Origin of the sequence: Inquilinus sp. YAF38, assembly GCF_052113205.1 — a bacterium.
Classification (GTDB): domain Bacteria; phylum Pseudomonadota; class Alphaproteobacteria; order DSM-16000; family Inquilinaceae; genus Inquilinus.
On the sequence record NZ_JBFRCU010000008.1, the window covers coordinates 1 to 115,343 of the forward strand.

General features: G+C 67.8%; 94 protein-coding genes, 1 tRNA gene and 1 pseudogene (1 of these 96 running past the window's edge). 37 read left to right on the top strand and 59 right to left on the bottom strand.

The features are described from left to right. Window positions 1-242, top strand: a 242-nt coding sequence (locus AB4Z01_RS05250; RefSeq protein ID WP_441690536.1) for an ISAs1 family transposase, incomplete at its 5' end; no start/stop codon positions are given. Between the two features lie 68 nt (window positions 243-310). Here the strand turns inward: AB4Z01_RS05250 and AB4Z01_RS05255 are convergent. The 5 genes from AB4Z01_RS05255 to AB4Z01_RS05275 are packed head-to-tail and all read right to left on the bottom strand — an operon-like array spanning window position 311 to window position 5,692. Beyond that, window positions 311-1,717, bottom strand: a complete 1,407-nt coding sequence (locus tag AB4Z01_RS05255; RefSeq protein WP_441691278.1) for an FAD-binding oxidoreductase — start codon at window positions 1,715-1,717, stop codon at window positions 311-313. Continuing rightward, window positions 1,714-3,045 (bottom strand): cytosine deaminase, encoded by a 1,332-nt coding sequence (locus tag AB4Z01_RS05260; protein WP_441691279.1) that lies wholly within the window; start codon window positions 3,043-3,045, stop codon window positions 1,714-1,716. Before AB4Z01_RS05260 ends, AB4Z01_RS05255 begins: the two co-directional genes overlap by 4 nt. Window position 3,046: 1 nt before the next feature. Continuing rightward, window positions 3,047-3,907 carry an ABC transporter permease gene (locus AB4Z01_RS05265; protein ID WP_441691281.1) on the bottom strand — a complete coding sequence of 287 codons (861 nt, stop codon included), beginning with the start codon at window positions 3,905-3,907 and terminating at the stop codon, window positions 3,047-3,049. Then, the gene (locus tag AB4Z01_RS05270) at window positions 3,904-4,719 is read right to left on the bottom strand and encodes an ABC transporter ATP-binding protein (protein WP_441691283.1); all 816 of its coding nucleotides are present in this window, start codon (window positions 4,717-4,719) and stop codon (window positions 3,904-3,906) included. Before AB4Z01_RS05270 ends, AB4Z01_RS05265 begins: the two co-directional genes overlap by 4 nt. Window position 4,720: 1 nt before the next feature. Next, window positions 4,721-5,692, bottom strand: coding sequence for an ABC transporter substrate-binding protein (locus AB4Z01_RS05275; protein ID WP_441691285.1), 972 nt, complete (start codon window positions 5,690-5,692; stop codon window positions 4,721-4,723). Window positions 5,693-6,011: 319 nt separating this feature from the next. On the opposite strand from AB4Z01_RS05275, the gene AB4Z01_RS05280 reads away from it, so the two are divergent. Next, window positions 6,012-6,404 (top strand): RidA family protein, encoded by a 393-nt coding sequence (locus AB4Z01_RS05280; protein ID WP_441691287.1) that lies wholly within the window; start codon window positions 6,012-6,014, stop codon window positions 6,402-6,404. Between the two features lie 11 nt (window positions 6,405-6,415). After that, the gene (locus AB4Z01_RS05285) at window positions 6,416-7,219 is read left to right on the top strand and encodes a creatininase family protein (RefSeq protein WP_441691289.1); all 804 of its coding nucleotides are present in this window, start codon (window positions 6,416-6,418) and stop codon (window positions 7,217-7,219) included. On the opposite strand, the gene AB4Z01_RS05290 is transcribed toward AB4Z01_RS05285, so the two are convergent. Genes AB4Z01_RS05290 through AB4Z01_RS05315 form a run of 6 tightly spaced genes read right to left on the bottom strand, consistent with a single transcriptional unit; the run spans window position 7,216 to window position 11,408 of the window. Further along, window positions 7,216-8,484 carry an adenylate/guanylate cyclase domain-containing protein gene (locus AB4Z01_RS05290; RefSeq protein WP_441691291.1) on the bottom strand — a complete coding sequence of 423 codons (1,269 nt, stop codon included), beginning with the start codon at window positions 8,482-8,484 and terminating at the stop codon, window positions 7,216-7,218. The genes AB4Z01_RS05285 and AB4Z01_RS05290 overlap by 4 nt on opposite strands. After that, window positions 8,474-8,863: a gamma-butyrobetaine hydroxylase-like domain-containing protein gene (locus tag AB4Z01_RS05295; RefSeq protein WP_441691293.1), complete on the bottom strand. Its 390-nt coding sequence runs from the start codon at window positions 8,861-8,863 to the stop codon at window positions 8,474-8,476. Before AB4Z01_RS05295 ends, AB4Z01_RS05290 begins: the two co-directional genes overlap by 11 nt. A gap of 4 nt (window positions 8,864-8,867) precedes the next feature. After that, window positions 8,868-9,116 (bottom strand): Trm112 family protein, encoded by a 249-nt coding sequence (locus AB4Z01_RS05300; RefSeq protein ID WP_441691295.1) that lies wholly within the window; start codon window positions 9,114-9,116, stop codon window positions 8,868-8,870. Between the two features lie 26 nt (window positions 9,117-9,142). Next, window positions 9,143-9,802, bottom strand: a complete 660-nt coding sequence (locus AB4Z01_RS05305; RefSeq protein WP_429225428.1) for an LON peptidase substrate-binding domain-containing protein — start codon at window positions 9,800-9,802, stop codon at window positions 9,143-9,145. 13 nt (window positions 9,803-9,815) lie between these two features. Continuing rightward, window positions 9,816-10,733: a thioredoxin gene (gene trxA, locus AB4Z01_RS05310; RefSeq protein WP_441691297.1), complete on the bottom strand. Its 918-nt coding sequence runs from the start codon at window positions 10,731-10,733 to the stop codon at window positions 9,816-9,818. A 60-nt stretch (window positions 10,734-10,793) separates the two neighbouring features. After that, window positions 10,794-11,408: a prolyl-tRNA synthetase associated domain-containing protein gene (locus tag AB4Z01_RS05315; protein ID WP_441691299.1), complete on the bottom strand. Its 615-nt coding sequence runs from the start codon at window positions 11,406-11,408 to the stop codon at window positions 10,794-10,796. A 168-nt stretch (window positions 11,409-11,576) separates the two neighbouring features. Between AB4Z01_RS05315 and AB4Z01_RS05320 the strand changes: the two genes are divergently transcribed. The 3 genes from AB4Z01_RS05320 (at window position 11,577) to AB4Z01_RS05330 (ending at window position 12,672) form a co-directional block, all read left to right on the top strand. Further along, a tRNA-Gly gene (locus AB4Z01_RS05320) sits at window positions 11,577-11,651 on the top strand. A 290-nt stretch (window positions 11,652-11,941) separates the two neighbouring features. Then, window positions 11,942-12,244, top strand: coding sequence for a hypothetical protein (locus tag AB4Z01_RS05325; RefSeq protein ID WP_441691300.1), 303 nt, complete (start codon window positions 11,942-11,944; stop codon window positions 12,242-12,244). After that, window positions 12,244-12,672 carry a type II toxin-antitoxin system VapC family toxin gene (locus AB4Z01_RS05330; protein ID WP_441691301.1) on the top strand — a complete coding sequence of 143 codons (429 nt, stop codon included), beginning with the start codon at window positions 12,244-12,246 and terminating at the stop codon, window positions 12,670-12,672. The genes AB4Z01_RS05325 and AB4Z01_RS05330 overlap by 1 nt, the downstream gene beginning before the upstream one ends. Window positions 12,673-12,723: 51 nt before the next feature. Here the strand turns inward: AB4Z01_RS05330 and AB4Z01_RS05335 are convergent, their stop codons facing one another. From AB4Z01_RS05335 to AB4Z01_RS05375, 9 genes are all read right to left on the bottom strand, one after another. Continuing rightward, on the bottom strand, window positions 12,724-13,104 hold the full coding sequence (locus AB4Z01_RS05335; protein ID WP_441691302.1) for a hypothetical protein: 381 nt from the start codon (window positions 13,102-13,104) through the stop codon (window positions 12,724-12,726). A 233-nt stretch (window positions 13,105-13,337) separates the two neighbouring features. After that, the gene (locus AB4Z01_RS05340) at window positions 13,338-13,994 is read right to left on the bottom strand and encodes a GntR family transcriptional regulator (RefSeq protein WP_441691304.1); all 657 of its coding nucleotides are present in this window, start codon (window positions 13,992-13,994) and stop codon (window positions 13,338-13,340) included. A 6-nt stretch (window positions 13,995-14,000) separates the two neighbouring features. Continuing rightward, complete coding sequence (locus tag AB4Z01_RS05345; RefSeq protein ID WP_441691306.1) at window positions 14,001-15,167, bottom strand: NAD(P)/FAD-dependent oxidoreductase; 1,167 nt, start codon at window positions 15,165-15,167, stop codon at window positions 14,001-14,003. 1 nt (window position 15,168) lies between these two features. Then, window positions 15,169-16,569: an NAD(P)/FAD-dependent oxidoreductase gene (locus AB4Z01_RS05350; protein WP_441691308.1), complete on the bottom strand. Its 1,401-nt coding sequence runs from the start codon at window positions 16,567-16,569 to the stop codon at window positions 15,169-15,171. Next, window positions 16,566-16,865 carry a (2Fe-2S)-binding protein gene (locus AB4Z01_RS05355; protein ID WP_441691310.1) on the bottom strand — a complete coding sequence of 100 codons (300 nt, stop codon included), beginning with the start codon at window positions 16,863-16,865 and terminating at the stop codon, window positions 16,566-16,568. The genes AB4Z01_RS05350 and AB4Z01_RS05355 overlap by 4 nt, the downstream gene beginning before the upstream one ends. 2 nt (window positions 16,866-16,867) lie before the next feature. After that, a complete protein-coding gene (locus AB4Z01_RS05360) occupies window positions 16,868-17,662 on the bottom strand; it encodes an ABC transporter permease (RefSeq protein ID WP_441691312.1) in 795 nt (264 codons plus the stop codon). Continuing rightward, window positions 17,659-18,534 carry an ABC transporter permease gene (locus AB4Z01_RS05365; RefSeq protein WP_441691314.1) on the bottom strand — a complete coding sequence of 292 codons (876 nt, stop codon included), beginning with the start codon at window positions 18,532-18,534 and terminating at the stop codon, window positions 17,659-17,661. Before AB4Z01_RS05365 ends, AB4Z01_RS05360 begins: the two co-directional genes overlap by 4 nt. Continuing rightward, complete coding sequence (locus AB4Z01_RS05370) at window positions 18,527-19,597, bottom strand: ABC transporter ATP-binding protein (protein WP_441691316.1); 1,071 nt, start codon at window positions 19,595-19,597, stop codon at window positions 18,527-18,529. Before AB4Z01_RS05370 ends, AB4Z01_RS05365 begins: the two co-directional genes overlap by 8 nt. Window positions 19,598-19,643: 46 nt before the next feature. After that, the gene (locus AB4Z01_RS05375; RefSeq protein ID WP_441691317.1) at window positions 19,644-20,708 is read right to left on the bottom strand and encodes an ABC transporter substrate-binding protein; all 1,065 of its coding nucleotides are present in this window, start codon (window positions 20,706-20,708) and stop codon (window positions 19,644-19,646) included. 116 nt (window positions 20,709-20,824) lie between these two features. Here AB4Z01_RS05375 and AB4Z01_RS05380 point away from each other — a divergent pair, with 116 nt between their 5' ends. After that, entirely contained in the window at window positions 20,825-21,748 is a 924-nt protein-coding gene (locus tag AB4Z01_RS05380; RefSeq protein ID WP_441691321.1) for a LysR substrate-binding domain-containing protein, read from the top strand. Here the strand turns inward: AB4Z01_RS05380 and AB4Z01_RS05385 are convergent. The 10 genes from AB4Z01_RS05385 to AB4Z01_RS05430 all read right to left on the bottom strand — a co-directional run bounded on the left by AB4Z01_RS05385 (window position 21,745) and on the right by AB4Z01_RS05430 (window position 31,969). Continuing rightward, complete coding sequence (locus tag AB4Z01_RS05385; protein WP_441691323.1) at window positions 21,745-22,962, bottom strand: MFS transporter; 1,218 nt, start codon at window positions 22,960-22,962, stop codon at window positions 21,745-21,747. The two genes, AB4Z01_RS05380 and AB4Z01_RS05385, sit on opposite strands and share 4 nt — an antisense overlap. Continuing rightward, the gene (locus AB4Z01_RS05390; protein ID WP_441691325.1) at window positions 22,959-24,080 is read right to left on the bottom strand and encodes a hypothetical protein; all 1,122 of its coding nucleotides are present in this window, start codon (window positions 24,078-24,080) and stop codon (window positions 22,959-22,961) included. Before AB4Z01_RS05390 ends, AB4Z01_RS05385 begins: the two co-directional genes overlap by 4 nt. Window positions 24,081-24,283: 203 nt before the next feature. Further along, a complete protein-coding gene (locus tag AB4Z01_RS05395; RefSeq protein WP_441691326.1) occupies window positions 24,284-24,949 on the bottom strand; it encodes an HAD family hydrolase in 666 nt (221 codons plus the stop codon). After that, window positions 24,946-25,803 (bottom strand): phosphodiesterase, encoded by an 858-nt coding sequence (locus tag AB4Z01_RS05400; protein WP_441691327.1) that lies wholly within the window; start codon window positions 25,801-25,803, stop codon window positions 24,946-24,948. The genes AB4Z01_RS05395 and AB4Z01_RS05400 overlap by 4 nt, the downstream gene beginning before the upstream one ends. Window positions 25,804-25,836: 33 nt before the next feature. Then, window positions 25,837-27,120 (bottom strand): ABC transporter substrate-binding protein, encoded by a 1,284-nt coding sequence (locus tag AB4Z01_RS05405; RefSeq protein WP_441691329.1) that lies wholly within the window; start codon window positions 27,118-27,120, stop codon window positions 25,837-25,839. A gap of 31 nt (window positions 27,121-27,151) precedes the next feature. After that, complete coding sequence (locus tag AB4Z01_RS05410) at window positions 27,152-28,000, bottom strand: carbohydrate ABC transporter permease (protein WP_441691331.1); 849 nt, start codon at window positions 27,998-28,000, stop codon at window positions 27,152-27,154. After that, window positions 27,997-28,911 (bottom strand): carbohydrate ABC transporter permease, encoded by a 915-nt coding sequence (locus AB4Z01_RS05415; protein WP_441691333.1) that lies wholly within the window; start codon window positions 28,909-28,911, stop codon window positions 27,997-27,999. The genes AB4Z01_RS05410 and AB4Z01_RS05415 overlap by 4 nt, the downstream gene beginning before the upstream one ends. Beyond that, a complete protein-coding gene (locus AB4Z01_RS05420; protein WP_441691334.1) occupies window positions 28,908-30,107 on the bottom strand; it encodes an ABC transporter ATP-binding protein in 1,200 nt (399 codons plus the stop codon). The genes AB4Z01_RS05415 and AB4Z01_RS05420 overlap by 4 nt, the downstream gene beginning before the upstream one ends. A gap of 77 nt (window positions 30,108-30,184) precedes the next feature. After that, a complete protein-coding gene (locus tag AB4Z01_RS05425) occupies window positions 30,185-31,015 on the bottom strand; it encodes a MurR/RpiR family transcriptional regulator (RefSeq protein WP_441691336.1) in 831 nt (276 codons plus the stop codon). Window positions 31,016-31,045: 30 nt separating this feature from the next. Beyond that, window positions 31,046-31,969 carry an EamA family transporter gene (locus AB4Z01_RS05430; protein WP_441691338.1) on the bottom strand — a complete coding sequence of 308 codons (924 nt, stop codon included), beginning with the start codon at window positions 31,967-31,969 and terminating at the stop codon, window positions 31,046-31,048. Between the two features lie 206 nt (window positions 31,970-32,175). On the opposite strand from AB4Z01_RS05430, the gene AB4Z01_RS05435 reads away from it, so the two are divergent. Genes AB4Z01_RS05435 through AB4Z01_RS05450 form a run of 4 tightly spaced genes read left to right on the top strand, consistent with a single transcriptional unit; the run spans window position 32,176 to window position 35,644 of the window. Then, the gene (locus AB4Z01_RS05435) at window positions 32,176-33,492 is read left to right on the top strand and encodes a DegT/DnrJ/EryC1/StrS family aminotransferase (RefSeq protein ID WP_441691340.1); all 1,317 of its coding nucleotides are present in this window, start codon (window positions 32,176-32,178) and stop codon (window positions 33,490-33,492) included. 11 nt (window positions 33,493-33,503) lie between these two features. Further along, window positions 33,504-34,238: an amino acid kinase family protein gene (locus tag AB4Z01_RS05440; RefSeq protein ID WP_441691342.1), complete on the top strand. Its 735-nt coding sequence runs from the start codon at window positions 33,504-33,506 to the stop codon at window positions 34,236-34,238. Window positions 34,239-34,256: 18 nt separating this feature from the next. Next, complete coding sequence (locus AB4Z01_RS05445; RefSeq protein ID WP_441691344.1) at window positions 34,257-35,069, top strand: nucleoside-diphosphate kinase; 813 nt, start codon at window positions 34,257-34,259, stop codon at window positions 35,067-35,069. A gap of 2 nt (window positions 35,070-35,071) precedes the next feature. Then, entirely contained in the window at window positions 35,072-35,644 is a 573-nt protein-coding gene (locus AB4Z01_RS05450; protein ID WP_441691346.1) for a hypothetical protein, read from the top strand. Here AB4Z01_RS05450 and AB4Z01_RS05455 read toward each other — a convergent pair. The 5 genes from AB4Z01_RS05455 to AB4Z01_RS05475 form a co-directional block, all read right to left on the bottom strand. Then, a complete protein-coding gene (locus tag AB4Z01_RS05455) occupies window positions 35,610-36,986 on the bottom strand; it encodes an aminotransferase (protein ID WP_441691347.1) in 1,377 nt (458 codons plus the stop codon). The genes AB4Z01_RS05450 and AB4Z01_RS05455 overlap by 35 nt on opposite strands. Window positions 36,987-37,119: 133 nt before the next feature. Continuing rightward, complete coding sequence (locus AB4Z01_RS05460) at window positions 37,120-37,272, bottom strand: hypothetical protein (RefSeq protein WP_441691349.1); 153 nt, start codon at window positions 37,270-37,272, stop codon at window positions 37,120-37,122. 1,242 nt (window positions 37,273-38,514) lie between these two features. After that, a complete protein-coding gene (locus tag AB4Z01_RS05465; RefSeq protein ID WP_441691351.1) occupies window positions 38,515-39,435 on the bottom strand; it encodes a CHAD domain-containing protein in 921 nt (306 codons plus the stop codon). A gap of 209 nt (window positions 39,436-39,644) precedes the next feature. Then, window positions 39,645-40,847, bottom strand: a complete 1,203-nt coding sequence (locus tag AB4Z01_RS05470) for an extracellular catalytic domain type 1 short-chain-length polyhydroxyalkanoate depolymerase (RefSeq protein ID WP_441691353.1) — start codon at window positions 40,845-40,847, stop codon at window positions 39,645-39,647. Window positions 40,848-40,933: 86 nt separating this feature from the next. Beyond that, on the bottom strand, window positions 40,934-41,353 hold the full coding sequence (locus AB4Z01_RS05475; protein WP_441691354.1) for a CopG family transcriptional regulator: 420 nt from the start codon (window positions 41,351-41,353) through the stop codon (window positions 40,934-40,936). A 313-nt stretch (window positions 41,354-41,666) separates the two neighbouring features. On the opposite strand from AB4Z01_RS05475, the gene AB4Z01_RS05480 reads away from it, so the two are divergent. The 7 genes from AB4Z01_RS05480 to AB4Z01_RS05510 all read left to right on the top strand — a co-directional run bounded on the left by AB4Z01_RS05480 (window position 41,667) and on the right by AB4Z01_RS05510 (window position 46,501). Continuing rightward, window positions 41,667-41,969, top strand: a complete 303-nt coding sequence (locus AB4Z01_RS05480) for a hypothetical protein (protein WP_441691355.1) — start codon at window positions 41,667-41,669, stop codon at window positions 41,967-41,969. After that, window positions 41,966-42,133: a hypothetical protein gene (locus tag AB4Z01_RS05485; RefSeq protein WP_441691356.1), complete on the top strand. Its 168-nt coding sequence runs from the start codon at window positions 41,966-41,968 to the stop codon at window positions 42,131-42,133. The genes AB4Z01_RS05480 and AB4Z01_RS05485 overlap by 4 nt, the downstream gene beginning before the upstream one ends. Next, window positions 42,130-42,894, top strand: coding sequence for a hypothetical protein (locus AB4Z01_RS05490; protein WP_441691358.1), 765 nt, complete (start codon window positions 42,130-42,132; stop codon window positions 42,892-42,894). Before AB4Z01_RS05485 ends, AB4Z01_RS05490 begins: the two co-directional genes overlap by 4 nt. Window positions 42,895-42,911: 17 nt before the next feature. Further along, the gene (locus AB4Z01_RS05495) at window positions 42,912-43,085 is read left to right on the top strand and encodes a hypothetical protein (RefSeq protein WP_441691522.1); all 174 of its coding nucleotides are present in this window, start codon (window positions 42,912-42,914) and stop codon (window positions 43,083-43,085) included. 240 nt (window positions 43,086-43,325) lie between these two features. Beyond that, window positions 43,326-44,381, top strand: a complete 1,056-nt coding sequence (locus tag AB4Z01_RS05500; protein ID WP_441691359.1) for a hypothetical protein — start codon at window positions 43,326-43,328, stop codon at window positions 44,379-44,381. 18 nt (window positions 44,382-44,399) lie between these two features. Next, a complete protein-coding gene (locus AB4Z01_RS05505; RefSeq protein ID WP_441691360.1) occupies window positions 44,400-44,981 on the top strand; it encodes a UbiX family flavin prenyltransferase in 582 nt (193 codons plus the stop codon). A gap of 71 nt (window positions 44,982-45,052) precedes the next feature. After that, window positions 45,053-46,501 carry a UbiD family decarboxylase gene (locus AB4Z01_RS05510; RefSeq protein WP_441691361.1) on the top strand — a complete coding sequence of 483 codons (1,449 nt, stop codon included), beginning with the start codon at window positions 45,053-45,055 and terminating at the stop codon, window positions 46,499-46,501. Window positions 46,502-46,640: 139 nt separating this feature from the next. On the opposite strand, the gene AB4Z01_RS05515 is transcribed toward AB4Z01_RS05510, so the two are convergent. From AB4Z01_RS05515 to AB4Z01_RS05530, 4 genes are all read right to left on the bottom strand, one after another. Further along, on the bottom strand, window positions 46,641-47,786 hold the full coding sequence (locus AB4Z01_RS05515) for a DUF2306 domain-containing protein (protein WP_441691363.1): 1,146 nt from the start codon (window positions 47,784-47,786) through the stop codon (window positions 46,641-46,643). Window positions 47,787-48,032: 246 nt separating this feature from the next. Continuing rightward, window positions 48,033-55,226, bottom strand: a complete 7,194-nt coding sequence (locus tag AB4Z01_RS05520) for a hypothetical protein (protein ID WP_441691365.1) — start codon at window positions 55,224-55,226, stop codon at window positions 48,033-48,035. 384 nt (window positions 55,227-55,610) lie between these two features. Next, window positions 55,611-56,834: an MFS transporter gene (locus AB4Z01_RS05525; protein WP_441691367.1), complete on the bottom strand. Its 1,224-nt coding sequence runs from the start codon at window positions 56,832-56,834 to the stop codon at window positions 55,611-55,613. Further along, window positions 56,831-59,839, bottom strand: coding sequence for a hypothetical protein (locus tag AB4Z01_RS05530; protein WP_441691368.1), 3,009 nt, complete (start codon window positions 59,837-59,839; stop codon window positions 56,831-56,833). Before AB4Z01_RS05530 ends, AB4Z01_RS05525 begins: the two co-directional genes overlap by 4 nt. Window positions 59,840-59,997: 158 nt before the next feature. Between AB4Z01_RS05530 and AB4Z01_RS05535 the strand changes: the two genes are divergently transcribed. The 6 genes from AB4Z01_RS05535 (at window position 59,998) to AB4Z01_RS05560 (ending at window position 65,373) form a co-directional block, all read left to right on the top strand. Continuing rightward, on the top strand, window positions 59,998-61,026 hold the full coding sequence (locus tag AB4Z01_RS05535; protein WP_441691370.1) for a linear amide C-N hydrolase: 1,029 nt from the start codon (window positions 59,998-60,000) through the stop codon (window positions 61,024-61,026). Window positions 61,027-61,046: 20 nt separating this feature from the next. Continuing rightward, window positions 61,047-61,883, top strand: coding sequence for a hypothetical protein (locus AB4Z01_RS05540; RefSeq protein WP_441691372.1), 837 nt, complete (start codon window positions 61,047-61,049; stop codon window positions 61,881-61,883). Window positions 61,884-62,036: 153 nt separating this feature from the next. Next, complete coding sequence (ripC, locus tag AB4Z01_RS05545; RefSeq protein WP_441691374.1) at window positions 62,037-62,891, top strand: itaconate degradation C-C-lyase RipC; 855 nt, start codon at window positions 62,037-62,039, stop codon at window positions 62,889-62,891. 11 nt (window positions 62,892-62,902) lie between these two features. After that, window positions 62,903-63,430 (top strand): (R)-specific enoyl-CoA hydratase RipB/Ich, encoded by a 528-nt coding sequence (gene ripB / locus AB4Z01_RS05550; protein WP_441691377.1) that lies wholly within the window; start codon window positions 62,903-62,905, stop codon window positions 63,428-63,430. Window positions 63,431-63,457: 27 nt separating this feature from the next. Next, the gene (locus AB4Z01_RS05555; protein ID WP_441691380.1) at window positions 63,458-64,780 is read left to right on the top strand and encodes an acetyl-CoA hydrolase/transferase family protein; all 1,323 of its coding nucleotides are present in this window, start codon (window positions 63,458-63,460) and stop codon (window positions 64,778-64,780) included. A 104-nt stretch (window positions 64,781-64,884) separates the two neighbouring features. After that, a complete protein-coding gene (locus AB4Z01_RS05560; protein WP_441691381.1) occupies window positions 64,885-65,373 on the top strand; it encodes a hypothetical protein in 489 nt (162 codons plus the stop codon). A 432-nt stretch (window positions 65,374-65,805) separates the two neighbouring features. Here the strand turns inward: AB4Z01_RS05560 and AB4Z01_RS05565 are convergent, their stop codons facing one another. Next, complete coding sequence (locus AB4Z01_RS05565) at window positions 65,806-67,059, bottom strand: tyrosine-type recombinase/integrase (RefSeq protein WP_441691383.1); 1,254 nt, start codon at window positions 67,057-67,059, stop codon at window positions 65,806-65,808. A 442-nt stretch (window positions 67,060-67,501) separates the two neighbouring features. Here AB4Z01_RS05565 and AB4Z01_RS05570 point away from each other — a divergent pair, with 442 nt between their 5' ends. From AB4Z01_RS05570 to AB4Z01_RS05600, 7 genes are all read left to right on the top strand, one after another. Beyond that, entirely contained in the window at window positions 67,502-67,780 is a 279-nt protein-coding gene (locus AB4Z01_RS05570) for a helix-turn-helix transcriptional regulator (RefSeq protein WP_441691385.1), read from the top strand. A gap of 5 nt (window positions 67,781-67,785) precedes the next feature. Next, a complete protein-coding gene (locus tag AB4Z01_RS05575) occupies window positions 67,786-69,066 on the top strand; it encodes a type II toxin-antitoxin system HipA family toxin (RefSeq protein WP_441691388.1) in 1,281 nt (426 codons plus the stop codon). 1,267 nt (window positions 69,067-70,333) lie between these two features. Further along, on the top strand, window positions 70,334-70,903 hold the full coding sequence (locus AB4Z01_RS05580; protein WP_441691390.1) for a M15 family metallopeptidase: 570 nt from the start codon (window positions 70,334-70,336) through the stop codon (window positions 70,901-70,903). A 73-nt stretch (window positions 70,904-70,976) separates the two neighbouring features. After that, window positions 70,977-74,657 carry a S8 family serine peptidase gene (locus tag AB4Z01_RS05585; RefSeq protein ID WP_441691392.1) on the top strand — a complete coding sequence of 1,227 codons (3,681 nt, stop codon included), beginning with the start codon at window positions 70,977-70,979 and terminating at the stop codon, window positions 74,655-74,657. Next, window positions 74,650-76,236, top strand: coding sequence for an MBL fold metallo-hydrolase (locus AB4Z01_RS05590; RefSeq protein WP_441691395.1), 1,587 nt, complete (start codon window positions 74,650-74,652; stop codon window positions 76,234-76,236). Before AB4Z01_RS05585 ends, AB4Z01_RS05590 begins: the two co-directional genes overlap by 8 nt. 59 nt (window positions 76,237-76,295) lie before the next feature. Further along, window positions 76,296-77,279, top strand: coding sequence for a hypothetical protein (locus AB4Z01_RS05595; RefSeq protein ID WP_441691398.1), 984 nt, complete (start codon window positions 76,296-76,298; stop codon window positions 77,277-77,279). A gap of 293 nt (window positions 77,280-77,572) precedes the next feature. Further along, a complete protein-coding gene (locus tag AB4Z01_RS05600; RefSeq protein ID WP_441691401.1) occupies window positions 77,573-80,341 on the top strand; it encodes a phospholipase D-like domain-containing protein in 2,769 nt (922 codons plus the stop codon). Between the two features lie 26 nt (window positions 80,342-80,367). Here AB4Z01_RS05600 and AB4Z01_RS05605 read toward each other — a convergent pair whose 3' ends face one another. From AB4Z01_RS05605 to AB4Z01_RS05630, 6 genes are all read right to left on the bottom strand, one after another. Beyond that, complete coding sequence (locus AB4Z01_RS05605) at window positions 80,368-81,648, bottom strand: S8 family serine peptidase (protein ID WP_441691404.1); 1,281 nt, start codon at window positions 81,646-81,648, stop codon at window positions 80,368-80,370. A 41-nt stretch (window positions 81,649-81,689) separates the two neighbouring features. Continuing rightward, window positions 81,690-84,581, bottom strand: coding sequence for a WD40 repeat domain-containing protein (locus AB4Z01_RS05610; RefSeq protein ID WP_441691407.1), 2,892 nt, complete (start codon window positions 84,579-84,581; stop codon window positions 81,690-81,692). A 152-nt stretch (window positions 84,582-84,733) separates the two neighbouring features. Further along, window positions 84,734-87,769, bottom strand: a complete 3,036-nt coding sequence (locus AB4Z01_RS05615) for an acyl carrier protein (RefSeq protein WP_441691409.1) — start codon at window positions 87,767-87,769, stop codon at window positions 84,734-84,736. Between the two features lie 15 nt (window positions 87,770-87,784). Further along, complete coding sequence (locus AB4Z01_RS05620) at window positions 87,785-88,858, bottom strand: AAA family ATPase (protein WP_441691411.1); 1,074 nt, start codon at window positions 88,856-88,858, stop codon at window positions 87,785-87,787. A 12-nt stretch (window positions 88,859-88,870) separates the two neighbouring features. Further along, on the bottom strand, window positions 88,871-90,496 hold the full coding sequence (locus tag AB4Z01_RS05625; protein WP_441691413.1) for a trypsin-like serine peptidase: 1,626 nt from the start codon (window positions 90,494-90,496) through the stop codon (window positions 88,871-88,873). A 246-nt stretch (window positions 90,497-90,742) separates the two neighbouring features. Continuing rightward, window positions 90,743-91,867 carry a hypothetical protein gene (locus AB4Z01_RS05630; protein WP_441691415.1) on the bottom strand — a complete coding sequence of 375 codons (1,125 nt, stop codon included), beginning with the start codon at window positions 91,865-91,867 and terminating at the stop codon, window positions 90,743-90,745. A gap of 268 nt (window positions 91,868-92,135) precedes the next feature. Between AB4Z01_RS05630 and AB4Z01_RS05635 the strand changes: the two are divergent. After that, window positions 92,136-92,301: pseudogene (locus AB4Z01_RS05635) on the top strand (transposase); the annotation flags it as partial. 201 nt (window positions 92,302-92,502) lie between these two features. Here the strand turns inward: AB4Z01_RS05635 and AB4Z01_RS05640 are convergent. The 8 genes from AB4Z01_RS05640 to AB4Z01_RS05675 all read right to left on the bottom strand — a co-directional run bounded on the left by AB4Z01_RS05640 (window position 92,503) and on the right by AB4Z01_RS05675 (window position 104,118). Beyond that, window positions 92,503-92,808: a helix-turn-helix domain-containing protein gene (locus AB4Z01_RS05640; protein ID WP_441691417.1), complete on the bottom strand. Its 306-nt coding sequence runs from the start codon at window positions 92,806-92,808 to the stop codon at window positions 92,503-92,505. Between the two features lie 449 nt (window positions 92,809-93,257). After that, on the bottom strand, window positions 93,258-94,433 hold the full coding sequence (locus AB4Z01_RS05645) for a Fic family protein (RefSeq protein WP_441691420.1): 1,176 nt from the start codon (window positions 94,431-94,433) through the stop codon (window positions 93,258-93,260). A 380-nt stretch (window positions 94,434-94,813) separates the two neighbouring features. Beyond that, window positions 94,814-96,106 (bottom strand): tyrosine-type recombinase/integrase, encoded by a 1,293-nt coding sequence (locus tag AB4Z01_RS05650; RefSeq protein ID WP_441691422.1) that lies wholly within the window; start codon window positions 96,104-96,106, stop codon window positions 94,814-94,816. A 438-nt stretch (window positions 96,107-96,544) separates the two neighbouring features. Continuing rightward, window positions 96,545-97,579, bottom strand: a complete 1,035-nt coding sequence (locus AB4Z01_RS05655; RefSeq protein WP_441691424.1) for a LacI family DNA-binding transcriptional regulator — start codon at window positions 97,577-97,579, stop codon at window positions 96,545-96,547. Between the two features lie 76 nt (window positions 97,580-97,655). Further along, a complete protein-coding gene (locus AB4Z01_RS05660) occupies window positions 97,656-98,663 on the bottom strand; it encodes a rhamnose ABC transporter substrate-binding protein (protein ID WP_441691427.1) in 1,008 nt (335 codons plus the stop codon). 75 nt (window positions 98,664-98,738) lie between these two features. Next, a complete protein-coding gene (locus tag AB4Z01_RS05665; protein WP_441691429.1) occupies window positions 98,739-99,710 on the bottom strand; it encodes an ABC transporter permease in 972 nt (323 codons plus the stop codon). Beyond that, the gene (locus tag AB4Z01_RS05670) at window positions 99,710-102,274 is read right to left on the bottom strand and encodes an ATP-binding cassette domain-containing protein (RefSeq protein ID WP_441691432.1); all 2,565 of its coding nucleotides are present in this window, start codon (window positions 102,272-102,274) and stop codon (window positions 99,710-99,712) included. Before AB4Z01_RS05670 ends, AB4Z01_RS05665 begins: the two co-directional genes overlap by 1 nt. Window positions 102,275-102,534: 260 nt before the next feature. Then, window positions 102,535-104,118: an ABC transporter substrate-binding protein gene (locus AB4Z01_RS05675; protein ID WP_441691435.1), complete on the bottom strand. Its 1,584-nt coding sequence runs from the start codon at window positions 104,116-104,118 to the stop codon at window positions 102,535-102,537. 157 nt (window positions 104,119-104,275) lie between these two features. Here AB4Z01_RS05675 and AB4Z01_RS05680 point away from each other — a divergent pair, with 157 nt between their 5' ends. From AB4Z01_RS05680 to AB4Z01_RS05690, 3 genes are read left to right on the top strand one after another with little or no spacing between them, the layout of a single operon-like run. Next, window positions 104,276-105,283 (top strand): LLM class flavin-dependent oxidoreductase, encoded by a 1,008-nt coding sequence (locus tag AB4Z01_RS05680; RefSeq protein WP_441691438.1) that lies wholly within the window; start codon window positions 104,276-104,278, stop codon window positions 105,281-105,283. Window positions 105,284-105,311: 28 nt separating this feature from the next. After that, entirely contained in the window at window positions 105,312-106,652 is a 1,341-nt protein-coding gene (locus AB4Z01_RS05685; protein WP_441691441.1) for an LLM class flavin-dependent oxidoreductase, read from the top strand. Further along, window positions 106,652-107,821, top strand: coding sequence for a M20 aminoacylase family protein (locus AB4Z01_RS05690; protein WP_441691443.1), 1,170 nt, complete (start codon window positions 106,652-106,654; stop codon window positions 107,819-107,821). The genes AB4Z01_RS05685 and AB4Z01_RS05690 overlap by 1 nt, the downstream gene beginning before the upstream one ends. 131 nt (window positions 107,822-107,952) lie before the next feature. On the opposite strand, the gene AB4Z01_RS05695 is transcribed toward AB4Z01_RS05690, so the two are convergent. From AB4Z01_RS05695 to AB4Z01_RS05705, 3 genes are all read right to left on the bottom strand, one after another. Further along, on the bottom strand, window positions 107,953-108,465 hold the full coding sequence (locus tag AB4Z01_RS05695; RefSeq protein ID WP_441691445.1) for a GNAT family N-acetyltransferase: 513 nt from the start codon (window positions 108,463-108,465) through the stop codon (window positions 107,953-107,955). A gap of 63 nt (window positions 108,466-108,528) precedes the next feature. Beyond that, complete coding sequence (locus tag AB4Z01_RS05700) at window positions 108,529-109,467, bottom strand: ABC transporter substrate-binding protein (RefSeq protein WP_441691448.1); 939 nt, start codon at window positions 109,465-109,467, stop codon at window positions 108,529-108,531. 72 nt (window positions 109,468-109,539) lie between these two features. Further along, window positions 109,540-111,378: an amino acid ABC transporter permease/ATP-binding protein gene (locus AB4Z01_RS05705; protein WP_441691450.1), complete on the bottom strand. Its 1,839-nt coding sequence runs from the start codon at window positions 111,376-111,378 to the stop codon at window positions 109,540-109,542. Between the two features lie 195 nt (window positions 111,379-111,573). Here AB4Z01_RS05705 and AB4Z01_RS05710 point away from each other — a divergent pair, with 195 nt between their 5' ends. Both AB4Z01_RS05710 and AB4Z01_RS05715 read left to right on the top strand, forming a co-directional pair. After that, the gene (locus AB4Z01_RS05710; protein WP_441691452.1) at window positions 111,574-112,503 is read left to right on the top strand and encodes an ABC transporter substrate-binding protein; all 930 of its coding nucleotides are present in this window, start codon (window positions 111,574-111,576) and stop codon (window positions 112,501-112,503) included. A gap of 13 nt (window positions 112,504-112,516) precedes the next feature. Then, window positions 112,517-113,569: an LLM class flavin-dependent oxidoreductase gene (locus AB4Z01_RS05715; protein ID WP_441691455.1), complete on the top strand. Its 1,053-nt coding sequence runs from the start codon at window positions 112,517-112,519 to the stop codon at window positions 113,567-113,569. Window positions 113,570-113,604: 35 nt separating this feature from the next. On the opposite strand, the gene AB4Z01_RS05720 is transcribed toward AB4Z01_RS05715, so the two are convergent. Beyond that, window positions 113,605-114,399, bottom strand: a complete 795-nt coding sequence (locus tag AB4Z01_RS05720) for an ABC transporter ATP-binding protein (RefSeq protein ID WP_441691457.1) — start codon at window positions 114,397-114,399, stop codon at window positions 113,605-113,607. Next, window positions 114,393-115,343, bottom strand: the 3' portion of a protein-coding gene (locus AB4Z01_RS05725) for an ABC transporter permease (RefSeq protein WP_441691459.1). 72 nt of this gene lie beyond the right edge of the window; 951 of the gene's 1,023 nt are visible here — the last part of the coding sequence; the start codon falls outside the window, past its right edge — the gene reads right to left on this strand; the stop codon is at window positions 114,393-114,395. Before AB4Z01_RS05725 ends, AB4Z01_RS05720 begins: the two co-directional genes overlap by 7 nt.

Below are 115,343 nucleotides of genomic sequence, written 5' to 3' on the forward strand. Positions count from 1 at the left end.
CCCAAGTCGTGCGCACCCACTGGACCATCGAGAACCAGCTCCATTGGACCCTCGACGTCGTCTTCGACGAGGACGATGCCCGCACCCGCAAGAACAACGGCCCGGAGAACCTGGCCATCATCCGCCGGCTCGCCCACAACATCTTGCGGGCCCATCCCCTCGACAAACCCCTCGCCAGCAAAATGCGCCGCGCAAAATGGAGCAAAGAATTCTTCTTCGAACTCTTTACATACATGCGATAGCCCTGCCTCCCGCAGGGGGAGGGGGGATTTAAAAAAATTCATTTCCGAAAGAAAGCCGTCGGCCATCCTCACCCCGTCGCCTGCAGGCCCGGGAACAGGTAGATGCGGCCGGAGTTCAGGTCGTAATCCGGGTCGTCCCAGCCGATCATCTTGCCGGGATTCAACAGGCCGCGCGGGTCGGTCTCGCGCTTGAACTCCAGCTGCACCGCGTCGGTGCGCTTCATGCCCCCCTCCTCCAGCGTGTAGCGGTGCGGGTTGAAGATCAGGCAGCCATGGTCCTCATGGATGCGGATGATCTCGTCCAGCCGCGCCTCGCTGGTGAAGCGCACGATCGGCAGGCCGGAGCAGGTGACATTGCCGTCGAAGCGGATCACCTCGAGATGGCCCGGCACCTCGTCGCCGAAGATCTTCGTCATCTCCTCGACCAGCCGGAGATGGTCGGGGAACGGGTACAGCACCTGCAGATAGGTGATGGTCGGGTCGATCTTGATCGCCCGCAACGTGGTGTGGTTCCAGGTCAGCTCGTACAGCGGCGGCAGGCCCTTCTTCTCCTCGTCGGTCGCGGTGTCGGCGCGGAACAGCACCTCGCCCTTCGACCGCTTCATGAAGGCCTCGAAGCCGCCCATGGCGAAGTCGGCCACCATCAGCAGCACCACCGACTGGTCCGGGCGCACGAACTTGCGGTGCTTGAGGAAATACTCGTGCGGCACCGGGGCGGCGACCGGCGCGATCTCCTTGACCAGCAGGCCGTCGGCCCGGCCGATCTCCTCGCCGAAGCGGACGGCATCCATCCAGTCGTCGAAGCCGACGACGACGTCGACCCAGTCCGGCGCCGCGGCCAGCGGGATCTCGACCTCGGTGATGATGCCGTTGGTGCCGTAGGCGTGCAGCGCCTTCAGCAGGTCCTCGCCGGTCAGGTCGAGGATCCGCGGCTCCGCCTCCATCGTCACCAGCCGCACCCGCATGACGTTGCCGAGGTTGCGCAGGCCGCCCCAGCGGATCGAGCCGACGCCGCCGGAGCCGCCGGCCAGGAAGCCGCCGATCGTCGCCATCCGGTAGGTCGACGGGAACAGCCGCATCTCCTGCCCGACCTTGGCCCGGGTCTGGGCATCCATTTGGGCCAGCACCGCGCCAGCCTCGGCCGCCACCGCGCCGGGGCGGATCGCCGTCACCCGGTTCATCCGCGCCAGGTTCAGCACCATGCCGCCGGACAGCGGCATGGCCTGGCCGTAATTGCCGGTGCCGGCGCCGCGCGGTGTCACCGGCACGCCGTGGGCATAGGCGGCCTTCAGCGCCTGCACCACCTCGGCCTCCGAAGTCGGCGACACGACGAGGTCGCCGGTGACATGCTCCAGCTGCCGCTTTAGCACCGGCGAGTACCAGAAGAAATCCTGGCTCTTCTGCTTCACCAGCACCGGGTCGTCGGTGACCCGCAGCCCCTCCAGGTCGCGCTTCAGCGCGGCGAGATCGGTCATCGGGTCTCTCCTTTGGCGGACGCCAGCAGCGTGTCCAGCTCGCGGTAATCCGGCGGGGTGGTGTCGACGGCGCGGCCGTTCCTGACCACGATCCGGTCGGCCTGCGGGCGGGACAAGAGCTCGGTCCAGCTCCGGGCGCGCAGCAGCACCAGGTCGGCGCCGCCGCCCGCTTCCAGGCGGCCGAATTCGGGCCGGCCCAGCACCTCGGCCGGGGTCGCTGTCACCGCCCGCGGCCAGTCGCCGACCGGGTGGTCGAGATGCAGGATCCGCGTCGCCTGGGCATAGACCTCGAGCGCGTCGAGATCGCCATAGGCGTAGAACGGGTCGCGGGTGTTGTCCGAGGACACCATCACCGGGATGCCGCGCGCCTTCATCTCGTGCAGCAGTGTCACCCCGCGCCAACGGGGTGTGGCCCCGGCGCGGCGGTCCTGCAGGTACATGTTGCACATCGGCAGCGACACCACGGCCAGGCCGGCCTCGGCCACCAGGTCGAGCGTGCGGTCGATCACGTCCTCGGGCTGCCGGGCCAGGGAGCAGCAATGGCCGACCAGCACCCGGCCGCGGAAGCGGTGGCGGATCGCGGCCTCGGCGATCAGCGCCAGCGTCCGCACCGCCGGGTCGCCGGTCTCGTCGGCGTGGAAATCGAGGTCGAGGCCGTGCTCGATGGCGTGGCCGAACAGCCGGTCGATGCCGGTCTCCAGACCCGGCACCGGGTAGGTGACCGCGCCGAGTATGCCGCCATGGGCGCGGACGGTCTGACTCAGATCGTCGAAATACGGATCCTCCAGCACCCGGTCGATGCCGACCAGGGCCGAGCCCTGCAGCTCGATCCGCCCGGCCCATTCCACGCGCAGCTCGGCGAAGACCGGCCAGGAGATGCGGTGCTGCGGCGGGCTGCTGTCGATATGGCTGCGGATCAGCCGGGTGCCGTGGGCGAAGGCGCAGCGCAGGCTGAACGCCATCCGCGTCCGCACGTCTTGCTCCGACCAGTTGGCTGCACTGTCCGCCCGGACGGTGAAGAGCGCGCCGTCGAAGCTGCCATCCGGGTTCGGCGCGCGCGGCCAGATATGGCCCTTGTCGAGATGGGTGTGCGCCTCGACGAAGGCCGGCCACACCATGCCGCGGTCGAGGTCCAGCGCCGGCAGGTTGTCGGGCTCAGGGCTGCCGGCGGAGCGGATCGTGGTCAGGATTCCGCCGTCGATCGTCAGGTCGGCCAGCGCCAGCCCATCGCGGTCCGGCTGCAGATCCGCGCCCTCGGCCAGGCAGGCCGGCACGGTGGCGTTGGTCAGGCGGTAGCGCCGGGCCTCGGGCAGCGTGGCGAAGCCCATCTCAGTTCTCCCGCCGGATGGCGCTTTCGTGCCAGCGCCGCAGCAGCAGATGCGACACCAGGCTGGTCAGGGCGAAGATGGCGAGGCCGGTCAGGGTGATCAGGATCAGCGCCGCGAACAGCCGCGGCACGTTCAGTCGCCGCCCGGCCTCGAGGATGCGGAAGGCCAGGCCGGACTGGGCGCCGGCCGATCCCGCCGCGAACTCCGCCACCACCGACCCGATCAGCGCCAGCCCGCCGCCGATGCGCAGGCCGGTGGCGAAATAGGGCAGGGCGGACGGAATGCGCAGATGCAGCAGCGACTGCCAGCGAGAGGCGCCGTACAGCTCGAACAGGTTCAAGAGGTTGTGGTCGGTGCTCTTCAGCCCCTGGGTCATGTTCGACAGGATCGGGAAGAAGGCGACGATGAAGGCGCAGATCAGCAGCACCGATTCAGTCGACGGCGCGTAGATGATGATCAAGGGCGCGATCGCCACGATCGGCGTCACCTGCAGCACCACGGCGTATGGGTAGAAGGCCAGCTCCAGCCAGCGCGACTGGATGAACAGGATGGCCAGCGTCACGCCGCCGATCAGCGCCGCGGCCAAAGCGGCGAAGGTGATGGTCAGCGTCACGGCGAGGGCGGAGGACAGGATCGGCCAGTCGCCGACCATGGTCGCCGCCACCTCGGTCGGCGACGGCAGGATGTAGCGCGGCACCTGATAGGCCACGACGTACCATTGCCACAGCGCGATGAAGGCGGTGAAGGCGATCACCGGGATGGCGATGCGTGCCGCCAGTTCCCGGAGGCGCCCGGGCTCGGCCCGCCGGGCCTCGGCGATCGCGGCCTCATCCTCGCCGGTCTGGATCCCGATCCCAGTCATCGCTGCTCCGCCGCCACCATGATCGCCCGCATCAGCGCGTCCGACACGGTGCGGCAGCGCTCATTGTAGGGCGTCGACATCCGGTACTCGTTGCCGCGCGGATAGGGGGCGTCGACCGCCACCTCCTCGATCACCCGGCCCGGCCGCGCCGCCATCACCACGATGCGGGACGACAGGTAGACGGATTCGAACACCGAATGGGTGACGAAGATGATGGTCCAGTTCTGCCCCTGCCACAGCCGCAGCAGGTCGTCGTTCAGCTTGATCCGGGTGATCTCGTCCAGCGCCGCGAAGGGCTCGTCCATCAGCAGCAGCTTGGGCCGGGTGACCAAAGCGCGGGCGATCGACACCCGCATCTTCATGCCGCCCGACAGCTCGCGCGGATAGGCGTCGGCGAAGCGGTCGAGCCCGACCATCGCCAGCGCCTCCATCACCCGGTCGCGCGCCGCCGCCCGCGACAGGCCCTTCAGCCGCAGCGGCAGCCAGACATTCTTGAACACCGTGGCCCAGGGCATCAGCGTCGGCTCCTGGAACACGAAGCCGACCTCGCCATCGGTCGTGGCACGGCTGCCGTTCGGCCAGCGGATCGCGCCGGCCGAGGGGGCGCCGAGCCCGGCGATCAGCCGCAGCGCCGTCGACTTGCCGCAGCCGGAGGGGCCGAGCAGGCTGACGAACTCGCCCTCCCGGATGTCGAGCGACAGGGCAGACAGGGCCAGGGTGCCGCTGGCGAAGCGCTTCGACACCCCGTCCAGCGACACCAGAACCCCGTCGGCGGCGGTCTGCCCGGGCGTGGTCAAGGCGACCGAATCCACCTCAGCCGCCGGCCAGCTTCTTGTAGACGTCGAGGCCGACGCCCTTGCACACGAAGCGGGTGGTGAAGGCCTTGCCGACATCCAGCCCGGCATCCAGCACCCCGGCCTTGACCATGCTGTCGTAAAAGCTCTGGTACCGCGCCGCGGTCATGCAGCCGATGCCCTGGGTCTCGGCCTCGCCGGCGATGACGATACGTGCGGCCTTCAGCTGCTCCCGCCCATAGGCCAGCTGCTCGTCCGTCATCTCCGGATTGTCCTTCTTGATCAGGACGTTGGCCGCGCTGTTGTCGCCGTACAGATAGGTGTACCAGCCGATGATCGTGGCATCGACGAAGCGCTGCACCAGGTCCGGGTTCTGGTCGACCATCGCCTGCTGCGCCGCGATGGTGGTCGAATAGGCGCCGTAGCCGTTGTCGGCGAGCAGGAAGACCTTGGGCTTCCAGCCGGCCTGCTTCTCGATGTCCCGCGGCTCCGAGGTCAGATAGCCCTGCTGGCCGGATTTCGGGTCGGCGATGAAGGGGGCAGGGTTGAAGGTGTAGGGCTTGTACTGCTCGTCCCGGAAGCCCGGATAGGCCGATTTCAGCCAGCGATAATAGGTGTCGTAGCCTTCGCCCGACAGGAACAGCGTGTCCAGCTTCGCCAGGTCGGCGATGGTCTCGATGCCCTGGTCGGGATGGGCCATCAGCACCTGCGGGTCCTTCTGGAAGATGGCGGCGACATTGATCACCGGCACCCCTTCCTTGACCGAATCGAAGGCGTCCAGCGTGCCGCCCATGAAGAAGTCGATCTGGCCGGCCACCAGGCGCGCCCGGTTGGCCGCCTGCGGCCCGCCCATGACGATGGTGACGTCCAGGCCGTATTTGGCGTAGGTGCCGTCCGCCACCGCCTGGTAGTAGCCGCCGTGCTCGGCCTGGGCCAGCCAGTTGGTGCCGAAGCTGACCTTGTCGGCCGCGGAGGCCGTGCCGGCTGCCATTCCCGCCGTCAAACCGAGGGCGAGAGCGAGAACTCGTCCGAAAAGTTGCATGAAGCCGATCCCTATGTCGTTTTTTATGCCGCAGCGCCAAAGACGACAGGATGCAACGGCCGTGCCATCCGCTCCCGGTTCCAGGTTTGCCGGCGATCCGCGGGATACTGGCCATCGGGCGCCCGGGTGGCGGCGCGCCGCGGCCGACGCCCTTCCCTCCGGTGCCCAACAACTGGGCAGCCTAGTCCAGATTTCCAGCATGCGGCAACCTTGTCACCGGGCCTGCGCAGTCCTACGGTTCCCTGCCTTTTGCGGGAGACGAATCCCCTTGTCACGCCCCATCACCCCCGCCGGAATCCGGCCGCCCTTCGCTCGCTACAGCCATGCCGTCGAGGTGCCGGCGGGCAGCCGCCTGGTGGTCTGCTCCGGCCAGCTCGGCATCGGCCCGGACGAGGCGGTGCCGGCCACGGTCGAGGGCCAGGCCGAGCTCTGCTTCGACAACATCCGGGCGATCCTGGCGGCGGCCGGGATGGACCTGTCGCACATCATCCGCATCAACGCCTTCGTCACCGGGCGGGAGCATCTGAAGGGCTACATGGCGGTGCGCGACCGCGTCGTCGCCGACCCGCCCCCGGCCTCGACCCTGATGATCGTCTCCGGCTTCGCGCGGCCGGAGTTCCTGGTCGAGGTTGAAGTGATCGCTGCCGGCCCTGCCGCCTGAGAGGGATAACCATGCTGCCGAAGCGCTATTGGCATGAGATGACGACGCTCGACTTCCGGGACGGCGGAGTCGAGAGCTGGATCGCGGTGCAGCCGGTCTGCGCCATCGAGCAGCACGGGCCGCATCTGCCGGTCTATACCGACACCTGCATCGCCGAGGGCATGGTGCGGCGGGTGCTGGAACTGCTGCCGCAGGAGCTGCCGGTGGTCTTCCTGCCGACCCAGGCGGTCGGCAAGTCGAACGAGCACATCGCCTCGCCCGGCACCCTGACCCTGTCCTGGGAGACGCTGACCCAATATCTGATCGAGATCGGCGAGAGCGTCCGCCGGGCCGGGCTGCGCAAGCTGATCCTGATCAACTCGCATGGCGGCAACGTGCCGATCCTCGACGTGGTGGCGCGCGAGCTCAGGGTCCGGCACGGCATGCTGGCGGTGCATTCGGCCTGGTCGCGCTTCGGCAACCCGGACGGGCTGTTCCCGGCCGAGGAGGCGGCCTACGGCATCCATGGCGGCGACATGGAGACCTCGGTGATGCTGCATCTGCGCCCGGATCTGGTGAAGGTGGACCTGGCCGAGGATTTCCGGTCGACCCAGCTGGAGTTCCTGCGCGAGTTCGCGCATCTGCGGGCGCATGGCGTGTCGCAGTTCGGCTGGATGGCGCAGGACCTGAACCCCGGCGGCGCGGTCGGCAATGCCGGCAACGCCACGGCCGAGAAGGGGCGGCAGGTGGTCGACCATCAGGCCGCCGCCTTCGTCGCCCTGTGCCGCGACGTGCACGGCTTCGACTTGGCGCGGCTGTGGGAGCCCGACGCCTAAGCCGGGGTGAACACCTCGACCGGGACTCTCACCCCGCGCAGGGTCTGCAGGCCGAGGCAGCGGAAGCGTTCCGGCGCCGCCAGGGCCTCGACGAAGCGGCGGCTGACCACCATCGGCACGTCCAGCACGCTGCACAGGTGCTCCAGCCGGGCGGCCTCGTTCACCGCCGGGCCGATGATGGTGAAGTCCAGCCGCTGGCCCGAGCCGACATTGCCGTACAGCACGTCGCCGGCATGCAGCGCCACGTCCAGCGTCATCACCGGCGCGCCCGCCTTGGCGCGGCGGAGATTGATCGCCGCGATCCGCTCCAGCGCCTCGGCCGCGGCGGCCAGGGCCCGGCCGCAGGTCTCGGCCGGGTCGTCCTCGGCGAAGGCGAAGGTGGCCAGCAGGCCGTCGCCCATGAACTTCAGCACCTGCCCGCCGTAATCCTCGATTGGCGCCGCCAGCGCGTCGAGATAGTCGTCCAGCATGCTGACCAGCTGGTCTCGCGGCAGGGCGTCGGCCAGGGCGGTGAAGCCGCGCAGGTCGCCGACCAGGATCGCGGCCGAGATGGTCTCGACCGAGCCGCGGCGGATCTCGCCCTGCAGCACCCGGCGGCCGACGTCGCGGCCCAGATAGGTGCTCAGCACGGTGCGGATGGCGGCGAGGTCGATGCCGACCCGGATCGCGGCGCCGAACACCGGCATCAGATCGTCCAGCGCCTGCACCTCCGCTGCCGTGAAGCCGCCCCGCCGGTCGGTCGCCAGCGTGACCGTGGCGCCGGTGCGCAGCGGGTGCAGCGCGCCGTCGAAGCCGAAGGGGATGATGAAGCAGAGATAGTCGGTGGCGCCGGCGTCGCGGAACTCGGCCAGGATCGGGAAGTGGTCCACGCCCTCGCCCCGTTCCAGCCGATAGCGGGTCAGCGGCACCAGGTCGTCGGCCTGGGACGCGGCGGGGTCCATGGCGGCCTCCCGCGCGGCCAGCACCGCCGGGTAGATCGGGCTGGGGCTCGAGAGCTTGCCCCAGGACCCGTGGCCGTAGGCCTCGCTCTGGCGGTCGCCCTCACGGGTCCAGGTCAGGCCGAAGGCCTCGATCTCCGGGTGCAGCGTGGTGGCCGAGAGAAACGCCCGCCACAGCGGGATGCCGGCCGCCAGCACCCGGTCGGCGAAGCCGGCCGCGACATCCTGCACCGGCCCGGCCAGCAGCGCCTGGTTGCCCAGCCAGCGCCGCAGCCGGGCCAGGGCGGCGGCGGTCGCGGCGGGCAGGGCGTCGGTCTTATCGGTCACGCGACAGGCCGCGCGACTCAAGCGCGGCCAGATAGGTGCGCCACAGCTCGTCCTGCCGGGTGGCCAGCTCGTGCAGCCAGGTCCAGGAATAGAGGCCGGTGTCGTGGCCGTCGTCGAACACCAGCCGCACCGCGTAATGGCCGACCGGCTCGACCGCGGTGATCGCGACGTTGCGCTTGCCGCCGACGATGGTCTTCTGTGACGGGCCGTGGCCCTGCACCTCGGCCGACGGGCTCTCGACCCGCAGCAACTCGGCCGACAGGGTGACGTGCAGACCGTCGTCGAAGCGCAGCTCCAGCACCCGCTCGGCCCGCTTCAGCCGGATCTCGACCGGCCGGGCGGCGCTGCCCGTCAGGGGCGGGCTGCCCATCGAGGTCATGGGGTCAGCGCCGCGCGTCGGGGTCGAGCGGCCGGGCCTCGTCGACCAGCATGATCGGGATGCCGTCGCGGATCGGATAGGCCAGGCGCGCCTGGTCCGAGATCAGCTCCTGCGCTTTCGCGTCGTAGCGCAGCAGCGATTTGGTCAGCGGGCAGACCAGCATCTCCAGCAGGCGCGGATCGACCGCGGTAGGGCTGCTGGGCGGCGGGTTGCCGGGGGCAGCGGTGCTGCCAGAGTCGGGTGTATCGGTCATGGCACGGGGTCCGGGAACAGGGGCCGTCAGTGGCGCACGCGGCCGGCATGGCCGCCATGGATCGCCATCCGGATGATCGATAGCATGACTCGGGTGCGCTCGCAGAGATCCTTCGCCTCGAGCAGCGCCTGCTTCTCCTGCGGCTCGAACGGGCAGATCATGGCCAGCGAGGTGACCAGGCGCTCATCCGGAGTCTGGCCGATCGCCTCCCAGTCGGCGGACAGGCCGGCGATGCGGAAATACTCGGTCAGGGCATGGTCCAGCCCGGCACGGTCGATCTCCGCCGGGGTCGGCTCGGCCATGTCGGCGGAAAAGCCGGTCCAGCCCGGCCGCACCCGGCGATAGCCGCGCCGCTCCTCCAGCTCCTGCTCGACCCGGAATCGGCACAGGCCGGTGAGGGTGATCAGGTAGCGGCCGTCATCGGTCTCGTCGAAGCTGGTGATCCGGCCGGCGCAGCCGACGGTGTAGAGCGGCGGGGGCGCCGCGCCCCATTGACCGGGGCGCGGCTGGATCATACCGATCAGCCGGCCGCCGGCCAGCGCGTCCTCGACCATGGCGAGATAGCGCGGCTCGAAGATGTTGAGAGGCAGCAGGCCGCGCGGCAGCAGCAGGACCCCGGGCAAAGGAAACACCGGCAGGTCGGTGCCGAGGTCGTCGAAGGCTGGCGCGCGCGGCCGCCCTCTCATGTCCCGGACCGGATCATGAGAACAGCAGCGAGGACAACCGACGCCGGCCGGACAGGGTCAGGGGGTCGGTCGGGCCCAGTGCCTCGAACAGCTTGACCAGCTGTTTGCGCGCTGCCTGCTCGTTCCACTCACGGTCGCGGCGGAACGACTCCAGCAACTCGTCCATCGCCTCCTCGCGCTGGCCGGCACCATAGAGCGCGGTCGACAGCTCCAGGCGTGCCTCATGGTCGTTCGGATTGGCCTCCAGCCGCTGGCGCAGACCGGCCAGCCCCGCAATGGCGACGGCGCTCTGCTCGGCCAGCTCCAACGCGGTCTTGGCCGCGGCGATGTCGGCGTGGCGCGCCATCTCCGGCGTCAGGCTTTCCAGGAACTGCTTGGCCTGCTCGATCTCGCCCAGCGCGATCAGGCAGCGGGCCAGGCCGGCCGCGGCGGCGGCGCTGTCCGGGGCATGCGCCAGCACATGCTGGTAGATGCCGGCCGCTTCCTCGACGTTGCCGCTGTCGAGCACGCTCTTGGCCTCGGCCAGCAGCTCGTCGACATGGTCGTGGGAATCATGTCCGGCCAGCTGCACCAGCTTGTCGATGAAGCTCTTGACCTGGCTTTCCGGCACCGCGCCCATGAAGCCGTCGACCGGGCGGCCCTGGTAGAAGGCGTAGACCGTCGGCACCGACTGGATGCGCAGCTGCGCCGCCAGGGCCTGGTTCTGGTCGATGTCGACCTTGACCAGCCGGACCTTGCCTTGGGCCGCCTGGACTTGCTTCTCCAGCAGCGGCCCCAGCGTCTTGCACGGGCCGCACCAAGTGGCCCAGAAATCGACGATGACCGGCACCTCCATCGAGGCCTCGATCACGTCGGCGCGGAAGCCGGCGGTGTTGCTGTCCTTGATCACCGGTGCGGCGCCGCCAGAGGCGGCATTGAGAAGGGCGTCCATGGCGTTGTCCCAGGTCTGATATTGATCTGTGCCGATGGCCGGCGGCGGCAAGCGGCGGCATCAGCCGCCGGCAGGCGCATCCTCGGCCGGTGGCGTGACGGTCGCCGGCTCCGCCGGCAGGGTGACGGAGTCGAGATCGACGATATGGGGTTCGTGGCCGCAGCTGGCAATGAAGCTCAGCAGGCCGGCCGGCGCGATCGCCGTGGTCATGGTGTTGACCAGCGGATGGAAGTGCAGCGTGCCGTGCCGCATCATGTCGGCATCCAGCGCGATCGTGACCTGCCGGGCGTCGTCGTTGATGATGGCGAAGGGCGTGACCGAGCCGGGAGTCACGCCCAGCGCCTCCATCAGCCGGTCGGGCGACCCGAAGGACAGCCGGCCGGCGCCGAGCAGCTCGCCGAGCGCCTTCAGGTCGACGCGGCGCTCCTCCTCGCAGACGACGAGCCAGGCCTGGCCCTTCTTGTTGCGCAGGAACAGGTTCTTGGAGTGCCAGCCGGGCAGCAGGCCGCGCAGATGGCGCGATTCCTCGACCGTGAACACGGCCTCGTGCTCATGTGTCGAGACCTCGACACCGAGCGCGCGCAGCCGCGCGAACAGGTCGGCAGGGGTCGCGCAGGGACGGGCCGCGGCGGCGGGCGGGGACGAGTCGGGGGCAGTGCTGTCGGGCGCGGTCATGGCACGGTGTTATACGAGGCCGCGGCCGCGCTTCCAAGCCCGCCCCGGTCAGTGTCCGGCGGCACCCCGGCGGGACGCGTAAAAAATCCGCATTTAGGTGCTTGCAAATCCCGCGGCATCGGATATAACCCGCCACCTCGACGGCGCTGCGGCGCCGACGACGCCAGAGCGGGCGTAGCTCAGGGGTAGAGCACAACCTTGCCAAGGTTGGGGTCGAGGGTTCGAATCCCTTCGCCCGCTCCAGTTTCTCTCAGGAAAGTCAGCGACTTTGCAGGCGCCCTCAGGGGCGTTTTCTGCTTCCCCGGCCTCGCTTTCGAAAGCGGGGAAGCAGGGGGAAGCAACTGGAGGCATGTTGCGGCGCACACCGATGCCGCTGTGATGTCGTTCGCCTTGGAGCCCGACTCGCCATTTCTCCTCCATCAATCCAGTCGAAGAGCCGCGCGTGCGATCCACCCGGATGACGCGGCGCCGCCGCTCATTTGCATCCCAAGTTTCGACTGGATATATTACGGGAGATCGACTGGAGCGCAAGTATGGCCAGCAACTCGCAACGCCGCGCCATTCGGGAGTACCGGTCCCGCCTCAGTGCGCGCGGGTTGGCGCGCTTCGAGGTGCTGGGCCTCGACAGCGACCGCGACCTGATCCGGTTGCTCGCGCGCCGGCTGGCGGAAGGCGGTCCGGAGGCATCCCGGCTCCGCGCCGTGGTCAGCCAGGGCATCGCCGGCGAGGCGCCGAGCAGGGGCGGGATTCTCGCCGCCTTGCGCCGCTCGCCGCTGGTCGGAGCAGATCTCGATCTGTCGCGCCCCCGTGAGGAAGGGCGCGTGGTCGATCTCTGATGCGCTATCTTCTCGACACCAGCATCATCAGCGCAATCGTCCGGCCGGTTCCGCCGGAGGCGCTCGTTGCGTGGATGGCTGAACAGGTCGACGAGGACCTCTTCATCGCGTCGCTGACCGTCGCCGAGATCCGACGCGGCATCCTGGAGAAGCCGGCGGGCCGCAAGCGCGATCAACTCGAGGCATGGTTCGCGGGGCCCGACGGTCCTTCCACCCTCTTCGCGGGCCGTATTCTCCCATTCGACGAGAAGGTGGGGCTCATCTGGGCGAGGCTGATGGCCGAAGACACGGCCGCGGGGCGGCCGCGTAGTGCGCTCGACACCATCGTCGCGTCGGTCGCTGAGGCAAACGACTGCATCATCGTAACCGATAACGAGAAGGACTTCGCCGGAGTCGAGATTCTCAATCCCCTTCGGACCGCAGGATAATCACGGAGCTGACGGATTCGGACGTGGCCGCCGAGGCGTGGCATCGGCCTTTCATCGAGGCATTTCGCGACGGCTTGGCTGATTGCATACGCCCCCTCGGGCGATTGAGCGGCGCGAGCCGCACACCCGTCGGTGAGAGGGGCTGCTTGCCTCCGCGACGACCATACCGAGGCGCGCGCCGACGGCAATCAACGCGGTGGACAGGTTGTCGTGCATCCAGTGCGCTTTGGCGTCGTCGGTCATCAATCCGGCGAAATAGGTTCCGTAGACCGCGAAGCTGAGGTCGATGATATCATTTCGGGCCTTGTCGAGGCGCTTCGGCGCTTGGCTACCGTTTTTGATCCACCACAGGGCGTAAATGAGGATGGCAAGGGACTGCCCGCACTCACGGGCGCTCCCGTTGCCGGCACGGGACTTGGTACCTCTCGTCACGATCGTGCAATAGTCCGATTAATATCATCCGAATGTGACATCGACATTAGGACCAAAGGTCCGATGCTCGCTGACGCGCTGGCAGGTGCGCCCGAATGCCCTTGTCGCGGCAGGCAATCGACCTCCCGCCGGCCACGTCCGCAGTGGCTTGACCCCGTGTGGAAGCACCCAGCAACGATTTCTGGCTCGGGGGGCAGCCGACATAGAATGATCGAAGTGAGCAGCGGCGATTCCTACGAGTCAATGGCGGCGCCGGAGACAACCTCCCTCACGATCGAGGTCAGCCGGATTCGCTGCGAGTGGAGGAGGCGGTCTAGCTTCTCCAATCCCTGCTGCGCCGAGCCTACCTTGAGCGCGGCGACGAGGGCGTCGAGCTGGTCCCGGATCTCGCCGGCGTGCCGCGAGCCGCAGTCGACGAGGCGGACATACCGGGTGCGCTCGTTGCATTGCCGCGTCAGCCGGACTAGCTCGCGGTTGAGCGACATCCGGGCGATCTGCTCGTGCAGGCGCTCCAACCGGATGCACAGCAGGCGTGCGGCATCGCGCGCCGCCAACTCGGCGTCCGGTCCGGACAACGGTGCCGCCACGAAATCGTCCTGCCGCGCCTCCAGCGAGCTGCGCAGCACCATGTGCAGCAGGCCGTACAGGTCGTCGATCTCGTGCAGGTCCGGGATCTTGGTGAAGAAGCCCCGGTTCGGCTGGGTGGTGATCAGCCCCTCGTCGGTCAGCCGGATCAGCGCCTCGCGGACCGGCGTGACGCTGACCTTCAGGGTGGTCGACAGCTCGCTGATGTGCAGATGCTCGCCGGGACGGAACTGGAAATCGACCACCAGCTCCTTCAGCTTCGAATAGACCGAGGCCACCTTCCGGCTCTCGACGCCGTAATACATGTCGGTTTACTCCGCGGGGCAGGCCGTCGTTCCGGACGCGACGGCGGAGGCCGGGTCGCGCCGGAAGCGATCGACTCGGAAGGGGGCGACGGGCAGGGAGGCGGTCCCGTCGAGTGCCAGCTCGGCCAGGACGCGGCCGACGATCGGGCCGAGCTGGAAGCCGTGCGCGGAAAAGCCGAAGGCGTGGAACGCCCCCGGCACCGCGGCGCTGAGGCCGAGCACGGGCAGCCCGTCGGGGGTAAAGCCCTCTATGCCGGACCAGAAGCGCATGATCGACGCCCGCGCCATGATCGGGAACAGCGCCGCGGCGTTGCCGGCGGCCCGGGACAGGGCGCGAACGTCGATCGCCGTGGCGTTGCTGTCCAGGTCGACCGGCGCCCGGTGGCCGCCGCCGATCAGCACGGTGCCGTTCTGGAATTGCTTGAAGGACAGGGCTCGTCCGGCCGCCCCGACCACCGGCCCGACGAAGCGCGGCATCCGCGCCGTGACCATCATCATCGATCCGTTCGCCGCCAGCGGCACGGCATCGCCGAGGATCGCCGCCAGCCGGCCGCCCCAGGCGCCGGCGCAGTTGAACAGCAGGGCGGCGTCGTGCCACTCGCCCCCGGCGGTCACGCGCCAGCTGGCGCCATCCGGGCGGGTCACCGCCGTCACCGCGGCGCCTTCGACGATCCGGACCCCTTCGCGCTCGGCCGCGCACCGGAACGCGGTCGTGGTCCGGAACGGGTCGGCGAAGCCGTCATCGGCGACATGCAGCCCGCCCAGGCAATGCGGCGCGACCTCGGGCAGCAGCCGGCGCAGCTCCGAGCGGTCGATCACCGCCTCGCGATAAGCCAGCCCGAGCGCGTCGACGGCGCGGCTGCGCCGGTCCAGCCCTTCCATCTCCTCGGCGGTCTCGGCGACGCGGACTTGGCCGCTGGAGCGGAAGCCGCAATCATCGTCGACCAGCGCCTCCATCTGGCGCCACAGCGCCTTCGCCGCGATCGACAGCGGCAACTCGGGCAGGGCCCTGCCCAGGGTGCGGACCCCGCCGGCATTCACCCCCGAGGCGTGCCGGCCGACATAGTCCTTCTCGATCACCGTGACGCCGAGGCCGCGTCGCGCCAGATGCAGCGCCGTCGAGCAGCCCTGCAGCCCGCCGCCGATCACGATTGCGTCCGAGGTCGTTTTCACCTCACGCCTCCGCCGCTTCGGGAGCCGCCAGCCGCGCCAGCTGGTCGAGCGGCACCGGCCGGATCGGCGGCCGCACACGAAAGCGCCCGACGGTCTGGACCGGCACGCCGCACGCGGCGGCGGCCAGCTCGCTGACCGTGCCGGCGCAGATCCGGCCCTGGCAGGGGCCCATGCCGCAGCGCAGTGCGCTCTTCAGTCGGTTCGCCTCTGCCGCGCCGCGGTGCGCCTCCTGCCGGACCATGCCGGCCGTCACCTCCTCGCAGCGGCAGACGATCACGGCATCGTCTGCCGGGACCCGCAGCCCGAAGCGCGGGCGGTAGAGCCGCTCCAGGAACGGCCGGATCGCCTCCTCGCGCCGCAGCGACGCCTGCAGCGGCCGGGCCAGCGCGTCCCGGCGCCGCTCGGAGAGGAGGTCGAGGGAACAGGCGGCGGCCAGGGCCGCCAGCCGGCCCCGATCCGCCGCCGCTCGCGCCCCGGCGATGCCGGCGGCGTCGCCGGCGACCAGCAGGCCGGGCACCGCGGTCCGGCCCCAGGCATCGGTCTCCGCCGTCCAGCACAGCCGCTCGGCGTCCCAGCGCGGCGGGCAGCCGGCGGCCCAGGCGAGTTGCAGGTTGGGCACCACGCCCTGGTGCAGGAACACCGTCGTCACGCCGTCGAGCCGCTGCCAGATGCCGTCCCGCCGGAACGCGACGCCGGCGACGCGGCTGTCGCCGCCGATCCGCAGGTCCTCGACCCCGCGGAAGACGGGCACGCCGGCGCGGCGGATCTCGGCCAGCAGGCTCAGGCCCTCGGCGAGGGTGCGGAGCGCGGATGCCCTGAGCGACAAGGACGCCAGGGCGTCGCGGCGCCGGGGCGGATCGGTGGTATCGAGGATCGCCCGGATGGCTAGGCCGGCGCGCAGATACTGCGCCGCCACCAGATACAAGAGCGGGCCGCAGCCGGCGAAGACGGCACCGTCGACGGCCACGGCGCTCGACTTCAGCAGCAGTTGGGCGGCGCCGGCAGTCATCACGCCCGGCAGGGTCCAGCCGGCGACCGGCATCGGCCGCTCCAGGGCACCGGTCGCCAGGATCACCCGGTCGGCGGTGATCAGGCGGATCCCGTCGCCGTCGGAGAGGGCCAGCCGGAAGCCCCGCTCAATGTGCCAGATTCCGGCCCCGGAGACATACTCGACCGCGCTGCCCCGCAGAGCCGAAACGAGGCCGGCGCCAGCGGCGTAGTCGGGACCTAGAATCCGGGTGCCGCGCAGCGGCGACCGGTCGATCGAGCGGTAGACCTGGCCGCCTGGCCCGGCCTGCTCGTCCAGCAGCACCGTGTCGAGGCCGAGCACGTCAGCCTGCACCGCGGCGGCCATGCCGGCCGGTCCGGCGCCGATCACGGCGAGCTGGTAGCGATCCGTCATCGGCCGGACCCCTCCGGCGCGACGCGGATCCGCATGCCCGGGCGGACCTCCGCCAGGCAGGCCTGCTGCCCGGGCCGGCCGTCGATCTCGACCAGGCAGTCGAAGCAGACCCCCATCATGCAGTACGGGCCGCGCGGCAGGCCGCTGACTGCGGCGCGGTGCACCGCCTGCCGGCCATGCAGCAGCAGGGCGGCCGCGACCGAGGCGCCGGCGGGAACCGGCAGGCGCCGGCTGTCGATCTCGATCTCCAGGGTAGCCGGCTCGGCCGCGGCGGCGATGCGCGAGAACGCGGCCATGGTCAGCTCCGCCCCGCCAGGATGCGGTCGAGGCCGTACAGCCGCTCCAGCGCCGCCATGGCGCCGAGCGCGCCGAGGATCAGCAGGGTGGAGACGGAGGCGACCAGCGGCGTGATCGTCTCCTCGATCTGGTGGTAGAGCCAGACCGGCAGGGTGGTGGTCGAGGGCGAGGCGATGAAGGCCGTCATGGTCAGCTCGTCGAAGCTGTGGATGAACGCCAGGATCCAGCCGCTGCTGAGGCCGGCGGTCAGCAGCGGCAGGGTCATCCGCCGGAACACGGTGAAGGGGCGGGCGCCGAGCGACGCAGCCGCCTGCTCGACCCGCCGGTCCAGGCCGGCGCAGGCGGCCATGGTCAGCCGCAGAGCGAAGGGCAGGACGACCACGGTGTGGGCCAGGATCAGGGCCGGCAGGCCGCCGGACAGGCCGAGCCCGGTGAAGAAGCGCAGGAAGGCGACGCCGAGCACGACATGCGGCACCAGGAGCGGCGACAGCAGCACCGTATTGATGACGTCGCGGCCGGGGAAGTCGCGGCGGGCGATCGCCAGCGCCGCCGGCAGCGCCAGGGCCGTGGCCAGGGTCGCCGAGGCCATCGCCGCCAGCAGGCTGAGCCGCAGGGCGCGCAGGAACTCCGGCTGCTCCAGCAGGGCCAGGTACCAGCGCACCGAGGCGCCGTCGAAGGGCAGGGACAGGTACGCCTTGTCGGTGAAGGAGACGAGGCAGACCATGGCCAGCGGCGCCAGGATGAAGCCGATGAACAGCGCGTGGAAGGCGAAAGCGAGGGGACCGTTGCGCCTCATGCCGCCGCCTCCCGCCGCACAGCCATGCCGCCGCGGCGGCGCTGCAGCAGCCGGCGGCACAGCAGCAGGATGGCGATGTTGCCGGTCAGCAGCAGCATGGCGATGGCGGCGCCCAGCGGCCAGTTCAGCGTGTTCAGGAACTCGTCATAGGTGGCGGTCGCCGCCACCTTCAGCCGCCGGCCGCCGATGATCGCCGGGGTGGCGAAGGCGGTCGCCGCCAGCGAGAACACGATCACCGCCCCGCCCAGGATGCCGGGCAGCATGTGCGGCAGCAGCAGGCGGCGCAGGATGGTCGGCTCACCGGCGCCGAGCGACGCCCCGGCGCGCTCGATCTCGGGGTTCAGGCGCTGCAGCGAGGCCCAGGCCGCGACGACGATGAAGGGCACCAGCACATGCACCAGGGCCAGCACCACGGCGCCCGGGGTCTGCAGCAGAGAGACCGGCCCGCCGGCAACGCCGAGCGCCTGCAGCGCCAGGCTGACCGGCCCCTGGCCGCCCAGCGGCAGGGCCCAGCCGAGCGTGCGCACCACCACCGAGATCAGCAGCGGTCCCAGGATCACCAGCAGGAAGATGCCGCGCCAGGGCGGGTTCATGCGCGACAGCACCACCGCCTCGATCGTGCCCAGCACCACGCAGGCGGCGGTGACTACGGCGGCCAGGGCCAGGGTGCGCAGGAAGATCGCGTGGTAATAGGGGTCGGACAGGATCTCGAGATAGTTGCCGAGGCCCGTCGTCGCCTCGATCCCGCTCTCCGGCCGGAAGCCGTGCAGGCTCAGCAGCAGGGTGGCGACCAGCGGCGTCGCCAGCAGCAGCGCGGTGAACAGCAGCGGCGGGGCGCAGAGAAGATACGGGATCCGGGTGCCGTCACGCATGGTCGTTCTCCCGGCCGTCGACCACGCGCAGGTCCTCGGCGTCCCAGGACAGGCGGATCGCTTCGCCCTCGGCGAAGGCGGCGCTACCGCTCTGGCGGTAGACCAGGAGCGCGCCGAGGGCCGACTCCACCTGGTAGACCCAATGGCTGCCGAGGAAGGCCCGTGCCCGGACGATGCCGGCTACCCCGTCCTCGGCCGGATCCCCGTCGATCCGGATCCGCTCGGGCCGCAGCGACAGCAGCAGCCGATCCGCCCCGGCATGGCCATTCAGCGGCGGCGCCGGGATGCGGCGGCCGCCAACCTCCAGCTCGAACCCGGACGGCGTCCGGATCGGCGTGCCGGCCAGGATGTTGCTCTTGCCGAGGAAGGACGAGACGAAGGTCGAGCTTGGCTGCTCATAGACCTCGCGCGGCGTGCCGACCTGCTCGATCCGGCCGGCCCGCATCACCGCCACCCGGTCGCTCAGGGCCAGCGCCTCGGCCTGGTCGTGCGTCACCATCAGGGTGGTGATGCCGACCTCGCGCTGGATCCGGCGCAGCTCCAGCTGCATCTCGTCGCGCAGCTTGGCGTCCAGGTTGGACAGCGGCTCGTCCAACAGCAGCAACGGCGGCTCGATCACCAAGGCGCGGGCAAGGGCAACGCGCTGCTGCTGGCCGCCGGACAGCTGCGCCGGCATGCGCTGCGCCAGGTCCTCCAGCCGCACCAGCGCCAGGGCCCGGGCCACACGCCGCGCCCTTGCGTCCCGGTGGATGCGGCGCATCTCCAGCCCGAAGGCGACGTTCTCGGCCACGGTCATGTGCGGGAACAGGGCGTAGCTCTGGAACACCACGCCGAGGCCGCGGTCGCAGGCGCGGACCCGGCCGATGTCACGGCCGCCCAGCCGGACGGCGCCGCCGGTCGGCTCGATGAAGCCGGCGATCATCTGCAGGGTCGTGCTCTTGCCGCAGCCGGACGGCCCCAGCAGCGACAGGAACTCTCCCTCCTTGACGGTCAGCGACAGCCCGTCGACCGCGGCGACGGCGCCGAACCGCTTCGACAGGGTGTCCAGGACGAGGTCGGGCATCGATCGGGTCTCCGCGGATGGGGCACGGGGTGGTCGGGCGGTGGGATCAGCGCTCGATCTCGCGGGCCCAGCGGCGGGTCCAATCCGGCCGCGCCGCATTGACCTCGGCCCAGTCGACCCGGATCAGCCGGTCGATCGCCTCGGGCCCGTAGACCACGCGGCCGGCCACTGCCGGCGCCAGGGTCACCTGCCGGTTCACCGGCCCCCAGCCGGCCTGCTCCGCCAGGGCCGCCTGCACCTCGGGGCTGAGCAGATAGAGGATCAACTGCCGCGACAGCTCGGCGACGTCGCTGCCGGCGATCTGGCAGGCCATCGACACCAGGGCGACGGCGCCCTCCTTCGGCGTCGCGAAGGCGACCGGGAAGCCGGTGTTCGCCAGCGCCTGAGTCCGGCCGCTGCCCCACACGGCCAGCGCCGCCTCGCCGGTCTGGAACAGCTCGGAGATCTTGGCCGAGCTGGTCTCGAAGGACAGCACCCCGGGCGCCACCGCGTCGCTCATGAAGCGGAAGCCGGGCTCGATGTCCCGGGCATCGCCGCCCTCGGTCCTGGCCAGGGCCAGCAGGGCGTGCAGGCCGTAGCTGTTGCTCAGCGACGGCACCAGCACCTGCCCCTTCAGCGCCGGGTCGCCCAGCTCGGCCCAGGATTGCGGCGGCGGCCGGTTCAGCTTGCGGAAGGTCTCGGTGTTGTAAGCCAGCCCGGTGGCGACGATGCCGATGCCGACGGCCCGGCCGGCGCCGCCGGCGCTGGCCAGGGGATACAGCTCGTCCAACACCGGTGCCGTGGGCAGCGCGTCGCACAGGCCGAGGCCGATCGCCTGCTGCATCGGCCCGTCGTCGAGCAGCGCGACATCCACCTCGGGCCGGGCCCGCTGCGCCTGCAGCCGGGCCAGGTTGGTGGCCGAGGTGCCGGCGACATAGTCGATGCGCACGTCATGGGCCTGCTCGAACGGCGGCAGGATCCGCTCGCGGAACGCCGTCTCCGACGACCCGCCATAGCCGGCGAACACCAGCGTCGGCTGCGCCCGGGCCCGCGCGCCGATGGCGGCCAGGCCCAGGATCACCCCGATCGCCGGCAGCATGCCGGGCAATCCTCCCCATTTCGTGAGCGACACGGTCTTGCTCCCGTTGTCACAGAATTGACATATGAGCCGCACTATGAGAAGTCGGGGCTATGCTGTCTAATTCCATGATTTCGCGTAAGCATGCCTTGTTGGCATAGGACGACGCCATGAATGTCCGCCAACTCGAGGCGTTCCGCGCCGTGATGATGGTCGGCACAGCGACCGCGGCGGCGGAGCTGCTGCGGCTGTCCCAGCCGACGGTCAGCAAGCTGATCGCTCAGTTCGAGCGGGGCAGCGGGCTGCAGCTGTTCGAGCGGGTGAAGGGCCGGCTGGTGCCGCGGCCGGAAGCAGTGGCCCTGTTCCAGCACGTCGACAAGCTGTTCGCGGCGATGGAGGAGGTCGGGCGCAACGCCCGTCAGCTGGCCAATGTCCAGACCGGGCATCTGCGGCTGGTGGCCTTCGCCGCCCTGGCGCTCGACTTCCTGCCGCGCGCCATCGCCTCGTTCCTCGCCACACGGCGCGAGGTGACGGTGACGCTGAACGTCCGCGCCTCCAGCTATGTCGCCGAATGGGTGGCCGGCCAGCAGGCGGATCTCGGCTTCGTGTCCGGGGCTCCGGCCGGATCGGGCGTGGTGATGGAGCCGTTCGAGCCGACCGACAGCATCTGCGTGCTGCCCCTGGGCCACCCGCTGGCAGGCCGGGTAGAGATCCGGGCCGCCGATTTGGAGGGGGAGCGGTTCATCTCGCTGGGCCGCGACACCGCGCTGCGCCACCGGATCGACGGCGCGTTCGAGACCGCGGGGGTCGCCCGCCGGGTAGTGATCGAGACCGGCTATTCCGCCACCGCCTGCGCCCTGGCGGCCAGCGGCGCCGGGGTGACGATCGCGGATCCGATCTCGGCCCTCGACCGGTTCGACCGCGGCGACGTGGTGCTGCGGCGCTTCTCGCCGCGCACGCCGTTCACCATGCAGGCGGTGTTCCCCGCCGCCACGGCCCGCTCGCTGCTGGTCACCGAATTCCTGCTGCACCTGGCCCGGCTGAAGCGCGACGCCGACCGCCGGGTCGAGGCGGCGCTGTCCCGGCCGGCCTAGGCCGGGCTGCCGTCCCGCAGCGGCAAGGCGAAGCGCCGGCGCAGCCCCACCCCGGCCGCCAGCATGACGCCCGCCATCAGGAAGCTTGCCTGCAACCCGCCGGCGGCGGCGATCTCGCCCCAGATCACGCTGCCGACGGCCAGGCCGCCGAAGGCGCAGGTCATGTACGCGGACAGGGCCCGGCCGCGCAGCTCGGGCTGCGCCGACAGCTGCACGGTGGTGTTCAGCGTCGACAGCATGGCGATCCAGCCGATGCCGGCGAGACCCAGCAGTGCCACCGCGGCGGCGGGCGACGGCGCCGCCGACAGGCCGGCCAGCACCGCGGCGAAGAGGAGGCTGGCGCCGCTTAGCACCGTCTCCGGCGGCCAGCGCCGGCGCAGCCCGGCAAGCAGCACCGCCCCGGCCACCGCGCCGGCGCCGAAGGCCCCGAGCAGGAGGCCGTACATCAGGGCGCCGCCGGCCAGCCCCGAGCGGGCGAGGACCGGCAGCAGGGCCAGCACTGCGCTGGCCGGGATGCCGACCGCCACGGCGCGGACCAGCACTGCCCGCAGGACCGGGCTGGCCAGGATCGCGCGCAGCCCGGAGCGCAGCGTCGCCCAGTCCTCTCCCCGGTCGGGGCGGGCGGCCGGTCGGCGCAGTCGGCGCAGCAGCACGCCGATCAGCACCAGCGAGGTCAGGACGTTGATCAGGAAGGCCGGGGCGGCGCCGAGCGTCGCCACCACCATGCCGCCGACGAACGGGCCGACGACGCGCGACAGGTTGAAGCCGACGCTGCTTAGGACGACCGCGGCCGGCACCTGCGACGCCGGCACCAGGTCGCAGATCGCGGCCTGCCAGGCCGGGCCGCGGATGGCGATGCCGGCCCCGATCAGGAAGGTCAGGACCAGGATCGCCGGCGGCGTGGCCATGCCCTGCAGCACCAGCGCGGCCAGGACCAGGGCGGCAACGGCGCTCCAGCTCTGCGCCAGCAGCTGCACCAGCACCCGGTCGCGCCGGTCCGCCAGGACGCCGCCGACCAGCGAGAACAGGACGACCGGGGCAGAGCTGGCGGCCTGCACCAGCGCGACCTGGTCGGCCCCGCCGTCGACCAGCAGCCAGGCGGCGCCGACCGTCTGCGCCCAGGCGCCGATATTGGCGATCATGGTCGCGATCCACAGCGACCGGAAGGCCCCGGACCGCAGCGGTGCGCAGGCCGCAAGCAGCGCTGCCGTCACGCCGCTTCGGCGCCGATGACGGCGCGCGGGCTTCCGGTCAGGGTCTCGTGGATGCTCTGCGCCACATAGAGGTCCAGCACCGGCAGCCCGACGCAGGTCAGCAGCGCCGGCCGGCGCCAGCCCGCACCCTGGCCGGCCAGGGCCTGCCAGGCGCTCAGGATCTGGTAGCGCCCGGCCTCGGCCTCCAGCGACCGGCCGGTGCGGGAGAAGTACAGCGCCAGGCTCTGCGAGTTGCGATGGCTGACCGAATGCACGTCGTCGCACATCACCGTGCCGCTCTCGAGCATGCGCCGGATCAGCGCCGGCGGGGTCTCGTCGCCGCCGAGATGCAGCACCACCGCGTCCGGCCCGATCGATGCCGCGTCGAACACCGGCTCGCGGGCGTTGGAGGCGGTGACCACCAGCCGGCAGGCCGGCAGGCGATCCTCGTCCGTCACCGCGATCACCGGGAAGGCGGTGCGGGCGGACTGCTCCGCGGCGAAGGCGGCGGCACGCTCCGGCGTCCGGCTCTTGACGTAGATCGCGGCGATCCGCGGGCCGTGATGCGCCTGCAGGTCGGCGACCAGCTTCTCCGCCACCGCGCCGGCGCCGAACAGGAAGACGGCGAAGGCGGGCAGCCCGGCCAGGAACAGGTCGACGGCGATCGAGGCATAGGCGCCGGTGCGCGCGGCCGAGATCTCGGTGCCGTCATAGACCGCGAGCGGCTGCATCGTCAGCTTGTCGAACAGCAGGATGGTCGAGCGCGACCGCGGCAGGTTGAGCAGGCGGTTATAGGCGTTGGAGCCGACGATCTTCACGCCGCCGTAGCGGTCGTTGACGCTGACCAGCGCGCTCAGCTTCCAGTTCAGCCGCTCCTGGGTGAAGCGGCTGTCCAGCGCCGGGGACTGCAGCAGCTCCAGCAGCTCGGGCTCGCCCGGCTGCAGCACCACCTTCTCGCCATAGGCCGTGCCGGCGGCGACCGCCTTCAGCGCCGTCCGCACCAGCCGCCCGACATGGGCCGCGCCCAGCGCGGCCGGGCGCGGCGGCTCGATCGGGGCGCCGGCGAGGCGCAGGGGCGGCAGGGCGGGCGGGGTCGCCGGCAGGCGCAGGGTCGGATCGTAAAGGCCGAGACCGGTCATGTCTCACTCCCGAGCGTGAAGGCAGAAATCCTGTCGGCGGATTCGAAGTCTGATAAAATCATTCAATCGCGACAGATAGATTCCAGATCGGATTTCGAGAGTCAATATAGTGAAAGATGAATTTATTCTTAATGTTTGATTTTGCTTTAACTCTATTCTGGCGAAGGAGTAAGTTTCGTTTCTGCGAACTCGATTGAAGAGATCTAGGCTGGGACGAGTATCTCCTGACACTCGCGCCAGCTACGGGCGATGTGGTGGGCGCCGGCCTCGCGCAGCCGGCCCGGCGTGCCCACGTCGCAATGGCCGCCGCCGGTGAAGCCGATCACGGTCATGCCGGCCGCCCGGGCGGCGGTGACGCCGGCGACGCTGTCCTCGACCACCAGGCAGCGGTCGGGTGTGACGCCGAGGCGGGCGGCGGCGAACAGGAAAAGGTCGGGGGCCGGCTTGCCGCGCTCGACCTGCGAGGCGCTGAATACATGCGGCGCGAACAGGTCATACAGCCCGGTCCGCGTCAGGGTGTGGCGCAAGCGCTCGGGCGAGCTGCTGGAGGCGACGCAGCGCCGCATCCCCAGCGCCAGCACGGCGTGGCGCGCATCGGGCAGGGCCGCCAGCTCCTGCTCGAAGGCGGCGGCGAGGCGGGCCGACAGCCGCGCGTCGAAATCCTCCGGTAGCGCCCGCCCGGCCTCGCGCTCCAGGATCGCCCGCATCCCGCCCTGCGACATGCCGACGAAGCGCCGGCGAACCTCGACGACGCTGAGCGGGAAACCCGCGGCGGTGAACATCTCGGCATCGACCTCGCAGGCGATCACCTCGCTGTCGATCAGGACGCCGTCGCAGTCGCAGATCAGCAGGTCGAACCCGGGCCTCATCGCGCCACCGCCAGCACCGGCCGGCGCATCTCGATCACGCCGGACCCGCCGTCCAGCTCGGCCCGCTCCTCGGCGACGACATCCTCTTCGCTGCCCGGCTCGACGCTGTGGACGACGACGTCGCCATCTTCCAGAAGCAGCACGTCATAGGTCGGCCGGCGGTCGACATAAAGCGCCCGCAGGCCGCGCAGCTCGACGTCGATCGGGTGGCAGGTGCCGCGGTTGGCGTTGAACGACACGCCGCCGCGCTGGCCGGACAGGCCGACATGGCAATGGCCGAAGGCCAGGTGGCGCACCCGCCCGCCGGCGCCGCGCAGCAGGCCCATCAGCTCGGCGCCGTTGGCCAGCAGCATGTGGCCGAAATACTCGACGCCGATGGTGAAGGGCGGGTGGTGCAGGAACACCGTCACCGCCCGGTCGCTGCTCTCCGCCAGCCGGTCGGCGACCCAGCCCAGCCGGTCGCGGCACAGGATCCCGGCGCCGGGCTGGTCCTCGTCCAGCGTGTCGAGGAACAGCAGCCGCACCCCGTCGAGGTCGAGCACGGATTGGACGAAGCCATGCGAGTCGCACTCCGCCTCCGGGAAGGCGGCCCGGAACGCCGCCCGCCGGTCGTGGTTGCCCAGCAGCAGCCGCACCGGCACCCGAAGCGTGGCGAGGATGCCGCGCAGCCGCTCGTAGGACGCGGCGTCGCCGGCATCGGTCAGGTCGCCGGTGACGACGCAGAGATCGGCATCGGCGTGGCGGCTGTTGATCGAGGCGATGCAGGCCCTGAGCCGGCTCTCCGGCTCGAACCCGATCACCCGCCCGCCAGGCGGGCAGAGATGCAGGTCGGTGAGGTGGATGATCTTGCGCATGGCTCCGCCCGGCGGTGATGGGTCAGGGATCGGTCAGTTGGTCAGGATCGTGTCGGTGGCCGCGACCAGCTGGGCCAGCCCGTCCTCCGGCGTCACCGAGCCGCGCATGATCGCGGACAGGATCGCCTTCTGCTCGTCCCAGATGCCGACGCTCTTGTTGCCCGGATAGCCGGCCCAGGACCGGGCGATCGGCCACTGCTTCATGCTGGTGGTCCAATCCGGGTTCTTGGCATAGTGGTCGCCGAGATATTCGGCCTTGGTGACCTGCAGGTTGGTCGGCATGTAGCCGGAGCCGAGCACGGCGATGGTCTGGCCTTCCGGCCCGGTGACGAATTTCAGGAACTCCCACGCCGCCTTCTGCTTGGCCGGATCCTGGGTCAGGATCACCGCGGCGTTGCCGCCGGTCGGCAGGCCGCCCTTGGCGCGGTCGGCCACCGGATAGGGGGCGGTGCCGAACTTGAACTTGCCGCCGATCGCGTCGCCCATGCTGCGGACCTCGGCGGTCGAGCCGATGAAGATCCCCAGCTTGCCGGCGGCGAATTGCTGGATGGCCTGGTCCTCGTTCAGGAACGGCATCTCGGTCTCGGCGACGAAGCGGCGCGCCAGCGCCACCGCCTTGCGGCCGGCGTCGCCGCCGAATGCCACCTTTTGAGTCTGCGGGTCGATCACCTGGCCGCCGAAATTGTCGATCAGCGCCTGCCACAGCCAGTCGTCGCCCCATTCGTCAACGGCGTAGGACATGCCGTCGGCATCGCTCGACCCCTTGATCTTGCGGGCCAAGTCGATGATGCCGTCCCAGTCGGCCGGGAAGGCGTCGGGGTTGGCGCCGGCCCTGGCGATCAGGTCGCGGTTGAAATAGACGATCGGGGTCGAGGCGTTGAACGGCAGCCCCCATTGCTTGCCGTCGACCTGGCCGAGCGCCAGCACGGTCGGGCTGTAGTTCGCCGTGGTCCAGGCGGTGCCTTCGGCCTGCAGGACGCCGTCCAGCGGCGCGATCTGGTCGCGCGGCTGCAGCGTGCGCACCAGCTCCGGCAGCGTGTTGTAGGCGGCGTAATAGACGTCCGGCAGGGTGTCGGTCATCGCCGCCCTGACGATCCGCTGATGCGCGTCGCCATAGCTGGCGGCCGGGGCCTGGAACTTGATCTTGATGTCCGGATGGGCCTGCATGAAGGCCTCGGCGATCGGCTCGTGGAAGCGCTTGTGCGACGGCCAGGCGTGCAGCACCTGCAGCGTCACCTGCTCGGCGGCAGCGGGGGGCGCGGCGAAGACCGCTCCCAGGACGAGCGCGGCGGAAAGACCGGTCCAGATCCGTTTCATGACGATGCTTCCCTGTTGTGGATGACCGGCCTCATCGCAGGCCGGTCATGGCGATGCCGCGGATGAACTGGCGCTGCGCGGCGAAGAAGGCGGCGACCAGCGGCGCGGTGACGATCAGCGCGGCGGCCATCAGGGCGCCGTAGTTGGCCCCAAGCTCGCCGTCGCGGAAGAACAGCAGGCCGAGCGGCGGGGTCGCCATGTCGGTCGAGGAGACCACGATCATCGGCCAGAACAGGTCGTTCCAATGGGCGGTCGCCGAGAACACGACGAAGGCGGCGATCGCCGGCCGGGCGCTGGGGACGATCAGCCGCAGCAGGATCTCCAGCTGGGTCAGCCCGTCCAGCCGTGCCGCCTCCAGCACCGCGTCGGGATAGCCGCGGAAATGCTGGCGCAGCAGGAAGATGGCGAAGACCGACAGCAGGAAGGGCAGCATCAGCGCGGCGTAGCTGTCGAGCAGGTGCAACTTGGCCAGGCCGAGATACAGCGGCAGCATCGGCACCTGGACCGGAATGCACAGCGCCAACAGGACCAGGGCGAACAGCAGGCGGCTGCCGGGGAAGCGCAGCTTAGCCAGGGCGTAGGCGCAGGGGATGGCGACCAGCAGCTGCGCCGCGACAATGCCGCCGACCACGACCACCCCGTTCAGCAGCAGCCGCAGCATCGGCACGGACGTCACCGCCTGGCGGATATTGTCGATCGCGGCTCCGGCGTCGGTCGGCAGGCCGAAGGGCTCGGACAGCACGTCGGCCGCGGGGCGCAGCGCGGTCAGCACCATCCAGGCGAAGGGCAGCAGCACCATGGCGGCCGCGGCGATCAGCACGAGATGGCCGAGCAGCGGGCCCAGGGCGCGCCGCACCGGGGCGAGGGGAAGGGCGCTCATGAATAGTGGATCCGGCGGTCAGCGATGGCGACCTGCAGCAGCGAGATCGCGACAATGATCGTGAGGAACACGACGGATAGGGCGGCGCCCAGGCCGATGTCGAGCTGCTGGTAGGCGGTCTGGTAGATCCGGTACAGCAGCACGTCGGTCGACCCCATCGGACCGCCGCGGGTCAGCGCCGCCACGGAGTCGAACACCTGGCAGGCGGTGATGCAGGAGGTGACGGTGACGAACAGAGCCGTGGGCGCCAGCAGCGGCCAGGTCACCCGGGCGAAGCGCTCGGCGCCACGCATCCCGTCCAGGGCCGCGGCGTCGTGCACGTCGCGCGGCAGCGAGGCGAGGCCGGCCAGGAACAGGATGACGTTGAAGCCGATCAACTGCCAGGCGCCGAGGGCGGCGAGCGAGAAAATCGCCACCGAAGGATCGGTCAGGAAATCGACACGGCCAAGGCCGAGCTGCTGCAGCCAGCTGTTGATCGGGCCGATGCGCCCGTGCAGCAGGAACTGCCAGACGAAGGCCATGGCGACGAAGGTGCTGGTGACCGGCAGGAAGAACACGACCTCGTAGACATGGCGCAGCCGGCGCCGCGCCTGGATCAGCAGGGCCAGCCCCAGGCCGATGCCGACCGCGGCCGGCACCACCAGCCCGACATAGGTCGCGGTGTTCGCCAGGGCCCGACGGATGGCGGGGTCGCTCCACAGCCGGGCGTAGTTGGCGCTGCCGACGAAGCGGGTGTCCGTCTGCCCTAGACTGTAATCGGTCAGGCTCAATCCCAGCACCACCGCCAGCGGCGCCAGCACGATCGCCACCAGCAGCAGCGTGGCCGGCAGCGCCAGGCACCAGCCCTGCAGCGCCTCCCGCCGCGCCGCGCCCGGGCGCGGCGCAGGGCGGGCCAGCATGGCGGCGGTCACGACGCCACCGCGGTCGCAACCGGTTGGCCGATCACCGGCTTGGCCGTCAGGCGGTCGCCGGCGGCGTCGAAGACCAATCGGGATTCGGGGGCGATGCGCAGGGCCAGCTGCTCCTGCGGCGCCAGGGCCAGGGCCTCGTGCAGCCGGGTCTGGCCGACCCGGATGCTGACGGCGAGGTCCGGTCGGCTGACCAGGGCCAGCTGCACCATGGCCTCATGGCCCAAATGCTCGACATGGCGGACCGAGCCGAGGAGGTCGCCCGGCTCCACGCCGCGCAGCGTGGTGCGGCGGAAGGCCAGGTGCTCCGGCCGGATCGCCGCGGTCAGGCCGGAGCCAGCATCGGTCGCGACCCGCAGCGGCTGGGCCTGGCCCAAGATGAGCAGCCGCCCGTCGGGCCCCAGCTCCGCCGGCAGAATGTTGATCGACGGGGTGCCGATGAATCGCGCCACCGCGAGGTGCTGCGGGTCGCCATAGACCTCGGCCGGGGTACCGACCTGCGCCACCCGGCCGTGCAGCATCACCGCGATGCGGTCGGCCATGGTCATGGCCTCGGTCTGGTCGTGGGTGACGTAGAGGCAGGACACGCCGAGCCGGCGCTGCAGCTCGACCAACTCGACCCGCAACTCGGTCCGCAGCGCCGCGTCCAGGCTGGACAGCGGCTCGTCCATCAGGAACAGCTGCGGCCGCCGGGCTATGGCGCGGCCGAGCGCAACGCGCTGCTTCTGGCCACCCGACAGCTGGCCCGGCCGGCGGCCCAGCAGCGGCTCGATCTGCAGCATCCGGGCGATCTCGGCAACGTCCTGCCGGATCCCGGCCCAGGCGGCGCGCGCGCCGGGCGCGACATGGCGGGTCAGCGGCAGCCTGCCGGCCAGCGACAGCCGGCGGACAGCGAGCGGCGTCGCCAGGTTCTCGAACACGCTCATATGCGGGTACAGCGCGAAGCTCTGGAACACCATGGCGATGTCGCGTTCGCGCGGTGGCAGCCGGTGGATCGCTCGGCCGGCCATCGCGATCGAGCCCGAATCTGCGGCGTCGAAGCCGGCGATCAGACGCAGCAGGGTGGACTTGCCGCAGCCCGACGGCCCGACCAGGGCGACGAACTCGCCCGCGCCCAGCTCGAGATCGACTCCGCGCAGGATGTCGGTCGCGTCGAAACGCTTCGTCACGCCGCGCAGCACCAGTGCCTTATCCGTCATCCGAGGCTCCCGATCGAGTCGGGGAGACCATAACGGAGTGTGACTTCAGTTTTATGAATAGTAGATGGAGTTTTGCTCTATCGAGGCTGGCGCTGCGGCGGAGCCAGGCGGCTGGCCAGGGCTTCGGCCAGGAAGACGGCCCGCGGCACCGGCGTAATGTGGCCGCCATAGGCCGGGCGTTGCAGCTTCGCCATCAGCAGCAGGGCGTCGGCATGGGATGTCAGGGCGCTCCGCTCCTGGCAAGTCACGGCGACGGTGAAGGCGCCGGCCTTCCGCGCCACCTCCAGGAAGGCCACGGTCTCGGTGGTGGCACCCGACTCGGAGATGGCGATGGCGGCGCTGTCCGGACCCAGGCCGTTTGCGACCTCATGCGCCAGCACCGCGTCGCGGATGCAATGGGCGTTCACGCCGGCCCGCAGCAGCCGGTAGGAGAACAACTCGGCGATGATGCCGGAGACGCCGGAGCCGAACAGGTCGATCCGGCTGCTGCCCTGCAGCGCCTGGGCCACCGCGTCCAGCGCGCGGGCGTCCACCGACGCGCCGGTGTCGGTGATCGAGGCGGCGAGGTCGGCCGCGAGCTCCTGCAGCGCATCATGCCCGCCCTCGCCGCGCGGCCGCCCGGCATTGCGCAGCGCCAACTCCCGGGCGACGGCGATCTTCAACTGCGAGAACCCGGGCGCCCCGACGATGTGGCAGAGGCGGACGATGCTGGCCTCGCCGGCCCGCGAAAAGCCGCTGAGCTCGCGCAGCGTGAACTGCACGACCTTCTCCGGATTCTCCAGCAGGTACTTCGCGGCGCGGGCCAGCGCCGGCGGGAAGCTGTCCAGGTTGCGCTCCATGAAGGCGAGCGGCCGCAGCTCCGTCTCCGGCAGGTCCGGCGCCGCCCGGAGCTCGTTCTCGCCAGCCATGCCGTTGTCCCCCACGGATCGTGCCGCGCGTCAGCGCCGAGCGCCGCGAGCCATACCACTCCCCGCCCGCCGCACCAAGGCGTCCGGGGTGGGCCGGTTCAGGCGCAGGGCGATGCCGCCGGCGGCCAGCAGGATCAGGGCGGCCCCGGCGGTCTCGGCCGGTGTCGGCGCGTGGCCGAACAGCAGCCAGCCATAGACCAGCGCGAACGGGATCTCGAGATAGCCGATCGACGGCAGGGCGCCGGACCGGTGCAGCCGCATGGCCCAGGCGATCAGGGCGTGGGTCAGGGCCGAGACCACGCCGATCAGCCCGGCCACCAGCCAGTCCGCGCCGTCGGGCCATCGCCCCAGGACGATCATCGGCACCAGGCCCAGCACCGCTCCCGGGGCGGCGATGTGGAAGCTGTTGGCGAAACCCCCCGTCATTCGCGCCGTGCGGGCGGTCAGGCCGAAGCACAGCGCCAGCAGCGCGGCGGCGGCGAAGGCCAAGCCGGCGCCGGCCGGGGAGATCCCGGGCGACTGCGCATAGCCCCCGGCGATCCCGGCAAGGCACAGCAGCGACAGGGCCACGGTGGTGCCGTCCGCATCCGGGCAGCGCCACGCCGCCCGGGCGAGCAGCAGCAGCAGCGGCGCGGTGAAGACGATGACCAGCGCCGCGCCCAGCGGCAGCAGCGCCAGCGACCAGAGCAGGCATAGGGAGGAAGCGAATTGCGCGCCGCCGCGCAGCAGCTGCAGCCAGGTCGGGCGCAGCGCCGCCAAGCCGCCTTCGCTGGCGACGGCCGCACCGCCGGCGAGGACGGCATGCACGGCGAACCGCATCCAGGCGATCTGGACCGCGGCATAGACGGTGATCAGCTCCTTGCCGGCGGCGTCCGCCAGGGGGGCGAGCGCCGCGCTGGCGGCCATCAGCAGCACCGCGCCCGCGGCAGGGGTGATCGGGACAGCGCGTGTCATCCGGCTCAGTCCAGTGAAAATCCACTCATCAGTTGATCTTCACAGATGAACACTAAAGTGACCGAATATATTTCGCATATTCTTCTTAAATATTTTGACAGTTCGGTTACATAGATCTCTAGATCAATCGACGAGAGCAGTTGCGTCGAAATAATTACGCAGAATGCTTTCGATTTCACCTGAATAATGCTGACGTGGAGAAGGCTATGCTGCTCAAGGATAACGCAAGGTTCGCTGCGCTGGCCTATGCCCGGCCGGAAGCTGCTTCGGCGAAGGCGCAGCTGGCGGCGTTCGGCGGCCAGCGGGCGGTGCCGGAGGATCTGGTTGTGTCCTGGCCGGCAGCGCACAGCGGACATCTCGCGGCGCTCAACCGGGTGATCCGGAGCGGCAAGTACCATCGCGTCAACCACCCGGTGGTGACGGCGCTGGAGCAGGATTTCGCGGCCTGGACCGGCCACTGGACAGTGCGCGCGGTGTCGACCGGGACTGCCGCGATCCATGTGGCGCTGGATTATGCGCGGGAGCAGGGGCCGCGGCAGCAGAGGACGAAGGTGGTCGCCGCCGCGCTGAATTGGCCCGGGGCGATTGGTCCGATCGCGTTCGCCGGGCTGGAGCCGGTCTTCGTCGACGTGTCCCTGGCCGATGCGGCGATCGACCCGGACGCGGCCGCCGCGGCCCTGTCCGGCGACACCGCCGCGGTGCTGATCACCCATCTGTTCGGCAACCCGGTGCTGGTGCCGAGGCTGCGGGAAGCGGTCCGGGCCACCGGCGGGGTCCGGCTGGTCGACGACTGCGCCCAGTCGATCGCGGTCACCACCAGCCGCGACGGCGAGGCGCCGCTCGACAGCGATGCCTTGGCCCTGTCGGGCAACGGCGCCAAGCATCTCGGCGCCGGCGAGCTCGGGCTGCTCTGCACCGCAGATCCGGGGCTGATCGATCATGTCGACCGGGTCTCGCTGACCAGTTCCGCCCGCAACGGCGAGCGCGTGTTCTCGCCGATGACCGCCGGCTACAACTATCGCCCCAACGTGTTCTCGGCCTCGGTCGCGCTCAGCCGGCTACCGGAGCTGGACGAGCAGTTGACCCAGCGCCGCCAGAATGCGGCCGTGCTCGGCGACCGTCTGGCCGGGCTGCCCGGGCTGCTGCCGCTGTACGATGCCGGCCGGCCGCGGAACTCCTTCCTCAACTTCCCGATGCGGATCGACCTCGCCCGGCTCGGCCTGCCGCCGGGGCCGGCCGCGCGCGACCTGATCGTCGAGCTGCTGCAGGCGGAGGGCGTGCCGGTCTGGGTCTGGCTGCGCAAGCCGGTGTGGGAGCACCTGCCGTTCTGGCGCGACCGCTGGTCGCTGGCCGACTTCCCGAACACGCGCACGCTGCTCGACACGATGTTCTACCTGTCCGAGATCGCGCCGCCGAACGACGACACCGCCATGCACGCCTATGCCGATGCCTTCGAGAAGGTGTGGAGCGCGCTGCCCGAGCTGCGGGCGGAGATCGAGCGGCGCGGCACGGCGACCAATTGATGGAGGCGGCGATGCGGAACCAGACGATCAAGGGCTTCGTCGATTACGACGTCGACATCGTCCTCAAGTTCGGCGGCAGCCTGACCCGGGACCTCGACCGCTGCCGGCAGTTGGTCGGGGCGATCGCCGGCCTCGCCGCCGAGGGCCAGCGTATCCTGATCCTCCCCGGCGGCGGCCGCACCGACAAGGTGATCGAGGCGATCGACCGGGAGCGGCCGCTGGCGCCGGAGACGGCGCACCGGGCCTGCGCCCTGGCCCAGGATCAAACCGGTCTGATCCTGGCCGACCCGGCCTTCTCGGACCGGCTGGTGGCCTGCGAGACGCTGGCCGCCTGCCGCGCGGCCCTGGGGCAGGGCAAAGTCGCCGTGCTGCTGCCGTCCCGGCTGCTGTTCGACGTCGACCCGGTCGAGCAGACCTTCGAGCTCACCTCGGACGCGGTCGGGGTCTGGCTGGCCTGGCTGACCGGGGCCCGCCGCGTCGCCATCCTGACCGATGTCGACGGCGTATTCGAGGCCGGGCGGATCGGCGATCCCGATCACCTGATCGCTGCCATCTCAGCCGCCGAGTTGCTGCGCATGGGCCACACCTCGATCGACGCCTGCGCAGTGGCCTTCCTGGAGGCGCGCGGGATGGACTGCACGGTACTGAACGGCCTGCATCCGGACCGGGTGACCGCCTGGGCCCGCGGGCAGGCCGCGACCGGCACGGCGATCACCGGCACCGCGCTTCGGCGCGCCGCCGCCTGACCCCGAGGAGCATCGACCATGCATATCGTGCCGTCGCCCGATCGGGCGCTGACCGTTTATTCCCCCGACGCCGTGCTCTCCGGCCTGGTCGGGGGTCTCGACCGCTTCATCGCCGAGGCCACCGGGCTGGTCCCGGCCGGCCGCGGCACCGTGGTCCACGATTCGCGCTCGATTGAGGCCTTCTACGGCCTGTCGGGCGGCACCGGCGGCAGGCACTGGCCGCTGGTGGTGGATCTGTTCGATGGCCGGGCCGCCTGCGTCACCGAATGGCGCGGCGCTGACCCGCTGGCGCGGCTGCAGCGGGTCAAGGGGGCGACCCAGCCCGCCCGGGCCGAGGCCGGAACGGTGCGCAGCCGGTTCTGGTGCGACAACCCGGTGTGCAATCTGATCCATGTCAGCGACACCTACCCGATGATGGCCGAGGAGGCGGAGATCCTGAGGTCGCGCCGCACGGCCGCAGGCTTTTCCCCGCCGGATGTGGGGCCGGACCCTGGCGTCCGGCATTCCGGGCTGCTGACCTTCGTCCGGCTCGCGGCCCGTCAGTGGCCAGGGTATGGCCTTCCCGACCTGCCGGCCGACGGCGATGCGCGGGAGACCGGCCGCCGGCTGATTGCCTGGCTGACCGGGCTGTCCGCACGGGAGCCGGCGGCGCGCGATCTGGTCGATGCCTTCTTGGCAGGGGAGGGGCCGATTCTGCCACGGATCCGGCGGGCGTTCGGCCGGATCGGCAGCTGGGACGCGCTGCTGCTGGAGTGCGCAGAGCACTCCAACCCGCTCTGGGTGGCGCAGGCCTCGGCGCCCGGCCCTGCTTATGCGACGGCGGGGGGCTGACCATGCCGCTTCCCGCCCTGCATCGACGGGTCGTCGGCCTGCTCCGCCCGCACCGCTCCTCGGTCAGCTACTGGGCGGGAAGCCTGGTGCTGGCGGATCTGCTCGGCCGGCCGCCCGGTGATTTCGACATCCATCACCGCTGCTGGCCGGATGCGTCGCGGGCCATGGCCTGCGACCATGCGGCGCTGACCGCGGCCGGCTTCGTCCGCACGGGTCTACGCGACGACGACGGCGAATGCGAGGCGACCTATGCCGCGGGGCCGGAGGAATCGGTCGTGCTGAACTGGGTGGTGGACCAGGCGCCGGTGGGGCAGGGGGCCTTCCCCGACCCGCGGCTGGGCTTCGCCGCCCACCGGCTCGACGTCGCCGCCCGCAAGCTCGCCATGGCGGTGGAGACCGGCGACGGCAAGCATGTCGCCGACCTGGCGACGCTGGAGCGGCACGGCATCTCCGTCGCGTCCTTGGTCGGGCCGGCGCTGGCGCTGCAATCGGCGCTGTCGCCGGCCGCGTTCCGCGCCGCCTGTGTCCGGCTGGGCTTGCTTAGCCCGCCGGCAGAACGCGTTCCAGCTGCATGAGGCTGGCGGCGAAGCGGTCGGCAATCTCATCGACATCGGCCTCGTCGACGATCAGCGGCGGCGAGAAGCCCAGCACGTCGCCCATGCAGCGCGCGATCAGCCCGTTCTCATAGGCCAGGCGGTCGAAGGTCGGGCCGGCCTGGCGGTCCGGGGCGAAGGGCCGGCGCGTCGCCTTGTCTTGCACCAGCTCGATGCCCAGCATCAGCCCGGCGCCGCGCACCTCGCCGACGATCGGCGAGGCTCGGCCGATCTCCTCGAAATGCGCGCGCAGCCGGGCACCCATGCGGCGGACATGGTCAACAACATCCATCTCCTCATAAATCCGGATCGCCTCGGCGGCGACGGCGACGCCGACCGGATGGCCGGAATTGGTGAAGCCGTGGCCGAAGGCGCCGCCCTGCCGATTGAACTCGCGCAGCGCGTCGTAGACAGCGGGCGCCACGACGACGGCGGAAATCGGGAAATAGGCCGAGGACAGGCCCTTGGCGAGGGCCATCATGTCCGGCCGCATGCCGACGGTCTCCTTGCCGAACCAGTTGCCGGTCCGCCCGAAGCCGCAGACGATCTCGTCGTCCAAGCACAGGATGTCGTGCCGCCGGAGCACCTCCTGGATGCGGGCGAAATAGCGTTCCGGCGGCACGATAATGCCGCCACCGGCATGGATCGGCTCGGCGATGAAGGCGGCGATCGTGTCCGGCCCCTCGGCCAGGATCAGGCGCTCCAACTCGGCCGCGAGGCGCTCGACGAAGGCGGTCTCATCCTCGCCGGGCAGCATGCCGCGATACGGGTCGGGGCACAGCGTGTGCAGGAAGCCCGGCAGCGGCAGCCCGAATTCGCGATGCATGAAGGGCAAGCCGCACATAGACGCAGCGGCGATGGTCGAACCGTGGAAGGCGCGGTCGCGCGCGATGACCTTGCGCTTGGTCGGCTTGCCGCGGGCCGCATGGTAGACCCAGGCCAACTTGACCATGGTCTCGTTCGCCTCCGAGCCCGAGGTCGCGAAATAGGCCTTGCCGCCGTCCATGCCGGTCAGCGCCACCAGCTTTTCCGCCAGCTCCGCCACCGCCTCCGAGGTCCGGTGGAAGAAGGTGTGGTAGAAGCCCAGCTCGGCATATTGCCGTGCCGCCGCGGCTGCCAAGCGCGGGTTGGCGAAGCCCAGCGAAGCGCACCACAGCCCGGCCATGGCATCGATGTAAGGCTTGCCGTCGCTGTCATAGACGCGGACGCCCGCGCCGCGCGCGACCACCAGCGGCCCCTGCTCCTCGAACAGCGTCGGGTTGGTCTGGGAGTGGATGTGGAAGGCCACGTCGCGCCGGGCGACGGGGGCCGTCAAGTCGGACATGGTCCTTGCTTCCAATCGCAGAGGTTGCGGCTTGAGTGCAATGGAGCCGGGTTCAGAATGGAGTGTCAATCCAATAATAGTTTCGTAACAGGAGTAATGCTCCGATAAGACATCGGTCCCCGTCGAAGGACCGTCAGCCTGTCAGAATCTCCCGGATCATCGCCAGGGCTGGGGGCAGCTTCTGCAAAAGTTGCTCGCCACATGTCGTCAGGGTGACGCCAGTGGCGGTTCGCACCAACAAATCGTCTTTGAAGATGTCGCGCAGCCGGGCGAGAGTTCGGCTCATCGCCGGCTGGCTCAGTCCCACCCGTTGGCAGCGTAGGTAACGCTCCGCTGCTCCAACAGCGCCTCCAGCGCAACCAGCAGGTTCAGGTCGACCGAGGCGAGATTTATGCCGCCCGCTGAGGCTGGCCCTGTGCTGGTGGACGCTGCGACTCGCCTGATCGTCACACGAACCTCCGCGGTCCGACCGCCCGAACCCAGCAGGCAATGTCGCACCGGGATGAACGGGCAATCATGTCTACGCGCATACATTTCTCCCACACCTGGACTGCGCTTCAGTGCCGCCATAGCCGTCTCGGGTACGGCAACGACAGCTTCGGCAGACGCTGTAGATATCCCCGCGACCATCGTATTGTTTCAGAACAAAGACAGAAATGTTTTGGTTTTCGGCAAGATTACCCTGCCAGAGCTCAAGCTTAATGTGTCCATAAGAATGATTCCGAAGAAACGAGGCATTGTCAATGACCGATTTATATTACTAAAAGCAACGAAATTTCAGATCATAATGCTCTCACTCTCCGAAATATCGTGGACTTTGATCGCGCATACGCTGCAGGACCGGCGAGCTGCGGCGCCGCTTCTGGACCAGAGCTGGCACGACGATGACCGCGAGAGACCGGGCGCTAGGCCAAGCTAGATGAGCATTGGGACGGGCGCAGACCGGCATCTCGCCAGTGTGGCGCCACGCGGACCGCTCTTTGGGATGCGCCAGCGATCGTGATCCGCACGGCCTGAGACGCCGATCGACTTTCGTTCGGCAAACGGACCCGTGTGGTCAGGGCGTCGATCCTGATCTGCGGCATTGGGATGTTGCTGATGGCGTGGGGCGGAACATGCCCTTCTCAGCCGGCCTGATTGAACGGACGCGCCCGAAGATGCCGAGGGAGTTGCCTCTGATGTATGCAAAGACCGAGGAAGGTCGCGTCCCACTGCAACGTGGACCTTTGGTCCTAATGTCGATGTCACAACGTTGTGATAAAGTCAGACTATTGCGCACTTGTACGGCAGACAGGTCATGCCATATCGGCAAAGCTATGCTCGCACTGAGACGGAGATTCTGGCGCTTCAGCTGCACCGCAATCTCCATGGCCCCAGCACGTACCCTGAAGACATCCGGGCGCTCGTGGATGAGATCGAGCGCCGTGAGCGCCGATCCGAAGACGTTGAGAAGATTTTGAGCGAGGGTCGCCACTACTTGGCGGACCGGAAGCCCACCCACTGATTGCGCACGGCCGTCGGCGCGCCGCTATCGCCAGAACGCCTTGGCACTGGCGAGTTGGCGCTGTGCGGCGGCCGCCTGCCGCAACAGTGCCGGCTCCCGCGATTCTTCGGCTCCGGTGATCAGCCCGCCGGTAAAGGCGGGCTCGGCCGCTGCCCCTTGCCGCGCCAGTCCGGCCGCCAGCTCGCGCCCGGTGGCGATGTCATTCAGCGCGCCCAGCCCATCCTGCATCGCCTCCAGCGCTTCCGGGAACTTGGCGTGCTGGCGCCGCTTCGACTTGCCTTGGTAGAGCGGCGCGAAGAATTCGGCGGCATAGCGCAGCTTCTTGGTCTGGATCCTGACCCGGTGCCGTGCCGTGGGGTCGAGCTTCGCGAGGCGCTTGCCCCGCTTCCGCACCTTGCGCCAGCGCGAGTCGAGGATGTCGGCGGCGGCATTCTCGATCCGCTCCCGCGAACGTTGGCCGTCGTCACTAGTGCGCCGCGTCCAAGGCCCCCGCTCCAGCCATTCCGCGAGCCGCAGCATAAGCGCGACGAAGCGTGGCGATTGCAGTACAGCGAGTACGTCGGCATAAACTCGCTCGCCGCCCTCGCTGACCAGCTCGATGAATCCGGTGGCGTCAACGACCTGCGGTGCTTGCCCGGAGGTCACCCGCTTGAGGAACACATCGTGGTTGCGCGCGCGGCCCAACGGCTCCGACGCCCATCGCAATTCCTGTTTGATCGCCTCGAGCTCGCGGTCCGTCACGACCGTCTTGAACAGCGAGAAGGCGGAGCGCAGGCGGCGCATCGCGACGCGGGCTTGGTGCAGCGCCTCGACGTCGCGCCGCTGGAGCAGGATCGCCTCGTTCAGCCGGTACTGCCGGATACAGCTGTGGGCTATGGCGCGGAAACCGTCCGCTTTCAGCTCGATCTCATGGGGCTCCGGGGATGAAGCTGTACGCGCTGGCATGGCTCAACCTCCTCCCCGTGGAACAGTCGCGGCCTGATCCGGTTCCAGAGCCTCCTTTATAGCCCGACTGGTCGAGGTCCAGCTTGGAGGAGCCGCTGCCGTGTCAGGTCAGGCTGAGAGACCCTGCCTGACACCGGCCGTAGGTGTTGTCGACAAACGCAACCTCTGGGCCGGGCCCGCCTCTTCAACAGGCTCGGCGTGGTTCAGCCTTAGCTGAGTGTGCTCGAAAAGAAGCGCAACATCTCGCGGCTCGCATCTGGACCTCGCGGATCAGTGTAGGATCCGGCGGGGCTCCCGCCCGACCATGAATGTCCCGCCCCGTGCAGGACCCAGTGCTCCGACACCGGACGCCCGCTCTCGTCCGTCCTGGCGGTGCAGGTGTAACTGATCCCGCCGGGGACGGTCCCGCGTCTGATCGTGGTACCAGAACCAGCTGCGGCCGCAGTCTGGGCAACGACTTGGTCGCCATTGACCGGATTGACGGTCGTGTCGCGGTCGCCGTGGAACACGATGGTCGGGACGGCAATTCTGAGCCGGCCCGCTCCTGCCGCCGGAGAGCTCCCTTGGCGCATCGCTGCGAAGGCTGACGCCACGTCGCTCGCTGCCCCGCACGCCAGTCCGGAATGCACTCCGATGGCCGCATAGAGATCAGGGTAGGTTACCCCCAGGATGGCCGCGGCCGCCCCTCCCGCGGACAGGCCGGCAACATAGACGCGCCGGGGATCGATCGGGTGGTCGCGCATAACCTGGCGAGTGACGCCGGCGATCAGGGCCGGCTCGCCGTGGCTGCGCCGCTGGTCGCCGGCGTTGAACCAGTTCCAGCATCCAGAGGCATTGGCCGATCGGATCTGCGCCGGATAGGCGACGTAGAAGCCTTGCTCCTCCGCCAACTCGTTCATCCGGGTGCCGACGGCGAAATCGTCGGGCGTCTGGGCGCAGCCATGCAACATCACCACGAGCGGCAACCGATGTCCGTGCCGGCTGGGCGTGAACAGTTTGTAGGGACGGCTTCCCCCCTGGTCGGCATAGACGAGATCTTCGAAGCGCGTGCCATCGGCGACCGGCGTCGCCGCGTGCTTGGAACGGGTGGATCTCCCGACATGCCCGAACGGGATGGCTCGGCGCGACGCGCGGCCGACGAGCCCGCGGAACGCCCCGAGCGGCTGCGGGCGGCCGGCCGTCCCTGCGGCGGCATCGTCGCGCCGGGGAGATGTCCAACTCTCCCCCGTCTCGGCGGAGGGCGGCACCATGTCGACCACGCCGTCCTTTCCCATGGACGAAGCCTGAGCTGGCGCATCCCCCTGGCAAGCTGGAGCCACGAGCGTCCCACGGAGAACGGCCATGGCTTCGCCGAGCCGCCCGGCGCGGGTGAGGCGGGTCGCCTCCTGCATGGTTCTGGATCGTGCGGTCATGATAATCCTGTGTGTCAGACGTCCGTCAGGCAGCGATGCTCGCGCCTGCGTGAGATCGGTGAGGTGCTTGGCCGCCGCTAGGGTCGTCAGCGAATCCGGTCGGCCAGCGTGGCCTTCACTGCGGCGCTTGCCTGCAGGGCACCCAGCACGTGCAGCGAGGCAATGGAGTTGCGAGCGAGGTCGGGGGAGACATCGTCTCCGATCACCGCCAGCCCGAGGACCTGGATGTGCAGCATCTCGCCGGCATTCCGCGCGGCTTCCAGTTCCTGCCGTTCATACCGGCGGAGGCCGAGGTCGAGGCGATGGTGGGCTACGGATCGTTGAATCGCCTCGCCATGCCGCTCAAGCTGGTTGCGGATCGCCGTGCGAATGAGGTCCGTGCGGTTGGCGTAGAAGCCTTCCTGCACGAGGAGATCGATCTGGCCGAGATCAACGTGGCCGAGATTTATCGTGATCTTCTCGCTGTCGGCCACCCTGGGCCGCAACTCGCGTACGCCGCTGTTCATTTGACCATCCCGTGACCATCCACCTGGATGGTAGATAAATGGGCGCTGCTGGAATTTCAAGGGCGGCTGGAGCAAGTTCGACGAACGCGCTGCCCTCGTGTAAGTCCGCCGCCAACCGATCGGGAATCAACCCTGGTCGGCCTCGGGTGGTGCGCAATCGCCGGGGCTTTCGGGCCGGCTCTCGCTCTAAGTAACCGAATTGATTGGTCGATAATGGCGATTATCGCGCATTGGAAAGGATGTTGCGCGCCACGGATGGGGTTGAATCGTAGTCGCGGGGCGCCGGCGGCGCCGGCAGCATGAGGGAGGGACCGTGCCGAGCACCAAGGATGCGACCGAGACGCCATGGCGCACCGACGCCGACCCGCCGGCCTGTTTCGGTCCGGACGGGCGGACGATCGGCACGGTGATCCGCGATGCCCGCGGCCGCCGGGTCCTGCGGCTCTGCCCGCCCGGCACCCGCGGCACCCAGGCGCTGCAGGCGGCCGCCGCCGCCGCGATCGTGACCCTGGCCAACAGCGCCGCGTCGGCGATGCTGGACGCCGGGCCGATCCGCCGCGCCCCGCGAAGCCGCAGCCACGCCGTGGACACAGCGGAGAGGGAGGCCGGATCATGAGACAGTATCGTCAGCATCCGGAACGCTTCGTGCGCGATCATTCCGATGACCACGCCCTTCGCCAGACGCTGGCGGGCGGCGAGGCGATCGCCGACGCCATCGCGCGGATCCCTGACGAGGAGGCGGCCGCGCTGGACCAGTTGCCCGCGCTGATGCGGCCATGACCGACGCGATCGAGGACGCCGCCACGCCCGAGGCTATGCCTCCGGCCATGCCGTGGACGCCGCCGGCGGGGCCCGTGGCCATGAGCGAGGCGAAGATCGCCGAGATCAAGGCCCTGGCCGAGAAGGCCGACCAGCTGGTGGAAGCCTCGCTTTCGGCCAACACCCGCCTGGCCTGCGGCAAGGCCTGGCGCGCCTGGAGCGAGTGGTGCCTGGGCTTCGGCCTCGACCCGACCGGCGAGAACCCGTCGGCTGCAGCCGACGCCCGCTGGCTGGTCATGCACCTGACTGCCCTCTCGGAAAAGCGGTCGCTGTCGACCATTCTGCTGCGCCGCGCCGCGGTCGTGGCGATCCGCAAGCGGCTGAAGCGGCCGCTCGCGCTCGACGACGCCGAGTTCGAGGCCTTCCTGAAAGGCCTACGCCGGACCAAGGGCGCCCGGCCGGTGCGCAAGGCGGCGCTGCTCGAGCCGAACCTGCGCGCCCCGTCCCTGGTGCTGACCCCGGAGATGCGCCCCCCGTTAGCGGACCTTGATCTTCCCAGCGGTGCCTCGCCTCCAGAATGGGGCGACAACATGGGGCGGGCAGAAAATCGCGCGAAGGGGTCAAGCCAGGAACGCCCCTGTGCTTGCACTTCAGAACTGTGTCAGACCTTCATGAAGAGGCGCGCTCCGGTCCTGGAACGAGCGCCAGAGCTGGTCCCACGGGACGCGTCGACAGCATCGGAGCTTGCCCGCGCAGGGCGTGTTCCTGCCGGCCGCCACTGATTGACGAGGTCGTGGGCATGTTCGACCGGCTGATCGGCAAGCTCTTCCAACGAGCGGAGCGCCGGGCTGCCGAGGATTTCCAGGCCAATGCCCGCGCCATCAATGAGAAGGTGCGGCTGTTGGCCAAGTTGGGCGGCGCGGGTTCCGTGTCCCCCGCGGCATGTCGAAAATATTCTGCCTCCGGCGCTTGATCTGTGATCGATCCGTGACCGGATCCGGCCCGGTCATCCCTTACGCTCCTGCATCGCCCAGTTCCGTTCTTCCGCCGGGCGCCGTCGGAAAAAGAGCAGGCATGGCCGTCACGAGGCGGAGCTTAGAAGACAATGGACAATTCGAAATTCACAGTTTCAACGACCGCGGCAGCGTCCGTAGCCCAGAAACCAGGTGGTGCAATGGTGGGAAGGGCAGTTACACGGACGGCCCGATCATTCTTGTTTGTCGTCTTGCTCGGAGGCTGCTCGAGCTACGGCCCGCTCGTTCTTGATCGGGATCGCGTCGACTATGGCCAAGCTTTATCCGAATCGACAAAGCAGCAAACGCTACTGAATATCGTTCGAATCCGGTATGGGGACATTCCGACTTTTGTAAATGTTGATCAGATCGTTTCGAGCTATCAGCTGCAAGGCAGCGGCGGTGTCTCGGTTGGCCCCAATCCAGTCACGGGATTCCCCGTTCCCTCGGAGACGGGCGGCGTCAGCTTCACGGATCGGCCGACGATGACGTTTTCGCCCGTCACCGGGGCACTGCTCGAAGGTTCCTTCGTTCGTCCCCTTAGCCCACGCGAAGTGCTCATACTGGCGGAGAATGGGATGTGGATAGATGTTCTATTTCGTCTCACTGTCCAGTCGGTTGCAGGCCTCGTCAACGCTGGGCGCCTCCAGACCAGCTTTACGTCACAAGACGATTTGCAAGTCGGTTCGCCTGAGTTTTTCGCGCTGTGCGCCGACTTGCGGACGTTGCAGGAGGGCGGGGCTTTGAGCTTCCGCTTTACCAACGGCAAGGATGGCCCGCATGTGTTCCTCTCGATTTTGAACACTCGAGTCGGCGCACTGGCGGCCGTGGCAGCCCGGGTGCGCGACCGGCTTGGGATCGGACCGGGCGAGGTCGAAGTCGTTTACGGGCGGGATGCCCATGGCCCGCATCAAGTCGCGATGCTGACGCGCTCGTTCATTGGGATGATGACCTCCGTCAGTGCCTTCATCGACGTCCCTGACGCCGATGTCGAGGAGCATCGCGCACTTCCGACGCCCCGCAATGCGACGGTCGGGGAAAGGCCTGTGGTGATCGTGCGGACATCAACGAGCCGACCGCAATCTCGTTATGCCGCTGCTGCGGTTCCGTACAGAGACCGCTGGTTTTGGATCGATGATACCGACTTCGAGTCGAAGGATGCCTTCAGGACGTTGCTGCTCCTCATGCAACTTGGGGAGGGCGGAGCGGACCGCACGAAGGCGGCCGTGCTCACGATTCCGGCGTCTGTTCAATAGCACAGGCCGTAGATCGTCATGCAGCGTCCAAGGCTCATCGTCGGCATTAGTGGCGCAACCGGAATCGTCTATGGCATCAGGGTGCTGCAGGTGGCGCGCGTCCTTGAGATCGAGACTCATCTGGTGGTCACAAAGGCTGGCGAACGTACTCTCGCTCACGAGACCGATGTGACCATTCAAGAGCTCCGAAGCATGGCGGACCAGGTCTATCCCGACGCTGATATCGGAGCCGCCATCGCGTCCGGAAGCTTCACCACCATCGGGATGGTGGTCGCGCCCTGCTCGGTGCATAGCCTGGCCGAAATAGCCCATTCGACCACCGATGGCCTGCTGACCAGAGCCGCGGATGTCTGTCTCAAGGAGCGCCGCCGCCTCGTATTGCTGTTCCGCGAGACGCCGCTGCATGCGGGTCACATTCGCAGCATGGCCGCAGCAACAGAAAATGGGGCGATCATCTTCCCGCCGGTGCCGGCCTTCTACACGCGCCCGAACACCGTGGCCGACATCGTTGAGCATACGGTGGGGCGGGTGTTCGATCTGTTCGGTCTCGATGCAGGCTTGGTCCAACGATGGACCGGGCAGCAAAGCAGACAACGCTAGCAATCCGAATTCGCCCGGCCGCCAAGCCCATCCCGGTGTCTCGCCGATTGAACAGGAAAGGTGCAGCCACGATGCCATTCCAGGATTTCCGTGAATTTCTCGAGGCCTTGCGAAGCGCCGGTGAGCTTCTCGAACTGGATCGCGCCATCTCTCCGGACCTCGAGGTTGCGAAGGCGATGCGCAAGAGTGCGTCCGTGTCCGGTCCCGCACTTCTGTTCAATAATAACGGCACCGAATTCCCGTTGGTGGGCGGTGTCTACAACACTCGTGCCAAAGCGTTGATAGCGCTTCAGACGACTGAAAAGGACGTCTTCGACAGAATCCTGAGCGGAATGGCGCGCCGAATTCCGCCGACAGTCGCGGTGGATGCGCCAGTCCACGAAAATATCATGACCGGTGACGCAGTCGATATCTCTAGACTGCCAGTGGCCAGGTATAGTCCGGATGACGGTGGACGTTACATCACCGCGGGGATCGTCGTGAGCAAGGATCCTGAAACGGGCATCCCCGACATCGGGCATTATCGCTTCGAGGTCATAGACAAGCAGACCATGAGCTTTCTGGCACTGCCGAACCATCGCTTTGGGCGGCACCTGGCGAAGGCACGCCGTCTGGGGCACACAACCTTTCACGCAGCCTTGGTGATCGGCGTGGATCCGGTCATGGCCTATACCTGCCCGATCCAGGTGCCTGACGGAACCAACGACTTTGACGTTGTGGGGGGCATGCGAGGCGCGGCTCTGGAGCTTGTCCGTTGTAAGACCATCGATGTCGAGGTCCCCGCGCGTGCCGAAATGGTGTTCGAGCTGGAGATAGACTTTACCAAGGAAGTCTTCGAAGGGCCGCTCGGAGAATTCACCGGATATTACACGCCGGGTTCAAACAAGCCGATCGCGCGCATCAAGGCGATCACGCATCGCAACGATGCTTATTTCCAGGCTCTCCTCACCGGGGTGCCGCCGACCGAAAATCATATCCTGAAGCAGTTGCCCTACGAGGCATCATACTTCGCCATGCTGAAAGCCCAGCATCCAACAGTCACCAGCGTCGCAATTCCACCGTCGGGCGGGACCGCATTCTATGTCGTCATAGCGATGAAGCAACGCTATGCGGGAGAAGCGCGCCACGTCATCCTGACCACGATTGCGAGCAGTCAGCGTCCCAAGATCGTTGTCGTGGTCGATCCCGATATCGATGTTCGCAATCCTGACCAGGTCGAATGGGCGATTGCATTCCGAACCCAACCGGCCCGCGACGTCATCATCATCGATGGTCTGCCGGGCGGCACCCTGGATCCATCCATCGACGGGTCACTCCCGCTCAACAGGCGGGTGGGATCCGCCATGGGCATCGACGCGACGTTTCCGTTCGGAGTGGACGAACAGAAGGCCGCCGGCGTCCCTGCCGGCGAGGCCTGTGGCCCGGCAGTGGCCGAGCACGGCCACGAGTTCTTCAAGGTCGCGGATATACCCGGCTGGCAGGACTATGACTTCCCCGAGTTGGGGCGCTCGAAACGATAACTGAATCAAATATTGTCATGCCCGGGTTTGACTCGGGCATCCAGAAGATCTCGACATCCTCTGGATTGCCGGGACAAGCCCGGCAATGACAGAAGAGAGAATAGTCCCGCGTTCGGAGTGTTTATTCTCGAGCGTGTCCTTAATGAGCCGCGACTGTAGCACCGGCGGCTCTGACCCCGCCTTTCCGCCGCAACAGCGCGAACGGCAGGTAGCCCAGAGATATGGCAACCACCGGCGAGGCGAGCACCGCACAGTAGAACGCGACGGGCGCCGGCCAGAACGGGCAGTAGATGGCCCACAGACCAAGACACACGACCGGCGTGGCGGCGATCGCCGATTGGAGGATCTCCCAATCCTTCGCCGCCTGGTGATTGCCGACCGCACGGGATCGAAGACGCAGCGTCACACATCCGAGGAGCAGCACCACCGTGGCAGCGGTCACTGCGGCGAGAGGCAGGTCGACCTGGCCGACGAGGTCGGCGCCGACAAGAATGACGGCGACGACCCCGATCGCGCCTGCCACCCACGAGAAGCGGGCAATCGCAGGGTTGTCGACAATCGATGACCCCGGTTCGACGCTGCGATCGCCAAGGCGGCGAACCACCACGGCGGCACCGAACACCGCCAACGGCCCGGCCATGCCGGCTCCGATCATGAAATCGGAGTCGAAGCTCTCGCTGGATGCCACCAACAAGAGGGTAATGACGATGATCCTGATGATGGGAGCGGTCAGCAGCATCGCGAACATGTAGGTCATGAACGCCTGGTGAAGCTTGATCTGCCGCTCCTTGATCGCCAGGAACGCCAGCACGGCTGCTGCGAGCACGCAAATTGCGAAGATCAGGAGGATGTTGAAGAACGGCGGCCCGCTGGTCGTCGCCGCCGAGCCTGTCCGGAACAGAAACGCGAGTGCGGTGATCATGGAAGTAGCAACGATGATGAGCATCGCCCGCCCCGAAAAGCGGTGCAAGGCCGGCCAGTTCCGGCGCACACGCGCCGAGAATTGCAATATCCCGAGCAAGAGCGCCAACCCGGCCGTAACCGTGTGCACCAGCATGATCCAGCGGCTGTTGACGTAGGTCGGCACTTGGTGGTGAACGAGCGATCCAACCTGCGAGTCAGGGTTCAGGCTGATCACTGCGGAGACGGAACGCAGATACAGCTCCGGTGCAGTCGAGGTGAAGTATTGCGTCATGTATTCGATGGACATCGGGGCATAGAAAAGGCACACGATGCCGATCGCCGCCCACGCCGCAACATTGACGGTTTTCCTGGATATCGTCATGGGACCTTAGCCCTCTACTCGGTCGGAATTGACATGAAACCGGGCGATGCAGAAGGATAAGGGATGGCCGGGCCTGTTCCGGTCACGGATCGATCACAGATCCAGCGCCAGAGGCAGAATATTTTCGACATGCTGCGGGGGAGGGCACGGTTATCGCCGATCGCCTTGTGCGCCGCCTCGGAGTCCCATGAGCTTGAGCGTCGCCTGGCTGACCTCGGTTCCCCGGCCATTGCCGATGCCCTCGCCTCAGAAGTGATACGCGAACCGGGCGCTGGCGGACTGGCTGAGGAAGGAGTCGCCGACATTGGCGGTGTATTCCCCCTTCAGCTCGAACCCGCCGGCCCGGAACAGCTGCACCCCGACATCGATCCGGCCCAGCATCTCCGGCGAGTCGATCTGGTCGCTGAAGGTGTCGTTCGCCGAGGACGCCCCGACGAAGCTGGAATGGATCGTCCGCGTGTTGTCCGGCTGGTAGCTCACGCCGAACGCTGCATAGGCCCGCAGCGTGGTCTCCGGGTCCAGGTCCAGCCGGCCGCCGAACTCCACCATCGGCGACAGCGCCACGCTGGTCTTGCTGCTGTCGTGGACATCCAGCGCGTTGAGATCGTCCCCTTTCTCCTGGAAGCCGGGCAGCTCGCTGTAGACCACGTCGAGATCGCCGTACGGCCGGATGTACCAGTCGTCGAAGGCGAATTCATAGGCGGCGCGCAGCCGGCCGCCGGCCAGGAAGATGCTCGGGTCGCCTTTCAGCGTCTCGCTGGTGATGCCGGGGATGTCGACCCGCCGGTAGGAGTCGAACGAGCCGCCGGCGAAGGCCATCGACCCGGCGAACTGCCACGGCCCCATGATGCGCTTCAGCGTGACCGACCCGTCATAGGTGTCGCCGTTGCCGGACGAGCCGTCATCCATGGTCGTCCAGCTCTGGCCGAAGCCGAGGGAGGCGCCGAGATACCAGTCGGGGGCGATCTCATGCTGGGCGCCGATCCGGTAGGTCGTGCCCGAGACGTGGTAGCCCTGGGTGTTGCCGTTGGAGGACTGGTCGGTCCAGCGCCCGGTGACCTTGGCCCAGACGCAGTTGTCCTCGCCCAGCAGCACGGTGTCGTCGACGAAGACCGGGCAGCTCATCGCCGCCCCCAGGATCGTGCCGATCGAACTGGCCAGGGCGATGGACTGGGCGTGGGCCGCCTTGCTCGACCAGGCGTCGAGTGCCGCCTTGTAGCCGCTGCCGTCGCCGATCCGCGACAGCTCGGCGAAGCGGGTGGCGAAGGCCTTGTCGCCGTTGTCCCAGGCTCGGCCGTAATAGCCGGCCAGCGAGGCCTGGCTGTCGGTCAGGGACACGGCGCCGGGCTTGAAGTCCCGGCGCGGCGCGATCGAGAGGGTGTTGCCCGACTGTGCGGTGTCCCAGTGGAACAGCTGCACATCCGCCCCATCGGCCGTGGAGACGAGATGCCCTGCCGTCACCATCGGCAGCGCACCGGGCAGGAGCGTGATCGCCGTCGGCACGATCTTGCCGTCGAGTGTCGCCGTGCCGTTGACCTGGAGATGGCCGGCGGTCTTGTTGAGCGAGTCGACGATCACGCCCAGCCGGCCCTCGCCGGTCTGGGTGAAGTCGCCGGTGACGGTGGTGGTCTGCAGCGCCTGCGTCCCGGGCCGCCCGACATTGACCGTGCCGCTGTTCACGAGATCTGCGTCAACCGTGGCGCCGGCATTCAAGATGCCGTGATTGGTCAGCAGGCCGTCGTTGGTATTGACCGGGCCGCCGTTGAGGTAGACTGAGCCGGTGACGGTGCCGCCTTGCGCGACGTTGACGATGCCGACCCCACCGCCCGAGGCCAGGATCGCAGTGCCGCCGGTGTCCAACTGCGTCGTGACCGAGCCGCCGGCGTTCACGAAGACGTAATCGTAAACTGATGTGGGGCTGTCGACCACGATACCGGCGCTGCCTGTAGCTCCCTCGGTGGCGCCCGAGCCACTGCCTCCGGTCACGCTGCTGTTGACTGTGACGGTGGCCTGCGCCTTGGAAGATGTGCTGGTGGGGCCTGTGCTTTGCGCAAAGATGCCGATGCCGTTTTGACCTGTGGCCGAGACCGGACCGTTCGTCGTGACGTTGACGGCACCGCCCGAGCCCGAAGAACCGGACAGGCCAGTGGTGCCCGCCTGAATCACGCCGCCGGTCATGGCGAGGCCGCCGCCGCCGCCGACGCTCTGCGCGAGAATGCCGACTGCGCCTGCACCGGTGACTTGGATGTTGCCGTCTGCCTCGATATTGACGGCTCCGCCGTTGCCATTGGTTTGGTACGAGGTCAGGCCGCCCATGGACGTGGTCAGTCCCGGCGTATCCCCCGCTGCGTTCACGAGGCGGACGACGCCGCCGCCACCGCCGATCGATTGCGCCACGACGCCATGCGCCGCGACGCCCGTCGTCTGGATCGTGCTGCTGCCGGACAGCGTGACATTGACGATGCCAGCGTTGCCGCTGCTGCCGGTGTTGCCGCCGAGCGCGAGCGTGACGGGCGTGCCGGTCGTCGAGCCGACCGGCTGACTGGTCACAAGGCCGCCGCCGCCGCTGATCGACTGCGCGAGGATGCCGAAGGACTCATTGCCCGTCGTAGAGATGGTCAGGGGCGCATCCCCCTCCAGAGGCGCAACGGTCACCGTGCCGCTGTCGCCGGAGGACGCCGAACCGCCACCGGCCGCGAGCTTCAGCGGTTTGGGTTGCAGCCATTTGCCCGCGCTCACAAAGAGGCTGCTGCCGGCGCCGGCGATCCCGCCGCCGCCGGCGATCGATTGCAACTCCACGCCATCCGCCGCTGCGCCGGTGGTCACAATCGTGCTGTCCACATATCCGAAGGTGACTGGACCGCCTGAACCGCCCTGCCCACCCTTGCCGCCAAAGGCCATACCCGCCGAAATATTGCCCGCCGCCGCGTCCGAGCCGTCGGCGCCGATGCCGCCGCCGCCACCGATGCTTTGCCCGATGAGGCCGGCCGCACCGAACCCGGCCGTGCTGATGAAGCCGCCTTCGCCGAGGTTGATCGTCACCGGCCCGCCCTGTCCGCCGCCACCGCCGTTGCCGCCGACCGCCAGGTCGAGGTTGACCGTAATCGCCGGGATCCCGCCCGTACCCTTGGCGGCGGCTGAGCCGCCCTTGCCGCCGCCGCCGCCGATCGACTGCGCCACGACGCCATTGGCCCAATCGCCTGTGGTCGTGATGGGAGCATTGAGATCCGTGGTGACGGTGCCGCCGTTGCCGCCGGTTCCACCCTGGCCGCCGATCGTTTGTGTGTAGGTCACCTGGATGGGCGTGTCCCCCTTTAGGGCGGCCGCAAGGTTGCTGCCCGCCTGTCGTGCATTCCCCACGGTGTTGACCGGACTGTCCGCCGAGGCGTCGGCGCCGGCGGAGCCGGCAAGCCCGCCGCCGCCGCCGATCGATTGCGCCAGCACGCCGGTCGCGTCGCCGCCCTGGGTGGTGATCGGCGCCTGGAGCGACACATTGACGGGGCCGCCGTCGCCGCCAGTGCCGCCATTCACACCCAGGTTGAGTGTTGCGCCGATTATGAAGGCGCTGCCATGTCCGACCGGAGTTGCGACGGCGAACGAATCGCCCTGGGACGCGCCGCCGCCGCCGCCGATCGATTGCGCCAATAGGCCGAGCGCGCCCGAGCCGTAGGTCGTGATGCCGTTGCCGGGATAGAGATACACATTCACCGGGCCGCCGGCGCCGCCGCTGCCGCCTTTGCCGCCCAGGGACACATTAAGCGTGATGTCGTCGCCGGCGCCGAACGCCTGTGTGTTGCCGCTGCCATACCCGGCATTGCCGCCACCGCCGCCGATCGATTGTGCCGTGAGGCCATTGGCGAAGTCGCCATAGGTGACGATGGCGGTCGGCGCGCTGCCGCTCGGGTCGGCCGAGGATGATGTCCCGTCGCCCGATACCGTTCCACCGAGCGCCGCATTGACGGTGCCGCCGGCGCCGCCATTGGCGCTTTTGCCGCCGAGGTCGAATGTCACGGCGAGATTGATCGACGTCGTACCCTCAGGAACGGATGCGGGTCCTATGACGGTCGCGAGCGAGGAGGAGTCGCCGCCGGCGCCGCCGCCGCCGCCGATGCTCTGCAGGAGAACGCCGGTCGAGCCCTGGCCGCTGGTTGTGATCGTGCCGCCGTTCGACAGCTGAAACTGCGCCAATCCGCCCTTGCCGCCGGTGCCGCCCTGGCCGCCGACCGCCGCGCCGATTGCCACTCCGATCTCGGTGTCGCTATCCGGCAAGGGAACGCCGAGCGCGACGGCCTGCGCGGCCGCCGACCCGCCAAGGCCACCGCCGCCGCCGATGCTTTGGACCACGACGCCGTAGGAGTCGACCGGCAAAGGAGGGGTGTTGCAGGGCGGCGACATGCAGAGATTGCCGTTGAGCAGCCGTGGATCCTGGCCCGTCGCGATGGTTCCTTGCTGCACACTGGCCCAGGCGGTGCCGCCGTCGCCGCCGCCGCCGGCATTGCCGCCGGCACCGACGGCGACCGCGAGGCCGACTCCGACCGCGGTGGCGAAGGCATTGCCGCCCGTGCCGCCGCCGCCGCCGATCGATTGCGCCACAAGGCCGGGCGACTTCGTCCCGACGGTGGTGATATTCGTCTGGCTGGTGTCGAGGGTGACCGAATTGCCGTTGCCGCCGCCGCCGCCGTTGCCGCCGATGGCAATCGACGCAAAGGGCGCGAAGCTGCTTGCGTTTCCGGCATTGCCGCCGCCGCCGCCGATCGATTGCATCAGGACGGCGGTCGAGTAATCGCCATTCGTGGTGATCTGCGAGGCGCCACCAGAGCAGTTACCGCCACCAGAGCAAAATACGACCGTTCCGCCATCCCCGCCGGCGCCGCCGCTGCCGCCCTCGGAGAAGCCGCCGACCGTGACCGGGGAGCCACCGCTGGCGCCGCCGCCGTCACCGCCGCCACCGCCGATCGACTGGCCCAGGACGCCGGTCGCCGAGACGCCGGAGGTGGTTATGATGCCGCCTTGGGAATTGACGATGGTGACGGCGTTGCCTTTGGCAGCGAGAGCGCCGTTGCCGCCGACCGCACCATAGCCATCTGCCCAACCGCCGGCTCCGCCGCCGCCGCCGATCGATTGTGCGAGGATACCGTGCGCATTTGATCCGCTCGTCGTGATCACGTCAAAGTTGTTGACCGTGACAGTCCCGGCGGAGCCGCTTGAACCACCAGTGCCGCCGCGATTGTTGAAAAAGCCGCCCGCGTTCCCCCCCGGGCCGCCGGCCCCCGCCAGCGACTGCGCGAGGATGCCGCGGGAATTGTCACCGGAGGTGATGATTGTGCCGTCATTGGTGACCGTGACAATGCCCGCATTGCCGCCGTTGCCGCCGTTGCCGCCGCTGCCTTGATGGCCCGAATCTGTTCCCGCGTTGCCACCGGCGCCGCTGAGGGTCTGCGCGATGATGCCCGAGGAATCTTTGCCGGAGGTCGTGATGCTTGAGGCGTTGTCGAGCGAAACAGTGACGTTGCCGGTGGCGCCGCCGTCGCCGCCGGCGCCGCCATGGCTTGTACCAGCGCCGGCCTCGGCGTCGCCGCCTTTGGCGCCTACCCCGCCCTGCGACTGGGCGATAATGCCTGGCGAGGTCGGGCCTTGTGTGGTGATGCTGGCCGATTGGAGCGCGACGGTGACGTCGCTGCCGGACCCGCCGGCGCCGCCAGCTCCGCCGTCGCCGTGGCTGGCGCCAGGCAGGAAATCACCACCGTAGCCGCCGTCGCCGCCCTGGCTCACGACATAGAGTCCCGGCGAAGTGTCGCCACTCGTCGTCAGTTTGACAAAATTGCTACCGGTTCCCGTCAGGGTGACGGAGGTCGGCGACGAACTCCGGCAGGTCTGGCTGAAGCCAGGATCCGTACAAATGCCGCCGCCGTTGCCGCCGTGAGTACCGGTGTTGTGGCCGTCATCGTGGGTGTTTGGATTCACCAGGCCGCCGACGCCGCCGAGCGCGAAGGCCGCAACCGCCGGTGAATTGCTCCCATTCGTCGATATCGTCACAGTCTGATTCTGAGCCGTGACACTGACGTTCGTGCCAAGAGCCATGCCGCCAGGGCCGCCATTGCTGTACGCAGAATGGGAATCGCTGCCGTCGTTCTCCGTGGCGCCGAGACCGCCAGCGCCGCCTTGGCTCAAGGCAAGCAGCCCCGCCAGACCGGTGCCGCTTGCAGTGACATTGGCGTCGGTGACGGTGATGGCCGTGGCGTTGGCAACATAGCCGCCGCCGCCGGCACCGAAATTCTCTTCTTCGCCATTGCCGCCATTGCCGCCGATCGCCTCCGCAGCAACGCCGGCGCCCATGATGTTCGCGAGCAGACCCGGGCCGATACCGGCTTTCGGCGGGGTGCCGGTTGCGGTCACCGTGACATTGCCGCCGCTGGTCAGGGTAACGGAGGCGACGTCGCCGGGCAGGGGGTTGCCGGAGGCGTCGTAGATGCCGACGGTGCCGCCCCAGCCGCCAAACTGACTGYCGTTGCCGCCCTTCGAGCCGGAGCCGTCGCCGCCCTGCGACAGCGCCTGAATGCCATAAAGGCCGCTGCTGCTGGCAGCGGGATCAGCGATCCAATTGAAGTTGACGGTGACGGGCGCCGAACTGGTGACCGCCGCAGGCCCGCCGTTGCCGCCATAAGGACCGTTATGGCCGGTGCCGGCATCGCCGCCGATCGACTGCGCCTCGATGCCGCCATAGCCGGCTTGGCCGCCGCCACCCTGCGTTCCAACCGCAACATTGATGACGCCGGTATTGTTGACCGTCACGCCGCTGGCATTGCCGCCCTTCCCGCCTTCGCTCGAGTTGTTGCAGTCGTTGTTGTTGCAGCCGCCATCACCCCCCCGGGTAAGGGCAAAGAGGGCGGCGCCTCCCGGAACGTTCATCAGCGGCAAATTGATCGTGATCGGACCATCATTTGTGACGAATAGCGGCGCCGTCGTGTTGCCGCCATTGCCGGGGGTGCCGCCGGTATAGCCCTGGCCACCCGCCATCAGGGCGAAAAGGCCTCCCAAAAAGACGCTCGGTGCGAGATCGGCCGAACTTGTCAGGGTGAGCGACCCGGAGTTGTTGATCGCAAATCCGGTCGCATCGGCGCCCGACTGTCCTGACGTCGCCCCCGGCGGGGCGTTATTGAGGAAAAATGCCGAAGCACTGAATTCGGGTTTGAGCGGAGAAACGGCCGGATCCACGGTCACCGTCGCCCCCGAATCCACAGTCACCGAGTAGTAGGCGCCGTTGGTGCCCGCTTGATAAAGCGGGACTGAATAGCTCCCAGGGGAAAACGCGCAGTCGCCTCCGGAGAAAGTGCAGCCTTGCGTTTGCGCCATGGCCTCGGTCGGCATGATGAGCCAGATCGCGAGAGCCGGAAGGCCGGCGCGGGCGGCCGGTCGGAGGACGGTCTTCCAGCCTGGCATCGACGTTCTTCCTTCCAGCGGCCTATCGACGATTGACGGCACTGCCATCGACGGCCTGCAGTAGAAAATCCGTGCGCATGGCCGTCCCCAGAGGTTTTGAAACCCGATGGCACGATAGGGCCGCGGCCCCCGCGATCCCCTCACGGATCGATCACAGATCACCGGCAGGAGAAAATTTTCTGATCATCTGACGCCGCCTGATCGGCCGGGCGGCTGGCCTGTTGCAGAACAGCCGGAGATGCAGGAATAGGGTCGGACGACAATGCCCGGGACGGCCTCTTCTTGGGCACGCTCATGTCCCGGGCCGTGGCAAAAGCCGGCGCGAGCACCGAGGGATCGCGCCAGGTGGTCTATGCCGCCGTCAACGGCGACAATGCTCCTGGCTTAAGGGCGGCGGCCGGACACCAGGATCATCGATCCGGCCAGCACCACCACGGACAGGGCCGTGCCCAGGCCGAACAGCCAAGCGTAGCCGAAGCTGTCGGCCAGGGTGCCCGACAGCGCCGACCCGAACAAAAAGGCCGCATATTGGGCGCAGGCCAGGATGGTGAAGTCAGTGCCCGGCTGGGCGGGCGAGGCCACGTCCATGAACAGGCTGAACAGCACCACCAGCTCCGTGGTGCGGATCAGCGTCTGCAGCGCCGCGGCGCCGAACAGCAGCGGCAGCCCGGGCAGCAGGCCGGCGGCATGCAGCGCGAAGACCAGGCAGGCCAGCACCCTGAGCGTGCCGATAAGGCCGAGCGCGACCGCCGGGCCGCGGCGCTGCAGCAGCCACGCCAGCAGCACCGTCCCGGCCAGGCCGGCGACGGCGGCCGAGATGCCGGTCAGGGTGGCGATGGTGTCGAGCCCGACCCGGGCATCGACCAGATACGGCGCCTCCATCGGCTTCATCAGCCCCTCGCTGGCCCGGAACAGCAGGGCGATCCACAGCATGCGCCGCGCCTCGGGCCGCTTCAGGAATACCGAGATCCTCGGTTGCAGCGTCGGCCCGGCCGCATCGCCGCCATGCGGCGCCTCCCGCATCGCCGGCACCGCGGCGAGCGGCAGCAGGCACAGGCCGGCGATGCCCAGCACCATCCCGGACCAGCCGAACTGGTGGTACAGGAGGAGGCCGACACTGCCGCCCAGCACCACGCCGGCGGCCGCGGCGCCGCTCTGCACCGCATTGCCTGCGGCCCGCCGCCCCGGTGCCAGCGCAAGGGTGGCGTAGCCATCGGTGGCGATATCCTGGGTCGAGACCAGCATGGCGATGGCGAAGGCGATCGGGATGAAGCCGAGSAKGTCGCCRGGGCGGATCAGCAGCAGYGCCAGCACCGCCAGCACSACGCCGRYCTGGGTCAGCACGATCCAGCCGGCCCGGTGCGCCCGGGCRATCGGGCGCATCCGGTCGACCAGCGGCGCCCACAGGAACTTCAGCACGCCGGGGATCGCCAGCAGGCCGAGATASCCSAGCGCGGTGCGGGTSACCCCYTCCTGCCGCAGGATCGGMGGCATSGCGGTSAGGAACAGCGAGACCGGGATYGCCTGGGCGAGRTAGAGGCCGGYCAGSACCAGCAGCAGCCGKGGCGGCCYGGCGTCGACGGGWYCKGAGGCGGCGACCGTCGTCATTSCGGCAYCAGSCCGGCCAGCGGTGGCGGCAGGCGCAGGCCGGGCACGGCGGCGCACAGCCGGCCGGCCCGCAGCGCCGTGGCCGGGTCGGCGTGATCCTGTGCCAGCAGCGCCTCGRTCCCCGCCGCCGCCAGCAGCGCRTGCAGCCGGTCGCGCGCCTCGGCCACCGGCGCCAGCCGGATGCCGGGCAGCAGCGGGCCGCGGACCAGGCCGATCGCCAGGTCGAAGGCGGCCAGCCGGCCGGCCGACTCCGTGGCCGGGTCCTGCAGCGCCGACAGCGCGGCGCGCAGTCGCGCCACATCCGTCCGCACCTGGCCGGGCACGAGGCCGATATGGTCGTTCTCGTGCCGGATCGACCGGGCCCCGACCAGCTTGCGCAGCCGGTAGACCGTGGTGTGCAGCGACGGGATGGCGCGGTCGCCGTCCACCTCCGGCCACAGTTGGTCTGCCAGCTCCTCCTGCGCCCAGCCCTCGGCCGGCCCGGCGACCAGGCACCACAGCAGTTCCATCGGCTTGCGCTGCGCCTTGCCGGTGCCCATGGCGAGGCGCGCGCCTTCGACCTGCACCATGAAGCCGCCGAGGGCGCGGATCTCGACCGGGAAGGGCCACAGCTCGTGTGCGCCGCCTTCCGGCGGCGGCAGGTCCCACAGCGCGATCACCCGCCGCGTCGGCTCGGGCTCGGCGCCGGCGGCCAGGGCCCGGTCGGCCAGCCGGGCCAGGGCCGGCCGGTTCATCCCGGCGATCCGGCGGAACCCCAGGCGGCCGGCCGCCTCGGCGACACGGCCCCACGGCCCGGCGACATCGCCGCCCTGGGCCTCGGCCAGGAACGCCTCGGCCAGATCGGCATGCAGCAGGAAGGTGGCGTTGCCGGTCTGGGCCGCGACCTCGCGCAGCACCTCGACATGCGGCCGTGCCGCCTCGTCCCCGGTCATGGCGTGGGCGGTCGCCAGCACCAGGCTCTGCACCGCGAGCTGATGCGGCCCGCCATAGCGCCGTGCATAGTCCAGGGCCTGCCCGGCCTCGGCGATCGCGGTCGCCGTGTCGCCGGCGCACAGCGCCACGACGGCGCGCAGATGGTGCAGCCCGATGAAGTCGGTGCGGCGCCAGCGCTGCCGGGCGCAGGCGCCGTAGCGCTGCAGCATGGCTTCGGCCGCGGCGCCGTCGCCCGCGGCGCCCACCGCATGGACCACGATCCAGAAGGCGTTGGTCAGGCGGTGCGAGACGCCGCGGTCGCCGGCAAAGGCCACGACCTCGTCCGCCAGCCGGCGCAACGCCGCATCGTCGCCGTCGAGATGGGCCTGGGACAAAGCGGCATAATACCAGGTCATGACGGACATGGGTGCCATGCCGCGCTGCCGCGCCAGCCCCTCCAGCTGACCCAGGAAGGGGCGGGCGGCGGCCAGGTCGCCGCGCCACCAGATCAGGTGGTTGGCCAGCACGCTGCCCAGCAGCAGCTGGATCGTCGGCGGCAGGAAGGGCAGCGCCGTCTCGATCCAGCGCCGCGCCTCCGCCGCCCCGGGATGTTCCGGCCAGCCGACCAGGATCGCGATGCAGCGGGTGGCGACCAGGGTCTGGCGGGTCGCCGCCGGCAGCGCCTCCAGCCGCGGCAGGGCGGCGTCGATCTGTTCGATCAGCCGCGGCAGCTCGCGGAAGTCGAAGAAGTCCCACAGCACCGCCCGCGCCTCGCCGTTCAGCGCCAGGGCGTATTCCAGCGGCGCCGTCTCCGGCTCCAGCGACCGCCGGATCTCGGCCAGGATCCGCTGGGCCTCCCGCGGCTCGTAGGGCAGCCGGGCGTAGGCCAGCCAGATCCGCGGCGCCGGCCGGGTCGCGACCTCGGCCGGGAACAGCTCGATCGCGTCGCGCAGCTCGCGGTTGCGGCCGGCCCGCGCCAGCACCGGCGCTTGGTCCAGCACCAGCCGCAGCGCCTCGTCCCCGGCGCCGGCGGCGAGCAGCAGGCGGGCGGCCGCCAGCGTCTCGCCGCGCCGGCCGAGATGCCGGGCCGCGAGCGTCCGGGCCCGGTCCAGGACGGGCGGCGGCAGCTCCTCGGCGGCAGCCTGCTCCAGCGCCGCCTGGAAGGCGTCGTGCTTGCGCAGACCCCCGCCGGGCAGGCGCGAGACCAGGCCGCCGGCGCCGGCCAGGCGGTCAAGCACCGCCGGCGCCCCGGCCCCGCCCAGCTCGGCCCAGTCGGCGGCCTCCCCCTCCGGCAGGAAGGCGGTGGCCAGCAGGGCCTGCCGCTCCGCCGCGGCGTCCGCGCCGGGACTGGCGGTGCCGGCCTGCAGCAGGGAAGGGGTGACCGCGGCCAGGATGCCGGGCATCCAGCCGCCGGCTCGCCGCAGGCAGGCCAGGAACAGGTCCCGCGCCAGGGCGTGGTCGCCGCCCGGCAGGTCGCGAACGAAGTCCGGGTACTCGTCGGCGGCGACACGCAGATCGGTCAGCAGCACCGGCGGCGGCCCGGACACGGGGTCGGGCGGGTCGAGCCGCGACAGGCAGAGGACGCGGTCCTCCGGCCGCAGCGCCGCGGCGAGGATGGGCAGCAGCGCGACCGTCACCGACTCGGGCGGCGCCCGGTGCACGTCGTCGAAGACGATCAGCCGGGGGCCGGCCTTCCGGTCCCCCGGCGCCGCGGCGAGCCAGTGCCGCGCCGCCTCGGTGATCTCGGCGACGGCCCGGGGCGTGGGGTCGGGCGGGATGTCGGTGCCGAAGCCGTGCGGCAGATCGAGGAAGACGCCCAGCGTGGCGAAAAGACGCAGCGGGTCGGCATCGGCCTCGTCGACGGCGTACCAGAGCACCGCGGCGCCCTCGACCGGGTGCCAGCGTGACTCGGCCCAGGTGGCGGCCAGGGCGGTCTTGCCGGTGCCGGGCGCGGCCGAGACCCACAGCAGGGCTCTGGCCGGCGCCTGCTCCAGCCGCTCGAACAGGCGGGTGCGCAGGACCAGCCCTGCGGCTGAAGGCGCGGTCGGGGCGTCCAGGTCGCTGGTGTCGTCGCGCCGGTCCAATGCTTGCATGTCCGGCCCTTGTCACAAGGCGTTGAGCGCCCGGTCTCTGGGCGGCGCCGGATCATCGGAAAAATTTTCCGCCCCTGCAATCTGTGATGCATCCGTGAGGGGATCGCGAGGTCTGCCGTCTTATCGTGCCATTAGGGTTCAAACCTTTGGAGACCGCCATGTGCACGGATTTCCTCCTGCAGGCAGTGGATGGCAGCCTCGTCGTCGGGCGGAGCATGGAGTTCGGCCAGGATCTCGGATCGCAGATCCTGGTCGTTGGCAAGGGTACGGAAATGCAAGGCAACGCCCCCGACTTCGGCTCGGGGCTGCGCTGGACAACGCAATATGGCTACGTCGGGCTCAATACGGCTCGCGACCAGTCGCTGATCACCGACGGAATGAATGAGGCCGGCCTGTCCATCGGCGCCCTCTGGTTGCCGGTTTCGACCTATGCCCGGACCGTGGCCAATGCCTCCCAGGCGCTGCGGGTCGACCGTTTCACCAACTGGGTGCTCGGCAATTTCAATACGGTCGGTGACGTTCGGCAGGCACTGAACGAGGTCGAGGTCTGGGGCAACGACGTTCTGCAGAAGGAGCTGCCGGTGCATTTCTCGATCCACGACACTGCCGGCGCCAGCATCGTCGTGGAGTTCATGAACGGCGGGACCCAGGTGTACGACAATCCCGTCGATGTCACCACCAACGCGCCGCCCTTCCCCTGGCACCTGACCAACATCGAGAACTATGTCGGGCTGGCGGCGCTGGACGCGGCGTCAACCACCATTTACGGCGTCACCAGCCAACTGTCCTCCGAACCACCCGGGCACGGCAGCGGAATGCGCGGGCTGCCGGGGGATTCGACCCCGCCCTCGCGCTTCATCCGCACCGTCTTCCAGAAGCAGTTCGCGACCCAGCCGGCCGACAACGTCGAGGCTTGCAGCCTGGTGCTGCACCTGCTCAACACCGTCGACATTCCGCTGGGCACCAGCCAGCCCCAGGATAAGTCCGTCGGCGACGACTACACCCAATGGGCGGTGGTGAAGTCGCTGAGCGAGCTGACCTTCAGCTACCGGACCTACGACAACCCGACCGTCATGCAGATCGACCTGAGGAGGCTGCCCGCCCTGTCGTCGCCGGGCGCGAAGCCCTACAAGATGCCGCTCGAGCCTGTGTTCGTCGACATCACCGGGAAGCTCCAGGCGCAGTGACAGGCGCGGATCCCGGGGCGATGGACGGCATTCATGCCAGCTTCGACTACGGCTACGACCCTGACGTGGTCGAGACCTGCCCGATCGTGGTCCCGCCGCCGGCCGGGCTGCCGGCGCGGGCCACGGTCGATCCGGCCTGGCTGCCGCCGGTCGGCACCCAGACGACGCCCAGCGGCTTCGTCTGGGCGTCGATCTATGGGCTGGCCACCTTCAAGGCGGCCCGCACCGCGCGCCGCGCACCGTCCGAGCCGGCGCTGCAGGCCAGCCCGTTCTATCCCTACATCAAGATCCTGGAGCAGTTCGGCGCACGGCCGGGCGCCTGCACCGGCGGCTTGATCTCGTGGTGCCTCGATTTCCTGCAGGCCAATGACGGCACGCCGACTCTCGAGCAGGCGCCAGCGCCGGTGCCGAAGCCTGGCCACAGCGACTGCCAGGCGGCTTGGCGGGCCTATGGCGGCGCCCTGCTGGTCTCCGACTATGCTTTCAGCATCAGCGGCTGCGGTCAGGTCGGCATCACCGGCAAGGACGGGCTCGACACTCTGCGTGGCCTGATCGCCCGCGGCGTACCACTGGTCTACGGCACCTCGCTCAATGTCGATTTCCCGGCCTATGGCCGGGGCGGGCTGGTGCCCTATGCCGGCAACGGCCGGATCCTGACCCGCCCGGACGGCCGCCGCGCCGGCCAGTGCCTGATGATCCTGGGCTATGACGACACCCTGGGTGCGGTGCTGCTGCGCAACAGCTTCGGCCCGGGCTGGGGCACCGAATGGGCCGGCAGCGGCGGCCATATGTGGATGGCCTACGACACCTTCCAGGCATTGGCCCAGGGCAGCGCCTTCTTCATCCACGAGATCTGACTCCGTTTACCGACAGCACGCGCAGCTGCAGGTCGTCCTCGCCCGTGCCGCCGGGGCGGATGAAGGCGGCGTCGAATGCGCCGCCGGGCAGCCCGGCGATCTGTTGCGTGCTGTTCGCCTCCTCGAGCGACAGACCCTTTGAAGGGACACCTCATGGCCCAAGACAGATCCCGCCCGATGCGCAGCTGGCTGTTCACGCCGGCGACGCGCCCCGACCGCTTCGCCAAGGCCGCGGAGGCCGGGGCCGATGTCCTGATCATCGATCTGGAGGATGCGGTCGCGCCGGCCGACAAGCCCCGCGCCCGCGCCGCCGCCCTGGGGCATCTGGCCGCCCCGGCGGAGGCCGGTCCGCTGCGCGCCCTGCGCGTCAACGGGCTCGACACCCGGGCCGGCCTCGCCGATCTCGACGCGCTGCTCGGATCCGCGGCGGCGCCGGACATCCTGGTCCTGCCGAAGGCCGAGGGGACCGGCCATCTCCAGATCCTCGACCGGCTGCTGACCGCGGCCGGCAAGGCGGCCCGGCTGGTCGGCATTATCGAGAGCGCCCGCGGCCTCGTCGCCGCCGAGGCGATCGCCGCTGCGACGCCGCGGCTGGCCGGGTTGATGCTCGGCGCCGCCGACATGGCCGCCGATCTCGGCGCCGCCACGGCGTGGGAGCCGCTGGCTCGTGCCCGCTCCCGGCTGGTCGCGGCCTGCGCGCTGGCGGGCGTGACGCCGATCGACTCGCCCTTCTTCGACCTGAAGGATGAGGCGGGCCTGGAGCGGGAGGCCGCCGCATCCGTGGCGCTCGGCTTTGCCGCCAAGGCGGCGATCCACCCGGCGCAGCTCCAGGCCATCAACCGGGCGCTCACCCCGACGCCCGATCAGGTCGAGACCGCCCGCGCCATCCTGGCGGAGAACGCAAAGGGCGTCGGCACCGTCGGCGGTCTGATGATCGATGAGGCGGTGGCGCGCAAGGCCCGCCGCGTCCTCGCGGCCGCCGGCCTGACCACCCATCCCCAAACGTAGGAGACATCCCCATGGACAGCATCCTGCCGGCCTACAAGGCGGTCGGCGAGCGCCGCTACCGCGAGACCTCGGGCCTCTACTGGGAGGATTTCGAACCGGGCGACGTGTTCGAGCACCGGCCGGGCCGCACCATCCTCGACACCGACAATGTCTGGTTCACCCTGCTGACCCTGAACATCCAGCAGGTACATTTCGATGCCGCCTACGCTGCCAAGACCGAATGGAAGAGGCCGCTGGTGGATTCGACCCTCACCCTGGCGCTGTTGACCGGCATGAGCGTGCGCACGGTCAGCGCGAAAGTCGTCGCCAATCTCGGCTGGGACAAGGTGAAGGCCAGCCATCCGGTGTTCGTCGGTGACACCCTCTATGCCGAGAGCACGGTGCTGCACAAGCGCGAGTCCAAGAGCCGCCCGACCCAGGGGATCGTCACGGTCCTGACCCGCGGCCTCAACCAGGACGGCGTCGAGGTGATGAGCTTCGAGCGGACCATGCTGATCTACCGCCAGGGCCATTCGCCGGAAGCCGCCGCCAACTACTGACCCGTCCGCAGACAAGGAGACACGACGATGGACGTCGTCTCGCTCTACCAGTCCAAGCTGACCACGGCCGAGCAGGCCGTGGCGGCGATCCCCTCCGGCTCCCGCCTGTCGATGGGCTTGTCCGCGGCCGAGCCGCCTGCGCTGCTGCGGGCACTGGCCGACCGTGCCGCGGCCGGAGCGGTCGGGGACCTCAGGGTCTACTACTACGAGGCCGCGCGGACCGCCGGCGACACGATTCTCCGCTACGAGCTGAACGACCGCATCCGCCCCTATTGCATGTTCCTCAGCGGGGTCGAGCGGGCGCTGATCAAGCGGGGAATGGAGGAGGGCGGCCGCAAGGTGGTCGACTACGTGCCGTCGACCTTCCACCAGGCCGTGCGGCTGATGACGGAGGAGATCGGCATCGACACCTTCGTCTGCACCGTCTCACCGATGGATCGGCACGGCTATTTCAGCTTCGGCACCGGCAACGACTACTCGACCAAGGTCGCCCGCTCGGCCAAGCGGCTGCTGGTCGAGGTCAACCAGAACATGCCGCGGGTGTTCGGCGAAGGCGCGCAGTTGCATGTGTCTGAAGTGGGCGCGATCGTCGAGAACCACGTGCCGCTGCTGGAGCTGCCGGGCCGCGACCCGGCGCCGGAGGACGAGGCCATCGGCAGCATCGTCGCCGGCCTGGTCCCGGACGGCGCCTGCCTGCAGATGGGCGTTGGCGCTTTGCCCAATCTGGTCTGCGCCGCGCTGCGGGACCGCAATGATCTGGGTGTGCACACAGAGGCCCTGAACCAGGGTCTGGTCGACCTCATCCGTGCTGGAACCGTGACCAACCGGCGCAAGGCGCTCGACCGCGGCAAGTCGGTGTTCACCTTCGCCATGGGGCCGAAGGCGATGTTTGACTTCCTCGCCGACAACCCGGCGATCCAGAGCCGGCCGGTGGACTATGTCAACGATCCGCGGATCATTTCGCAGAATGACAATGTCGTCTCGATCAACGCTACGATCCAGATCGACCTGACCGGGGCCTGCAACTCCGAGCACATGCTCGGCCACCAATACAGCGCCTCCGGCGGGCAGTTGGACTTCGTGCGCGGCGCTTATGCCTCTCGGGGCGGCAAGTCGATCATCGCCGCGCGCTCGACGGCGGCCAAGGGCACGGTCTCGCGCATCGTCCCGCGGCTCGACGGGCCGGTGACGACACCGCGCATCGATACCCATCATATCGTCACCGAGTTCGGCGCGGCGAACCTGAAAGGCTTGCCCTCGACGGAGCGCGCCCGGGCCCTGATCGGCCTGGCCCATCCCGACTATCGCGACGAGCTGACCGAGGCGGCGAAGCAGCTTCACCTGCTCTGAGCCGAGCGCCGCGGTGAGGAGACGGGAGAATATCATGGCCACCATCAAAGATCAGACGGTTTTCTCCGCATGAATCGTCAAATGTTCGATATTGGAGAAATAGGATGACGAACCTGAAAATTTGCGCGGCCGCCCTGCTGTGTGCGGCCCTGCTGTCGAGCCCGGCCCGGGCCGACGCGACCGAGACCGCCAAGGCCGCCGGCAAGGATGCGAGCTGGCTGTTCATCCAGACCGCCCAGAAGGTTCAGTTCGACGGCACGACGCTGACGTTGAGCGGCGTTAACCCATCGGTGGTAATGTTCACCGACCGTCCGGCGCGCACCGCGGAAGCGATCCCGACCGCCACGTTTGTCAAGGACTGGGGCATCAAGGGTAAGGACAGCTTTGTCGCCGATCCGCCCAATGCCGGACTGACCAGCATCGTCGACGGCAAGCTGCAGATCGCGACGGTGGAGCTCAAGCAGCCCTATCTCGACGGTACGACGCTGACTTTTCAGGCTCGCATTATCGAGGGTGCCGTGCCGGCGTCGGGCGGCACGACTTCGGTCTTCATCGATGGTGGTCAGTGCGGGCCACTCGATCCAAGGTGCTAGCTAGGACCGTCTGCAGCCGGCCGATGATGCGTTCGAGCTCGCCGATGCGGGCCTGCGCCTTGGCCAGGGCGCTGGCCGGATCCGCTGTCAGCCGGCTCGGGCGGCGGGGCGAGGGCTGCCGCCAGGCGCCGTTCGCGCAGGCCGGGCTTGGGACCGCGCTTGCGGCGGAGCCCCCCATCTGCCCCTTCCACTCGCCAGAGCGCACGCCAGCCGTAGAGCACCTTGCGGCTGATGCTGAGGTCGCGGGCGACCGCCGCCTCGCGCCAGGCGCCAGATCGACCATCAGCGCGCGATAACGGAGTCAGTTATCGCGCGTTGGGGTCTGGCTATCGGCTCGATGACGGCACGTCGGCGTGTGTGAGCGCAGGCGGTTGCGTGCCCAGGATTTAGACCTATGACGGCGTGCTTCGCAGGGAACCACCTAGCGTCATCTCATGCCGCCTCGGCAGTGCGCTTCCGGCCTGACTTCTTTGAGAGCATTGCCCGGACGAACCTGTCCCAGCGTGCCATGCCGGCCCGCTTCTCGGGCATGTAGTTCCAGCGGTCGTAGCTCTTCGAGCTCACGTCCTGCAGGGCGTGGTTCTGGATGCGGTCGCGGATCTCCTTGGAGAGGCCCGCCTTACCTGCGAGCGTCTTCCAGGTCCGGCGCAGATCGCGGTTGGTGACGACCGGGATGACGCCACGCTCGCGTTGCCGCCATATGAACGAATAGAGCGTGCTGTGCCTGACCGGCTTGCTCGGATCCATAGCGGACGGGAACAGCCAGCCATGCTCGTTCGGCTTGATTGAATCGAGCATCTCGGCGGCGAGGGAGGGGACGGGCACCGCGTGTGGCCGGCTGTTCTTCGTCTTCGACCAGTCGAGGATGCGCTCAGCCGAGTCCCACTGATCCCTGTGCAGGCGCGCGATCTCCTCGACCCGCTGCCCCGTCAGCATCAGAATCTGGACCGCTCGCAGGTAGGGTGGATGGACCGGGGTGTCCGGGCACTCGAGCCAACGCCAGAGCTGGACGAACTCGCTCTCGTCGAGCCATCGGGTGCCGACCACCTTCGGTTCCGTCGGGATGCCCGCGGCCGGGTTGTAGACCAGCCGGAACCGGCGAGGAGAGGCATTTCGGTAGTCGTGCTCGGACTTCATGCCCCAGCTGTAGGCGGCCCGGATGTAGCTGCGGACGTGGTCGGCCATGGACCGGACGCCGCGCTCGAAGATCGGCCGCAGCACTTCGGTCACCTCGTCCGGCTCGATCTCACGGGCCGGGCGGTGTCGGCCGAGGAGATCGGCCACCTTGTTGAGCCCCTTCTCGGTCTCCTTCCAGGACGGCTTCCCTGCCTCCTTCAGCGCGGCGGCATAGGCTTCGAATAGATCGGCGACCGTGCCGGGGCGGGTGTCGGTGGCGATCTTGATGCTCCGGCCCTTCTGGATGGGACCGGCGTAGTCCCGCTTGAACACCTCACGGGCCTCAGCCAGCGACATGGACGGGTAGTCGCCGAGCTTGGCCTTGATCCGCCTGCCGTCGCGCCACTGCTGGGCCATCCATTCGGCGAGCACCCGCTTCGGCATGCGCCGGAGGACGAGCACCAGGCGGCCGACGCCGCGGCCCTCGCCATCGGGGAGGGACTTCTGTTTGCCGGTCGACTCGACGTCCTTGATCGCGCGCCGGATCGCACCGTCGGTGAGGCTGCCCATCGAAAGCTCCCGAGTCGTTGAGGGCGGTTGACGTTCGCGGACTGGGGTCGGAATGCCGTCCGATCCCCCAATTACCGCCCCCAGTTTGCCGCGGCACGACGGAGCTCTTCAAGGCAGAAAAATGAAGTGTATCAATGGGCTTGTGCGTGATCGAACGTGATCGATCCAGCGCGAGTGGGATGGTTATGCACAGACGTCCGCTGCGCTCCGGTTCGCGGAATCACCAGTGGCCTCACGCTAACGCGCTTCCATACGGTATCTTAGTCCTCTGGCCCAATTTCAACCTCAGTTCGATTTTGCAGGCCATCCTCGATGGGTAGGTGTGGACTGACATATCATACTCATTGAGTTTTAGCGGATGATATGTCACTCATTTTATATGGCGCGCTCATCCGCATCCAAAACGGCACTCCCTCCTCCAGGACGTCGGGCCCTCAAAGCCTTGGGCCACGACATCGCGGTCGCGCGCAAGCGCCGCCGCATTCCGCAGCAGTTGTTGGCGGACAGGATGCTGGTGACCCGGCAGACGCTCCAGAGACTTGAAGCCGGCGACCCTACGGTCAGCCTGGGGGTCTTGGCTAGCGCCCTCTTCGTCCTCGGCTTCACGTCGCGCCTGGAAGCGCTGCTGGCGCCTGGGAGCGACGCGATGGGGATCAGCGAGGATCTGGCGAGGCTGCCTCGGCGCACCCACGCCCCGTCTGACGGCGACCTGGACTTCTGACGCCGATGCCGAGCACTACCACGATCGTCTTCATGCATCTGCCGGGTGGGCCAGTCCCGGCGGGCCGGCTGACGATGACGAGCGAGCCGCGCGCCAGCTTCGCGACCTTTGCCTATGGTCGGCGATATTTGGAGCGCCCCGACCGGATACCGGTGGACCCTGTTCAGTTGATGCTGCCGGACCCGGGCCACGCGGACATCGAGTTCCGGACCGAGGAAGGCTTTTCGAACTTCAACGGCATCCGTGACGCCGCGCCCGACGGCTGGGGACGCTACCTCATGTACAAGGCTCTGGATGACCGGGAGCCAAGTGAGGCCGAGATCCTCCTTGCCTCGGGAGACTACAGGGTTGGCGCCCTGGCCTTCGGCCCGACCCCGGATGCGCCGCAGCGGCTGACCCCCTGGGGAGAAGGGGATGCGCCAGGGGAGCATTTCACGCTGATAGAACTGGCCGCCGCCATCGAGCAGGTCCAATCGGTGGAGGAACTGGACGATAACTTGCGCCGACTGCTTACGGCGGGCTCGTCATTGGGTGGGGCGCGGCCGAAGGCGGTGACGGAGGTCGCGGGTCAGCCGTGGATTGCCAAGTTCCCGGCCAATGACGACATCTACCCCATCTGCCGCATCGAACTGGCGACTATGCGGTTGGCGAAGCAATGCGGCCTGAACGTTCCGAACTTGGATTTCCGAGAGGTTCTGGGGCGGGACATCTACATGATCGAGCGCTTCGACCGGATCCTGACGGCCGACGGCGTGCGACGGCGGCCTTTTGCTTCGGGACTGACGATTCTCGGCGCCCACGAAAGCGACGTCGGTCGGCATAGCTATGCCGACCTGGCCGCCGCTCTTAGGCAGTACGGCACCAACCCTCGCACGGATCTCGTCGAACTGTTCCGTCGCATGGTATTCAACATCCTCGTCACCAACGACGACGACCACCTCCGCAACCATGGTTTCCTTTGGGAAGGGAAGGGCTGGCGGTTGTCGCCGCTCTATGACGTGGTGCCCAAACCCCAGGTGGGGCTAGAACGGACCCTGGTGCTCGGGGTCGGGCCGCAGGGACGTGGGGCCACCCTGGAGAATGCCGTCGCGGGCGCCAGCGCTTTCGGCCTGACGGCGGAGGAAGCCACGCGAGAAGTCTTGGCGCTGGTCGACACGGTCCGGACCGAGTGGGTGAACCAGTTTCAGGCGGCGGGACTGCGTGATGCAGAAATCAAGCGGTTCGCTACGTGTTTCCGCCAAGCCGAGTTGGGGCGCAAACTGCTGATGAACAACCGCCCAGATTGACCCCGGTCGGATCAGGGTGGGCATGTGTGCGAGGATTCCACGTCGACGACGTGCCGGACCAGTGCGACTTCGTCGTCAAGTAACCACTGGTCAAGCGGTTCCGAAACATTCGCTACGCGGGATATGCCCGGTGCATCCCGCCCTCGGTGAGGCTCTCATGCTATGCCGGTCTGGCGGCGCAGCCGAGCACCTCCTGTTAGCACAGCGAGCGTCTGCTTCGGGGCGGCGCGATGTCTGTTGTTGGCACATTTACAAAGGGCCAATCATTCCGACTTTTCAACAGAATCGGCGCGATCCCGCCAAGCCGGGCCGGAACCTGTCGAGAAGCATCCTCTCGGAGCAATGCAAGCCGTCTACACCACTGCTGCCAACTGATACGGGCATCGGTGGTTGTGCGTCCTCGCAGCCAGCGATCATTGTGCGAGGCTGCCCCCCACAACGGGCGGCCTTCTTGCCGTCGGCCCAACGCTCAGCATCTCCGTGTTATCCCCTCGCAGTTCCATCCCTTGTGCCCCGCCCTCCGGCATCGGAGCGATCCGGTCGACCAGGCGGCGGGATCAAGTGGGTCCGGCCTCCTTCCACGTGCGCCGGCGCCATTCAATCGGTGGAGAGGTCCTGAGACGACCGCGTTGACCGACCCTTGCCTACGACAGCTGACCGGCGCGAACGTAGCTGGAGCCTGGTAGAAGGAGGGATGGGTTCGCGATGTCTCCTAGTGTGAATCCGCGCTAGGCAGTGATCCCTAGTATCGCGCGAAATCCGGCGCTTAACCTGCTGATCGGCCACGGCATCCCATGCCGATCTACGCCACCTAAATCGCAACTCCGCACAATCTGCTAAAGTAGGGCTAATTCGTGTCTTCTATACCCCGTTTGGGGGATGACGGCGTCTTCATACGGTGCGATTATACATCTTTCTTAAGCCGGACACTTATGCGCACCATAAGCAATTGCGATTTCATACTATCTGTGTATCCAGCGGACGAAGCGTCACTTGCTGCGACGAGACGTCTAGAAAGCTCTCGAACAAATTTCGCTCGTAGACTGAGAGAGCTATGATGCCGCTTGTCGATAACATATTTTGTCAATAACTAGGGATCGGGGGCGCGGTATAGAAATGTGCCCGTTCGAGATCGACACGATCAAGTGAAAAAAATGAGATGGCCCGATCCATCTTCCTGATCTCGTTTACGATCCTCTTAACGTTACAAAGCATAAAATAATCATAACACGACCGCATACACATCTTTGATTTATGGAGTTTTGAAGTGGTCAGTTATCTCGACTTGCTCCCAAAACCAAACGCAAGCACCGTGAACGTCGGTTTGGCCTCTCCGAAGCTCTCGACTTTACGAAGCATTCTCGGTGAACCCCGTCCCGACTATACGGGCGAATGCCAGCCGATCACTGGACCCTTCAAGGATCGTATCGTAACGAAGTCGGTCGGTCCTTTCAGGTGCACCGGCGTCGACGTGGCCGTTGAGGCACTAAGGGCCGTTCTCGACACCGTCAAGGAAGAGGTGCCGGATCTCTATAAAATTCTCGGCACCGCCGGCATGGCCTGCGCTCGCCGAGTCAAGCTGCGTCAGCCGGATGACTCCATCAAGCTCGGGAAGAATCCTTCGAACCACTCCTGGGGACTCGCCGTTGACATTAAAATTGACGGCGCCCTCGATCGCCAGGGAGACGATAGGTGTTATCGCGGCCTGCTTATTCTTTCCCGCTATTTTAACGCGGCCGGCTGGTACTGGGGCGTCAGCTTCCCAACAGAGGATTCAATGCATTTCGAGGTGGCCGAAACGACGCTTCGCCGCTGGAAGACAGACGGGCTTCTGTAGAGCGCGGCTGTCGTCATCAGGCTCGGGTTGCTGAGCGAACCCGCAAGGCCCCCAAAATGGAGGGAGGTTGCCGGTGCCGGATGTTTCGGGATTGCTGGTGAAGGTCTCCGGCGACGGGAGCCGCTTTGCCGCCGACATGAAGAGGTCGCCCGGTGTCGCGGGTATCGAGATCGAGCCCATATTGACCGTGCCAGGAGGCGCGGATGACGGCGGGATGGGCCTGGCCCGGCGCGGCGCCTCGACCTGGGTGCGCCTTCGAACGCCTTCCCCAGACCAGGAGAACCCATGGGATCGCGCCCATGCGCTGCTCGATCCGGCCGCCCCCTTTGCGCTTGGTGCCAGTGCCGAGGTCGAGGCCGTGGAGCCGGATCTCGCTCAGGACTGGCTGACGGAAGGACGCGGGCAGGACGGCGGCATACCTGCTGTGGCGGCGAGCAAAGCTTCCTTCTGTAGCTTCGACGATCAGGAGAAGAAGGGCGCGAAGGCGACAGGTCCCGGCGCCGCCTGGAATCTCGACGACCGCTTCAGCCAGCTTCGGGCGGCGCGCGACAGGGTTGGCGACAAGATGCGGCGCATCCTGATCGCCCATCTCGATACCGGCTACGATCCCGGCCAGATCACGCTGCCGAGAAATCTGAGGCGCGACCTGCAAAGGAATTTCGTATCCGACGACCGCCCCCGCGATGATGCCACCGACCACGCGCCTGACGACGAGCTTCTTGCCAACCGGGGGCACGGGACGGGCACGCTCAGCCTGCTGGCCGGCAACCAGCTCGATGGCAGTTCGCCAGGCTGGGGCAATTTTGCCGACTTCATCGGCGGGGCGCCGCTCGCCAACATAATGCCGGTCCGGATCGCCGACTGGGTGGTGCGCTTCACCACGGGCACCGTGGTGCAGGGCTTCGACTATGCGTGCGCCAAGGGCGCGCATGTGCTGTCGATGAGCATGGGCGGCCTCTCCTCGCAGGCGCTCGCCGATGCCGTCAACCTCGCTTACGAAAGCGGCTTGGTGACGGTAACGGCGGCCGGCAACAATATCGCCGGCGTGCCGATGCCGAGATCGGTGGTCTATCCGGCGCGTTTCAGGCGCGTGCTTGCGGCCTGCGGCGTCATGGCCGACGGGCGGGCTTATGCCGATCTTCAGTTCCGCACGATGCAGGGCAATTACGGCCCGGCGACCAAGATGGAGACGGCGCTGGGCGCCTATACGCCCAACGTGCCTTGGGCGCAGATCGACTGTGGCACGGTGGTCGACATGGACGGCGCGGGCACCTCTGCGGCAACGCCGCAGATCGCGGCCGCAGCGGCCCTGTGGCTTGGAGAGCACTGGGATGTCGTGAGCCGCTATTCGGAGCCTTGGATGCGCGTGGAAGCGGTTCGTCATGCGCTGTTCACGGCGGCGGCGAAATCCACGGCCTCGATGAATCGGGATGAAGCCCGCAAGACAATCGGCCAGGGCGTGATGCGGGCAAGTGACGCGCTTGCGATTGTCCCGCTTTCCGAAGCCGAGCTGCGCACGCGCAAGCTGCCGCCTGCAAAATCCACGCTCGGTTGGTTCGATGGCGTCTTCGGCGGCGGTGTCAGCCTTGCGCCGATCGATGAAATGGCGCGCAAACGCCGCGCCATGCTTGCCCTCGAGCTCACGCAAATGGCCCAGCGTGTCGCGCAGATAGACGGAGCGATCGACGACCCCGATATAGCTGAGGATCTGATCAGTCCTGCCGCGCGCAATCGATACCTGGAGGCAGCGCTCGACCTCGGCAAGCCGTCGAAGCTGCTGGAGGCGGTGCTGATCAGCCAGCTCGGCAGAAAGCCTGTCGTGCCGGTGCAGGCGCGGGCGGCCGCATCGCCACCGATCAAGCGCAAGGTGAAGGAGCCGGCGATCCCGGACCGCAGGCTGCGGGTCTATGCGCTCGATCCAAGCGTTGCCAATTCGCTGGCCTCGGTCGCGATCAACGAAACCGTGCTTTCGGTTGCGTGGGACGACCAGCCGCTGACCAAGGAGCCGCTGCGGCCGGGGCCGGTCGGCGAATATCTCGAAGTGGTCGATGTCGATCCGGCGTCGAACCGCGTCTACCAGCCTGTCGACCTCAACAAGAAGATCCTGCTGGCGCAGGATGGCTGGCCGCCTTCAGAGGGCAATCCGCAATTCCACCAGCAGATGGTCTATGCGGTGGCGATGGCGACGATCCGGAATTTCGAGCAGGCGCTCGGCCGCCGGGCGCTCTGGGCGCCGCGTTATGCCGAATATGACGAGCAGAAGGGCGGCAAGCAGATGGAGGCCTATGAGGTGCCCCGGCTGCGCATCTATCCCCACGCCTTCCGCGGGCAGAACGCCTATTACAGCCCTGATAAGAAGGCCCTGCTTTTCGGCTATTTCCCGGCCGATTCACGCGATCGCGACGTGACCGCGCCAGGCTCCCTGGTCTTCTCCTGCCTGTCGAGCGACATCATCTCGCATGAGATGTCGCATGCCCTGCTGGACGGATTGCACCGCCGCTTCCAGGAGGCGTCAAATCCCGACGTGCCGGCTTTCCACGAGGCCTTTGCCGATATCGTGGCGCTGTTTCAGCATTTCACCGTGATCGAACTGGTCCGCTTCGAGATCGGCAGGGCCAAGGGCAATTTCTCTGCGCTCAATCTTCTCGGCGGACTGGCGAAGCAATTCGGCGAAGGCAGCAGCCGCGGCGGTCCGCTGCGCAACTACACCGATCCTTCCACGGACACCATGCGCTATCAGGATACGCTCGAGCCGCATGACCGCGGGTCGATCCTGGTCTTTGCCATCTACGAGTCCTTTCTCAACATCGTCAACCGGCGCGTGGCCGACCTGTTGCGCATCGCCACCAACGGCACCGGCGTGCTGCCCGAGGGGACGCTGCATCCCGATCTCGTCAACCGGTTGACGGACGAAACCTGCAAGGCGGCGCGGCATGTTCTGCGCATCTGCATTCGCGCGCTTGATTATTCGCCGCCGGTCGACATCACCTTCGGCGAGTATCTTCGCGCCGTCATCACCGCAGATGTCGATCTCGTGCCCGATGACAAACACGGCTACCGCACGGCTTTCATGGAGGCCTTCCGCAGTCGCGGTATCCTGCCGCGCGATGTGCGCACGATTTCGCAGGAATCCCTGACCTGGGGAACGGTGGACGAGACCAAGCCGTCCTGGCTCTCCGGGCTTCTGGAGGAAATCGATCTGAGCTGGGATCAGGGTTCCGATCGCTCGACGATATTCCGGCGCAACGAGACGAACCGCTGGACGCTCTGGAACGGCCTGAAGCGGGTCTTTGCCGATGATCCCGAGGTCTATAAGCAGTTCGGCCTCCTTGCCGATGTGCCGCGCTACAATCGTTGCGGCAAAAAGGTCAAGTCACCGCCGCCCGGCGAAACGACGTTCGAAGTGCACAGTGTGCGGCCTGCGCGGCGCGCCGGTCCCGACGGCACCTTCCGCACCGACCTGGTTGCGGTGATCACTCAGCGCCAAGCCGTCCCGCTCGACGACAAGGACGTCGCCAACGGCTTCTACTGGTTCCGCGGCGGCGCGACCGTAATCATCGATCCACGGGCGGGGCAGCAGGCCATCCGCTACGTCATCCTCAAGAACAGCGGCAGCACCGCCCGCAGCGCGCGGCAGAAGCAGACGGCGACAAACAGTTTCGGCTCGCCGCTGCAAAGCCTCTATTTCGGGCGAACGAGGGACGAGCCCTTCGCCATCATGCACGCAAGCCGCGAGGTACCGGACCATGGCTGAGAAAGCAGGCAAGGCGCGCGGCACGGCAGGAAGCCGCACCGCATCCTCGCGGGCCGCAGGCGTGGCGCGCCCGGTGCGTTCAGCCAGTGCGGAAAAGGTCGCGAGCGCGCCCTTCATGACGGTGCGCCACTACTGCCAGGGCCTCGGCGACTGCCACCTGATACGCTTCCGCAAATCGGATGGCAGCGACTTCGTCATGCTGATCGACTGCGGCATCCACAGCTCGGTCAAGGGCGGAGCCGCGAAGATGGACGAGGTGGTTGCCGACATCGCCTCGGTGACGGACAGGATCGACATTCTCGTCATCACCCATGAGCATGTCGACCATCTCTCCGCCTTCCTCTCGGCACTGGATCAGTTCAAGAAACTGACTGTGGGAGAGGTCTGGATGGGATGGACCGAGAGTCCATCCGATGCGCAGGCGCGTCAGTTGGACAAATTCAAGAGCCAGGCGCTCGCCGCCCTCAGCGAGACCGGACGCCGGCTTGATGGCAGCAATCACCTGAACCCGCACATGGCCAACGTTCGCGACGGCCTCAATGCCATTCTCGGCTTCAATTTCGGCGTGAAGGGCGAGCGCGTCCGCGCCGCCCGCGATGCCGCCGGGGCGCTGGGGCAGAAGGGCATCAGATATCTCGAGCCCTCAAGCGGGGTTCAGACCCTTGAGGGCGTCGAGGGACTTCGCATCTATGTTCTCGGTCCGCCGCGCGATGCCGCGCTCCTGAAGGTGACCGACCGCGATAGCGAAATGTACGGGCTTGCGGGCAGCGCTTCGCCACTGATTGCCGCCATGCAGGGAGCCCTCGGCCTCGCGGGAGAAGCCGCCGGATTGGTTGACGATTTCACCGCACCCTTCGATTTCAGCATCGGCATGCCGCTCGACGAGGTGCTTGCCGGCGCCGGCGGCGATGACGAACAGCAAGTCGGGGCCTTCCTGCGCGAGCACTATAGCGGCCCCGCCGCTGCGCCCGAGGCCGAGCCGAAGCCGGCGGGCAGGAGGCGCGCGCCGATCGATGCGAACCTTACCGACCAGACATGGCGGCGCATCGACATGGACTGGCTGGCGATGAGTTCTACGCTGGCCATGCAACTGGACGACCGCACCAACAATACGAGCCTCGTGCTCGCCTTCGAGTCCGTTGAGACCGGCCGCGTCATGCTGTTTGCCGCGGATGCCCAGATCGGCAGCTGGCTGAGCTGGCAGGATCTGCGATGGGGGCAGGGCGCGGACACGGTCACCGGGCCGGATCTGCTGACGCGCACCGTCTACTACAAGGTCGGCCATCACGGCAGCATCAATGCGACGGCCAAATCCAAGGGCCTGCAGCTTATGACCAGCGCCGATCTGGCCGCCTTCATCCCGACCAACAAGGTCGATGCCGAGAATGTCGGATGGGACGAGATGCCCTTCCACGGCATTTTGGAGGATCTGGAGGTCCGCACGAGCGGCCGCACCGTGCGCGCCGACGATTCTTGGCTCGCCGGCGACGCGCTTCCTGAGCAGTTCGCCGCACCGTCGGGATCGCTGAAAGCGGTCCGCCACAAGAAGAGCCTGTGGGTGGAGTTTGATGTTGGCTGAAAAGCCGCGATGCGCCTTTCTCTTCTGCGCGGAGGCTTGTAGTATATCGAGGGGTAGTTATGCGTATATTTCTGATATTAGTCGCGCTGCTTATTTCGGCGCCAGCGGCTTTTGCCGCATGTGAGACGAGCGTTACCATCGCACCCGGCACCTTTGCCGATATCGGCACGGCGGAGGGGAAGGGATTCAAAGTCGATCAAACGGTTGCCTACGGAAATCTTCAGGTCATTCGAGTCGGGCCGAAAAACGTTCTTCGATACACGGCTGCCGCCGACAAAGTGAACGTCGGCGAAAAGGTGGATTGCCAGATCGAAGACGAAGCGGTGGTACTGGTCGATGTGGCGATACGAAATGCCGTGTCGGAGGGTGTGTACGCCGCCACAGCCAAGACGCTCGTATTGCTATTCGCGTTGGCCGTTATGCTGGAGTCCGCATTGGCCTGCGTTTTTCGCTGGCGCCCCTTCGCGGAAATCCTGAACCCACGCGCCGTGCGGCCGCTGGTTGCCTTCCTCCTGTCCTGGTGGCTCGTCTCTTATTTCGACCTGGACCTCGTCACCGAGTTGGTCAATGCGAGCAGCCAGCGTGCTCCCATCGACGTCAACAATGGGGGGCAGGTGTTGACGGCGCTTATTCTGGCTGGAGGCAGCAGCGGTATCAATTCCATCCTTGTCGCCTTGGGGTTCCGTCAGGTCAGCACGCCCGCAACGGCACCAAAACCACCACCGACCAAGGCATGGATAGCCGTCAGGGCCGTACGTGAGCCAGCCGACAGGGGCGACGTCGATGTGATGATCGGTCCAATGCAGACACTAAGCGATACAACCCAGAAGCCGCCTTTCGTCGGCACCATCAAAGGTAAAACCGGCCTTGGCTTCCTATCTTTTTTCGCACGAGACAGGGGACGGTTTCCGAGCTACGGCGGCTTTGAAGTGGATCCTGGCAGCGAACTGATCGTCGTATTGAAATTCAAAGAAAGACAAGCTGTATGGGGACCTCATAAGCCGGGAGCCGGGGCGATAATAGATCTGGACCTCACAGTCTGACGGTGTTTTGCACACGGTGTGTCGCTCATCGGATTCGGAGGTGATTTCTTATGAATTGGCCAGGTGGGTGATGATCGAGCACGCCGGTTGATTGCAGCGTCAGCGGTATAGACGGGCCTGTCACGTTGCCGAGCGTGGCGGCGATAAGCCGGCACACTCCGGGTCCGGACCGCGGCTGTGTCACGCCCCGCCGCGAACACCCTCGCCCGAAAGCGGCGGCGCGTATGGGCGGTGAGGCAGTGGCAGAGGTCGAAGGGTGTTGTAGGTCACGGCGGAACTCGGGGGAGGGCGGAGTGGATTCGACGATTTTCAAAACATGGCTGGACAAATTGGCAACGCGCGACCCTGCCGTCTTTCAGGCTTTGTCGCGCCGCATGGACGAGGCGCTCGCGGCCAGGGCGTCGACCGTCGAGGCGACGACCCTCGACGCTGCGGCCGCGTGGGACAGCCCCGACTTCGCTCAGATCGCGGTTGAATCGATCATTCGTGAGGGCCGGCCCGCCCTCCTCGTTGCCGACAATCTGATCTCCGAAACGGGTGTCGAAATCGACGCGGGAGGACGGATCGTCGTGGAGCGGCTCAAGGCGGCTTCCGACCGGATCAACCCGGTCATTCCGCTGGTCGGTCGCGTCGACGTGGTCAACTTCCCCGGATCCGCCACCTTCGTTGGAACGGCTTGGCTGGTCGACGACGACGTGGTGGTGACCAATCGCCATGTCGCTGAGTTCGTGGCCCGGTGGGATGGCGGCGAATACCGCTTTGTTCCAGGGCAACTGGGCCGGAAGCTCGAAGTAAACGTCGACTATCTGCATGAAGCCGATCGCAAGACCACGGCATCGGTCGTCGTCGAGCGCGTGATCTGGATCGAGACCAATACGAGCAACGCGGATATCGCATTCCTCAAAGTGAAACGGCGCGCTGACGGTGCCAGGCCCGGCCGTATCGAGATCGCCGAGCAGGATGCGCCGGCGGGCACGGATGTTGCTGTCATCGGCTACCCCGCTCGGGCGTCGGCCGAAATCATCCCCGATCAGGCCTGGATGGACCGGGTGTATGGCAGCCGCTACGACGTCAAACGCATTGCGCCCGGCAAGATGGACGACCCCAGCTGGGGTTGGAATACACATGACTGCACGACGCTGGGCGGCAATTCCGGGTCGGTTGTCGTCTCGATGGAAACAGGCAAGGCGGTCGGATTGCACTTTGCCGGTCTCTACATGGTCGAAAACTATGCGGTTTCGGCCTCCATGCTGCGCCAATATCTTCTGAAGCGGCCTTGGCAAGGGGCGGGGACCAGTGCCGGGGCATCGGCTCAAGCGGCTCCGCCGCCTGTCGCGACAACCGTCACGGTGTCCACTCGTGAACAAGCAATCGGCCAGCAAGCAGCCGGTCCGGGCAATTCGGTGTCAGTGACGTTTCCGTTGACGGTGACCATATCCCTGGGCGGACAGCAGACGCAAACGCCGGATCCGATCGCTGCAGCGAAGACAGATGTCGTGAGCGCGGCGCGGGAATTTCGGCGCGAGACGCGCATCGATGGCGTGGTCAAGGTTATGCCGGGCTATGTGGTGAACGGCGGCCTGATCACCGACCTGGAGTGTGTCGTGGTCGCCGCGGACCCGACTGCTGTGCCTGATGTCAAAGCACAATGCCCGCCATCCGTGGCGGGGCATCCGGTGGTGGTGCGTTCGGCGACAATTGCCGAACTCGCCCAGTCGATCGGCGCGCTGGCGGAGGAGTCCGCATCATCGACGCAATACAATGACGCCGACCGGACCGGACCGGAGTTCAGCTTCGATGTCGTCGAACAGGCGATGACCGTGACATGCCACGTCGGGCCGGAACAGGGCTGGATAAACCTCCAGGCGTTCCTGAAGGGCGCGACGAAATTCGTCTCGTCGATGTACCAGTTCCACGTCAAGCACATCGCCGGTGCAATGGAAGCCGCGCTGAAGGCGGGTGCCTCGCTTTCGATCGTGCTCGATGCGCATACCCGCGACGACAAAAAGGAAGCCGCCGACGAGTTCAACCGCAAGACGACCTTCGCCGCCTGGCACAAGTACTTTGGCGCGCGCTTCGAGCATATCTATGTGCCGAAAGGCTCGATCGGGCTCGTCGCCAGCGATTACCACATCAAGGTGACCGTCCGCGACGATCATCTGGTCTGGTTGTCGAGCGGAAACTGGACCCACAACAGCCAGCCCAAGGTGGAAGAGGCTGACCTGGCCAAGTCGACCAAGGTGTCGGGGATGGGCAATCGCGAGTGGCATGTGATCATCGACAATGTCGAACTCGCCAAACGCTTCAGCAGCCACATAAAAGCTGACTTCGCGCAATCGGGAAAGCTGGTCGGCAGCCTCGAGGCGGCGGTCGACGAGATCTATGTCGATGTTCCCAAGGCGGCGCTGCAAACCATGACGCTAGAGGCCGCCGCGACGCAATTGCTGCGACCTCTCGATACCGGGCAGCGAAAAATTCGGGTGAAGCCGCTGCTTACCCCGGACCGGCGCGGCAAGGTCTTCACCGACGCCGTTCTCGAGCTGATCGAATCGGCAGAAGAACAGCTGGTGTTTCAGAACCAATACATCAATGTGGATGCGGACACGGGTGGCAATCTCGGCGCATTGGTCGATGCCCTGGTAAAGAAGGCCAGAGAAGTCGAAGACGTGCGAATCATCCTCAGGGGTAGCCGTTCCGAACTTCTCGTCACGGGCCAGGAACTCAAGCGGCGAGGTTTCCCCGACGTCAACAACCGGATCCGCGGCATCAACAACACCCACACCAAAGGCATCGTGGTGGATGGCAAGCGGGTGCTGATCGGCAGTCAGAACTGGAGTTCGCTGGGCGTCAGTCTCAATCGCGATGCGAGCCTGATTTTCGACGACGCCGATATCGCGGGCTATTTCCTCGGTGCTTTTGAGATCGACTGGAGACGGGCGACCAGGCTGGCGGATACACCGGCTGCAGCGGCAGTCAGCGCCCATGCCCCGCGCCTGGCGGTCGGAGAGGCGCCTCCGGCGGGCCATGTGCGGATGACGCTGTCGGAATACCTCGAAGGCTGAGCATCTTCGCATGTCGCCCGCTATTCCTAGGGCGCTTTTGCCAATCCTTTGCCGCGGCTGACGACCGGAACGCCGGGCGCGAATCCCGCTGGCTTCGCGAAGGCGATCACATTCGCGCGGACCGCCAGTGCGCTCTCCGCATTGCCGCTTTCGCGCTCGCTCTGCCACCAGAGCGCCGCGACCCCCGCGACATGCGGACACGCCATGCTGGTGCCGTTCATGGCCACCAGGCCGCCGCCCGGCCTCGCCGAGACGATGTCGACGCCGGGAGCGCTGAGCCGCGGCCCGACATTGGAGAAAGGCGCAATTTCGAGTGCGCCGTTGGCGTTACGCAGTGCGGCTCCGACTGAGATGATGTCAGGCGAAGCGGCCGCGGGCACGCTCACGCCGACAACGTTCTTCGGGTTCTCGTTGGCGCGGCTCTCGTTGCCGGACGCGGCTGCGATCACCATTCCCTGGCTCGACGCATTCTCCTGGAGGAGGTCAGCCACGCAAAGCTCGAACTGCTTCAGCGTCTCGCGGTAGGCGACCAGTGCGATCGAGGTCGCGAATGGCACCTCCTGCCCGCTCTTCACGAGACGCTGCACCATGCCGGGGAAATCGAAGCCGATCGACATGGAGACCACCTGGGCCTTGATCTGCGCCGCCCAGCGCAGCGCGTCGAGCACGGCCTTGGTCGAACCGCGCCCGGTGTCGTCTAGTGCCTTGGCGATAAACACGTCCTTGATGCCCGGCGCGACGCCGATGCGCACGCCGTCGACTGAATCGCCGAAGATCGTGCCGGCGCAATGTGTGCCGTGCCCATGCTTGTCGGCAAAGTCCTTCGGATCGCCACCGGTGAAGTTTTGGCCGACTATCCTCTTGGTCGCAAAGGCCGGGTGATCAGCGTCGATGCCGGTGTCGATGACGACGACCCTGACGCCAGAGCCGTCCATTAAGGAAAGATTCGCGCCGACACTCTCGATGCCCCATGACATCTGGCGCGCCTTGGCATCGACCACGGCGTCCGCCGACACCTGGACGCCGAAATCCGCCGCCATCCGCGGCTCGATCAGCATCACCGGCATGTTGGGGATGGCGATGAAGCCGGGCTCGTCGTTCTTGGCTTGCGCTTCTTCGGCCGTCAGCACGGCCGAGGTCACCGACAGGATGGGTGGCGGAGGCAATGGAGGTGGCCCGATCGCCTTCTCCAGGGTGTAGCCGAAGATGCCCTCGTTGGCACCTTGCAGATTGTCATCGACCACCGGGCGCTCGATGATGATGTATTCCAGGTCCATCGGACTGAATACTCGTTTCCGCTTCGCCATGGTCTTCCTCCCTCGATCTGGACCCGTCGTGCCGGGTGCTATCAACTCTTCCTTGCGTCCACCGGTGGTGGCGTCGGCCGGCCGCATGCGGTGTAGCCTTCGCGCGCGGTGCTGTTCGGGCACCAGGGCTGCAGCACGCGTGCATAGGCATCAGCGGTTTCGGGCGCGAGCTTGCGCACCTGCTGCAGGACTGCGCCGATCTGTCCGAATGAAACCTGGATTGCGGTCCGGTAGGCACCTTCGCGCAGGTAGATTTGCGCCGGCGCCTGCGCCGCGAGCCCGCTATTGCCGGCGACCGCGACGGGCAGCCCCAGGGAGGTGCCGTGAGCCCGCACCATCGCGGCCAGCCCGGCCTGCGCTGCCGCGAGGCTCGGATAGGAGCCGAACACGATTGCGGCAGGGACATCTTCGCGCGCGGCGGTCTGCTCTCGGAGGAATGCAGTGTCGGGGAACGTGCCTGGGGCGTCGTCCAGCCGGCGTGCGATCATCTTCGGCGTGGCAGCATGCGAAGCGAGCCGCGTCAGCGGCAGGCCGGCGACAAACCGTTCACGGGCGCAATCGACGATATGCACCCGCCCGTCAAGGCTGGCGGCCGCGACCTTGGTCCCATCCGGCGAGATGGCGAGGTGGTCGACCACCGCACCATGTTCGGGCAGTTCGAAGCTCTTCGGCGTGGCCCCGGTCAAGTCGACCAGCACCAGCGAATTGTCTGCGTCACCGGCGACAAGAAAGCTGCCGTCGGCGGCGATGTCGGCGGTCACGGCAGGCGCATCGAGGTCGATCTCGTCGAATCGGAAAAAGCTTTCACTGAGGTCGAATGCGAGTTCAACGGTGTCCGGTGCTGAGATGTTGGCGACATAGAGTTTGCCGTCGCGCGTCCGCACCATGAGCTTCGAGCCGTTGGCGGAGAATTTTAGACCGTTCCGGTCCGGCGGCCCAACGGGCGTGGCGGCTTGCGCAAATCTCAGCCCATCGGCACCGTGCTTTGCAGCAGTTGATGCGACCAGCACGGCCCGGTCGTCTTCGCTGCCGACGGTGGCGACGGTGCGGCCGTCGGCGCTGATGCGCAGGCCATACACGGCCTGATCAAGCAGCGTCGCTTCGACGATCGCCCGACCGGTCCTCAGATCGATGACCGCGAATGACTGTTTGCCCGAGCGGTAAGCCGCGAAATCTCCCGATTCGGCGAGGTCGGCGAGCCCGTCCCCGCTGTGGCTTTCATATTCCGCGATGAAGGAAAGCGTTCTTGTCGAGTATAACCGGATGCCGCCCCCGCTGGTCACGCCGACGATACGCTTGCCGTCGGAGGTGAATGCGATTTTGGTCTCACCGAACTTCGGTATCGAAATATCCGCCGGCCCTTCCGCGATCAGTGCCCGGCTTGCCGTGTCATAAAGGCGCAAGCGTCCGTCCGCCATGACGACGGCGAACATATCGCCCTGTGGGCTGAAGGCCTGCGGGCCGGAGATGGAGCCGCTCACGCCGAGGTCGACGGGGTTCGGGTCTTGCGCCGTGAACAGAAAGATGCGGCCGTCGGCGGTTTCGATCGCACCGCGCGTGCGGAGGCGGTCGAGGATGACGCGGGTGATCGGCTCCCCTTTGGACTCCGCGAGCGTCGTCGAAAGCACTGCGATCGCCTGTCGTGCCGGCTCGCGCATCGAGCCGCCCAGAAAAACTGCCTCCGCCACACCCGGCACTTGGAGAAGAGCGTCGCTTGCTGTGAATGGCGGAACGAGCTGCGTCGAATCGACAAGGCTGCCGTCGTCTTCGCTTGCGGCGTACGGCGAGTCGAGCTGCGTCGACTCGACAATGCTGCCGTCGTCGCCGATCTTTTCCAGAAAGTAGCCGGACGTCTCGCGGTGGATGACGACCTGACGTCCGTCTTGGCTGACCCCGACGAGGTCATAGACCTCGCTGCCGCCGGCATCCATGAACGGCGACCAGTTGGCGGCGGGAAGACCCACCTCGTACGAGCCATAGATGAAATTGTCCTCCCCCCCCGAGGTTTTCAGATCCGGTGGCCCTTCGCGAACAGCCCTGGTCCGAAAGACGACGACGCGGCCGTCCGCCCCCGCAGCCGCAATCACCGGATCGGCCTTGGTACCGCCGGCGGCGACGGCGACCACTGGTCCCCCCAGTCTGCCGACGCGTGACATCGCCAGATTCGCAGCCTGGCTGGGATCCGTCGGCGCAAGGTCGATTGCGACGACTTGCCCGTCACCCGCGCCGGCAACTGCGAACGTTCCGTCCGGGGCGGCGGCCAGCGCGCGTACGTCCCATAGGCCGCCGACCTGACCGATCTCCTTGGGTTTCCCGTCCGGTCCGATGTCGTAGCGAAGGAGGCCCGTCACAGGCGTCCGGGGTGCGACCTGTTGCTGTTGTTGCTGGTTTCCGAGCAGCGCGGTTCGTCCCACGACCAATCGTGTCGAGTTCTCGCCTCCGATCGCAAACAGCCCGTCCTCGGCCCCCAAATTCATTGCGGCACCGGCGAGAAGCACGCGCCGTAGCGAGGGTGGCGGTGCTTCCGGGTCGAACTTCCTGGTGAGATCGGCAGTGAAACTGACGTTGAGGAACGCGTCTGCCCCCGACTCCGTCCTGTCCGGCAGCGCAACGATGTCGGCGATCGGCTGCCGGGCCACCGTCGCCGCGATCGTTTGGCCGCTGCTCAAGAAATGCGAATACACCGCGCCGCTGGCCGTGCCGATGGCGAGCTGGCCGTTGGTCAGCCAAACGAGACTCGTCACCACTTCGTGTTCGGCCTCCGGCCGGGTGATCTCGCCATCCAGCACCTTCACGGCATCGCCCACCAGCCATTGGACGCCAAACCCCGCCGTCAGGGCGCACAGGAGAACCAGGCCTGTCGCCGGCGCGCGCCGCACAAGGCGAGGTGCACGGCGCAGGCCAGCATTCAGGCGTTGCCAGAGGCTGCGCATGGCAGCGGGCCACCATTCCGGGATGAGCCCGCCGCCTGGCACTCGACTTTGTTCGGATCGAGCCGGCGATGGCATTTCGGGAAGGGGAGCTTGCCCAGGAGGCGGTGACGAAAGGATCTCATCCGCATCGGCCGGCTTTTCTGATTCCGGGCTCATGCGGGCACCTCGGATTGATCGGGCCTCGTGCTGGTGATCGCGGCGTCATCATCTGCGCGCCGCGCCGTTTGCCACACATCGGGAGCACGCCCGGCAAACCAGCCGAGGTTTTTCAGCCGCCAATAGACCGCAATGGCCAGCATGCCGATCAGCATGACAGCCGCGACGGCGACAAGCGGCAGCCAGACACCTGGCGCATGCGGCGCCGTTGCGCTCGGCGGCCAGAAGCGGAGCATCACCCAGCACCAGAGCCCGACGGCCGTGACCGCGGCGAGACGCGCCAACACGATGCTGCGCGCGCGATCGAAGAAAATCGAACTGCTCGCCGGAAGATGCAGGGTCGGGACCACCTCCGGCATGTCAAGCAGCATGAAATCGGCGGCCACTTCGTCGGGCGCGATCTCCGATCCCTTCTCATCGGGGAGCCAGATGGTGAGGGCGCGCCTCTTGCTGGCTTCGCTGCGCGGCAGGCGCTGGTCCGACATCGCATTGCGCGCCGTCGCCTCAGCCGTCCGGGCGCTGAGCAGCATCGCCGCCAAAGCCTCGCCCACGGCGGTGCGCTGCTCCAAGGTCAGCGCGGAAAACAAGCTTTCGCGGAACCAGCGTGGCATGCGGCCCCGCCGGAACCATGGCAGCAGGCAGAGTTTCGCCAGGTGCTCTTCATCGTAGATCGGGCCGCGCGCGCCACGAAGCCGGTTGCCGAGAAAGACCGTTATGACGTAGCGCAGTTGCGGGTAGCCGGCACAGGCCGCCAGCCAGTAGAAGCCGTCCGCGCCAAACCACATCTCGAGGTCGGCGATCAGTTTTTCGCGGTCCGCTTCGGAGGGCGGAATGTCGGAAAGCAACCTGTAGTCGTTGTCCCGCACCAGGTCGGGGCGCGGAGGCGTCGAATGCGTCGCGCCGAGCAGGCCGGCCGCGGCCTTGAGCCAGCCCTGGATGCGCTCGACCAGTTGTTCGATGCCGCCGCCCGAGACCTGCGGCGGCGGCCGCCAGCGAGCGATCCGCCGCGTGCCGAAGCCGGCGGCGAGATCGTGGAACCCTTCCGCCGTCGCGCGGCCGATCGGGGCGGCCAGTGCGGCAGAAAGGCTCATCTCGCGTTCGCCCCATTCAGCCATCGGCACCGGTATCAGCAGCATGCGCGCCGGCCAGGCGCGCAGGCTCTCGGCGACGAATTTGTAGGGACGCTCGGTGAAGTAATCGACGAGGTCGCTGCCGTCGGTAACCAGAACGAGTCTGGCGTCCGCATGCAGTTCGCGCAACGCGCGCAGGTCGAGCGGTCCCGACTGCTTGCTGCGCGCGCTGGTCCCGACCAGCGTGCGCGGGTCTGGGCTGTACTCATAGACATTGAGGCTGAGGCCGCCGATTTCGAGCGCTTCGATGAGCCTGGCGACGCGCTCACGTTCATGGTCGTTCTCGCGGTGATGCGGCACCAGGAACAGAAATTCCGCCGCGTGGCTGCGAGTGCCGAAGACAGGTTGAGCAAAGCCACCACGTTGCAATGTCTGAGCAATGGTGCGCCCTACATCGAGCCTCCCGGACGGCATCGGCGGATGCCAGGAGATCTGGCGCACCAGCCGGCGCTCGGGCTTGGGCGCGTTGCTCGCCAGCTCACGCGAGGCGATCGGCGTCGGTGTGCCGCGCAAATTCTCCGGCGGATTGGTCAGCGCGGCGCGCATCGCGCGCCAGCCGGTGATGACCGCCCAGCCGAGCACGGGCAGCAGCGGCAGAAAGAGCAGCCAGCGCGGCCAGTCAGGCCAGCGCTCGGCGACAGGCTGCATGGCGCCTTGCAGGACCGGCTGGTTGAGCGCGGTGGCGATGTCGGCGACTAAACCTGAGACAGTACCGTGGGCTTGTACCGCGCCTGAATCCAGGCCGAATGTTCGGGCAAAGCCTTCCGCCAGGACTTGTTCTTGCGCTCCCGTATCCAGGCCAAGATCGCTAAACCTGACATCGTCGGTCAGCTTGCTGGGGTCGAGGCCGAACATCCGGGCCGCCTGCTGGCGTACGATGCTCTCCACCTCCCCGTACCGGAATGCCTGTATCCTGGCGTAGAGCTTGGCTTGCGCCCCTTCGACATCGTCGGGCGTCTCCTGTGTCGCCACGTCGATGCCCAGCTTCAGGCGGTCCCGGTCGAGCCCGACGGCCAGGTCGATCTCGGCGGCGGCGAGCGAATACTGGCCGAACGCGTAGGCACCGGCCAATGTCGGCGGGATCGGCTCATAGGCCGGCAGTGGCCAGCGCTTCAGCATCGCCTGCAGGAACAGCGCCGGCTCGGTCACGAAGTCGGATTCGCCAGCATAATATTCGGCGAGCGTGTATGGCGAGATGCTGAACCCGTATTGCTCGGCGGCGGCGATCGTCACATCGAGGAAGCGTAGCCGGGCGGAGCGCGCGGAATCCACCGGCTGTGACCCACCGGCTGGCGTGGGCGCCGCCGGTCCCGCGCGCGGGGTCACGGTCGCGCAGGCGGGCGGGCAGCGTGGTGACGGCCCGACTACAGGGTCATCCCGGCCGAAGTTCACCCAAAGCCACGGCAGCAGAGCTGCGGCGGCCAGAACGGCAACCGCGGCACCTGTTTCGCGGCGAGCAAGCACATGCCGGATGGCCTTGAACAGGTCTGCCAGGCTGAATGGGCGCGGCTGCGGTGGTGGTGTGGGGCCGGTGTCGGTGGTCTCGCCTTTTGGCGTCTTGTCCTCGCCGCCTTCGCCGACCTTTGGTTCGAAATGCCCAGGCAGCGGGTGATCCTCGACGGCGCGCTTGAGTGCCTCCGCCGACTCGCGCGTTTCGGCAAGGACCGGACTGAGGTAGCGAAGCCAGAGATCCTTCGCGCTTTCCTCACCGACGCGGCGCCAACAGGCGCCGACATTCAGGCCCGTCATGGTCATGATGGCGTCGGCCCGCTGGCGTATGGAAACATGCTGCAAGGTGGCGCCTACGCCCACCGCGACCCGCTCGCGCTCGTAGGCCAGGAAGAAAGTGCCGAGCGCGGCTTCGTCCCAGACGAAGCGATAGGGTTCTTCGTCGTGCTGCATGGCCGCCGGCGCTCTTCAACCGGCCTTTGAGGGCAGAAGCGTACTCAGGATATCGCGGTCGTTCTTCAACTTGGCCAGCGCCACCATCGCGACTTCCAGCCGGACGGCGAGTTCCGGAGGCTGCGTGCCTGGAGGGGACGCCAGCAGAAAGGCGGCGTCGACGATCTCGGAGACGCCTGCCTTCTTGTCGACCGGCTGGTTGCGGAATTTGCCGACAATGGCGAGCAGCTTCGTACGGTCGCCTTCATCGAGCACCAGCTCCTGCCCGGTCTTCGTCATGCGCCGCTGTAGATTGTTCTCGATGATCGTGTGCAGCCGGTCGTTGTCGGGAAACTGGATCTGGTGGAACACGCAGCGGCGTAGAAAGGCGTCGGGAAGCTGGCGCTCCTCGTTCGACGTGATGACGATGATCGGCCTGAGCGTCGGATCGGCCGGGAAGCCCGGCGTCTGCGGCCGTTTGAGTTCGGGGCCTGTGCCATGGCGGCTGAGTTCCGGCACGCTGAATTGCAAGGTCTCGATTTCGGAAAGCACGTCATTGGGGAAATCGCGCGACGCCTTGTCGATCTCGTCGATGATGACCACCGTCCGCTGCGGACGGCGCTGGTCCCGGGGGAGGTCGGATTTGGGGTCGTCCGGGTGCAGGTAAGCCCGTTCGCCACTAAGCATGTGGCTGACGTTCCCGTAGCCATGCGCGTCGAGGATCGCCGCGCCAAGCGCTTGGTATTCGATGTAGTCGACGGCCTCCAGCCGTTTCTCATCGGCGGTGCCGCGGAAATTCGCGTCGCGAAAACGCCGGATCGCGTCATATGTGTAAAACAGGTCGCGCGCCTCCGAGACGGAGCGCGTCGAGAAGAAATGCAGCCTCGAAATGCCGAGGCGCCGCGCGATCGCGAAGCCAAGCTCGGTCTTGCCGCCGCCCGGCTCGCCCGAGACCAGCAATGGCCTTCCAAGCCCGATCGCCACGTCGACCGCGGCTTCCAGCTCGGGGTTGAAGACGTACCCCTTTCCTTTGAAGTCTTCCGCCATGCCATTGACGGCCAGCGGTATGGTCTTGTCCTCTTTTTGATCTGAGAAAGAGTTAAACCACATGGCTGCCTTCCTCTATTTCGCGTTCTGGCAAAAAACTTTTGTGACGTCTCGGAGTTTGGTCTCAAGCGTCATGAATGGCAGTTTTTCACCGGCGAAAAGCTCATCCACACGGTCGGCCAGCTCTTCCCGGTCGATCCGGTAGGCGCGGTCGATCGCCGATATCCAAAGTCTCATCTTGCCGTCATCGATGTCCTCGAAACTGAGACATTGGCCGCAGCCCGGAGGTGGCGAATGGGTCCAGAATTCGGCCACGGATTCTCGCAGCTTCGTCCTGGAGTCACGCGCATTCGTTGAAGGCTTGGTGTCCTCGTAGATAAAGAAGACCTGGAAATTGGCCCTGCCGGCGTTGACCAGCGGCGCGCACAGTCGGCCAACTTCAGTCACGATCAATCGTTGCCGTTCGGCGTCGAATTTGTCGAATGTCTGCTCGATGACGAAGACCGTGCCCTGGTGCGGCACGATCTCGCGTTCGATTTCCCGAACGATCTTGGCGGCCGCCTCTGTCGGGGGCAACCGCGCGTCCAACGTGGCCGAAGCGTCCCGCCAGCCATTCTCGCTCCAGCCCACGTTGAGAAAGCGGGAAAGCCGGTCCTCGAACTCGGGGCGCGTCAGTCTTTCGAAGGCAAGGCTCGCTTCGCGCAGGCGTGTCATGAAAAACTCTGGGCCGTCGACCGAGCGGCAGGCAATCGCATGCACCAGGCTCTTTTGGGTATCTCGCGAATCGATGATGTTCCGTTCGGGATCGTCCCGATCAAGCAACGCCATGGCCCGCTTGTGCCGACGCCTCAGCGCATCCTGGGTGAGCGCTTCATTGCTTGTGCCCAACTTGACCCTGACCGGCGCTTCCCTGGGTGGCCGCATCTCGTTGTAGATCGATTGGTCCTCTAATAGGGAGATCTGTGCCGCGATGGCGCCGAGCGGGATCGCGCGCTGGCCGGGCGGCAAAGGTTTCTGCTCTGATCCAAGATTGCCCAGTTCTGACCCCGGATCGCCGGCATGGTGCAAGGCGACCGGCTCCAGATTGTTGCCATAGCAGATTGCGCCTGACGAACCATGCCTTGTAATCGCATCATGCGTGACGCGAAGCCAGCCGACATCGATCGAAACGATCTTTCCCAGCGTCAAATCTAACGGCTCGCTTCCAAAGCGATTGTCCGTGTAGCCGCAAGGGTGATGGAAGATGCTGATGTTTGCGTTTTTCGCAGGAAGCGTCTCAGGCGCCGGTAGGATAAGCCAGCCCCGTTTTGCGGGTCGCGTGCCGTCGGGCCAGCCTGCGGGATTGCCCGGTGGCAGGGGCTTGTCCCCGATCTTTTCGGCGAGCCGGATCACCGCATAGTCGAGGTGTCCCGGATTTGGCGCCTGGTCGATGTTGAGGTCGCGCTTTGCGTAGGGGGACCGTGTGACCAGCCATTCCGCCGCCAGCCCCACCCGGCTGCCGGTGTCTTTGCTGAAATAGTCGAAGCGGACGCGTGCGTCGGCAAGGCGCCGCGGCTCTCGCTCCAGCTTTTGCACGACGTGGAAATTTGTCAGCACGAGATCTGGGCCGATCAATGCTCCTGTGCCGTAGACGCCGGCGAAATCCTCGAGCGCACAGGTCCAACTCCTGCGTTCCGCCAGCAATTTCGCGTCGTTCGCCAAACCCGCCCCCGCTTGACTTGGCGCAAATTGCCCTGATCGGACCAATCGCGCCTAAAGGCTCCATGCCACGGAAACACGCTAGATATCTGGTAGTGAAGGAATCCAGAAAGTGAGGTGGTTCAGATGCGTATTCTTGTACAGAGCCCAAAGAGCTGATCGATGCGATGCGCCCGCCTCGACGACGGGCATCCTGTAGCCGGGCCAGGCGGCCTTCCGATCGAGCCATGCGGCCCGAGCCATCATGGCTCAGGCAGCCGGTTTCAGCCGATCGTCTGTGATGTTCTTGACCAGCGCTTTGTAACGCTCCTCCATCCCTTTCCGTTGCGCATCGCCGTCGGGAAGGTTCGAAAGCCTTTTCTTCAAGGCATCCGCCTCAAGCCGGTACTTGGAGTCGGATAGGAGCTTGAGCCCATCCAGGACCGCCTCCACCGATGCGTCGCCGCCGTCGCGCATGTTGAAGAAGCGCTTCAATACCGCTGCGCTCGCCACCGTTGGTGCGAACCCTTCAAGCTTCGGCCGCTCAGCACCATCGAGGCTGATGACCGCGTAGGGTTCGTCTCCCTGATACGGCTTTCCAGTCGCGTCAACCAGCCCACGCTTGGGGTCGAACCTGAGCCCGGTCGGATTGAAATTGGCTGACGCCAAGACTCGAAAATCGGCTGTGGGGAGCTCCCTTCCCGGTATATTGAAGTCGAGAGTCTCGTCGAAGGAGAAGGCGGGTTTGCCGTCGAACAGCGCGTCCGCCAGCCCGCCTGCGAGCTTCGTCACCGCACTCGCGGTCATAAGGTAGCCCGCCCAAGGCAGAAACAGCGGGATTCCCGCCGCAGCAAGCAGTGCGTCGCCCACCTTGTCGACAAGCTGTTCAGGAAAGTTGTCGAACGCGCATTCGATCGTGATCGTCTGAGAATCGGTGACGACCGCCGATTGGTAAGAGACAAGGGGAGTTCCGGCCTCGAAAGCAGATGAGGTAATGCTGCTGCGGGATTCGACGTTCTGTTTCAAAAAATTGATTGCCCGAGACGAGGCGGCGAAGACAGCATAGTCCTTGACGCCGGTTACGACTGCCAAATCTTTCGATCCGCCGAACAGTCCGGCGCGCGGATACTTTCCGGTGTAGATATGAGAGATCAAGATGGCGAGTGGTTTGTTGAGGCCGACCGACGTAAATAGACCGGTCTGCGTAGATTCGCCGATTGGCGTAAATCTTGGCGCGAGCGAACTATCAGTATTTACAACGTCATCAAAGCCGACTGTCCGCGCTGACGGCAATGTAATGCTTTCGCCAGACACTAATTCATCAAGCTGTACCGCTTGCTCGATGAACCGGCTCTTCGGGATTAATTCACCACCGAGCACGTGAAATTGAGTCATCACTTCCTCACGGGCACAAATTTTGGATGTCTAGAAATTTTAAGATACAAATCATCTCGAAGCGCGTTGGCCTAGCGCGGATTAAACGAGATTATCTAAGGATTTATTGTCTCGATTGGCCTTTTTTCATCTGGGAGCGTCAGTATTTTTTCCTAATCCGTAGAGTGTCCCTAACTATAGGCCTAGGGGCGATTTGGCGCAATCCTCAGAAACTAGAATTGATAGGCCCGATGATATAGGGAGCCAAGCCCGCCGACGGAAACGGCCGATCCGGATGTCGCTCAACGGGCACTGCTCCGGCATCCGCTCGGAGTGCCGGCTGTGCGGAGGTGCATCTAAGCTTCGCCTACCGGTGGTTCTGCCGGCTCGCCCTGGAGGGCGAGGTTCCGAACCATTCGACCCTTGCGAAGAACGGCAATGGCCGCTTCCGTGATGGAGCCGAAAGTCGCCAGTCCGGCAGGCGGGCGAAAGCGCCGCGGGTCAAGGCAAGGGCAGGCTCCAGAGAAAACCGGTCCGGGTCTTGGAGCCATGCACCGTCGTACTCGAAAAGGGTGGTCTCCGCGCCTCGAACGCGATTGCTCCTGACCAGTCCAACTGGGCGCGTGCGGCCGTCCAGATCGATATGCACCTCGAAGTCAGCCATCGCGGGAGTTTCCGGCCGACCGCTTGAGATGGACATGCTTGGGCAGGTCGGCGTTGGCCAGCGCCTGTCCGACGGGGTCGTTGCTGATGTCGGCGACATTGCTCAGACCGTCGAGCAGGCCGAGCGCTTGAAGGACTCCGGCATAGATGCCGATGCTGACGTTGGTGTCCCCAGCCTCGACCCTTTGCAAGGTCGAGCGGGATGTGAAGGCGCGCTCGGCCACGACCGCCATCGGCAGCCGCCGGCGTCGACGGGCATCGTGGATGTCCGCCCCGAGTTTGCGCAATGCGCGCCGCACCGCAGCAGGAGGATTGTGAGGGGTAGGCAATTGTCACCTTTGCGCTACTGATTGGCTGATTATGTAGCACGAAGATCACAATTTTCTCTGCGGAGGCGCGGGTGCCCTTCTGGCGGCGTTCCGTTAGAATCGGACTTCGACTGAACCTGCTTCGCAGACGAGAGCGTGACGAGGAGGCACGATCGGATTCGCAACCGTCCTCCTCGCTCTGCACCCCCTACAAAGGGACCGGCATCACCGTCTTTGTCCGGAGTGGTTTGGCTTCCTGTGTCGACATCACCTGCCCACCATCGATAAGTCGCGCAATCTCCGCGGAAACCTGATCGGCTGCGATGACGAGCGCCGTGTCGAGATGAACATATCGTTGGGTGACGCGGCACGGCGCATGCCCCCGGGAGGCCCGAGATCGTCAACTCGCTGAATCCGATTGCTCGTCGGTCTTGTCGTCTTCAGCCTGGACTGTCCAATTCGGTTCCGCTTCGCAAGCGCTCCATGTAGGCGCGATAGGCAAAGCTGCGGTCGCGCTTCTTTCCCGTCGTTTCCACAAGGATGTCGGCCTCCACCAGCACTTCGATCGCGCGGGTCGCGGTCGGTTTGCTCGCATCGATCAGCTTCATGGCGGAGGCGACCGTCACGATCGGATGGCGGGGGAGTTGCTCGAACAATCTCATCGCCGAGACGGAGGCCGACTCGGCACTGAGGAGCCGAGCCCGGTCCGCGCCGATGAGGTTGAACAGTTCGCGCGCCGAGACGACGGCTTCATTGGAGATCGTGGCGACCCCGTCGAGAAAGAAGTCGATCCAGCCCTCCCAATCTCCTTCCAATCGCACCAGGTTGAGCCGCCGATAATATTCTTCGCGATGGTGCTTAAAAAACAGGCTGAGATAGAGCAGCGGAGCCCTCAGGAGCCCCCAATGCTCCAGCAGCAGGGCGATCAGAAGCCGTCCGATGCGCCCGTTGCCGTCGAGGTAGGGGTGAATGGTTTCGAATTGCACATGCAGGAGGCCGGCCCGCATGAGCTTCGGCAGCGCATCATCCGCATGGATGTATTTCTCGAGTTCGCTGAGGAGCCGAGGGAGCTTGTCCGGTGGCGGCGGGACATAGACCGCATTCGCCGGTCGGCTGCCCCCAATCCAGTTCTGGCTCCGGCGGACGTCTCCGGGTTGCTTGTTGGCGCCGTGCACGCCGCGCATCAACCGCCTGTGTGCCTCGTTCAAGAGCCGCATGGACAATGGGAGGCCACGCTCGGACGCAAGCTGGCCCCGTGCGTAGGCCAGCGCGTCGAGATAGTTCGTGACTTCCTCAACGTCCGCATTGGGGGCAGGCTGCTCCTCGGCCTCGAAGGCGAGGAGGTCGACCAGCGACGCCTGCGTGCCCTCGATCTGTGATGAGATCACCGCCTCCTTGCGAACGAAGGCATAGATGAACCAGTCGAGCGAGGGCACCATCTCGCCCGCCAGGTCGAGACGGAGCAGCGCTTGCTCGGCTTCCCGGAGGCGATGCTCCAGCGTGCCGCCGATGACGAGCGCTGGACGAGCGGGGGGCAGATCAAATGGGATGAAGGCGTCGACGGTCTCCCCGCCGGCGGTCACGTTTTCGTATTGTCCCGTTGTGCGTTTCGGCATCTGTCGGCAGCTCGACTTGGGGAACGACGTCGTTCCGACGGCTACGGGCAAAGGCACGACGGCGTTCCCCGCCGGCCTAGTTGGTAACGAATTCTTTACTAACGCCGATCGATAGTCAAGGAATCGTTCCTAGTGGGCTTCGATAGGCACGTTTGCGTTCCATCGAAGAGGATGCGACTGTCGCGGTCCTTTACGTCCACATCCGCCCCTTGGCCCCGGTAAAGCCACGGGCCAGAATCGATTTCAACACGCGGCACGTCCGCCGTCATGTCGGCATCACCGTCCATCGACTGCATTCAGCCTGCTCTGCCCCAAACAGCAACAGGAGGATGCCCTGACGGTGTGTCCGCAACCCTCCCTCTTCCTCGCTCCGCATCCTTCTACAAAGGGATCTGCATCAACGTCTTTGGCCGGAGCAGCTTGGCTTCCTGTGTCGACATCACCTGCCCCCCATCGAGGAGCCGCGTGATCTCCGCGGAAACCTGATCGGCCGCGATCACGAGTGCCGTGTCGAGATGGACATACCGTTGGGAGACGCCGCGCGGCGCATGCCCCAGGAGCCCCGAGATCGTCAGTTCGCTGAAGCCCAATGAGGCGGCGATGCTGGCGAAGGTGTGCCGCAGCGTGTGCGGCGTGATGTCGGTCAGACCAGCCCGCGCGCAGACCCGATCGAGCACCCGCACGAGCCCGACGAAGTGGCCGTCGCCCCAGTCGGCCGGAAACACGAACGACGAGCCGCTGCGGCCGGCCTGTTCGACGAGACAGGCGATCGCCGCGTCACCGGCGGCCCGCAGCTGCGGCCCGGACTTGGTGTCGGGGAAGGCGACGCAATTGCCCTCCTGCTCAAGCCACGCCTTGCGCATCCCAAGCACTTCCATCCGCCGGAAGCCGGTCAGCAGCAGTGCGCGAATGGCGGCGAGGCCCGTCGGGTGCTCGCCCTCGCGCTCCATCTGCGTCATCACCTTCCCGAGATGCCGGACTTCGCCGGCGCTGAGGCGCCGCTTCAGCCTCTGGGACGCGATCACCCGGACACCGTTGGCCGGGCTCCGGTCAATCAGCCCGAGTCGACACGCGTGATTGAGCAGACTTCTGAGCGTGCTGATCGCGCGTGCCGCGGCGCCGGCGCCGCCCGATGTCCGTCCCCCGCGTGCGGCCCGCCGAGAGTGGGCGGTTTTGCCGGCCGCAATGTCGGCCTGCAGCCGTTCGATGTCGGCGAGTCGGAGATGACTCACGACCCGCGTCCCGATGAGCGGCTTGATGTGCTGCTCGATGCGACTCCGGTCCCCGGCGACGGAGGACGCCTTGATCGGTCGTCTGTTCCGGCCGAGGAGCCGGCCGGCCTCGGCCTCCGTCAGGTACCAGTCGCAGATCTCCGCCACGGTCGCGCCCTCGCGGGCGGTGCGACGCTCGGCGGACGGATCCCCGCCGTCGATCACGGTGGCGAGCTTCTTCTGCGCGCGATCGCGGGCGATCTCCACGGTGAGCACGCCGTACTGGCCGAGGACGTATCGCCGCGTGCGCCGCTCCGCATTGCGGTACTGGATCAGAAACGTCTTCGTGCCGGACGGTTTCGCCCGCACTCCGAAACCCCTTAGCTCGACGTCCCAGAGGAACACGTCGCCTCGAGCGTCATGTTGCAGTGCATCAACGATTCGCTTGGTCAATTTCGGCATCTCGGCTCACCCTTCATCCAGATTTATCGTTTCAGATCAGAGGATTGGTGAGTGGAGGGGGCCGTGCGAAGGCCGATTTGCTTCCCCACGCAGGTGCAGCATGAGCGGGGAAGCAGGGGGGAAGCAGTTGGACGGAAATCAGCGGCTTTTCTAGCGTAGCCCCGGCGGCTGGTCTGTCAACGTAAGTGGCTGATCTGTTGCGGCTTTTCGCATTCTGGCGTATAAAGACAAGGAACGGCGAAAACGGCCTGGACGCGTTGCCAAGGTTGGGGTCGAGGGTTCGAATCCCTTCGCCCGCTCCAGTTTCTCAGAACATCAGCTTCCAAATATCATGGCCGGTCCGGCCTCTGGCGCCGGACGCCACGGTGGCGCGCCTCAGGCTTTCCGCGAGCCGACGCCTCCAGCCAGGAGGCCTTGCGCTGGACCAGCCGTCACCTGTCAGCGCACGCCGCAGCCACAGGAGTCGCGGACCCGCAGTGTCGCCGGCAGGCGTATCGTCCTTGGCCTCGCCGCAGGCTCCCGCAGCCGCCGGGTCAGCAGGCGCACTGCCGCCGCGCCCAGCTCGGCACAGGGCTGCGCCACCACCGTGAGGCGCGGGCTGAAGGCCGTCGCCCAGTCGAAATCGTCGAAGCCGGCCAGGACGATGTCCTCGGGAACCCGCAACCCAGCGTCGCGCAGGGCGTGCATGGCGCCGATGGTCATCAGGTTGTTGCCGGTGACGATCGCATCGGGCCGGGGATCGAGCGCGAGCAATTGGCGCACGRCCTGCCGCGCCGGCTGCAGCGCCGAATGGCCGATGACGACCAGCGCCGGGTCGAAGCCCAGGCCCGCCTGCTTCAGCCCCGCCTTGTACCCGGCCAGCCGCTCCTGCGTGGTCGACAGGCCGGGCTGGCCGGACACCAGCGCGATGCGGCGATGGCCATGCGTCGCCAGATGTGTCACCAGCTCGATCGTCGATTTGCGGTTCTCGACGCCGACCTGATCGAAATCCGGCGCGATCAGCCGGTCGATCAGCACCGTCGGGATGGCATGGGTGCGCAGGTAGTGCAGCGCCGCGCGCTCCGGGTCCGCCGAGGCGGCCAGGATGATGCCGTCGACCCGGCGCTGGTGCAGCGCCCGGACGGTCTGCAACTCCTGCTCCGGGTCGTCATGCGTGTCCGACAGGAAGATCATCAGCCCGTGGCGCTTGGCTTCGACCTCGATCGCGCCCACCACCTCGCTGAAATAGTGGTTGGTGATGGCCGAGAGGGCGATGCCGATCGACTGGGTCGTCGCCCCGGCCAGCGACCGGGCCAGGGTGTTCGGAATGTAGGCGGTCCTGGCGATCGCATCCTCGACCGCCTGCACCGTCTCCGGGCTCACCTTCCGCGTCCCGTTCAGCACATGCGAGACGGTCGACACCGACACGCCGGCCTCGCGGGCGACATCGGCCATGGTCGAGGCGGAGGCGGTCCGGGTGGGGCTGCGGGCCATCGGGGCTTACTGCTGGTTCGGGCGGTGGTCACGGGCGCATCCGGGAGGGCCAGGCCGGCCCTCCCGGACACCAGTGTCAGAAGGCGAATTCGCCGACATTCGCCGGGGTGACGATCTCGGCCGGCCCGAGCACAACCTCGCCGCCGTCGCCGACCTTGTACTCGCCCAGCCGGCCGGCGGTGAAGGTGCTGCCCGGCTTGCCGTCGAGCTTGCACTGCGCCAGTGCCTGGGCGGCGTAGTAGGTCAGGTAGCCCAGATCCTTGACGTTCCACCAGATGTCCTGGGCGGCGCCGCTCTCGATGTACTTCCGGATCAGCGAGGCCGGGGCCAGGCCGGTCAGCTTGATCTTGCCGGTCATCCCCGCCTGCTCCAGCGCCCGCGCCGCCGCCGGCAGGCCGATGCCGGCCGGGACGATGATGCCCTTCAGGTTGGGGAAGGCCTGCGCCAGGGCCAGCGCCTGCTGCTGGTTGACCTGCTCGCTCTCCTCGCCATAGGCGATCTGGACCAGCTTCATCTTGGCGAATTTCGGATCGCCGGCCAGCCGGGCCTTCATGAAGTCGATCCAGGCGTTCTGGTTGGTCGCGGTCGGGGTCGACGACAGGATGGCGAATTCGCCCTCGTCGCCGATCAGCTGGGCCATGCTCTCCAGCATCATCTCCGCCAGGCTGTCGCCCTTGGCCTGGTTCAGGAACAGGGTGCGGGCGGCCGGCGCGACATCGGAATCGTAGGAGACGACGCGGATGCCCTGCGCCATCGCCCGCTTCAGCGCCGGGGCCACGGCGTTGGCGTCGTTGCCGGAGATCGCGATCACCTTCACCTGCTGCGACACCAGGTTGTTGATGAACTCGATCTGCGCCTCGGCCGTCGCCTGCGACGGGGCCTGCTGCACCACCTCGCCGCCGATCTCCTTCTGCGCCTCGTCCGCGCCGGTCTTGGCGACCTGGAAATAGGGGTCGGTGTCCAGCTTCGGCAGGAAGCCGACGGTGACCGGGCCGGTGGCGCAGTCCTGCGCCAGCGCGGCGGCCGGCGCCAGGCTGCCGAGCAGTGCCGCGGCCAGGGCCAGGCGGGTGATACGCGACGTCATGGGTGGTGCCTCCTCCAATGGGTTGTCGTTGGGTGGTCCCGGCGCGTCCCACCGCGCCGATCGTGGGGCCGCGCCTCAGCTCGGGCGCGGGCGAAGCCGTTCGAACAGGTGTTTCGAGGCGTTGCTCAGCAGCAGCGCGCCGATCAGCAGCAGGCCGATGATGGTGCCCTGGGCGTCGCCACCGATCCGGCTGAGGCCCAGGGCGTTGCGGATCACCGCGATCAGCACCAGCGCCCACAGGACGCCGGTCAGCTTGCCGCGGCCGCCGAAGACACTGACCCCGCCGAGCAGGGCGACGGTGATGATGTCGAGCTCGAACCCGACCGCATTGTTGGCGCGGGCATTGGCCAGGCGGGCGGTGAACACGATGCCGGCCAGCGACGAGACCAGGCCGGACAGCACGAACAGCCCCAGCCGAAGCCGCGCCACCCGGATGCCGGAATAGAGGGCGGTGGCCGGGTTGCCGCCGAGGACGTAGATCCGCCGCCCGGCCGGGGTGTGCTGCAGCACCACCGCGAAGATCGGGGCCAGCGCCAGGAACGGCACGATGGTCCAGGGGATCGGGCTGCCGAGGACGGATTCGATGCCGAAATCGGTGAAGGACTCCGGGAAGGTGTTGACCGAGGCGGAGCCGAGGATGATGTAGCCGATGCCCCGGAACATCGCCATCGTGCCCAGGGTCACCACCAGCGACGGCAGGCCGAAGCGGACGACCATGAGGCCGTTGAARCCGCCGAGCGCGGCGCCCGCCAGCAGCACCAGCGGGATGGCGGCCGCCATCGGCATCGCGGCCTGGACCAGGACGCCGAGAATGACACTGCTGAGCGCCAGGATGCTGGCGACCGACAGATCGATCTCGCGGGCGATGATCAGCAGCACCATCGGCAGCACGATCAGCGCCTTCTCCGACACGCCGGCCGCCGCCTGGGACAGGTTGAAGCGGGTTGCGAAGTTCGGCACCGCCAGCACGGCATAGAGGATGACCGCGAGGGTCAGCGCCGCCAGGAACGTCTCCCAGCTGGCGAGGCGGCGAAGCCGGTCGCGCATCAGATGGCTCCCTTCATGCCGCGGCGGGCGATGGCGGCGTCGATCGCTATCGCCGCCAGGATCACCAGGCCGTAGATGCCCTGGAGCCAGAGCGGGTCGACCCGCACCAGGGTCAGGCCATTGTTGATGACCAGCAGCAGCAGCGCCCCCAGCAGCGTGCCCAGCGCGGTGCCGGAGCCGCCGCGGATGGCGACGCCGCCGACCACCACGGCGGCGATCACCGTCAGTTCGTAGCCCATGGCGACGCGGGCATCGACGGTGGCGTAGCGCGAGGCCCACAGCGCGCCGTCCAGCCCGGCCAGCAGCCCGGCGACGGCGAAGCTGGTCAGCACGCGCCGGTGGGTCCTGATCCCGATCAGCGTCGCGCCGTCGGGGTTGGAGCCGATGGCGTAGAGCTCGCGCCCGGCCGGCAGGTGGCGCAGCGCCAGGGCGGCGATCCCCAGGATGACCGCGGCGATGACGACGACGCCAGGCACCCCCAGCAGCCTGGCGCTGGTCATGTCCAGCCAGGCCTGCGGTACCTGATCGGCGCTGATCTGCCGGCCGCCGGCGACCATGCTGTTGAGGCCGCGGAACACCGCCAGCGTGCCCAGCGTCACCACGATCGACGGCACGCCGCCGCGGGTGATCACCAGGCCGTTGACCAAGCCGCAGGCGATGCCGGTGGCGCAGGCCACGCCGAGGCCGGCGGCGATGCCGAGCTCGGGATGCGCCTGCACCACGCTGGCGGCGGCATAGGCGGACAGGCCGATCACCGACGCGATCGACAGGTCGATGTTGCGGGTGACGATGATCAGCATCTGCGCCACGGCGACGATGATCAGCAGCGCCGCATCCATCGAGATCGCAGTCAGGTTCTCCGGGCTCAGCACCCGCGGGTTGATCGCGGCGATCGGCAACAGGATGGCGGCGATCGCGGCCACCAGGCCGAGCTCCCGCCGCTTGGCGAAGCCGGCGAGGGAACGGCGGGGCGAGGGGCCGGAAGGCGTCGGGCCGGCATCGGCGACCGGCACGTCGAGACGGGGAGGCGGCGCCGCCAGCGCCCCGGTCGCGGCCTGCATCACCCGCTCCTGCGTCGCCTCGGCCGCAGCGAATTCCCCGGCGACGCGGCCCTCGCGCAGCACCACCACGCGGTGGCACATCCCCAGCAGCTCGGGCAGCTCCGACGAGATCAGGATGATCGCCATGCCCTGGCGCGCCAGCTCGGCGACCATCGCATGCACCTCGGCCTTGGTCTGGACGTCGATGCCCTGGGTCGGCTCGTCCAGGATCAGCAGCCGCGGATGCGTCGCCAGCCATTTCGACAGCACGATCTTCTGCTGGTTGCCGCCGGACAGGGTCTGCACCGGCTGATCCAGGCTGCGATAGCGCAGCTTCAGCTGCTCGACATAAGGCGTGACCAGCGCCCGCTCCTGCGCCGGGGCGATCAGGCCCAGCTTGGTTGTCTGGTCGATCACCGTCAGCGAGGCGTTGGTGAGGATATCGAAATCCATCACCAGGCTCTGGCCGATGCGGTCCTCCGAGACATAGGCGATGCCGGCGGCCATGGCGTCGCGCGGCGAGGCGAAGGCGACCGGCGCGCCGGCCAGCGTGACCGTGCCGCGGTCCGGTGCGTCGATGCCGAACAGCACGCGGGCGATCTCGGTGCGGCCGCTGCCGACCAAGCCGCCCAGGCCCAGGATCTCGCCCGGGCGCACCGTGAAGCCGATGTCCTCGAACACCCCGTCGCGACACAGCCCCTCGACCGTCAGCAGCGGCTGCCCTGCCGCCGCTGGCAGCTCCGGATACATCATGGTCAACGACCGGCCGACCATCATCTGCACGGCGCGCTCGCGCGGCAGGTCCGCCGTCCGCTCGGTGCCGACGAAGCGGCCGTCGCGCAGCACGGTGATGCGGTCGGCGATCTCGTAGATCTCGTCCATGCGGTGGCCGACGAACAGCATGGCCACGCCTTGCTGTTTCAGCCGGGCCACCACCTCGAACAGGCGGCGGACCTCGCGCTGCGACAGCGCCGCGGTCGGCTCGTCCATGATCAGCACGCGCGATCCCAGCGACAGCGCCCGGGCGATCTCGACCAGCTGCTGTTCCGAGGTGCGCAGGCGGCCGAGCACGACGTCCGGGCTGCAATCCAGCCCGATTGCATCCAGCAGCTCGCGCGTTCGGCCACGCGCTGCGGCGTGGTCGACGGCGCCCAACGCGGTGCGGGGCATGTGCCCCATGAACACGTTCTCGGCGACGCTGAGATCCGGGAACAGCCCGGGATGCTGGTGCATGACGGCGATGCCGGCATGCCGGGCATCGATCGGGGAAGCGAAGGCGGCGGGCCGGCCGTCGATCACGACATGGCCGGCATCGGGCCGATACACCCCGGCCAGCAATTTCACGCAGGTGCTTTTGCCGGCGCCGTTCTCGCCAAGAAGCGCCACCACCTCGCCGGGCCACAGGGAGAAGGAGACATCGTGCAGCGCCACGGTGCCGCCGAAGAACTTCGACGCGCCCGCCAGGCCGAAGCTCTTCCGCGCGCCGACGGGGCCGTCCGGCGGCATGGCGGTGGCGTGGTTCATCGCGCTTGGGCTCCCCGTCGCAGCTTGATTTTGGCCAAGCTTGATCTAACGAAAGCGCTTGCGCAAGCGCTTGCTTCGACGGCCCTGTGGACGATTCGTGCTCTCTATGGGCGTTCAGTGGTCACGTCGGCGGCTGGCACCTTTCGCCCGGCCACTCGGGGGCCGGGCGGGGACTGGTCGGTCTGGCAGATGTCTTGTGACGGCCGCTGGTCGAGGGGGACTCGTCTCCGGAGCCTTGTCGAACGCAGTGACGGCAGCGATCACTCGGCCTTGACCACGGCGGCGTAGCTGGTCTTCGGCTGCAGGATCAAGCCGTCGACGGTGGCGCGGTGCGCGGCCACCAGGGTCTGCTGGAACAGCAGGACATACGGCCCCTCGGCCTGGACCTCGCGCTGCAGCTGGCCGTACAGCGCGGCGCGCCTGGCTGCGTCGGGCTCGCGCAGCGCCTCGGTCACGGTCCGGTTCCAGCCGGCATCTTCCCAGCGGTTGCGCCAGGCCAGCGTCTTCGGCGCGTCGGCGTCGTCGACATCCCGGTCGAAGGCGAAGGCATCGGCATTGCTGTGCGGGTCGCGGTAGTCCGGCACCCAGGTGCCGATATAGATGTCGTGCTGCCGGGCCCGGTACTTGGTGATGGTCTGCTTGCCGTCGCCGGGGAGGATTTCAAGCTTGATCCCGGCCTTGGCGAAGCTGGCCTGCAGCGCCTGGGCGATGTCGGCGAAGGGCGCGACGTTGCGCACGTCGATGGTGACGGCGAAGCCGTCGCCGAGGCCGGCGCGGGCCAGCAGTGACTTGGCCCGGTCGATATCCAGCCGGTACGGCGCGTCGTCGACGGCGCCGAGATAGCCGGTCGGCAGGACGTTCTGGCGCGTGGTCCAGGTGCCGCTCAGCAGGCTGTCCTCGATGCCCTTGTAGTCGACCAGCCATTTCAGCGCCTCGCGCACCTCGGGCCTGGCCAGGTTCGGGTTGGATTGGTTCAGGCCGAGATACAGCAGCCCGTCGCCAGCCTCGCCCTGCAGCGCCACGCCGGGCACGTCCTTCAGCGCCAGGATCTGGTCGCGGGTCAGGTCGCGGGCGTAGTCGACATCACCCTTCTCCAGCAGCAGCCGCTGGCTCGCCGGCTCGGGCACATGCAGGATCACCAGATGCGGCGTCTTCGGTCCGGTGTGCTGCCAATGCGCGTTGCCCTCCAGCACCACCCGCTCATTCGGCACCCAGCGCTGCACCGCATAGGGCCCGCTGCCGGCGCTGTGGGCCTTCAGCCAGCCATTGCCCAGATCGCCCTGCGCCTCGTTCGCCTGCACCGTCTTGGCGTCGACCACCGAGGCCACGCCGGCGGTCAGGGTGTTGAGGAAGAAGGTCGGCGCCACCGGCCGGTCGATCCGGATCTCCAGTGTGCGGTCGTCGACCGCCCGAATCCGGTCCGCGGCGTTGTCGGCGGTGAAGCCGAACTGGGTCAGGATGAAGGCCGGCGACTTGTTCAGCCGCACCGCACGCTGCAGCGACCAGGCGGCGTCCTGCGCCGTCACCGGGTTGCCGCTGGCGAAGGCCTGGCCGGGCTTGAGCGTGAAGCGGTAGGTCAGCCCGTCATCGGCGACCGACCAGGATTCGGCCAGGTTGCCGACGATGGTCGGGTCGGTGGCGCTGCGATAGCCGACCAGCTGGTCGTACAGGTTGCCCGTCACCTCGCCGACGCCCGGCTCGAATGCCTCGGCCGGGTCCAGCGAGATGAACTGGTCGATCTGCTTGGCCACCACGATGGTGTCGCGCGGCGTGCCGGCGAAGGCGGTGCCGAGGGCGGGCAGAAGCAAGAGGGCGCCGAGCAGCGGCGCCGTGAGGCGTCTCATGGGACTCTCCTGAGCGGGTGAGATTTATCTGTTTTCTGAAGTAGAATTTATATTCTATTGACAGTAGAATGTGTATTTAATCAGATAACAACACGAATCTTCGGCCCATGATGGCCTGTCATGGCGCTGCCCGCACGTCATCCCGGGGATGATCGGCATGAGTTATCTGTTGAGCCTGCTCGACAAGAGTCCGGTCGCCGACGGCGAGGGCGCGACCGAGGCGCTGGCGCGCACCGTCGCCCTGGCCCGGCGGGCGGAGCATTGGGGCTTCCACCGCTTCTGGGTGGCCGAGCACCACGACACGCCGCGGCTGGCCAGCCCGTCGCCCGAGGTGCTGATCGCCTATCTCCTCGCCCACACCACGCGCATCCGCGTCGGGTCGGGCGGCGTCATGCTGCAGCACTACAGCCCGTACAAGGTGGCCGAGAACTTCAACCTGCTCGCGGCCCTGGCGCCGGGGCGGGTCGATCTCGGCATCGGCAAGGCGCCGGGCGGGCTGCCGCTGTCGACCCGGGCGCTGCAGGCCGCGAGCGACCCGGCGCGCAAGCCGCCCTTCGCCGAGCAGCTGGCCCAGCTGGACGCCTTTCTCGACGACACCATTGCCGATGCCGACCCGCTGGCCGGCGTCGTCGCCACGCCCAGGCCGGCGGTCAAGGCCGAGCGCTTCCTGCTCGGCGCCAGCGTCGAGAGCGCGCAGCTGGCGGCGGCCGAGGGCTGGGCCTTCGTCCATGCCGGCCACCTGAACGGCGACCCGGCGCTGCTGGAGCGCGTCTTCGCCGCCTATCGCGCCGTCGGCGGCGGCAGGGCGCCGCTGCTGGCCGTCGCCGTGATCGCGGCCGAGACCGAGGCGCGGGCCGAGCGGCTGGCCGCGGGCCTGCGCATGTTCAAGGTGCATGTCGACACYGGCCAGAGCGTCACCGTCGGCAGCGTCGCCCAGGCCGAGGAGTTCGTCCGCCAGGCCGGCGCCCGCGAATACCGGATCGAGGAGAAGGCGCCGAGCGTGATCCACGGCACGGCGGAGCGCGTGCGGACCGAGCTGGAGCGGCTGCACCGGCAGCACGGTGTGCGCGAATTCGTGATCGACACTCCGATCGCCGACGGCGAGGAGCGACTCGCTTCGGTCGAATTGCTGGCCCGGGCGCATTTCACCGCCGCCGCGGCCTGACCCTTTCCGCGTTCAAGGACATCATCCGATGAGCAAGCGTCAGATCACCTTCGGCGTCATGCTGCAGGGCCCCGGCGGCCACATGAATGCCTGGAAGCACCCCAGCGTGCCGCCCGATGCCAGCGTCAATTTCGGCTTCTATCTGGACAATGCCCGCAAGGCCGAGGCCGCCGGCATCGCCTTCGCCTTCATCGCCGACGGCCTCTACATCAACGAGAAGTCGATCCCGCATTTCCTGAACCGGTTCGAGCCGATCTCGATCCTGTCGGCGCTGGCCGCGGTGACCTCGAAGATCGGGCTGGTCGGCACGCTGTCGACCTCCTACAGCGACCCGTTCACCGTCGCCCGGCAGTTCGCCACCATCGACGCCATCAGCGGCGGACGGGCCGGCTGGAACGCGGTGACCTCGCCGCTCGAGGGCTCCGGCCGCAACTACAGCCGCGAGCATCCGGAGCACGGGCTGCGCTACGAGATCGCCCAGGAATATCTCGAAGTCGTGAAGGGCCTGTGGGACAGCTGGGACGACGACGCCTTCATCCGCGACCGCGCCACTGGCCGCTTCGTGGATTTCGGCAAGATGCGCCGGCTGGATCACAAGGGACGGTTCTTCTCGGTCGAAGGGCCGCTGAACATCGGCCGCTCGGCCCAGGGCCAGCCGGTGCTGTTCCAGGCCGGCGCCTCGGATGACGGCATCCGGCTGGCCGGGCACCATGCCGACGCCGTGTTCACCAATGGCGGGCCGATCGAGGACGCCAAGGTCTTCTACAAGCAGGTCAAGGACAGCGCGGTAGCCCATGGCCGCCGGCCCGACGACGTGAAGATCTTCCCCGGCATCGGGCCGATTGTCGGCGCCACCGCGGCGGAGGCGGAGGAGAAGTACCGCGCCATCCGCGATCTGCTGTCGATCGACGAGGCGCTGCTGTATCTCGGCCGCTTCTTCGACCATCACGATTTCAGCCAATACCCGCTGGACGGGCCGTTCCCGGACCTCGGTGACATCGGCAAGAACAGCTTCCGCGCCACCACCGACGGGATCAAGCGCACAGCGAGGGAGCGCAACCTGACCCTGCGCGAGGTGGCGCTGGAGACGGCGACCCGGCGGACCTTGATCGGCACGCCGGAGACGGTGGCCGACGAGCTGGTCCGCTGGGTGGAGGAGGGGGCATCCGACGGCTTCATTCTCGGCTTCCCGGTGCTGGGCCAGGGGCTCGATGATTTCATCCGCCACATCCTGCCCGTGCTGCAGGAGCGTGGCCATTTCGACCCGGTGCTGCACGGCACCACGCTGCGCGACCATCTCGGCCTGCCCTATCGCGAAAGCCGCCACGCGGGGGAGCCCGCGCGCGAGCCCGTCCGGGCCGCCCGCTGATGGCGGATGACGGCATCGCCGTGGGCGTCGAGGCCCATCGCGAGGCGATGGTGGCGCTGCGCCGCGACCTGCACCACCATCCCGAGCTGGCCTATCGCGAGCGGCGCACCGGCGACCTGGTGGCGGAAGCGCTCTCGTCCTGGGGCTACGAGGTCCATCGCGGCCTGGGCGGCACTGGCGTGGTCGGCACGCTGGCGCTGGGCGATGGGCCGCGCCGGGTCGGCATCCGCGCCGACATGGACGCGCTGCCGATCGCCGAGGCCACGAACCTGCCCTATGCCAGCGGCACGGCTGGGGTGATGCATGCCTGCGGCCATGACGGGCACACCGCCAGCCTGCTGACGGCGGCCCGGGTTCTGGCCGAGCGGCGCGGCTTTTCGGGCACGCTGCACCTGATCTTCCAGCCGGCGGAGGAGGGCGGCGCCGGCGCCCGCCGGATGATCCGGGACGGGCTGTTCGAGCGCTTCCCCTGCGACGCCGTCTACGGGCTGCACAACTGGCCTGGCGTGCCGCTGGGACGATTCGGCTTCATCGCCGGTCCGGCCATGGCCGCGGCCGACCGGGTGACGATCCGCGTGGTCGGCCGCGGCGGCCACGGCGCCGTGCCGCAGCAGACCGTCGATCCGGTGGTGGCCTCGGCCTCGCTGGTGATGGCGCTGCAGAGCGTGGTGTCGCGCAATGTCAGCCCGCTCGACGCCGCGGTGGTGACGGTCGGCGCCATTCATGGCGGCACGGCGGCGAATGTGATCCCGGATGCGGTCGAGCTGCAGCTGACCGTCCGCAGCTTCAGGCCGGAGGTGCGGGATCGGATCGAAGCGCGCATCACCGGCCTAGCCAAGGCCCAGGCCGAGAGCTATGGCGCCGTGGCCGAGATCGAATATCTGCGCGGCTATCCGGTGCTGGTGAACCACGCGGCGGAGACCGACTTCGCCCGCCAGGTGGCGGCGGAGCAGTTCGGCGCCGACCGGATCGAGGCCGGGTTCTCGCCGATCACCGCCAGCGAAGACTTCGCCTACATGCTGGAGGAGCGGCCGGGCAGCTATCTCTTTCTCGGCAACGGCGACAGCGCCGCTTTGCACAGCCCGCACTACAACTTCAACGACGGGATCCTGCCCGTCGCCGCCCGCTACTGGGTGGCCCTGGCGGAGCGGTATCTGGCGGCGGGATAGGCGTCTGCTCCTCATCGTCCTTGCGACCCCGGCCCTGAGCCGGGGGAAGCAATCCAGGGCCGCTCGCCGTGGCCGTGGCTCCTGGATTGCTTCGTCGGCTTCGCCTCCTCGCAATGACGACGGGGCGTGGGTCACGCCGTCCGGCGCACCGCCGGCGCCAACACGCTGATGTCCTTCTCGAAAGGCAGCTTGCCGTGGATCTCCGGGTCGACCGCGGTGTCGAACAGGGCGGTGTAGCCGGAGCGGAGATAGAGGTTCGCGGCCTCCGGCTGGCGGAAGCCGGTGGTCAGGTAGATCCGGCTGTAGCCCTGCCGCGCCGCCTGCGCCTCCAGCTCCACCAGCACCCGGCGCGCCAGGCCCTGGCGGCGCAGGTCGGCATGGGTCCAGACCCGCTTCATCTCGGCGGTGTGCTCGTCATAGCGCTTGAAGGCACCGCCGGCGATGGCGGCGCCGTCGCGCAGCAGCAGCAGGAAGGCGCCGTCCGGCGGCGCGAACACCTCCGCCGGATAGCGGTTCATCTCCTTGACCCCGTCGCCCCGACCCCAATAGTCGCCATAGCGCGTGTCGTATTCCCAGGTCAGGGCCTGGATCAGCGGCTGCGCCAGCGGGTCCAGCGGCGTGGTGTAGAGGAATCTGTCGGTCATCGCGGTGTTGCCTGTTCGGGGCGGGGAAGGGCGGCCGCGACGGTCGCGGCCGCAGGTTCTGGCTCAGACCTTCGGCAGGCCGGGCGGGTTGGTGCGCGACTGCTCGATCGCCTCGGCGGTCAGGTTCCAGCGCTCCAGCGCCGCGCGGTACGTGCCGTTGGCGATCAGCGAATTGATCGCCAGGGTCAGGGCGTCGGCCAGGCCGGCACCCTTGCGGGTGGTGATCGCGATCTCCGCCGTCAGCGGCCAGCCGCCGTTGATCACGCCGACCGGCCGGGTCTTGCCGCCGACCGCCGCGGCATAGGCCAGGCGGGAGTTCGGGTTGATCTCGACATCGGCGCGGCCGGAGGTCAGCGCCAGCTGCGACGCGCCGTTGTCGTCGAAGTACAGGAACTCCGCTGGCTTCAGCCCCGCCGCCACGTTCTGGCGGTCCCACTCGACCACGATCTTCTCCTGGTTGGTGCCGGCGCCGACGATGATCTTCAGCCCGGCGATGTCCTTCGGCTCCTTGATCGACTGGATCGGGCTGTTCAGGGGCACATAGGCGCCGAGCACGTCCTGGCGGTAGGAGGAGAAGTCGAAGCGCTGCTTGCGCTCCTCGGTCACCGTCACGTTGCTGATCACGGCGTCGAACCGGCCCGAGACCAGGCCCAGCGGCCAGTCGGCCCAGGCCACCGGCACGAACTCGACCTTCCGCCCCAGCGCTTCCGCCACCAGCGAGGCCAGGTCGGCATCGGTGCCGACCACGGTCTTGGCATCCGAGGCGTAGGTGTTCAGCGGCGGATCGCCGACGCTGACGCCGACGGTGAACACCCCGTCCTTGACGAATTTGAAATCGGGCGAGACGGCGGCGACCGCCGCATCGACCTTCTGGGTGTGGATCCGGCCGGCCTGCTCCGGGCTGAGATCGAAGGCCTTGGTCTGCGCCTGGGCACCGAGGGCGGTGAGGAGAGCGGCGGCGATGCCGATGGCCGCAGCGGCCGCGTTCCGGCGGATGGACATGGTGGGACTCCTGATTTCTGGACTGATGGACAGCGGCGGCGTGGGGAACCCGGCGGCGAGGCCGGGAAGGGGCTAGAGGACCTTGGCCAGGAACTCGGCGGTCCGGGGGTGCCTCGGCGCGGTGAAGACCTGGGATGGCGGGCCCTGCTCCAGGATCCGGCCGCCATCCATGAACACGACGCTGTCGGCGACCTCGCGGGCGAAGCCGATCTCATGGGTGACGATCACCAGCGTAGTGCCGGACCGGGCCAGAGCGCGGATCACGTCCAGCACTTCGCCGACCAGCTCGGGGTCGAGGGCGGAGGTCGGCTCGTCGAACAGCAGCACCTTGGGTTTCAGCGCCAAAGCACGGGCGATGGCGACGCGCTGCTGCTGGCCGCCGGACAGCTGGCGCGGATAGGAATGGGCCTTGTCGCTCAGCCCCACCCGGGCGAGGAGAGACAGGGCCTCCGCCGTCGCCTCCGCCTTCGACCGCCGGCGCAGTGCGACCGGCGCCTCGATCACATTCTCCAGCACCGTCAGATGCGGGAACAGGTTGAAGGTCTGGAACACCATGCCGACCTCGGCCCGGCGCTTCAGGATCTCGGCTTCCTTCAGCTCGTACAGGGTGTCGCCGCGCTCGCGGTAGCCCAGCAGCGCGCCGTCGACGGTGATGAAGCCGGCATCGACCTTTTCCAGATGGTTGATGCTGCGCAGCAGCGTCGACTTGCCGGAGCCGGAGGGGCCGAGGATCACGGTGACGTCGCCGGACGGGATGGTCAGGCTGACCTCGTCCAGCACCTTCAGCGACCCGAAGCTCTTCGACACGCCCTGGATCCGCACCTCGCCGCGGGCGCTGGACAGCGGCTGCCAGACGGCTTGGGGCACCGGCGCCGCGATGACCGGCAGGGCCGCGACAGGCTCGGCCGCGACCGGCTCGGTCTGGCGGCCGGCGCGCCAGGCCTTCAGCCGCTGGATCGGCGTCGGCGGCAGGGTGCGCAGCGCGCCGCGGGCGAAGTGCCGCTCGATGTAGAACTGGATGACCGACAGCGCGATCATGATGATCAGGTACCAGACGGTCGCGACCATCAGCAGCGGGATCACCGCCAGGTTGCGGCGGTAGATCACCTGCACCGTGTAGAACAGCTCCGGCAGCGCCAGCACGTAGACCATGGACGTGCCCTTGGCCAGGCTGATCAGCTCGTTGAAGGCGGTCGGCAGGATCGCCCGCATCGCCTGCGGCAGGACGATGCGGAAGGCCTGGCGCCGGCGCGGCAGGCCCAGCGCCGCCGCGGCCTCCAGCTGGCCCTGGTCGACCGACAGGATGCCGCCGCGGATGATCTCGGCCGAGAAGGCGGCCTGGTTCAGGCTCAGGCCCAGAAGCGCCGCGGCATAGGGGCCGAGCAGCGAGACCGTCGGATACTCGCCGAAGACGATGTCGGTGAAGGGGATGCCCAGCCGGACCGTCTCGTACAGGTAGCCCAGGTTGAACAGGATCAGCAGCAGCACGATCAGCGGGATCGAGCGCAGCAGCCAGATGTAGCCCCAGGCCAGGCCGGACAGCAGCGGCGACTTCGACACCCGCGCCAAGGCCAAGCCGGTGCCCAGCAGGAAGCCGAGGGCGGAACCGACGGCTGTCAGCAGGATGGTGCGGCCCAGCCCGTCCATCACCGGCTCGGCGAAGAACCATTCGGCGAAGACGCCCCACTCCCAGCGCTCATTGGTCAGGATCGAGTGCAGCACCGCGATCATGACGACCACTGCGGCCAGGCTGCCGGCGGTGCGGCCGGGGTGGCGGGCGCCGACCACCCGGTGGCGGGAATAGTCGCGCGCCTCGGGCTGGTCCCGGCGCCGCACAGCCTCGGGCGCGGCCTCCGCCAGGCGGGGCAGGAGGAGCGGGCGGTCCTGCAGGTCGATGTCTTGGCTGGTCATGCGGTCTCGCAATCGGCTGTCGCTGCCTGGTGCCGCCGGACCGCAAGGCGGCCCGCCGATCAGATATAACAGTTAAAACATGCATAAATTGCAGTTTCAACATACCTATTGCGCATATGTAGTTTCCTACTGTCAACTGAGTCCGTACATTGACCGGCATGATCGGTCATCGACCGCGGCCCCAGGAGGGACAGAATGTTCGGATTGGTCTCCAGACGGGCGGTCGCCGCCCTGGTCATGGCCTTGGCCGCCGGCGTCGCGCCGGCCCTTGCCCAGAGCCTCGACCTGAGCCCGGAGCAGCCGGGCCGCCTGCGGGCGCAGAAGGACGAGGCGATCGCGGCCACGCTGCCGAAGGGCTTCCGATTCGCCGAGGACGGCGTCCTGACCGTGGCGGTGGCGCCGGGCCAGCCGCCGATCGCCACCTATGCGACCGATGCGCGGACCGTCATCGGCGCCGACCCGGACCTGGCCCAGCTCGTCGCCGACCTGCTGGGCCTCAAGCTCAAGCTGGTGGCCGTGGCCTGGGCGGACTGGCCGCTGGGCCTGGCCTCGGGCAAATACGACGCCGTGATCTCCAATGTCGGCGTGACCGAGGAGCGCAAGCAGCGTTTCGACTTCTCCAGCTACCGCAAGGGCCTGCACGGCTTCTATGTGAAATCCAACAGCCCGATCGGCTCGCTCAAGGAGCCGAAGGACATCGCCGGCCTGCGGATCATCACCTCATCCGGCACCAACCAGGAGCGGATCCTGCTGGAATGGGACCGGCAGAACGTGGCCCGGGGCCTGGCCCCGGCCGAGCTGCAATACTATGACGACCAGGCCGCCTGGGGGCTGGCGATCCAGGCCGGGCGGGCCGACGCGCTGTTCAGCGTCAATGCCGCCCTGGCCTACCAGGCCCGTGACGGCAGCCTCAAGCCGGTCGGGACGGTCAGCTCCGGCTGGCCGCTGGATGCCGAGACCGGCATCACCACCCGTCGCGGCAGCGGCCTGGCCGATGCCTTCACCGCCGCGATCAACGCGCTGATCGCGGACGGCAAATACGCCGGATCGCTGGCGCGCTGGAACCTCTCCGCCGAGGCGATCGACCGGTCGCGCACGAATCCGCCCGGCCTGCCGAAGTTCTGACGAGGACCGCATTATGGCATCGATCGACCATGCCGGGTTCCTGACCCCCGGCAGCTTCCCGGAGGCCGACCCGCAGGACGGGCTGGAGAAGGCGCTGCGCCTCTTCGCCCATGGCGAGCGGCTGGGCTTCGACAGCGCCTGGATTCGCCAGCGGCATCTCGAGCCTGGGGTGTCATCGGCCGCGGTGTTCCTGGCCGCGGCCAGCCAGCGCACCCGCCGCATCCAGCTCGGCACCGCCGTGATCCAGATCGGCTATGAGAGCCCGTACCGGCTGGCCGAGGACCTCGCCACCGTCGACGTGCTGTCGGGCGGGCGGCTGAATGTCGGGCTCAGCGCCGGCGTCCCGCCGCATGCCGACCTGCTGGGGCCGCGCGTCTTCGACGGCGACTGGACCGGCTACGACCTGTCCTACGGCCGGGTCGAGCGCCTGGCCGACAACCTCCGCGGCGCCTATCTCGGCGAACCGGACCGGGTCGTGGTCAACGCCGCCGGCCGCCACCGGCCCCGGCTGCAGCCCGTCGCCGAAGGGCTGGTCGACCGGCTGTGGTATGGCGGCGGGTCGCTGCGCTCCGCCGGCTGGGCCGGGCGCGCCGGCCTCAACCTGCTGATCGGCAACGTCACCTCGGGCGAGGACACCGACGACTTCTTCACCGCCCAGCGGCGCCAGCTCGACGTCTATCGCGCGGCCTGGCGCGGGGCGCGCCCGGCCCGCGTGGCCCTGGGCCGGGTGATCGTGCCCTTCGACAGCGCCGATGACTGGACCCGGGCTCGCTATGCCGAATATGCCGCCAGCCGCCGCCAGCGCACGCTGGCGCCGCAGGGCGAGCGGCGGACCCTGTTCGCGCCGGATCTCGTCGGGACGTCGGACCAGATCCTCGAGGCCCTGGCCCGGGATCCGGTGCTGGCCGAGGTGTCGGAGTTGCGGCTGGAGCTGCCCTACGAGTTCCGGCCCTTCGAATACGAGCAGATCCTGGGCGACGCGGTGCGTCATATCCTGCCGCAGCTCGGCTGGCGTGCGGCAGCGCCGGAGCGCCGCCCCGCCCCGCAGCACGCGTCGGAGGCCTGAGGCGCGCGGCACAGATCGCCGCGGTCCGCGCCGCCTTACCAGCTGGCGTCGAGGCCGAGCAGCCGCAGCGCTTCGTGCCGCAGCGCCGCCAGATGCGGGTCGCCGCGGTGGCGGGGATAGGGACGGTCGTTGACGATCTCGGCCAGGATCCGGGCCGGGCGGTCGCTCAGCACGATCACCCGGCTGGCCAGGATCAGCGCCTCCTCCACGTCGTGTGTGACGAGAAGCGCGCTGAACCCCCGGCGCTGCCAGAGATCGAGCAGCTCGCCCTGCATGGTCAGGCGGGTGAGGGAGTCGAGCTTGCCCAGCGGCTCGTCCAGGATCAGCAGGTTGGGGTCGTTGACCAAGGCGCGGGCCAGGGCCACGCGCTGGGCCATGCCGCCGGACAGCTGGCGCGGCCAGGCGCCGCCGAAGCCGGAGAGGCCGACCAGCCGCAGCGCCTCGTCGACCCGGCCGCGCCGGCTGCGCAGCAGGCCCTGGGCCTGCGGTCCCAGCGCGACATTGTCCCAGACCGTGCGCCAGGGAAACAGCGTCGGGTCCTGGAACACCACGACGCGCGAGGGCGAGGTCGAGCGGATCTCGGTGCCATCGGCGAGGATCGCGCCGGCGGTCGGCGGCTCCAGCCCCGCCACCAGCCGCAGCAGGGTGGACTTGCCGCAGCCGGATGGGCCGAGCAGGGCGACGAACTCGCCCGGCTCGATGGTCAGGCTGATCCGGTCCAACACCGGCAGGGCGGCGCCCTCCAGCTCGAACTGATGGCTGACGTCGCGGATCTCGATCCGGGCGCCCTCCGTCCCGGCCTCGGCCTCGCGGATCGCCGCGGCTACCATCGCACCACTCCCTTCTGCCAGGCCAGCAGCCGGTCGCGCAGCCGGAACAGCAGCGTGATCAGGCCGGAGAACACCAGCGCCATCACGATCAGCGCCGCATACATGTTGGAGTAGGAGGCCCAGCCCTGGGCCCATTGCAGGTACCAGCCCAGGCCCGACTTCACGCCCATCATCTCGGCCGCGACCAGCACCGAGAAGGAGGCGCCGAGGCCCATGAACAGGCCGACGAAGACATGCGGCAGCGCCGCCGGGATGGCGACGCGCAGCACCAGGAAGCGCCCGCCGGCGCCGAGGGTGCGGGCGACGTCGTAATAGGCCCGGTCGACGCTGGCGACGCCGGACCAGGTCAGCACGGTGACCGGGAACCAGGTGGCCAGCGCGATCAGGAACACCGCCGCCGCCCAGCTGGACGGGAAGAAGAAGAAGGCCAGCGGCAGCAGCGCGGTCGACGGGATCGGGCCCAAGAGCCGCAGCACCGGATGCACCCAGTAGCCCAACGCGCGTGACCAGCCGACCGCGACGCCGGTCAGGAAGCCGGAGACGGCGCCGAGGACATAGCCGTTGGCGAGCAGCCAGAGCGAGTTGACCAGGCTGTCCCCGAGCCGCGGCCAGTCATCGGCATAGACCTCGATCAGCGCCTGCGGCGGGGCGAAGAACGGGACGGGGAGGAGGGCCAGCTTCGCCGTCACCGCCTCCCACACCGCGAACAGCACCGGCAGCGCCACCAGCCAGGGGCCGGCGGGCCGGAGCCAGGCGAAGACGGGCCCCAGCCGCCGGCCCAGCACCGCTACGGTGGCCAGGAGGACGGCGAGCAGGGCGACGCCGATCGCGAATTCCGTCGTGTAGGCCCAGTCGGCGAAGCCGACCTTGCGGTTCGGCCATTGCCAGGTCAGCGCCGCCAGCGCCAGCCAGGCCGCTGCGGCGACCAGTCCGGTGATCCAGAG

Coding starts and splice junctions, on each gene's coding strand:
- AB4Z01_RS05255 (WP_441691278.1), bottom strand. CDS start 1,717: ATGACCGATCTCGCCGCGCTGAAGCGCGACCTGGAGGGGCTGCGGGTC.
- AB4Z01_RS05260 (WP_441691279.1), bottom strand. CDS start 3,045: ATGGGCTTCGCCACGCTGCCCGAGGCCCGGCGCTACCGCCTGACCAAC.
- AB4Z01_RS05265 (WP_441691281.1), bottom strand. CDS start 3,907: ATGACTGGGATCGGGATCCAGACCGGCGAGGATGAGGCCGCGATCGCC.
- AB4Z01_RS05275 (WP_441691285.1), bottom strand. CDS start 5,692: ATGGCAGCCGGCACGGCCTCCGCGGCCGACAAGGTCAGCTTCGGCACC.
- AB4Z01_RS05285 (WP_441691289.1), top strand. CDS start 6,416: ATGCTGCCGAAGCGCTATTGGCATGAGATGACGACGCTCGACTTCCGG.
- AB4Z01_RS05295 (WP_441691293.1), bottom strand. CDS start 8,863: ATGACCTCGATGGGCAGCCCGCCCCTGACGGGCAGCGCCGCCCGGCCG.
- AB4Z01_RS05300 (WP_441691295.1), bottom strand. CDS start 9,116: ATGACCGATACACCCGACTCTGGCAGCACCGCTGCCCCCGGCAACCCG.
- AB4Z01_RS05305 (WP_429225428.1), bottom strand. CDS start 9,802: ATGAGAGGGCGGCCGCGCGCGCCAGCCTTCGACGACCTCGGCACCGAC.
- trxA (WP_441691297.1), bottom strand. CDS start 10,733: ATGGACGCCCTTCTCAATGCCGCCTCTGGCGGCGCCGCACCGGTGATC.
- AB4Z01_RS05315 (WP_441691299.1), bottom strand. CDS start 11,408: ATGACCGCGCCCGACAGCACTGCCCCCGACTCGTCCCCGCCCGCCGCC.
- AB4Z01_RS05325 (WP_441691300.1), top strand. CDS start 11,942: ATGGCCAGCAACTCGCAACGCCGCGCCATTCGGGAGTACCGGTCCCGC.
- AB4Z01_RS05330 (WP_441691301.1), top strand. CDS start 12,244: ATGCGCTATCTTCTCGACACCAGCATCATCAGCGCAATCGTCCGGCCG.
- AB4Z01_RS05340 (WP_441691304.1), bottom strand. CDS start 13,994: ATGTATTACGGCGTCGAGAGCCGGAAGGTGGCCTCGGTCTATTCGAAG.
- AB4Z01_RS05350 (WP_441691308.1), bottom strand. CDS start 16,569: ATGACGGATCGCTACCAGCTCGCCGTGATCGGCGCCGGACCGGCCGGC.
- AB4Z01_RS05355 (WP_441691310.1), bottom strand. CDS start 16,865: ATGGCCGCGTTCTCGCGCATCGCCGCCGCGGCCGAGCCGGCTACCCTG.
- AB4Z01_RS05360 (WP_441691312.1), bottom strand. CDS start 17,662: ATGAGGCGCAACGGTCCCCTCGCTTTCGCCTTCCACGCGCTGTTCATC.
- AB4Z01_RS05365 (WP_441691314.1), bottom strand. CDS start 18,534: ATGCGTGACGGCACCCGGATCCCGTATCTTCTCTGCGCCCCGCCGCTG.
- AB4Z01_RS05370 (WP_441691316.1), bottom strand. CDS start 19,597: ATGCCCGACCTCGTCCTGGACACCCTGTCGAAGCGGTTCGGCGCCGTC.
- AB4Z01_RS05380 (WP_441691321.1), top strand. CDS start 20,825: ATGAATGTCCGCCAACTCGAGGCGTTCCGCGCCGTGATGATGGTCGGC.
- AB4Z01_RS05390 (WP_441691325.1), bottom strand. CDS start 24,080: ATGACCGGTCTCGGCCTTTACGATCCGACCCTGCGCCTGCCGGCGACC.
- AB4Z01_RS05395 (WP_441691326.1), bottom strand. CDS start 24,949: ATGAGGCCCGGGTTCGACCTGCTGATCTGCGACTGCGACGGCGTCCTG.
- AB4Z01_RS05400 (WP_441691327.1), bottom strand. CDS start 25,803: ATGCGCAAGATCATCCACCTCACCGACCTGCATCTCTGCCCGCCTGGC.
- AB4Z01_RS05405 (WP_441691329.1), bottom strand. CDS start 27,120: ATGAAACGGATCTGGACCGGTCTTTCCGCCGCGCTCGTCCTGGGAGCG.
- AB4Z01_RS05410 (WP_441691331.1), bottom strand. CDS start 28,000: ATGAGCGCCCTTCCCCTCGCCCCGGTGCGGCGCGCCCTGGGCCCGCTG.
- AB4Z01_RS05420 (WP_441691334.1), bottom strand. CDS start 30,107: ATGACGGATAAGGCACTGGTGCTGCGCGGCGTGACGAAGCGTTTCGAC.
- AB4Z01_RS05425 (WP_441691336.1), bottom strand. CDS start 31,015: ATGGCTGGCGAGAACGAGCTCCGGGCGGCGCCGGACCTGCCGGAGACG.
- AB4Z01_RS05430 (WP_441691338.1), bottom strand. CDS start 31,969: ATGACACGCGCTGTCCCGATCACCCCTGCCGCGGGCGCGGTGCTGCTG.
- AB4Z01_RS05435 (WP_441691340.1), top strand. CDS start 32,176: ATGCTGCTCAAGGATAACGCAAGGTTCGCTGCGCTGGCCTATGCCCGG.
- AB4Z01_RS05440 (WP_441691342.1), top strand. CDS start 33,504: ATGCGGAACCAGACGATCAAGGGCTTCGTCGATTACGACGTCGACATC.
- AB4Z01_RS05445 (WP_441691344.1), top strand. CDS start 34,257: ATGCATATCGTGCCGTCGCCCGATCGGGCGCTGACCGTTTATTCCCCC.
- AB4Z01_RS05450 (WP_441691346.1), top strand. CDS start 35,072: ATGCCGCTTCCCGCCCTGCATCGACGGGTCGTCGGCCTGCTCCGCCCG.
- AB4Z01_RS05455 (WP_441691347.1), bottom strand. CDS start 36,986: ATGTCCGACTTGACGGCCCCCGTCGCCCGGCGCGACGTGGCCTTCCAC.
- AB4Z01_RS05460 (WP_441691349.1), bottom strand. CDS start 37,272: ATGAGCCGAACTCTCGCCCGGCTGCGCGACATCTTCAAAGACGATTTG.
- AB4Z01_RS05465 (WP_441691351.1), bottom strand. CDS start 39,435: ATGCCAGCGCGTACAGCTTCATCCCCGGAGCCCCATGAGATCGAGCTG.
- AB4Z01_RS05470 (WP_441691353.1), bottom strand. CDS start 40,847: ATGACCGCACGATCCAGAACCATGCAGGAGGCGACCCGCCTCACCCGC.
- AB4Z01_RS05475 (WP_441691354.1), bottom strand. CDS start 41,353: ATGAACAGCGGCGTACGCGAGTTGCGGCCCAGGGTGGCCGACAGCGAG.
- AB4Z01_RS05485 (WP_441691356.1), top strand. CDS start 41,966: ATGAGACAGTATCGTCAGCATCCGGAACGCTTCGTGCGCGATCATTCC.
- AB4Z01_RS05490 (WP_441691358.1), top strand. CDS start 42,130: ATGACCGACGCGATCGAGGACGCCGCCACGCCCGAGGCTATGCCTCCG.
- AB4Z01_RS05495 (WP_441691522.1), top strand. CDS start 42,912: ATGTTCGACCGGCTGATCGGCAAGCTCTTCCAACGAGCGGAGCGCCGG.
- AB4Z01_RS05505 (WP_441691360.1), top strand. CDS start 44,400: ATGCAGCGTCCAAGGCTCATCGTCGGCATTAGTGGCGCAACCGGAATC.
- AB4Z01_RS05510 (WP_441691361.1), top strand. CDS start 45,053: ATGCCATTCCAGGATTTCCGTGAATTTCTCGAGGCCTTGCGAAGCGCC.
- AB4Z01_RS05515 (WP_441691363.1), bottom strand. CDS start 47,786: ATGACGATATCCAGGAAAACCGTCAATGTTGCGGCGTGGGCGGCGATC.
- AB4Z01_RS05535 (WP_441691370.1), top strand. CDS start 59,998: ATGTGCACGGATTTCCTCCTGCAGGCAGTGGATGGCAGCCTCGTCGTC.
- AB4Z01_RS05540 (WP_441691372.1), top strand. CDS start 61,047: ATGGACGGCATTCATGCCAGCTTCGACTACGGCTACGACCCTGACGTG.
- ripC (WP_441691374.1), top strand. CDS start 62,037: ATGGCCCAAGACAGATCCCGCCCGATGCGCAGCTGGCTGTTCACGCCG.
- ripB (WP_441691377.1), top strand. CDS start 62,903: ATGGACAGCATCCTGCCGGCCTACAAGGCGGTCGGCGAGCGCCGCTAC.
- AB4Z01_RS05555 (WP_441691380.1), top strand. CDS start 63,458: ATGGACGTCGTCTCGCTCTACCAGTCCAAGCTGACCACGGCCGAGCAG.
- AB4Z01_RS05560 (WP_441691381.1), top strand. CDS start 64,885: ATGACGAACCTGAAAATTTGCGCGGCCGCCCTGCTGTGTGCGGCCCTG.
- AB4Z01_RS05565 (WP_441691383.1), bottom strand. CDS start 67,059: ATGGGCAGCCTCACCGACGGTGCGATCCGGCGCGCGATCAAGGACGTC.
- AB4Z01_RS05575 (WP_441691388.1), top strand. CDS start 67,786: ATGCCGAGCACTACCACGATCGTCTTCATGCATCTGCCGGGTGGGCCA.
- AB4Z01_RS05590 (WP_441691395.1), top strand. CDS start 74,650: ATGGCTGAGAAAGCAGGCAAGGCGCGCGGCACGGCAGGAAGCCGCACC.
- AB4Z01_RS05595 (WP_441691398.1), top strand. CDS start 76,296: ATGCGTATATTTCTGATATTAGTCGCGCTGCTTATTTCGGCGCCAGCG.
- AB4Z01_RS05605 (WP_441691404.1), bottom strand. CDS start 81,648: ATGGCGAAGCGGAAACGAGTATTCAGTCCGATGGACCTGGAATACATC.
- AB4Z01_RS05610 (WP_441691407.1), bottom strand. CDS start 84,581: ATGCGCAGCCTCTGGCAACGCCTGAATGCTGGCCTGCGCCGTGCACCT.
- AB4Z01_RS05615 (WP_441691409.1), bottom strand. CDS start 87,769: ATGCAGCACGACGAAGAACCCTATCGCTTCGTCTGGGACGAAGCCGCG.
- AB4Z01_RS05620 (WP_441691411.1), bottom strand. CDS start 88,858: ATGTGGTTTAACTCTTTCTCAGATCAAAAAGAGGACAAGACCATACCG.
- AB4Z01_RS05630 (WP_441691415.1), bottom strand. CDS start 91,867: ATGACTCAATTTCACGTGCTCGGTGGTGAATTAATCCCGAAGAGCCGG.
- AB4Z01_RS05645 (WP_441691420.1), bottom strand. CDS start 94,433: ATGCCGAAACGCACAACGGGACAATACGAAAACGTGACCGCCGGCGGG.
- AB4Z01_RS05650 (WP_441691422.1), bottom strand. CDS start 96,106: ATGCCGAAATTGACCAAGCGAATCGTTGATGCACTGCAACATGACGCT.
- AB4Z01_RS05660 (WP_441691427.1), bottom strand. CDS start 98,663: ATGACGTCGCGTATCACCCGCCTGGCCCTGGCCGCGGCACTGCTCGGC.
- AB4Z01_RS05670 (WP_441691432.1), bottom strand. CDS start 102,274: ATGAACCACGCCACCGCCATGCCGCCGGACGGCCCCGTCGGCGCGCGG.
- AB4Z01_RS05675 (WP_441691435.1), bottom strand. CDS start 104,118: ATGAGACGCCTCACGGCGCCGCTGCTCGGCGCCCTCTTGCTTCTGCCC.
- AB4Z01_RS05685 (WP_441691441.1), top strand. CDS start 105,312: ATGAGCAAGCGTCAGATCACCTTCGGCGTCATGCTGCAGGGCCCCGGC.
- AB4Z01_RS05690 (WP_441691443.1), top strand. CDS start 106,652: ATGGCGGATGACGGCATCGCCGTGGGCGTCGAGGCCCATCGCGAGGCG.
- AB4Z01_RS05695 (WP_441691445.1), bottom strand. CDS start 108,465: ATGACCGACAGATTCCTCTACACCACGCCGCTGGACCCGCTGGCGCAG.
- AB4Z01_RS05700 (WP_441691448.1), bottom strand. CDS start 109,467: ATGTCCATCCGCCGGAACGCGGCCGCTGCGGCCATCGGCATCGCCGCC.
- AB4Z01_RS05705 (WP_441691450.1), bottom strand. CDS start 111,378: ATGACCAGCCAAGACATCGACCTGCAGGACCGCCCGCTCCTCCTGCCC.
- AB4Z01_RS05710 (WP_441691452.1), top strand. CDS start 111,574: ATGTTCGGATTGGTCTCCAGACGGGCGGTCGCCGCCCTGGTCATGGCC.
- AB4Z01_RS05715 (WP_441691455.1), top strand. CDS start 112,517: ATGGCATCGATCGACCATGCCGGGTTCCTGACCCCCGGCAGCTTCCCG.
- AB4Z01_RS05720 (WP_441691457.1), bottom strand. CDS start 114,399: ATGGTAGCCGCGGCGATCCGCGAGGCCGAGGCCGGGACGGAGGGCGCC.